Source organism: Microlunatus sp. GCM10028923, assembly GCF_042666975.1.
In the GTDB taxonomy this organism is placed as follows: Bacteria; Actinomycetota; Actinomycetes; order Propionibacteriales; family Propionibacteriaceae; genus Microlunatus.
In genome coordinates this window covers 1-110,948 of sequence record NZ_JBHTFF010000015.1, presented here as the reverse complement: position 1 = coordinate 110,948, position 110,948 = coordinate 1, and the positions used below count along the sequence as shown (strand labels likewise).

Genomic DNA, 110,948 nt, shown 5'->3' with positions numbered 1-110,948 from the left:
CGATTTCCGGTGCGGATCGGCCACACTGGCGCCCATGGGCACGGTACGGATCCGTTACTGGGCAGGCGCGAAGGCGGCCGCCGGGACGGCGCTGGAGGAAGTCCAGGCCGACACTCCGCGGCAGGCGCTGGAGGACGCGCGCCGCCGTCGCGGCGACGCCGGCTTCGACCGGGTGCTGGCCGCGTCCTCGCTGCTGATCGACGGCCGGGCCGCCCATGACGCGGAACTGGACGGTCCCGTGGAGGGCGTCGTCGAGCTCGAGGTGCTGCCGCCGTTCGCGGGCGGCTGAGCGTCCGTGATCCGGACATCGTCCGGTGCTCCCTGGCTGGCGAGAGCGGCATTTCAAATAATGGGCACGAAGGTCAGGATGCGAGACGGCTCGGGGAAGGGCCGGATCGCGCCCGTACAGTGACCAGCATGTCCACGAACCGCCTTGGGGCCCTGCTGACCCGCCGGCTCGCGGTCGATCTCTGCCGCATGCGGTCGTCGTTCTGTCCGGGGTCGTGCCCCGCCGACCGCCGCTGACGCGCTTTCTCACTTCGCCAGTCACGGCCCGGCCCCGGGCCATCCACCCGGGCCGGGGTGTCCCCATGCCATCCATCCGAACTCAGGAGAAGCCACCTATGAGCAACACGCAAACCGCCGTCGACGCTCTCGTCGACGCCGACTGGGTCGCCGCGCACGCCGATGACCCGAAGGTCGTCCTGGTCGAGGTCGACGAGGACACCAGCGCCTACGACGGCGGCCACATCGCCGGCGCGATCAAGCTGGACTGGAAGACCGACCTGCAGGACCCGGTCCGCCGCGACTTCGTCAACAAGGCGCAGTTCGAGAAGCTGCTGTCGGAGCGGGGCATCGGCAACGACAACACGGTGGTGCTGTACGGCGGCAACAACAACTGGTTCGCCGCGTACGCGTACTGGTACTTCAAGCTGTACGGCCACGCCGACGTCCGGCTGCTCGACGGCGGCCGCAAGAAGTGGGAGCTCGACGCCCGTGAGCTGACCACCGAGGCGCCGAACCGCGAGGCCACCAGCTACACCGCGCAGGAGCCGGACCTGAAGATCCGCGCCTTCCGCGACGAGGTCGTCTCCTCGATCGGCCAGCAGAGCCTGATCGACGTCCGCAGCCCCGACGAGTACGCCGGCCGGCTGCTCGCCCCGGCGCACCTGCCGCAGGAGCAGGCGCAGCGCGGCGGTCACGTGCCGACCGCGGCCAACGTGCCGTGGAGCAAGGCGGCCAACGACGACGGCACCTTCAAGAAGCCGGAGGAGCTGACCGAGCTGTACAGCGAGGCCGGCCTCGACCTGGACAAGGACATCATCGCCTACTGCCGGATCGGCGAGCGGAGCGCGCACACCTGGTTCGTGCTGCACGAGCTGCTCGGCAAGCCGAACGTGAAGAACTACGACGGTTCCTGGACCGAGTACGGCTCGCTGGTCGGCGTGCCCGTGGCCGTGGGCGACGAGCCCGGCCAGGCCTGAGCCCGGCGAACGACGAAAGGACATTGATCATGTGCGGTGCGACCACGGGCGGGCTTGAGCTCGCAGGCGTCGACGTCACGAAGGAGGCCGTGATCCAGGGCCGGGTGCTGCGCGGCGGCACCCCGGTCCCGGGCGCGTACGTCCGGCTGCTCGATTCGGGCGGCGAGTTCACGGCCGAGGTGCCCACCTCGGCGACCGGCCACTTCCGGTTCTTCGCCGGCGACGGCAACTGGACCCTGCGTACCCTGGCGCCCGGCGCCAAGGCCGATCGCGCGATCGTCGCCGCCCGCGGCAGCGTCGCCGAGATCGACGTGGACCTGGACGCCGCCTGACCCACCCCCGCACCCCCACAATCCCCGCCGACCGGGCACAAAAGCAGGCGTTCTGCCGGAGTGTCGCTGCGGAGGTGCCGGGTCGATCGGGACGGGGCATAGGGGCGAGCAGGCGGAGGGCATGGAGTTCGGATTGTGATCAGCCCTGCCGGGATTTCCGGCAGGGCTGTTCCATGTCTTGGGCCGAGTAGCGGGTGCCGCAACCGCCTTCGCCCATGACATCCGCGCCGCGCTCTTTGCACCCGCGACCGCCGCAACGCCAAACACGCGGGGCCCGGTCACGGGCTTCGCCGAGTGTGACGAAACGACCAGCTGAAATCGATCTTTTGGGTACGCAACGTCACACTCGATGCGCTCAGCAGGTGATCAGGGCGGTGGGGTGATCTCGGAGTGAGGCAGGCGAACCCGGCGGGGGTGCCCGCTGGCCGGCGTCTGGGACCTTGGGCGCTCGCCTGCCGTCCGTCGCTGCGCACCGTCGCCGCGTGCCCGAAGGCATTGGCCCGCGCACCCTCGCCCTCGCCCGGCCGGCCATCCGCACTGTCGCCACCTGGCCGGCCGCCGCTATCTGCGTGGATGGGGGCCTCTTGAGCCTGCGCAGGTCGGACCCCTCGAACTCGCGTCGATCGGATCTCTCGGTTCGCGTCGATCGCCTCTGGGTCGGCCGCGGCGGCCGCCGACCTGGGCACCCGGGGACGGCGATCTGGCCGGTTCGAGCAGGACTCGACTTCGACGGCGAGCCCGCAAAGACTTCCCGCCGAGCCGGGCGCGGGACGAACTCGCGTCGATCGGATCCCCCGACTCGCGCAGATCGGATCTCTCGGGTTCGGGTCGATCGGAGCTTTCGGGGTCGCGTTGGGGCCGGAGCTTCGGGTTCGCGTCGATCGGATCTCTCGGATACGCGTTGGTTGGGTCCCTCGGGTTCGCGTTGGCCGGTTCTCCCGGGCTCTCGCCGATCGCATCTCCGGGCACCCCGATCAGGATCTCCGGACACCGCGATCAGGCGTCTCCCAGCCCGCACCGACCGGGCACAACTGCAGCGACACGCCGTCGAAACGCCTGCTTTTGTGCCCAGTCGGCGGTCTCTTGGGTTAGAGCGCGGCTAGGGACCGGATGGTGGCTAGGGCGGCTTCGGCGGCTTCGCGGCCCTTGTCCTCCTTCGAGTCCGGGAGGCCGGCGCGGTCCAGGGCCTGCTGTTCGTCGTCGCAGGTGAGGACGCCGAAGCCGACCGGGACTCCGGTTCGGATGCTGACCTCGGTGAGGCCGACGGTGGCGGCCTGGCAGACGTAGTCGAAGTGCGGGGTGCCGCCGCGGATGACCACGCCGAGCGCGACCACGGCGTCGGCGCCGGCCGACGCGGCCCGGGCGGCGGCGACCGGGAGCTCGAACGAACCCGGGACCCGGATCAGTTCGACCGTGGCGCCGGAGGGTTCCAGGGTGCCGAGGGCACCGGCGATCAGGCCGTCCATCACGGTCGTGTGCCAGCTGGCTGCGACGACCACGATCCGGAGCCCGGTGCCGTCGGTGGTCAGGCTGGGTGCGCCTTCGCCGCTCATCGGTGCGATCCGCTCTCGGTCAACGTGGAGCCTTCCTTGATCATGATCTTGTCGTCCTCCAGGGTGCTGCCGAACCGGTGGCCGAGCCGGTCCCGCTTGGTGATCAGATAGTCGCGGTTGTGCGGGTCCAGCCCGACCTGCAGTGGTACGGCCTCGGTCACCGCGACGCCCGACGCCACGAGCGCGGTGATCTTGTCCGGATTGTTGGTCAGCAGCCGTACCTCCGCGACGCCGAGCGTGCGCAGGATCCGGCCCGCGGCACCGAAGTCCCGGGCGTCGGCGGGCAGGCCGAGCTCCAGGTTGGCGTCGACGGTGTCCCGGCCGTCGTCCTGCAGCCGGTAGGCGTTGATCTTGTCCAGCAGGCCGATCCCGCGGCCCTCGTGCCCGCGCAGGTAGACGATCAGGCCGCCCTCCGCCGCGGTGGCCCGGAGCGACGCCCGGAGCTGGGGGCCGCAGTCGCACCGCAGTGAACCGAAGGCGTCGCCGGTCAGGCACTCGGAGTGCACCCGGACCAGCGGGGTGCCGGTCGCCGGGGTGGCCGAGGTCAGCACGAGATGATCATCGCCGGTCGCCGGATCGCGGTACGCCTGCACGGCGAAGTCGCCGAACTCGGTCGGCAGCGTCGCCCGTTCGCTGGTGCCGAGCACGGCCTCCAGGTCCGGGATCTGATGATCATGCTCGCGGCGACAGGCGATCAGGTCGCTGATCGTGATCAAGGGCAGGTCGAACCGCTGGGCCAGCAGCTCACCGTCGGCGAGCCGGCTCATCTCGCCGTCCTCGTTGGCCAGCTCGGCGATCCCGGCGACCGTACCGGTGCCGGCCAGCCGGACCAGGTCGGTCGCCGCCTCGGTGTGCCCGGCCCGGGCCAGCACGCCACCGGGCACCGAACGCAACGGCAGTACGTGCCCCGGGCGGATCAGCGACTGGGGGACGGACTCCGGGTCGGCCAGCACCCGCAGGGTGCGGGTCCGGTCGGCGGCCGAGATCCCGGTGCTGATGCCGGTGGCGGCGTCCACGGTCACGGTGTACGCGGTGCGGCGCGGATCCTCCGAGTGCGGCACCATCAGCGGCAACCGCAGCGCGTCCGCGCGGGCCGAGGGCATCGGCGCGCAGACGAAGCCGGAGGAGTGCCGGATCGTCCAGTTCAGCCAGTGCGGGGTGACCCGGTCGGCCGCGACGATCACGTCGACCTCGTTCTCCCGGTCGGGGTTGTCGGCGACCAGCACCGGCAGGCCGTCGCGCAGCCCGGCCAGCGCCTCCTCGACGGAGTTGATCATGATCCCACCCGCTCGGTCTGCTGCAACAGGCGCTCGACGTACTTCGCGATGACGTCGACCTCGAGATTGACCGTGATCTCGGGCTGCAGCTTGCCCAGCGTCGTCACCTCGAGCGTGGTCGGGATCAACGAGACGCCGAACCAGTCGTCGCCGACCTCGGTCACGGTGAGCGAGACCCCGTCCACCGCGACGGATCCCTTCTCCGCAACGTAACGCGCGAGGTCGCGCGGCACCGTGATCACCACGTCGTCCCAGCGCGGGCCGGGGGTGCGGGACCGGATCGTACCGACGCCGTCGACATGCCCCTGCACGATGTGGCCGTCCAGCCGGCCGCCCGCCACGACCGCGCGTTCGAGGTTGAGTCCCTGCTCCGGCCGGACCCCGCCCAGCGTGCTGCGGCGCAAGGTCTCCGGCATCACGTCGACCGTGAATCCCCGGTTCGCCTCGTCGTCCAGGTGCAGTTCGATGACGGTCAGGCAGACGCCGTTGACGGCGACCGAGTCGCCCAGGTGAAGGCCGCCGAGGACCTGGTCGGCCCTGATCCGCAGCTGGGCCGCCCCGTCCAGTTCGAACAGGGCAACGGCGGCGCCCTGCTCCTCGATGATTCCGGTGAACATCCATCCCCTCCGGTGCTCCACGGCAGTCGGGATCCGGGGGATGGTCGAAACGCCGGCGCATGATCACGCCGACGCAGGACAGAGCCGCCGCAACCCGGAGCATCATCAACTCATGCCGGCGGGTATGCCGCGGCCCGCGTGCTGCCTCCCATCCGGACTTTCACCGTCGGTTCTGGAGTTTCACCAGATCAACCGTTCCAGCGAACTGGAGCGGGTCGCGGACTGTCACCGCCGGCTCGGAATTACACCGACCCCGGAGCACGTCGTGCCTTGCTTGTACGCCAAGTCTGGCACGGTTCTGCGCGATTCCGTACGGCGTCCGGCCTGTGAGCACGTCGATGTGACGAAGCGAACAGGCCTAACGAGCGGTGTCGACGATGATGGTGACCGGCCCGTCGTTCACGGACGAGACCGCCATCGAGGCGCCGAACCGGCCGGTCGCGACCTCCGCCCCGAGCCCGCGCAAGGCGGCCACGAACGAGTCCACCAGCGGCTCGCTGAGCTCGCGCGGCGCGGCGGCGCTCCAGGAGGGCCGCCGCCCCTTTCGTACGTCGGCGTAGAGCGTGAACTGGCTGACCACCAGGATCGGCGCGCCCTCCTGGGCGGCGGACCGCTCGTCGTGCAGGATCCGCAGATTCCAGATCTTGTCGGCCAGCCCGGCCGCCGTCGCCGCGGTGTCGTCGTGGGTCACCCCGACCAAGATCAACAAACCGGGCCGGTCGATGGCGCCGACCACCTCGCCGGCCACCTCGACCGCTGCCGAGGTCACCCGCTGCACCACCGCCCGCATCAGTGCCGGGTCTCTTCGACGATCCAGTCCAGGTAGGCGGGCAGGCCGGCCGAGATCGGCAGGAACACCAGCTCCGGCACGTCGTAGGAGTGGTGCTGTTCGATCCAGGCGATCACCGCGTCCTGCCGGTCCGCGGCGGTCTTGATCCACAGTTGCCATTCGCGCTCGGAGTGCAGTTCGCCCTGCCACCGGTAGACACTGCGCACCGGCCCGGCGACCTGGACGCACGCGGCCAGCCGGGCGGCGACCAGGCCGTCCGCGATCCGGCCGGCCTCCTCCTCGCTGTCCGTCGTCGTGACGGCCACCAGCTGATCGGTCATCGCACCATGATGCCCGACCGGTACTGTGCTGGGCAGCGGAGCGAAGGGAGCCGGACCATGGCACGTTCACTGGTCGTCAAGATCACCTGCGGTGCGGAAGCGGCGGAGCGGGCCAACCAGGGCTGGACGGTCGCGGCGATGGGGCTGGCCGCCGGGGCCGAGGTGACGGTCTGGCTGACCGGCGACGCGACCTGGTTCGCGGTGCCGGACCGGCAGCCGGATCTCGCGCTGCCGCACGCGGCCGACGTCGCCGAGCTGGTCGAGACGGTCCGGTCCGGCGGCACGGTGATCGTCTGCAGCCAGTGCGCGGCCCGCCGGGAACTGACCGAAGATCAACTTCTGCCCGGGGTACGGATCGCGGGCGCGGCCGTGTTCGTCGAGTCGGTGCTCGCCGACGGCGTCCAGGCCCTCGTCTACTGAGGGTTCTCCGCTCCGGCGAGGCCGAGGTCGCGGCCGAGCTGCTCGGCGGTGACGTCGCCGGGGCGGTGCCCGGTTCGGGCGGCGGCCCGGGCCAGCGCGGCGACCCGGGTGTTGATCGGCGCCGGAACCCCGTACTCGTTGGCGATCCGGACGATCTCGCCGTTCAGGTAGTCGGTCTCGACCGAGCCGGAGCCGCGGGCCAGTGACTGCCAGGTCGACCCGCCCAGCTGCTCCGGCTGACCGGGCACCGGCCGTACGGTGAACCCGCGGGCCCGGGTGGCGGCCTCCTCCTCGTCGGAGGTGACGGCGATCCCGGCGGCCGCGAGCACGGTCCGCGCCTCGGCGACGGCCGCCGCGACGAGCGCCCGGTGATCACCGGAGCCACCGTCCAGGGCCTGGAAGATGTTGCCGAGGTTGCTGATCAACTTGCGGTACTTCCACGGCATCACGTCATCCGGCAGCGGCACCACCAGCGCCGCGCTCTGCCAGTCCTGCTTCAGCTCCTCGAGCAGTGCATGATCATCCGGGCCGGCGGCGCGGGCGGGCATCCGGCCGACATGCAGGATCCCCGTGGGCGTCGCGCGCAGGATCACCTCGCCCGGCACCAGGTGGACGGCGGGCAGCCAGACACAGACCCCGTAGACCCGGCGGAAGTAGCGCAGCGCGATCCGCTCGCTGGACACCCCGTTGAGCGCGGTCAGCAGCGGAAGCAGTTCGCCGGCGGTGCCGAGCACCCGGCCGTCCGCCTGCACCGGCCGGTCCACCCACTCCGCCAGCGCGGCCTGCGCCTGGTGCGTCTTCGTGGACAGCACCAGCACGTCGTCCGGTGTCAGCTCCAGCTCGTCCGGCGCGCCGACGGCGGTCACCGGCACGGTGACGTCGGCGTCCGGGTCGCGCAGCCGCAGGCCAGTGGCACGGAGGGCGGCGAGATGATCACCGCGGGCCACCAGCACGGTCGGCAGTCCGGCCTGGATCAGCCGGCCGCCGATCGCCCCGCCGATGGCCCCGGCTCCAATGATGATGTAGCGACGCACGGTCGGAATTCTATTTCACCAGGCCGGACACCGGTTCCCCGGTGTTCCGGGGTACCCCCACTAGACTGCCGCCATGACGATCACCGCCGTCTTCGTGACGTTGTTGATCGGGGGATTCGCTGCCATCGGCCTTGCCGCGCTGGCGTACTTGACGTTGATCTTGATCAACAGTACGCGACCGCCGCAGACCGAGCCGGACCAGGATGTGATGGACACGGAGTTCATCGAATCCCCGACGGTGAAGATCGTCCGGCGGCAACAGACGGTCGAGTCACCGACGGTGAAGATCGTCAGACGACAACGGACCGACGACGGGAAATGATCAATGGCCTTTGAGATTCCGGACGGCTTGCACACCGACCTGTACGGGCTCGCCTGGATGATCGGACGCTGGGAGGGCCGCGGCAAGGGCAGCTATCCCGGCACCGAGGACTTCGACTTCGGACAGCAGATCGACTTCGCGCACAACGGCGGGAACTACCTGCACTATCTGTCCCAGACCTTCGAGGTCGGCGAGGACGGCCGTGCGGTCCGCCCGCTCGGGATGGAGACCGGCTTCTGGCGCCCGAAGCCGGACGGTGCGATCGAGGTCGTGCTCTGCCAGCCGGACGGCTACGCCGAGGTCTGGTACGGCAAGATCACCGGGGCCAAGATCGAACTCGCCACCGACGCGGTCGTGCGTACGGCGACGGCCGACGAGTACACGGCCGGTCAGCGCCTGTACGGCAACGTCGAGGGCGACCTGCTCTGGACGTTCGACAAGGCCGCCGGCGGGCACGACCTGCAGAACCACCTCTGGGCCCGGCTCCGCCGCGCCTAGGATCGCCGGCCGACGATGAGGATTCGACGGGGAGCCGTCGCCACGATCGCGCTGGGCCTCCTCGTCGCGCTGATCGGCTGTACGCCGTCCGGGCCGGCCGCCCAGCCGCCGACGACCGGGGACTCCGCTCCGCCCGAGGCGCCGCCGAAGGTCGAGCGGCCGAAGAACCTCGACATGGCCAAGGCCGACCCGTGCGAACTGGTCGACGGCCTGCCGCGGAAGACGTTCGGCCTGGACGACCGGAAGGGCCTCGCCGACGACGACTCCGCCGTCTTCCCCGGCAACCCGAGCTGCTTCACCCTCGGCTTCCGGACCAACCTCGGCCTGTCCGTCGTCACGGTCAGCACCGAGGGCGTGACGTCGTACATCGAGTCGGTCAACGTCTACCCGACTCCGGTGACCGTGAAGGGCTATCCCGCCTACGTGCTGGCGCCGGAGCGGCAGCCGGAGAACTGTTACGGCGTCGTCGACGTCAACGACGGCCAGCTGCTCTACCTCTCGTACGGCCTGAACATCCCGGACGAGGAGCCGATCACGCCGCAGCAGAAACTCTGCGAGCAGGTGCCGCAACTCGCGGAGGAACTGCTCGCCGGCCTCGGGGCCTAGTTAACAGTCATTGAATGTATGATTCATGTCATGACTGTTAGTCCGGATGGTCACCGGTTCTTCGGCCGACGCGAGGTGCTGAGCGTGCTGCGCCGCCACCTCCAGGATGTCGCGGTGAGCAGATCCGGGCGCCTCGTGGCGCTGCGGGGGCGGCGTCAGGTCGGGAAGTCGACGGTGGTCGAACGGTTCGTTCAGGCCGCGAAGACGCCGTACGTCTTCGTCACTGGAGTCTTCCAGGCTTCCATGATCAAGCAGTTGGATGACGCCACGATCGCGATCAATGAGTCCACCCGCCGACTGCCCGACGCGGAGTTGCTGACCCAGTCCGTCGCCGGATCGTGGCGGGAGTGGTTCGGTCGACTCGCGATAGCTGCGCGAGAAGGGCCTGTCATCGCGGTTCTCGACGAGTTCCCGTGGCTGACCGACGCCGATCCTGCCCTCGAGGGCGAACTTCAGGCGCAGTGGGACCGGACCTTGGCCAAGCTGCCCGTTCTGATGATCATCATCGGGTCCGATGTGGCGATGATGGACCGGTTGGCCAGTCACGGCCGGCCTCTGTTCGGCCGGCTTTCGCCCGTGGTCGTTCCCGCCCTGAATCCCGCTGAGATCGCCGAGGCGGTCCCAAGGCGCTCTGCGCTGGAGGTGTTCGACGCCTATCTGGTGACCGGTGGCTATCCGCGGTTGGTCACCGACCTCAGCCGTCATCCGGGAAGCGTCGCCGACTTCGTTCGGGACTCGCTCTCCGATGCCTACAGCGCCCTGGTCACTACGGCCCGATTGAGTCTCGACTCGGAGTTTCCCGAGCCGCAGTTCGCCTATCGGGTCCTGTCTGCGATCGGCGCCAGCGACAGTGCGAATCCGGGTTTCAAGGACGTGCTCGGGACGATCAGTGATGCCGACGAGCGTAAGCGTGCCGAGACCTCGACAACGCGCGCGTTGCGGACTCTCACCGAAGTGAAGGGCCTGATCGAGCGCGAACTACCGGCCTGGGCCCCCGCCTCGTCGAAGATCCGGCGCTACCGCGTCACCGATCCGTACCTGCGGTTCTGGTTCCGCTACGTCGAGCGCAACGTCGATCGCATCTCCCGAGGCCGGGCCGACCTCGCCGTCGACGCCTTCGCCCGCGACTGGGAAGGGTGGCGCGGGCAGAGCATCGAGCCGGTGGTCCGGGACGCCATGTTGCGGTTGGCCCGCACGGACGACAACCTCGACGGGGTCGATTCGGTGCTGCCTTGGTGGGTGCGGGACAACAGCGTGGAGGTCGATGTTGTTGCGGCCACGGCGAAGCGAACCGCGCTGGTCGGGACCATCAAGTGGCGTGCCCGGGGCGGCGTGACCGCATCCGAACTCGAACAGCTCAGACAACACCGCGATCGGGTGCCGCACAGCGACACGGCCTTGCTGGGCGCGATCAGTCCCAGCGGTCGATCACCGAAGGGCGCCGATGTCGCCTACTCGGCGGCGGATCTGCTCGCGGCCTGGGAATGATCAATAGAAAGCCGGGTAGAGCGGCCAGGGTCCCGCGGCTTCCGGCCACCGCCGGACCATCGCCTCGGCCAGGTCCCCGAACCAGGCGGCCAGGCCGGTCAGGTGACCGGTGGGTTCGGCCAGCCGGAGGAAGACCTCGATCTGCTGCCGGAGCTGGCCGCGGCGCCGACGGCGGTCCTGGGCCGACTGGTCCGGGTCGGCGAGCCTGGCCAACCGCAGGGTCCGGCCGATCAGGACGATCGCGGCGCCGTCGGTGAGGACCGCGTCGTCGAGGAGTACCCCGCGGCTGTAGTCCTGCCACGCCTCCCGGTACGCAGCGTCGGCGGCGGTGATCACCTCCGCAGGCAGGACTCCCCAAGGGTTGCTGTGGTGCGGAAAGGGATAGAGCAGGAAGCAGGCGTCGATCCCGGGCCGGTCGAACCGGGAACACTCGAAGTCGATCAGCCGGACGCCGGCGTCGGTGATCACGACGTTGGTCGGATTGAGGTCTGCGTGGACGAGCACGTCGGCGCGGCTCGGCTCGCGGTTGCGGCGCAGCAGGGCTTCGACGTCCGGCCGGGCCGGTCGGGCCGACGGCAGTTCCAGGTCGGCACAGGTTCGTTCGAGTTCGTACCAGCGGTCGATTCCGTACCGGTACGTCAGTCCCGCCGACTCCGGCCCGTCCGCGGGCTGATCATCGGGACCCAGCCCCAGGGTTCCGCCGTGCAGCCGTCCCAGCGCGGTGCCGAACTCGATCATCGCCGCCCGCGCCGCCGCGGCATCGGAGCCGAGCAGCAGGTCCTGCAGCGTCGGCCAGTCGCCGAGGTCGGACTGGATCGTCAGGTCCGCCGTCGGATCGACGTACAGCAGCCGTGCGGCGACCCCGCTGAAGCCGGCGTAACCCAGCCCGCTCGCCTCGCGGCGGAGGTAGGCCGGGCCGCCATGCCCGGAGCCGTCCACCCGGCGCGTCTTGACCACGACCGAGTCGCCGATGCCCGGCAGCTCGCGGTCCAGGGTCAGCCGGGTCACCGGAGCCCAGTCGTGGCCGAGGTGCTGTTCGGCGACGATCGCGACCGGGCTGCCCTCGGCCAGGCCGCGCAGCGCGGCCAACGCGGCGGCTCGGCGAGCCGGGGTGAGCGGATGGACCGACATCGCGCCAACGCTACCGGGACCGACCGGTGATCAAGATCGCGAACGGGGTACGGATCGGGGGACATAGGCTGAGGACGTGAGTGTGCAGGTGACGGAAGGCATCGACCAGGGCGCGGTCTGGCATTACGGCGACCCGATGCGGGAACAGCGGCGGCTGGAGGAGGGGACCGCGCTGGTCGATCTGTCGCACCGCGACGTGATCACGATCACCGGTCCGGACCGGCTGACCTGGCTGCACTCGCTGACCACCCAGCACCTCGAACAACTGCAGCCGGGGGTCGGCACCACGACGCTGGTGCTGGATCCGCAGGGCCATCTCGAGCACGCCCTGTACGGGGTCGACGACGGGACCACGTTCTGGGCGCACACGGAGCCCGGCGCGGGCGCGGCGGCGGCCGGCTGGCTGGACCGGATGCGCTTCATGATGCGGGTCGAGGTGGCCGACCGGTCGGCCGAGCTCGGCCTGGTCTGGGCGCCCGAGACGCTGGGCCTGCCCGAGGACGAGGTCCTGGCGACCAGGGCGGGCGAGGACTCGCTCGGCGGCCGGGAACTCTTCCTGCCGCGGGACCGGGTGGCCGGCCTGCTGGCGGGCCGTGAGTTGGCCGGGACCTGGGCGTACGAGGCGCGCCGGATCGCCGCCGGGGTGCCGCGGCTGGGCCCGGACACCGACGAGCGGGCGATCCCCAACGAGCTGGGTCTGCTCGGCGTCGCCGTACACCTGGACAAGGGGTGTTATCGCGGTCAGGAGACGGTGGCCCGGATCCACACGCTGGGCCGGCCGCCGCGCCGGCTGGTGCTGCTGCACCTGGACGGCAGCGTCGACGCGCTGCCCGAACCCGGTGCGGCGCTGCAGGCGGGCGGCCGGGCGGTCGGGTTCGCCGGCAGTTCGGCCCGCCACTACGAGCTGGGCCCGATCGCGCTCGGCCTGGTCAAGCGCAACGTGCCGACCGATGCCGAGCTGACCGTCGCGGGCGAGGTCGAGATCGCCGCCGCCCAGGAGCCGCTGGTCGATCCGGAGGTCGGCCTGCACGTCCGCGCCCGGCTCCGCTGATCCTTCGACGGGCTCAGGACACGGCTACTCTCGCCTGGTGAGAGATCCGGTTCTGGTCGAGGTGGTCCGCGGCGGGTTCACCGAGAGCGTGCACCACGGCCGCGTCGCGATCACCGGACCGGACGGTTCGCTGACCGCCTCCCTCGGTGACGCGGGCAGCGTGTTCTTCCCGCGCAGCTCGGTCAAGCCGCTGCAGGCGGTCGGCATGATGCGGCTGGGGCTCGACCTGCCGCCCGAACTGCTGGCCCTGGTCTGTGCGTCGCACACCGGCGAGCCCTTCCACGTCGCGGCGGTACGAGAACTGCTCGCCAGGGCCGGTCAGACCGAGGCGGCGCTGCAGACGCCACCGGACTGGCCGATCGACGACGACGCGCGGCTGACCGTCCAGCAGGCCGGCGGAAAGCCGCAGTCGATCACCATGAACTGCTCCGGCAAGCACGCCGGAATGATCATGACGGCCTCGGTCAACGGCTGGCCGGTGGACAGCTACCTGGACCCGGAACACCCTGTCCAGCAAGGGATCTTGGCCGCGATCGCCGACCTGACCGGTGACCGGCCGGACCCGGTCGCCGTGGACGGCTGCGGTGCTCCGCTGGTCGGCATGACCCTGACCGGCCTGGCCCGGGCGTTCGGCCGGCTCGGTGCCGCGACCGGAACCTCGGCGGAGGCCAGGGTGGCGGCCGCGATCCGTACCCATCCGGAACGGGTGTCCGGCACCCACCGCGACGAACGGGCGCTGCTCCGGGCGGTGCCCGGGCTGGTCGCCAAGAGCGGCGCCGAGGCCGTCTACGCGGCCGGGCTGCCGGACGGCCGCGGGATCGCGCTGAAGATCGACGACGGCTCGACCCGGGCCCGGCCGGTGCTGATGGCCGCGCTGCTGCTCCGGCTCGGCTTCGACCACGAGACCGTACGGCAGCAGGCCCGGCCGCCGGTGCTCGGTCGCGGGGAGCCCGTCGGCGAGCTGCGCGCGGCGCTACCGTCCGACTGGTGAGCCGCAGGGTGAACCACTCGTTACGCTTTACGCCGTGACTGACTCCGAACCAGCCCGGACGGACCCCGCCGGCCACCCTCCGCAGGTCGACTTCACCGGCTATGCGGCGGTTCTGTTCGACCTGGACGGCGTGCTGACGCCGACCGCTGAGGTGCACATGCGCGCCTGGCAGCGGATGTTCAGCGAGTTCCTGGCCGCCCGGGGCGTCGCGGAGCCGTACACGGACAACGACTACTTCGACTACGTCGACGGCAAGCCCCGCTACGAGGGTGTCCGGTCGTTCCTGCGCTCGCGCGGCATCGACCTGCCGGACGGCAGCCCGGACGACCCGGCCGACGCCGAGACGGTGTGCGGGCTGGGCAACCGGAAGAACGACCTGTTCGCCGCGGTGCTGGCCACCGACGGCGTGCAGCCGTACCCCGGTTCGGTGGACCTGCTGGACCAGCTTCGGGACGCCGGGCCGCAGCTGGCGGTGGTCTCGTCCTCGAAGAACGCGCCCGCCGTCCTGGCCGCGGCCGGCCTGGCCGAGCGGTTCGGTCTGGTCGTCGACGGCGTCGTCGCGGCGGACGAGGAACTGGCCGGGAAGCCGGCGCCCGACACGTTTGAATTCGCGGCGCGTCGGCTGGGCGCACCGGTCAATCGCAGTATCGTGATCGAAGACGCCATCTCGGGCGTCCAGGCCGGATGCGCTGGGGGATTCGGACTCGTAATCGGGGTTGACCGCGGTGTCGGTCCGGAGCGTCTCCATGCCGCCGGAGCAGACCTCGTGGTCGCTGACCTGGCGGAGTTAATCAAGGAATGATCAAGCAATTCACGGAGTCCGATCCGATGGACCGGACTCGCTTCGGCCTGGACGAGTGGGAGCTCAGCGAGAACTCCTACAGCGCCCATGATCTCGGCCTGACCGAGACCTTGTTCGCCGTGGGGAACGGCTATCTCGGCATGCGCGGCAACGTCGAGGAGGGCCGCGACGCGCATGCGCACGGGACCTTCATCAACGGCTTCCACGAGACCTGGCCGATCCGGCACGCCGAGGAGGCGTTCGGCTTCGCGCGGGTCGGGCAGACGATCGTCAATGTGCCCGACAACAAGGTGATGAAGCTGTACGTCGACGACGAGCCGCTGCTCTTGTCGGTGGCCGATCTCGAGCACTACCAGCGGACGCTGAGCTTCCGGGACGGCGTGCTGCGGCGCAGCGTGATCTGGCGTACCCCGGCGGGGAAGCGGGTCCGGGTCGAGTCGACCCGGATGGTCTCGTTCACCCAGCGGCACCTGGCGATCATGACCATCGAGGTCACGATGCTGGACGACGCGGCTCCGGTGGTGATCTCCTCGCAGATCCTGAACCGCCAGGACGGCAAGGACGAGTACCACGTCCGAGCCGCCGCGATGGGCGAGGGCGTCGACCCGCGGAAGGCCTCCGGGTTCGAGTCCCGGGTGCTGCTGCCGGAGGCGCACTGGTGCGGCGATCGCCGGATCACCCTCGGCTACCGGTCCGCGAACTCGCAGATGACGCTCGCGGTCGGCACCGACCACGAGATCGAGACGGCCTGCGAGCACACCGAACTGATCCACGCCGACGAGGACACCGGGAAGATGGTGTTCCGGATCGACGCGGAGCCCGGCGTCCCGATCAAGATCACCAAGGTCGTCGCGTACCACACCTCGCGCGGGGTGCCGGTCCGCGAGCTGGTGGACCGCTGCCGGCGCACGCTGGACCGGGTCAAGGAGCACGGCGTCGAGCTGCAGCTGAGTGATCAGCGGGCCTGGCTGGACGAGTTCTGGAAGCGTTCCGACGTGGAGATCCCGGGCTTCCCGGCGGTGCAGCAGGCGGTCCGCTGGAACCTGTTCCAGATCGCCCAGGCGACCGCGCGGTCGGAGCAGTCCGGCGTCCCGGCGAAGGGCGTGACCGGCTCCGGCTACGGCGGTCACTACTTCTGGGACACCGAGATCTACGTGATGCCGTTCCTCACGTACACCACGCCGTGGGCGGCCCGGAGCAATCTCCGGTTCCGCTACAACATGCTGGACGCGGCCCGGCGCCGGTCGGCCGAGCTGGCCCAGCGCGGCGCGCTGTACCCGTGGCGGACGATCAACGGCGAGGAGGCCTCGGCCTACTACGCCGCCGGCACGGCGCAGTACCACATCGACGCCGACATCGCGTTCGCCCTGTGCAAGTACGTGGCGGCGAGCGGCGACGAGGACTACCTGCGCCGGGAGGGCGTGGACATCCTGGTGGAGACCGCTCGGATGTTCGCCGACCTCGGGTTCTGGCGGGAGGATGGCTTCCGGACCTTCCACATCCACGGGGTGACCGGTCCGGACGAGTACACCACGGTGGTCAACGACAACCTGTTCACCAACGTGATGGCCCGGTTCAACCTGCGCAAGGCCGCCGAGGCGGTACGGCAGCTGGCCGCCACCGACGAGCTGGCGTACCAGCGGCTGGTGTTGCGCTGCGGCCTGAAGCCGGAGGAGCCGGACGAGTGGGAGGAAGCCGCCACCGCGATGGCGATCCCCTACGACCCGGTGATCGGGATCCATCCGCAGGACGCGCATTTCCTTGATCGCGAAGTGTGGGACCTGGCGAACACGCCGCAGGACAAGCGGCCGCTGCTGCTGCACTACCACCCGTTGGTGATCTACCGGTTCCAGGTGCTGAAGCAGGCCGACGTCGTGCTGGCGCTGTTCCTGCAGGGTGATCATTTCACTCTTGATCAGAAGCGGGCCGACTTCGACTACTACGACCCGATCACCACCGGCGACTCGACGCTGTCCGGGGTCGTGCAGTCGATCATCGCGGCCGAGGTCGGCTATCACGAACTGGCGCTGAAGTACTTCCAGAGCTCACTGTTCGTCGATCTCGCCGACCTGCACGGCAACACCACCGACGGCGTGCACGTCGCCTCCACCGGTGGTGTCTGGGCCGCCCTGGTGTACGGCTTCGGCGGCATGCGCGACTACAACGGCACGATCACCTTCGACCCGCGGCTGCCGGACGGCTGGCCGTCGCTGACCTTCCGGGTCACCATCCGTGGCACCCGGCTGCGGGTCGACCTGGAGCACACCAGGATGACCTTCACGGTCGAGGACGGCGGCAGTGCCGCGGTCGTGGTCCGTGGTCAGGACGTGCTGGTCGACGAGGCCGGCCCGGTCACCGTCGCCCTGGACGGCCAGGGCCCGCGACTGACCGACGTACCGCGGCTGCGGACCGGCGAGAAGCGCCCGGACGGCACCTTGATCACCGCCACCGTCCCGGCCGCCACCACCGCCTGATCAACGGGAGCGGTGTGGTTTCCGACTAGTCCCGGTAGGGCGCCGATTTGCGCCCTACCGTTGGCTCATGGAGGAGTGGTTCGAAGCCCGGGTGCTGCCATCCACGACGCCGCCCCGTAGGTCGGGCTGGGTCTCGCTCGCCCTGGAGATCCTGGCACCGACCGATGTCTGGGCGCTGGACAACCTGGATCGCTTCATCTGGACCCTGGGGATCGCCCGCCAGTTGGAATCGCTGGCTGTCCTCGGCTGCTGGGTGATCAGCCCGACCCGGTTCGCCGCGGTCTTCCGGAGCGCGGAGCTGGGCACGTTCGGGATCGTTGTTGATCAAGATCCGGAAGGCGACGCGGGCCGGGCGGCGGCGGACCGACTCGTTGCCCTGTCGTCCGCGGAGCTGGCTGCATGGCGCGATCGAGGCTGGGTCAAGGACGGCGTGGTCTGGGACCGTGACCCGGCCGCGCTGGTCACGCCGTGGCAGGAACGGCCGCCCGAACCCGGAGATCCCCTGCGCAGCCCGGACGGTGATCACTCCTGGAGCAGACAGCCGCCCTCGACCGACCCCGACCCGGTCGAAGCGGCCATCAACGATCTGCAGCGGCGGGTGGTCCACGACATGTGGTCGAGCACCGCGCTGACGCTCCTGATCACGTACCCAACCGGTTACCGCCGGTCGGCGCTTCGCCTGTCGGCTGCCTGGTTGTGCGCACCGGACAGCTTCGCCTATGTCGAAACCCATCTCTGGCCGCGCGGACCCGGCCGCTTCCAGGACCCCGTGTTGCTCGAGAGCCTGAGGCTCCCCGGCCAGCGGTTCCTGCGCTTCGGCGAGTACATCTCCCCACGGACGAGCCCGGCGCAGTCAGCCCTGATCTGCGCCCGACATGCCGAAATGGAACTCGACGGGATCGCCTACCCGCGCGGCGTGGATCAGTACCGGACGCTCCGTGACGGAATCCTGTGGGACGAACGGATCCCGCCGGTGACCTACCGGACCGACCGCGACGCCGCGAGTCGCATGGCGGCAGTTCTGCACGCTGCGCTGGACGCGACCTAGTCCGACTGTCGTCAGACCTCTTCAACGCGACCGGTTCAACGTTGGAATGGCCTCCAGCGCGTCAGCTCGAGCGCTTTCGCGACATCGAGCCGACGCGACGGGTCAGTTCTGCGGACCGTCGGTGTCCAGTGCCTCCGGGTCCTTGAGGTAGGTCTTGCGGCCGTAGATCGCGCGGTTGAAGAACCAGGTGATCGCCCAGAGCACGACGCCGATCGCCAGCAGGATGCCGCCGATCACGTACTGGAACGAGGCCCGGCCGGTCCAGGGTCCGACCAGGAAGGCGCAGCACACGGCGCCGATGATCGGCAGTACGGTCGGGGCCACGAAGTGCTTGTGCGGTTGGGGATCCTTGCGCAGCACCAGGCAGGCGATGTTGACGATCGTGAAGACCGCGAGCAGCAGCAGCGCCGTGGTGCCGCCGAGGTCGCTGATCTGGCCGACGAACGTGATCAGGCCGACCGCGATCGCGGTGGTCACCAGGATCGACACCCAGGGGGTCCGGCGGCCGGGCAGCACCCGGCCGAAGATCGGCGGCAGCACCCGCTGGTTGGCCATGCCGTAGAGCAGCCGGCTGGCCATCATCATGTTGATCAAGGCCGAGTTGGCGACGGCGGTCATGCTGATCAACGGGAAGATCGAGTTGAAGAACGGGCCGGCGCCGCCCTGGTCGACCACCAGCAGCAGCGGTGTCGAGGAGGCGGCCAGCTCGCCGACCGGAACGATCGCCACCGCGCAGATCGACACCAGCAGGTAGATCACGCCGGTGATCGTCAGGCCGGTGAGCAGGATCTTCGGGAAGATCCGGGACGGGTCCTTGGTCTCCTCGGCCATGTTGACCGAGTCCTCGAAGCCGACCATCGCGAAGAAGGCGAGCGTGGTGCCGGCCGTGACGGCCAGGAAGACGCCCTTGTCCTTCGGGTCGTCGAACAGGACCACCTGGGAGAAGTCCGCCTTGCCCTGGGTCAGCGCGAAGAGCCCGACGAAGATCACGATCAGCAGGCCGGTCAGCTCGACACAGGTCAGCACGACGTTGGTCCAGACGCCTTCGGCGACGCCGCGCAGGTTGATCAACAGGACCAGCGCGATGAAGCAGATCGCCAGCACGGTGATCAGTCCGTCGCTGACCTCGACCTCCTCAAGACTCATCGCTCCGCGGACCACGTTGATCGTCGCCTCGAAGTTCGCGGCGAACGCGCGGGCGGCCGTCGAGGCCGAGGTGATGCCGGAACACATCACCGTGAACGCGACTAGGAAGGTCACGAAGTGCACCCCGAACGCCTTGTGCGTGTAGAGCGCCGCACCGGCCGCCTGGGGATACTTGGTGACCAGTTCCAGGTACGAGAACGCGGTGATCGTGGCGACCAGGAAGGCGACCAGGAACGGCGCCCAGACCAGGCCGCCGACCTCCTTGGCCACGTTGCCGGTCACCGCATAGATGCCGGTGCCCAGGATGTCGCCGACGATGAACAGCAGGAGGAGCTTCGGCCCGAGCACACGTTTCAGCTCGGGTTGACCCCCCGGGGTCTCGGTTTGCGCGGTCGGTTCAGCCATCTCGCTCGCTCCTCCACAGAAATTCGCCCCTGAACGTGCCCTAACTCTGGCCGATCGGCTGCCCGGGGCACAAGAGACCGCGCCGTAGCAGGCGGGTGCCGGGGCCCCGGGAGTGGGGTGCTCTTCAGGTGGTGGAGCGGCGGTCGGGGCATCGTCGGCGATGCCCGGGAACGGGCCACTGAGGTGATCAGAAGAGTCCGAAAACGCTGACCGCCAGCCCGATGATCACAAGGACCAGGATGACGATCAGGAGAGTGCGTACGGTGGTATCCATGAAGCAGTCAGTACCCGGACCCGGTCGTTCCGAAACGATCACGACGTCTTCCGGCCAAGATCATCGAGACGCTCCGCGGCCGGTTCGGGCGGTCCGTGGCGCCGCGGCCTAGGCCGGCGGTGGACCGGGTCGCGGTGGTCTACAACCCGCGGGCCGGCGCGTTCCTCTCCGACCGGGAGCCGCCGGCGGAGCGGCTGGCGGAGCTGTTCGGCCGGCACGGCGTGACGGCGGCGCTGCGGCCCTTCGATCCGGTGACCGTGGCCACCGACCTGCGGGAACTGCTGGCGGACGACCCGCAGGCGGTGATCGTCGCCGGCGGCGACGGCACGGTACGGACGGTCGCCGCCCGGCTGGAGGGGAGCCCGGTGCCGCTCGGCGTACTGCCCGCCGGGACGGTCAACGTCCTGGCCCAGGACCTGGGCGTGCCGGCCGAGCTCGAGGCCGCGGTCGCGGCACTGATCACCGCACCGGTCGGCCGGATCGATGTCGCCTCGGTGAACGGACTGCCGTTCCTGTGCAGCTCCACGCTGGCGATGACGCCGCACCTCGGCCGGCTCCGCGAGCGGTTGCGCGGCGGTGCCGGTTGGCAGACCGTGCCGCTGCTCGGCCGGATCGCCCGGCTGCTCTGGCGTTACCCGCGGATGCCGCTGACCGTCACCGTCGACGGCACCGAGCACTCCGTCAAGACCCGGCTGATCGTCGTGGCGGACAACCCGCTGTCGACCAGCAAACCCTTCCACCGCAGGGATCGACTGGACACCGGCCGGCTCGCGGTCTACGTCGCGGCGGACCGGGGCACGCTGGGCCGACCGGCCGGTCGGCGGCTGTGGGACCTGCTCGTGATCACCGCCCGGCTGCTGGACGGGAGCTGGCAGCAGGACCAGCGGGTGATCGCGTTGGAGGGGCGCGCGGTCGAGATCTCCTCGCCGACACTGTCGTACATGAGCGTCATGAGCGACGGCGAGATCAGTCAGCTCGAACTGCCGCTGCGGTACGAGATCCGGCCGTCGGCGCTGACCGTCCTGATGCCGGGAAGTCGATCATGACCGGCCCGACCGTGCGGATCGCGCAGCTGTCCGACCTGCACTTCGGCCGGCACCTGCCGGCGGTCGCCGAGGCCCTGCTGGACTCGCTCCGCGAGGTCGCGCCGACCATGATCGCGATCTGCGGCGACCTGACCCAGCGGGCCCGGGCCGGGGAGTTCCGCGCCGCCCGTGACTTCCTGGACCGGCTCCCGGCACCGGCGCTGGTGGTGCCGGGCAATCATGATCTTCCCGGCTGGCGGCTCTGGTCGCGGTTCACCCGGCCGTGGCGCCGGTGGCGCCGACACATCGGGACCGACCCGCACGGCGCCGTCACCTGCACGGCCGACGGGGTCCTGGCGGTCGGCGTCAACACGGCCCGCCAGTGGGGCCTGCACCCGGACTGGTCCCGGGGCCGGATCAACACCCGGCAGCTGGCCGGGATCCTGGCGGAGTTCGACCGGGCCGGGCCCACGGACCTGCGGGTGGTGATCGCCCACCACCCGTTCCTGCTCACCCCGGCCGGTCTCCGCCGGGGCCTGGTCGGCCGGTCCGGACTGGCCCTGCGACGCCTGCACCGCCGGGCCGACCTGCTGCTCGGCGGGCACATCCACCTGGCCTACAGCGACGTGGTCGACGGGATGGTGGTGGCCCAATCCGGCACGGCGATCTCGGACCGGCTGAAGGGCGAGCCGAACAGCTACAACGTGATCGACATCGTCGGCGACGAACTGACCGTGGAGACCCGGCACTTCGACGGTACGGCCTTCACGGCGACGACCCGGCACCGCTACCGGCGCCAGGACCGGCACGACTGGCAGGTTGGCTAACCGGGCTGAGACACGGGCGTGACGGCAGTCACGCTAACCAGAGTTTGCATCTGCTTGCAATTGCAAGCACTATGGGTGCGTGACCAGCAAACGTTCCCCGCTCGACTCGCTCGGCGGGTTCATCGCCGAGCAGAGGCGGTCGGCCGAGTTGTCCCTGCGGCAGCTGGCGGCCAAGGCGGGCGTATCGAACCCGTACCTGAGTCAGATCGAACGCGGCCTCCGCAAGCCGTCCGCCGAGGTGCTGCAACAGCTCGCCAAGGCGCTGCGGGTGTCGGCCGAATCCCTGTACGTGCGCGCCGGGATCCTCGACGAGGAAGACCGGCCGCCGACCGGGGTCGAGGAGGCGGTCCAGGCCGACCCCTTGATCAACGAGCGGCAGAAGCGGGTGCTGCTCGACGTGTACACCTCATTCGTCAACGAGAACGCTGCGGGCCACCGGCCATCCAACGATTCCAAGGAGAAATGATCACCATGGCAACCACCACGAAGCGCAAGCGGGTCAACGAGCAGGTCCGCAAGGCTGCCACCTCTTCCGAGCTGGCGCCGCTGTACGCCGTCGCCGGCCTGACCGAGGTCGTCGCCGAGCGTCTGCTGGCCGCCGCCACCGAGTCCCGGCAGCTGGTCAACGACCGGATCGCCGCCCTGCGGGCCTACTCCGACGAGCGGGTCGCGCGGGCCACCGACCGGGTCAACGAGGCCGGCGAGAAGCTCAACCAGGCCACCGGTGAGCTGAACGGCCGGTCGCTGCCCGAGCTGGTCCGCGGCATGCCCGAGTTCACCAAGCAGCAGCTGACCCGGATCGGCGACTACGCCGACGACCGCCGGGTCAAGGCAGGCAAGACCTACGCCAACCTGGCCGGCCGTGGCAAGCTCGGTGTCGAGGGTGTCCTCGGTGACGCCGCGGGCTCGCTCGACCCGATGCTCGAGCGGCTGCAGGACGGCGTCGCCAAGCTGCGCGAGACCGTTGCCGGCAAGGCCGAGGCGCCGACCGCTTCCCGTACCGCGAAGAAGTCGACGCCCGCCGAGTGAACCTGAAAGCAGCCTGAGACCCAGAACAAGACCTGAGCCTGTCGAAGGGGTCCTTCGACAGGCTCAGGTGTGTGTTCGGGTGGCTGGTCAGCTGCGGTAGACGATCACCGGGTCGCCGACGTCGATCCGCTTGTAGACCCAGGCCAGGGTCTTCTTGTCGCGGATGTTGACGCAGCCGTGGCTGCAGCCGTTGTAGCCGCGGGCCTTGAAGTCGGACGAGTAGTGCACGGCCTGGCCGCCGCTGAAGAAGATCGAGTACGGCATCGGCGAACCGTAGAGGTTCGAGATCACGTGCTTCTTCTTGCGCAGAACGGAGAACCGCCCTTCCCGGGTCCGGCTGTTCGCACAACCGAAGCGGGCGTCCATGGTCTTGATGATCTTGCCGCTCTTCATGTAGTAGACCTTGTCGCGGGTCTTGTCGATGCAGAGCACCTCGCCCTTCTTACAGCGGCGATCGATCTTCTTGCTGGACTTCTTGGCCTTGCTGATCTTGATCTTGCCGGTCTTCGCGACCAGCTTCTTCCAGGTGGCCTTGGTGACCTTGCCGGTGGCCTTGAGGTCGACCTTCTTCTGGAACTTCTTGACGGCCTTCTTGGTGAGTGGCCCGTAGTAACCGGTGACGTACTTCTTGGCCAGCACCTTGGCCTTGACCAGTCGCTGTTGCAGCGCCGTGACGTCCTTGGAACGCTCGCCGTACTTCGGCGAGGAGTACTTCGTGGATACGTACGATGCCGCCGCGGCCGGAGCCACCAGTGACGGTGCCACCAGCGCCGGTGCGGCGGAAACGCCGACCGCCAACGCTGTTGCCGCGATGACCCCCACGATCACGCGCGCAAACTTCTTCAACATGGTCCTCCCCCTGTCCCGCGAGCTTTGCTGCTCGTACCTCGAATACGGCGGGGAAGGACCGTAGGTTGCATGCTTTCGGGTAACGAACTTGCTGAATAAATCCTGAACCATGGCGGGCCGGTCTGGCGAACGGTTCCCGCGGTCAGGGCGTCACGGTTACGTAACGGAGCGGCTCCGGGAGCGGCTGCGGGCCCGCTCCGAGGCATTCAGGACGACCTTGCGGATCCGGACCGCGTCGGGGGTGACCTCGATGCACTCGTCCTCGCGACAGAACTCCAGCGCCTGCTCCAGCCCCATCGGCTTCGCCGGCACCAGCCGCTCCAGCTCCTCGCCGGTGGAGGAGCGGACGTTGGTCAGCTTCTTCTCCCGGGTCGGGTTGACGTCCATGTCGTCGCTGCGCGCGTTCTCGCCGACGATCATGCCCTCGTAGACCTCGACGCCCGGCGCCACGAACATGGTGCCGCGCTCCTGCAGGTTGAACAGGGCGTACGCGGTCACGGCGCCGGTGCGGTCGGCGACCAGGGAGCCGGTCGGCCGGGTCCGCAGTTCGCCCGCCCACGGTTCGTACGTCTCGAACACGTGGTGCATCAGGCCGGTGCCGCGGGTCTCGGTGAGGAACTCGGTCCGGAAGCCGATCAGGCCCCGGGCCGGCACCAGATACTCCATCCGGACCCAGCCGGTGCCGTGGTTGATCATCTGTTCCAGCCGGCCGCGGCGCAGGCCGAGCAGCTGGGTGACCACACCGACGAAGTCCTCCGGCGCATCGATGGTGAGCCGCTCCACCGGCTCGTGCAGCTTGCCGTCGATCTCGCGGGTGACCACTCGCGGCTTGCCGACGGTCAGCTCGTAGCTCTCCCGGCGCATCATCTCGACCAAGATCGCCAACTGCAGCTCGCCGCGGCCCTGCACCTCCCAGGTGTCCGGCCGCTCGGTCGGGAAGACCCGGATCGACACGTTGCCGACGAGTTCCTGATCAAGACGCGCCTTGACCAGCCGGGCGGTCAGGTTCTTGCCGGACCGGCCGGACAGTGGTGCGGTGTTGATGCCGATCGTCATCGAGATGCTCGGCTCGTCCACCGTGATCAACGGCAGCGGCCGCGGATCCTCCGGATCGGCCAGGGTCTCGCCGATCGTGATCTCCTCGATGCCGCCGATCGCGACGATGTCGCCCGGCCCGGCACTGTCGGCGGGGACCCGGTCCAGCGCCTTGGTGATCAACAACTCGGACAGCCGGACGTTGCGGACGGTCCCGTCGGCGCGGCACCAGGCGACGGTCTGGCCGCGCTTCAGTTCGCCGGCCACGATCCGGCAGAGGGCCAGCCGGCCCAGGTACGGCGAGGCGTCCAGGTTGGTCACGTGGGCCTGCAGCGGGGCGCCCTCGATGTAGCTCGGGGCGGGGATCCGCTCGCAGATCGTCGCGAACAGCGGCGCGAGGTTCTCGCTGTCGGGCATGCCGCCGTTCTCCGGTGCCGTCAGCGAGGCGCGGCCGGCCCTTGCGCTGGCGTACACCACCGGGAAGTCCAGCACGTCCGTGTCGGCGTCGTCGAGCAGATCGAGGAAGAGTTCGTACGTCTCCTCGACGACCTCCTCGATCCGCGCGTCCGGCCGGTCCACCTTGTTGATCACGAGGATGATCGGCAGCTTCTTGGCCAGCGCCTTGCGCAGCACGAACCGCGTCTGCGGCAGCGGGCCCTCGGACGCGTCGACCAGCAGCAGCACCCCGTCGACCATTTCCAGGCCGCGCTCCACCTCGCCGCCGAAGTCGGCGTGGCCGGGGGTGTCGATGATGTTGATCACGATGTCCTCGCCGGCCGGCGTCCGGTGCTCGACCGCCGTGTTCTTGGCCAGGATGGTGATGCCCTTCTCCCGCTCCAGGGCCATCGAGTCCATCACCCGGCTCTCCACGTCCTGGTTGGCCCGGAAGACACCCGACTGCCACAGCATGGCGTCCACCAGCGTGGTCTTGCCGTGATCGACATGGGCGACGATCGCGACGTTACGCCGATCTTGACGAAGGGGCATGCGTGATTACTTCCGTTCAATCAGGTGGAGGGCCGTCCGAAGTCGAGAGGACGGGCGCGGCGATTCTAGCCGTTCCACCTGACCGGAACGAAAACGTCGGTCAGCCGGCGATGGCCTGCTGGCTCTCGGTGAGCCATTGCTTCGCGGCCTCGGCGGGGGTGATCCGCTCGAACAGGACGTCGGTGCTGACCCGGCTGGTGATCTCGGCCACCTTGGTCGAGCCGACCGGTCCGATGTACGTCGGAGCGAACTTGATCTTGCCGATGGCGTCGACGTAGTCCACCTCGACCTTGCCGGCCGGAGTCAGCTGACCGGCGATCGCGGTCCGGATCTTCGGGTTGGCCGGGACGCCGCGGTCGGTCAGCAGCACGGTGGCGGCCCGCTCGTCGTTGACCAGGAAGTTGATCAACTTCGCGGCGGCGTCGGCCTGCTCGGTCTTGGCCGAGATCGCGTAGTACTGCGAGGACTGCAGCCAGATGCCCGGGGTCGGCGTCTCGCCGGGCAGCTTGAGCAGCTCGAGTTTGGTGCCGGTGGCGGCGCCGAGCGCGTTGACCGAATTGCTCCAGGTCAGCATCATCCCGGCCTGGCCGCGGCCCATCAGGGTCTGCTCGGTGCTGGCGCCCTCCTCCTCGACGGTGACCGTCGCCGGCGGTGCCGCCTGCTGCTTCATCAGCCGGAGCGAGAAGTCGAAGAACGCGGCGACCGTCTGCTCGGTCAGCCCGAGCTTGCCGTCCTCGGTGTAGAGCGACTCGCCGCGCTGCCGGGCGTACGCGTCCAGGGAGTCGTGGGTCAGCGGCGTCGCGGTGCCGTAGGTCCCCTTCGGGCTCTTCTCGGTCAGCTCGGTGGCCAGAGCGGCGTAGTCGTCCCAGGTCCAGCTGTCGTCGTCGGGCAGCTCCACGCCGGACGCGGCGAACACCTTCGGGTTGGCGACGATCGCCAGCGCGTTGGCGCCGGTCGAGACGCCGTACTGGGTGCCGCGGACCTGGCCGTTCTGCCGGGCCGACGGGTCGAGCGCGTCGAGGTCGAGGCTGCCGGACACCGAGGCCAGGTCGAGCAGGGCGCCGCGGCCGGCGTATTCGGCCGGGTAGGCGCCGCCCAGGGTGAAGACGTCCGGGGCGTCACCGGCCGCGACCCCGGTCGCCAGCTTGTCGAAGTACGCGCCGAACTCGGTGGATTCCCCGACCACGGTGATCCCGGGGTTGGCCGCCTCGAAGGCGCGCAGGGTCTGCTGGGTGGCCTCGGCCCGCTTCTCGTTGCCCCACCAGGCGAACCGGAGGGTGGTCTTGCCGTCCTGGGCGGGCCCGGCGCTGTTCCGGCCGCAGCCGGTCCCGACGAGCGAGAGGACGAGGACGAGCGCGATCGCGCCGAGCGTGCGCAGGGGTGTGGTGCGAGGGGACATGACGCGACTCCGAGTCGAGAGAAAGCGGTTTCTCGCCACAACCTAGCCACCCGGGCTCACCCGGTCAACACCCCCACCACCCCCCACCTCCCGCCGACCCGGCACAAAAGCAGCCGTTTGGCCGGCGCGTCACTGCAGAGGTGCCCACTCGATCGGGTGATCAGGGTCCTGGTCCGGGGTGACTCGGGGATGAGAGAACGGTCTCCTGGCCGGTGGCGGGACGGCCGCACCGTACGCTGGACGCGTCCTAACCCGGTGCCCGCGGAGGTGACCATGATCGATCCACCCGACTGGTTCACGGAGACCTTCCGTCAGGAGTTCGACCGCCAGTCCTCGTCGCTCGGCCGGTTCAACCTGGCGATCTTCGGCAAGACCGGAGTGGGCAAGTCGACCTTGATCAACGCGATCTTCGGCGAGGAGGTGGCGCGGACCGGGATCGGCGAGCCGGTGACCCGGGGCAGCCACCTCTATCTGGACAAGGTGGGCCACCTCGGCATCGTCGACACCCAGGGCCTCGAGGTCGGCCGCGACGACAAGGCGATCATCGCGGACCTGGACAAGGTGATGAAGGAGATGCGCCGGCTGCCGCTGAGCGAGCAGCTGCACGTGGCCTGGTACTGCGTGCGCGGCATGGACCGCCGGTTCGAGGACACCGAGGCCGAGTTCATCCGCCGCCTCGACGAGCTCGGGCTGCCGGTCGTGCTGGTGCTGACCCAGGTGCCGATGCGGGACGGCCGCTACCACCCCGACGCCGTCCAGCTGGCGGAGTTGATCATGGCCAAGGGGCTGCCGATCGCCGGCGGCCGGCCGTTCCTCACCAACGCCCGGTACGACGACTTCACCGGACAGCAGCCGCACGGGCTGAAGGAAGTCCTCGATGCCACCTTTCGCGTTGCGCCCGAAGGAGTCGAAGGAGCCCTCACCGCGGCGCAGACCATTGATCAGGCTCGGAAGGCGCAGCAGGCGCAACGTGCGATAGCGGTCGCGGCCACCAGTGCCGGGGCCGCGGCGGCGACCCCGATCCCGTTCGCCGATGCGACCCTGCTGGTGCCGATCCAGCTTGGCATGATGGCCAAGATTGCGCAGCTCTACCAGATCAAGTTCGAGCGGGCGGCGCTGATGGCGATCGCCTCGACGACCGCGGCCACCCAGGGTGGCCGGGCCGCCTTCACCGGCCTGCTCAAGCTCATTCCCGGTGCGGGTACGGTCGCCGGCGGCGCCATCGGGGCCGCGGTGGCGTCCTCGTTCACGTACGCGATGGGGCAGGCCTGGCTCGGCGTATGCCAGCGGGTCGCCCAGGGCAAGCTGCAGACCGCCGGCAAGATGCTCGACTCGGCCGAGCTGCGCAAGGCGTTCACCGAGGAGTTCAAGAAGCGGCTGCCGGTCAGCTCGAAATGATCATGACCGGCGCAGGCTCTCGAAGATCCTGGCAAAGCCGTGATCACCGAAGCCCGCGTCGATCTGCCGCTTGATCAACAACTGCACGCCGTTGATCAGGACCGGATCGACGCCGGCCGACTCGCTGGCGGCGACGAACTTGGAGAGGTCGGAGAAGTCGAGGCTCTGCTGTCCCGGGACGGCGAAGTCGCCGCCGTCCACCACCTCGGCCGAGTGCCGTACCGACGGCTCCACGACGGCGGTCAGGAACGGGCCGGCGAGTTCGGCCAGTTCGGTGGCCGGGACGCCTGCCGAGGCCACCATGGCAGCGCCGTGCAGGAAGCCGGCGAACGCCGTGTACATCGGGGTCAGGATCGCCAGGTCGTAGAGCGGGGCCAGACCGGCGTCCGCGCCCAGGTAACGGCTGCGGCCCCACAGCGAGAGCACCGCCTCCTGCTGGTCGAAGGCCTCGGTGGAACCGCTGTACAAGATCAACGAGCCGGGGCCGCCGATCATCGCCGGTACCGCCATGATCCCGCCGTCCAGGTACGTGATCCCGTGCTCAGCCGCCCAGGCGGCGAGTTCGCGGGACTCGTCAGGCGTGGTCGTGGTGACGTTGATCACCGTACGGCCGCGCAGTCGGTCCACGATCGGATCGAGGACCTGGTGCACCGACGCGTGGTCGTACAGGCAGGCGATCACGACCGGGCTCGCCGAGACCGCCTCGCCCGGGTCGCCGGCGGTCCGGGCGCCGTCGGCACGGAGGGCCTCGGCGCGGTGGGCGGTGCGGTTCCAGACGGTGGTCGAGTGGCCGGCGGCGAGCAGGGCCCGGGCGAGGGCGGAACCCATCTCGCCGGCGCCGAGGAGGGAGTACGCGGTGTGGTCGTTGGTCATGCAGCCATGCTGCGGCGCCACTGGTGTCTGGACAAGTACCGACTATTATGTTCAATACTCACCTATGGGTAAGTCTTGAACGCTGGTGGAGGATTCGATGACACGCAACGAACGACGAGGGCCGTACATCTGCGGGATCGACGCCGCGATGGACGTGATCACCGGCAAGTGGAAGTCCCTCATCCTGTGGGAGTTGGAGGCGCACGGCGTGCGCCGGTTCGGTGAGCTGCGGCGCGGTCTGCCGGGGGTCAGCGAGAAGATGCTGATCCAGCACCTGCGGGAGATGGAGACCGACGGCCTGGTGCATCGCGAGGTGTACCGGGAGGTGCCGCCGCGGGTCGAGTATTCGCTGACCGACCAGGGGCGTTCGCTGAACGAGGCGCTGGCTCCGCTCGGTGCCTGGGGGCAGGGCCGGATCGCCCGGGTTGGTGCCGAATTGGTGCCGCATCCGGACCGGGTCGGTTGAGCCGGGTTCCGGCGCGGCGGTACGACTTCGCGGCGCGCATACCCTGGAACGACAGGGAGGTCACGATGGACAGGGGACAGCAGCAAGCCCCGCTGATCATGGTCGGCGGGGTTCCGGGAGCCGGCAAGAGCACGGCGATGGCCCGCGTGCTGCCACACCTGCGCGGGGTCGACGCCCTGGACTCCGAGGACGAACGCCGCCGGCTGTCGGCGATCGCGCCCGGCGTGCCGTATCCGTACCTGCGGCCGATGGTGCACGCCCTGCACCAGACCCGCGCGCTCGCCGAGCTGCTCCGCGGCCCGGCCGGCCGGAACGGCCTGATCGTGCACGACCCGGCGACCCGGCCGGCCCGGCTGAAGCTCATCGGCAGCCTCGCCCAGGCCCGCGGCTGGCGACCGGTGTTGATCTTCATCGAGGTGGACCGGGAACAGGCGCTGGCCGGGCAACGCGAGCGCGGCCGGGTTGTCGACCAAGATCGCTTCGAGGGGCACTGGCGCCGCTGGGCCGACCTGGACGGGTCGCCCGACGATCCGCAGGCCGCGGATTGGCGGGACGCGCTGACCGTCTGGCCGGAGCACTACCGGGTCTCCCGCGACGAGGCGGTCGGGCTGCTCGGCCGGCTGGCCGGAGCGGAATGGGTGCCGCACGCACCGGGCGCCCGCGCCGCCTGACCGCCAAGCCGGTGGGTGCGGCAGGATGGGCGGATGTTTGACAGCGAGGTGAGCCGGCGGCTGGGCCGGGCGCTGCGGCTCGAGCAGTCCCGGAGCCGGGCGCCGTCCCTGGTGGCCGGCGTGGTGCGGGACGGGACGGTGGCCTGGGCCGACGCGGTCGGATCGGCCGACGGGCACGGGAACGGCGCCGTCGGGGTGGACCGGCAGTACCGGATCGGTTCGATCACCAAGACCTTCGTCGCCGTCGGCGTGCTGCGGTTGGTCGACGAGGGCAGGATCGACCTCCATGATCAACTGGACCGGCACCTGCCCGGCATGCCGATCGGCCGGACCTTGATCATCGACCTGCTGGCGCAGGGGTCCGGCATCCGCGCCGAGACCGGGGCGCCCTGGTGGGAGCGGTCGGCCGGGATCGACTGGCCGGCGCTGGAACCGCAGCTGGCGCTGCGGCCGGAGGCCCGCGGGGTGTTCCACTACTCCAACGTCGGGTACGGCGTCCTGGGCCGGTTGATCAGCGAGGTCCGCGGCCGGCCCTGGCTTGACGCGCTCACCGACGAGATCCTGGCTCCGCTGGGGATGACGCGGACCACGGCGCGGCCGGAACCGCCGCACGCCGACGGCTACGCGGTGCACCCGCACGCGGAGTTGATCATGGTCGAGCCGGAGCACGACGCCGACGCGATGGCGCCGGCCGGGCAGCTCTGGTCGACCGTCGATGATCTTGCCCGGTGGGCGGGCTTCCTGCATGCCGGGAATCCGGCGGTGCTCTCCGACGAGGCCCGGCTGGCGATGCGGGTGCCGCGCACCATGATCGACGTGCCCGGTCAGCCGTGGACGAGCGCGTACGGCCTCGGGCTGCAGGTCTTCAACACCGACGGCCGGCGCCGGTACGGGCACGGCGGCTCGATGCCCGGCTTCCAGGCCAGCCTGCGGTTCGACGAGGACGGCGACGCCGTGATCATGCTCGCCAACACCACCGCCGGGCTGTCCGGCCGGCTGGTGCCCGAGCTGTACGACCTGGTTGCCGAACATGCGCCGAAGGACCCGCCGGTCTGGACCGCCGATCCCGGTCAGCGGGACCTGGTCGAGCTGACCGGCACCTGGTACTGGGGGCCGGCACCGTTCGAGCTGCGGACCGCGGCCGACGGCTGGCTCGAGCTGAGCCCGTACGGGAACGGCCGCGGGTCGCGGTTCCGCCCGGCCGGGCCGGACGTCTGGATCGGGCTGGACGAGTACTACCTCGGCGAGACCCTGCAGGCGATCCGGGTCGACGGCCGGGTGAGCCATTGGGACCTGGCCTCCTTCCGGCTCACCCGGACGCCCTACGACCCGGCGGCGGACCTGCCCGGCGGTGTCACCGGCCCCTGGACCTGAGCCGCTCCGTTCCCTGAGCCGCAACGTTCCCTGAGCTTGTCGAAGGGCAAGGGCCCATCAGGCTTGGCCCTTCGACAGGCTCAGGGCGCGGGTGGTCGGGTCAGCGCCACTGATCGGCGTTCGCCTCGGCCCACTGGGCGAACGTGGTCGCCGGCCGGTCCAGCAGTTCGGCCAGGCTCGGGTCGACCTGCTGCGGATGCTCGACGAGCTGGCCCGCCCCGTCGACGTACCACTGCGCGAACTCGCCCATCGAGGGCTCCCACAGGGCGATCGCGGCCTCCCGGTCGATCTCCAGGTACGGCACCTCCGCACCCACCACCCGGCCCATGATCGCGACCTTCTCGGCCCGGGTCAGGGTCTCCGGGCCGGTCAGCGGATAGGCCCGGCCGGCATGGCCGTCGTCGAGCAGCGTGACGGCCGCGACCGCGGCGATGTCGGCCAGGTCGATCAGTGCGTTGGCCGACTTCGGGTAGGCGTCCCGGACCTCCCGCGCGGTCTTGATCTGTTCGGCCCACATCAGCGCGTTGTGGGTGAACTCGCCCGGCTTCAGGTGGGTCCAGCCGAGGCCGGACGCCTCGACGACGGGCTCGATCTCGTCCCACCAGGAGCCGGCCGGGCCGGTCAGGTCCACGATCCGCTGCACGCCCGCGGCGACGGCACGGTCGACCACCGCCTGCGCGGTCGGCGGGTGCGGGGCCAGGTAGAGCGTGCTGATGCCCTGCAGGGCGGGCACCACCGTGTCGGGCTTGTGGATCGAGCCGATGGCGACCTCGACGCCGTCGGGCAGGTCGGCCCGGGCCGGGTCGACGGTGAGGGCGCGGACGGCCGGCGCGCCGCGGGCGATGAGTTCGTCGATGACCAGACGGCCGACGTTTCCGGTCGCTCCGGTGACCAAGATCGACATGGGATCCCTTCGGGTTGGGGAGGAAGGTCGATCATCGTACACCCTACGGTGAAATGCCTGCGTACCATGCAGCCATGGCAGATCCACGGACGGCGGCGATGGCGGAGATCCGGAGTGCGCTGGCCGAACTGGGGCTGGACTGGTCGGAGTCGGAGCCGGGACTGTTCCTCGTCACGCTGCCCGGGACGCGCAAGCTCCGCACCGAGTGTGCCCTGGCCGTGGGTCGTTACCAGGTGGGGATCCGGGCCTTCGTCGCCCGCAATCCCGACCAAGATCACGAAGTGGTCTACCGCCGGCTGCTGGAACGCAACCTCAAGCTCTCGGCGGTGGCGTTCAGCGTGGATTCCGACGGCGACATCCACCTGACCGGCGGCCTGCCGCTGGCGGCCGTCACGGCGGCGGAGATCGACCGGGTGCTCGGCATCGTCGCCGACACGGCGGACTCGATGTTCAACATCATTCTCGAGCTGGGCTTCGCCGACAGCATCCGGCGGGAATGGGCCTGGCGCCGGTCCCGCGGCGAGTCGACCGCCAACCTGGCCGCCTTCCGCCACCTCGACCCGGGCGACGAGTCCTAGTCCAGGGCGTCGAGCTTGGCCGCGACGTCGGCCGGGAAGCCGCCGCGGGCGATCGGGCCCCAGCGGGTCGGCGTGATCCGGATCAGCGACTTGTCCTGCAGCCGCATCGCCTCCCGGTACTCGTCCCAGTCGGGATGCTCGCCGGAGATACAGCGGAAGTAGTCGACCAGTCCGTCCAGGGCCTCCGGCATGTGCAGCACCTCGGCGTCGCCGTCGACCTGCACCCACGGATCGCTGAAGTGCTCCGAGAACACGGCGACCGAGACCAGCGGGTTGCGCGCGACGTTGATCGACTTCGCCCGGCCCGGGTAGGTGGAGATCACGATCCGGCCCTCCCCGTCGACGCCGCCGCTGACCGGCGACAACTGCGGCCGGCCGTCGGCGCGGGTCGTCGCCAGCACCATCGAGTGCCGGGTCCGGAGGAAGTCGAGAAGCTCTTCGCGTTCGACGGTACGAGACGTTGCGATGCTGCGGGCCATGTTCGCGACGTTACTCCCTAGGCCCGGAAGATCTTGTGCTGGGCCGCCTGCGCCCGAGGCCGTACGGTCATCCGGTCGATGTTGACGTGGGCCGGCCGGGTCGCCACCCAGCCGATGCAGTCGGCGATGTCCTCGGCGGTCAGCGGGTCCGGGACACCGGCGTAGACCGCGTCGGCTCGTTGTTGATCACCGCCGAACCGGGTCAGCGAGAACTCGTCGGTGTGCACCATGCCGGGCGACACCTCGGCGATCCGGACCGGCCGGTCGTACAGCTCCAGCCGCAACGTCTGCACCAGCGAACGCTCGGCGGCCTTGGCGCCGCAGTAGCCCGCGCCGCCCTCGTACCCGCCGTCCGCGGCGACCGAGGTCACGAAGATCACCTGGCCGGCGTTGTCGATCAAGGTCGGCAGCAGGGCCTTGGTGACGGCAGCGGCGCCGAGCACGTTGGTGGCGTACATCCGTTGCCAGGCGTCGAGATCGGCCTCGGCGACCGGCTCCAGGCCGAGCGCGCCGCCGGCGTTGTTGATCAAGAGCGTGGTCTCGCCGCCGGCCCGCTCGGCCAGTTCGGCGACCTGCGCGGGGTCGGTGACGTCGCAGCGCACCGCGATCCCGCCCAGCTCATCCGCCAGCGCCTCGATCCGGTCCAGCCGTCGCGCCGCACAGACCACCCGGTACCCGTCGGCCGCGAGCCGGCGTGCCGTCGCCGCCCCGATCCCGCTGCTCGCCCCGGTCACGACGGCCACCCCACGTGTCTCTGTCACGGTCGCCGAGTATGTCAAGGAGGTACGGTGACCGCCGCCAACGGCCGGACCGTGGACGCTCGATAGGCTCAGCGCCATGACGTCTACGTTGATCCTGATGCGGCACGGCGAGAGTGAATGGAACGCCAAGAACCTGTTCACCGGCTGGGTCGACGTCGGCCTGAACGACAAGGGAATCGCCGAGGCCGAGCGTGGCGGCCAGCTCCTGGTCGAGGCCGGCCTGCTGCCCGACGTGGTGCACACCTCGCTGCTCCGCCGGGCGATCCGTACCGCCGAGATCGCGCTCGGTGTCGCCGACCGGATGTGGATCGAGACCCGCCGGTCCTGGCGGCTCAATGAGCGCCACTACGGAGCCCTGCAGGGCAAGGACAAGGCGGCGACCCTGGCCGAGTTCGGCGAGGAGCAGTTCATGATCTGGCGCCGTTCCTACGACACCCCGCCGCCCGCGATCCAGCAGGACGACGAGTTCGCGAACTTCAACGACGCCAAGTACGCCAGCCTGCCCAGCGATGCCCGGCCGGCCACCGAGTGCCTGAAGGACGTGCTGGTCCGCGCGCTGCCGTACTGGTACGACCAGATCGTCCCCGATCTGCGGGCCGGCAAGCTGACCCTGATCGCCGCCCACGGCAACTCGCTGCGCGCCCTGGTCAAGCACCTGGACGGGGTCAGCGACGCCGACATCGTCGGCCTGAACATCCCGACCGGCATCCCGCTGATGTACGAGCTCGACGACGACCTCAAGCCGGTCACCCCGGGCGGTCGCTACCTCGATCCGGAAGCGGCGGCGGCCGCGATCGAGGCCGTCAAGAACCAGGGCAAGAAGAAGTAGGAATTTCACCTCGAGGGGTGGACGACCCGGGCGACCGTGGGTCAGGATGGTGTAAATCCATCCGCTTGATTAAGTAAGGACAATGATGGTCCTGCTCCGTCGCCTGGGTGCCACCCTCTTCACCGTCGTCCTGATCGCCGGGCTCACCGCGCCCGGTGCTGCCCGGGCGGAACCGCCGGGCGGGGACGGAGTCCCGCCGGAGACGGCCCTGGCGCGGGCCCGGGTCGCGGCCGACGTGCTGATGAGCTCGTACGACCAGAAGAAGGCCTGGTTCCCCTCCAGCTGGTGGAACTCGGCGGTCGCGCTGCAGACCATCGGCGACTACATGCAGCGCACGGGGGACCGGCGCTACCTGGAGCAGCTGGACCACACGTTCGAGACGAACAAGGGCCCGTTCCCGGCCGGCGAGCTGTCCACCGACGAGATCTACGGCAACTTCACCAGCCGGGCCATCGACGACGCCGGCTGGTGGGCGCTGAACTGGATCCAGGCCTACGACCTGACCGGCCAGCAGAAGTACCTGGACATGGCGGTCACGATCGCCGAGTTCATGAACGACTTCTGGGACCCGAGCAGCTGCGGCGGCGGCATCTGGTGGAACGAGGAGCGGACGTACAAGAACGCGGTGACCAACGGGCAGTGGATCCGGCTCACCGCCGAACTGCACAACCGGATCCCCGGTGACAGCGCGTGGCTGGACCGCGCCGAGGAGGCCTGGGACTGGTATCTGGGCAGCGGCATGATCAACTCCGACGGCCTGGTCAACGACGGGCTGAACGACGACTGCCAGAACAACGGGCAGACCGTGCACACGTACAACCAGGGCCTGGCGATCGGCGCCGGCCTCGAACTGTGGCGGGCGAACGGTGACAAGGCCGTGCTGGCCAAGGCCCGGGAACTGGCCGACGCCGCGCTGGCCGACGGCGGGCTCCTGGTGGACGGCGTGCTCACCGAGGCCTGCGACGCGCTGAACCGCACCTGCGACGACAACGGCAAGCAGTTCAAGGGCATCTTCCTGCGCTACCTGATGGACCTGGCCGACAGCACCGGTGCGGACCGCTACCGGGACGCGGTCCGGACTCAGGCGGCGAGCATCTGGGACCATGATCGCGACGTGGCCAACCGGCTCGGCTGCCGCTGGGCCGGCGGTACGAACGATGATCATCCGAACGCCTTCGACTGGCGCACCCAGGCCAGTGCGCTAAGTGCCCTGATCGCCGACGTGCCGAAGCGCGCCCCCGAGCGTTCGCTGGCGGCGACCCTGAGCCCGGCCCGGACGGCGATCCTGCCCGCCGCCGGGGAGCCGACCGAGGTGCACCTCGAACTCGCCCTGTCGGCGACCGGCCGGCGCGGAACCCCGCTCGACGGCAAGATCATCCTGGACGCGCCGGAGGGCTGGACGGTCGAACCCGAGCGGGCCACGTTCCGGTTGATCACCGGCGGAGCCGCCAAGCCCGCCGAACACACGATCCCGATGACGGTCAAGATCCCGGCCGACACCGCGAGCGGGAAGTACACCGTGACCGCGAAAGCCTCGGCGTCGCCGGGCCTGGAGTTCACCGGGCAGGCGGAGATCGAGCTCGCGAACAAGATCGACTTCGACACCGGTACGGCCGCGGAGCTGCCGTGGCTCTTCGACGCCGACGGCTCGGGCAACAACGGACCGCAGAGCCGGTTCGCCGACGGCAACAGCTACTTCGTCTACCGGTTCCCGTTCCCGGCCGGCACCACGGCCGCCACGGCGACGGTGACGATCGAGAACCAGTACCTGGTCGAGGTCAGCTCCGACGGCGAGACCTGGACCACCGTGCTGCGCGAAGATCAACCGATCCGGGACGGGTCGAACAAGGCGGCGCTGGAGATCGACCTGACGCCCTACCTGGCCGAGGGCGACGCGGCGCAGCCGGTCTACCTCCGGTTCCGGGACTCGTTCCCCGAGGACGGTTGGGGCGGCCGGGTCTACCACGTGACGGCCGAATTCAGCTGATCAACGAGCGAGCCAGCCGCCGTCGACGGCCAGCACGGTGCCGTGCACGTACCGGGCGGCATCGCTGGCCAGGAAGACGGCGGCTCCGGCGACATCCTCGGCCGTGCCCCAGCGGCCGGCCGGGATCCGGTCGAGGATCTGCCGGGACCGTTCCGGGTCGTTGCGCAGGGCCACGTTGTTGTCGGTGGCGATGTAGCCCGGGGCGATCGCGTTGACGTTCACCCCGGATCCGGCCCACTCGTTGGCGAGCGCCTTGGTGAGCCCGACCAGCCCGTGCTTCGCCGCGGCATAGCCGGGCACCGTGATCCCGCCCTGGAAGCTCAGCACCGACGCGGTGAAGATGATCTTGCCGTAGCCGCGCGCCACCTGGCTCCGCCCGATCGGCCTGGTGAGCAGGAACTGGCTGCCGAGGTCCGTGGCCAGGACGTGCTCCCAGTCCGCCCGGGAGTGATCGGCGGCCGGGCCGCGCCGGATGGTCCCGGCGTTGTTGATCAAGATGTCGATCGGCGGGTGGCGCTCGGCCAGCTCGGCGCCGAACGCCTCCGCGGCATCGCCGTCGGACAGGTCGAGCCGCCGGGTCTCGCAGTGCCGGCCGAACGCCGCCACCCGGCGCTCGACCTCGGTCCCGGCCGGCTCGATGCTCGAACTGACCGCGATGATGTCGGCCCCGGCCCGGGCCAGGGCCTCGGCGATGGCCAGGCCCAGGCCACGGTTAGCGCCGGTGACGAGGGCCAGCCGGCCACCGAGGTCGAGCTGGAAGCCGGTCATCGCAGGTCGGCCACCGCGACCGGATCCATGTCCGCGTAGTCCTGGTTCTCGCCGGCCATCGCCCAGATGAACGAGTACGCCCGCGTCCCGGCCCCGCTGTGGATCGACCAGCCCGGACTGATCACCGCCTGATCATCCGCGACGATGATCGGCCGGGTGCTGTCCGGCGGCCCGGCCAGATGCACGACATGATCATCGGCGCCCAGCCCGGTGTACAGGTAGACCTCCGTCCGCCGGCCGTGGGTGTGCGGCGGCATGGTGTTCCAGACGCTCCCCGGGTGCAGGGTGGTCACGCCGAGCACCAGGTTCGCCGAGGCCACGCCCTCGGTGTGGATGTGCCGCCGGATCGTGCGCCGGTTGGCGTGCTCCGGCTCGCCGAGCTCGGTGGCGTGGGCCTGCTGCCGGCCGGCCGGTGTCGTCGGGTAGGCGCGGTGGGCGGGCGCGGACACCAGGTAGACCCGGCCGATTCCCTCCAGGCTGACCTCGGCGGTGCCCAGCCCGACGTACAGGACGTCCAGCGGCTCGAGGGCGTACGGCGTCCCGTCGGCGATCACCGTGACCCGGTCGGTCAGCGGCACGACGGCGAGTTCCCGACGGTCGCAGAGCGCGCCGCCGGTGCCCAGCTGCGGCGGCGCCGTGACCGGCCGGGCCGGACCGGACAGCGTGATGCCGCCGAGCAGCAGCCGGTCGTCCTGGGCGTTGACCCAGCTGACCCGGTCGCCGTCGAAGAGTCCCTCGACGAGGAAGCGGGCCCGCAGCTCGGTGCTGTCCAGCCGGGGGAACTCGTGCGGATGGGTGGCGGGGAGGTTCTTCACGTTGCTCCTCAGTTGGTCCGGTCCGGTACGGGGAGGCCGAATCCCGGCCGGTCGGGCACGGTGATCACGCCGTCCTTGATCGAATAGGGGCTGGTGTCGACGTCCGCGGTATGGCCCGGAACCCCTTCCACGATGGGGATGTTGCCCAGCCCGGCGGCGAACTGGGCCGCGTAGAGCGACTTCAGTGGCAGGCCCCAGGCATGCGGGGAGGCCTGTGTGCCGGTGGCCGCGACCGCCGGCATCAGCCGGCGCCAGGGCGTCAGGCCGTACGAGACGACATCCATCAGGAGGATGTCCAGGCCGCCGTCCGCCGCGATCTTGAGCAGGTCGTCGACCTCGGGGTTGGACTCGCCGTCGGCGATCAAGGTCTCAGGGCTGACCCGGTCCAGGTGGGCCCGGAGCGCCGCGAGGTCGGCAGCGTTGTCCAGGAACGGCTCCTCGACCCAGTAGAGGTTGCAATCGGCGACGGCGTCCAGATAGGTCAGGAAGCCGTCCAGGTCGTAGCCGTCGTTCGCGTCGACCAGGATCCGGCCGTTCGGGTACGCCTCCCGCACCGCCCGGGTCACCTCGATGTCGCGCCGATCACCGGCCGCCCGGTCCTGCCAGCGGTTGCCGCGGCCGATCTTGAGCTTGAAGTCGGTGAACCCGAGACCGGTGTCGGCGGCGCAGTCGGCCAGTACCGCTTCGATGCCGCGCGGTGCGTCGTCCGGATCAAGATCGGCGAAGTAGATGCCGCCGTCGTAGCAGGGCACCGAGCGGGACCCGGCCGCGCCGAGGAGTTCGTACACCGGCAGGTCGAGGATGACGCCGGCGAGATCGTGCAGCGCGAAGTCGAGCCAGCGGTGCTCGTCGGGGACGCCGGTCGCCGGGTCGATCAGCTCGCCCACCGGACGGCCGACGACGGTAGCGGGGTCGGCTGCCCGGCCGCCGGCCAGTCCCCAGCCGACCCGGCCGGTGTCGGTGCGGATGATCACGGCGTTGCTGGTCGGGCCGTCGCCGTGACTGCCCAACCGGGCGTTGCGTCCGATCGTCCGTGGGTATCTGGTCGTGATCTCGAAGGTCTCCACCGAGGTGACGGTGTGATCGAGGAGGGACATGATCACCTTTCTGGTCGATCAGCTGTTGAAGTAGGACTGGCAGACATCGATCTGGTAGAAGGGCTGAGCCGGGTCGACGGGCACCGGCACGTTGCGGAACCGTTCGCTGGCGATGCCGTAGCTGACCGGGGTCAGCACGGTGCCCATCACCCAGAAGTTCTCCTTGGCGATCTTGAGGATCTCCTTGGTCAACTCGACCTGCTTGGCCCGGTCGGTGGTGGCCTTCACCTGGTCGTACAGGTCGAACTGCCGCTTGATCTCGCTCGGCGGCTCCATCGCGTCCTCGGCCTTCGGATCCTCGGACCAGATCGACCAGCCGCGGGCGAAGGTCAGGTAGGCCGGGTCGGGGAAGTACCAGTCCGGCACCTGGGTCGGGTTGAGCCCGCCGTCGCCCTCCCAGGCGTACACGTCGCTGTCGTTGGATTCGTTCTGGGACGCCAGCAGTGATCGTTCCTGAGGCTGCAGCCGGGCATCGATGCCGACCTCCTGCCAGTGCTTGCGGACCAGTTCCAGGGTGTCCGAGGGCTTGGCCACCGAACCGGCCGCGAACGCCATGTTGAAGGCGATCGGCTTGCCGTCCGGCCCGATCCGCCGGCCCTGGCCGTCCTTCCGGTAGCCGGCCTTGTCGAGATGCTCGTTGGCCTTGGCCAGGTCGAATTCGGTGTACTGCTTGGCGAAGGCCTCGTCGTAGAACGGAGACTCCGGGCGAGGCGCGGCCTGCCACGGCTCGCCCTGGCGCTGGTGGGCGACCTGGATGATCTCGTCCCGGTTCAGCGCGTACGACAGCCCGATCCGGAAGTCGAGGTTGTTGAAGATCTCCCGCCGGACCGGGTTCTTGTGGCTGAGGTTGAAGATGATCAAGGCGTTGTTCATGATCTCGGGGCTGGTGTCGAAGAACCGGTACGTGCCCTTCTCCCGGCCGTCGGCCAGCACCGGCTTGTTCTGCGACGTGTTGAAGTGCCGGAAGTGCATGTCGAACTGCCCGCTCTGCGCCTTGAGCAGCATCACCTCCTCGTCCTGGATGATCGAGAACTCGACCGTGTCGATGTAGGGCAGCTGGTTGCCCTCGGTGTCGGTCTTCCAGTAATAGGGATTGCGGACGAACGCGGTGCTGCCGCCCTCGCCGAGCACGGTGGCGGGACCCCAGGCGTGCAGCCGGGGCAGTTCCGGGTTCTGCCACACCGCGTTGTACGGGGTGCCCTCGATGCCGCCGCCCTTGCGGCCGAACAACTCGACCCAGTCCGCGGCGCCCTCCTTCTTCACAAGATCATTGATCTTGGAGTTGTACTTCTTGTGGAACTGCTCCAGGTAGTGCTTGGGCTTGGTGACCAGCCCCGAACCGAGCCCGCTCTCCAGCCACAGCGAGTCCGGCTGGCTCAGGGAGAGCGTGACGGTCAGCTCGTCCACCTTGGTCGCGGTCACCACGGTGTCGCCGACCACCGACAGTTCCTCGTTGTTGTAGACATCGTTCTGCGCGAAGACCACGTCGTCGGCCGTGAACGGCTCGCCGTCCGACCAGCGCATGCCCTCGCGCAGCTTGAAGGTGTACTTGGCGCCGGTGGCGTCGGCCTCGAAGGACTCGGCGACATTCGGCAGCAGTTCGTTCATGTTCGGGTTCCAGCGGACCATCGGCTCGCTGAACAGTTGATCAAGCCAGGCGGCGTCGGCCGGGCCGAGCAGGGCGGTCCGCCACTTGCCGCCGTACCGGCCGATCTGCTCGACCGGCGTGATCACCACGGGCGCCTTCGGCAGCCGTTCCGCCAGCGGCGGCAGCTTGCCCGCCTCGACCTGTTGTGCGAGGTCGGGTGCCTCCTTGCCCTGGATGCCCGAGGCCGGGCCACGGGAGGATGAGTTCGAGGTCGGCGCGGTGGACAGCAGGCTGCAGCCGGGCAGCGCGGTGAGCGCCGCGGCCGTACCGCCGACCTGGAGCAGGCGGCGCCGGGGGAATCCGGAACGGGGGCTGATCTGATTCATGGCTCGGGTACCTCTTCTTCGGGGTGGTGATCCGGAACGGGAGCGCGCTGCGCGATGCTCGATCGCGTGGGTGACGCGGTGACGGGACCGATGCCGGCCAGCTCGAGCTGATCAGCGAAGTGGCAGGCGACGGAGCGGTCGTCGGCGAGCGGGGTGAGGGCCGGGGATTCGCTGGTGCACAAGGGTGTCTGGCTGTGCGGGCACCGGGTGTGGAAGCGGCAGCCGGCCGGCGGATTGCCCGGGTCGGGAAGATCATCATCGAGATGCCGGCGGCGGCCCTGCCCGCGCAGTCTCGGGTCGGGCCGGGGCACCGAGCCGAGCAGCGCCTCGGTGTACGGATGCCGGGGCGACCGGAACAACTCGCGGGTCGGACCCTGCTCGATGATCTTGCCGAGATACATGACGGCGGTGGTGTCGCACAGGTACTCCACCACCGAGAGGTCGTGCGAGATGAACAGGTACGTCAGCGCGAACTCCTCCTGGAGATCGCGCAGCAGGTTGAGGATCTGTGCCCGGACGGAGACGTCGAGCGCGGAGACCGCCTCGTCGGCGATCACCAGACGCGGCTCCAGGATCAGCGCCCGGGCGATGTTCACCCGCTGCCGTTCGCCGCCGGAGAACGCGTGCGGGTAGCGGCGCATGTAGTCGGGACGCAGGCCCACCTTGCGGAGCATCGCCGCGACCCGGTCCTCGAGCTCCGACCCGGAGGCGATCTTGTGGGTCCGCAACGGCTCGCCGACCAGGTCCCGCAGGGTCATCCGCGGATTGAGCGAGGAGAACGGGTCCTGGAAGATCAGCCGTACCTCGCGCTGGTAGTCGCGCAGCGGGTCGCCGGTGAGGTCCGCGACCTCGATCGTGCGGCCGCCGGCGTCGCGGTACTGCAGCCGGCCGGTCGTCGGCCGGTGGCTCCGGACGATGCAGCGGCCGAGGGTCGTCTTGCCGCACCCGGACTCGCCGACCAGACCGACCGTCTGGCCGGCGGCGATCTCCAGGTCGACCCCGTCGACGGCGCGGACGTGGCCGACGGTCCGCTTGAGCATGCCGCGCCGGATCGGGAAGGTCATCGACAGGTCGCTGATCGTGAGCAGCGGCTGGCCGGTCATCGGGCCGCCGCCTTCGGCCCCGCGGCCTCGGTGGCCCTCCGGCCGGTGGAGCCGCCGTCGTTCTCGTACAGGTGGCACTGGACGGTCGCTCGGTCGTCGAGCGGGGTGGTGACCGGCGCGGTCTGCTCGCACAGCCCGGCGATCGCGACATCGCAGCGCGGATGGTACGAACAGCCTCGGGGTCGCCGGCCGGGATGCGGCACCAGGCCGGGGATGGCCTCGAGCCGATGCCCCCGGTCCAGCCCGAACGTCGGGATGGACCGCAGCAACGCCCGGGTGTACGGATGCGCAGGCTGGTGGAAGATCTGGTCGACCGGGCCGAACTCGACCACCTTGCCGAGATACATCACGGCGACGTCGTCGGCCACCTCGGCCACGACGCCGAGATCGTGGGTGATGAAGAGCATCGACATCGCGAGATCCTCCTTGAGCTCGAGCAGCAGATCGAGGATCCGGGCCTGGGTGGTGACGTCCAGGGCGGTGGTCGGTTCGTCGGCGATCAGCAGCGCCGGCTGGCAGGCCAGCGCGATCGCGATCATGGCCCGCTGGCACATGCCGCCGGACAGCTGGAACGAGTAGGCGTCCATCCGGTCCTCCGGCCGGGGGATCCCGACCCGGCGGAGTTGCTCGATCCCGCGCTGGCGGGCTTCCTTCTTGGACACGGGCTGGTGCAGCCGGATCGCCTCGACGATCTGATCACCGATCGTGTGCATCGGCGACAGCGAGGCCATCGGCTCCTGGAACACCATGGCGATCTCGTTGCCGCGGATCCTGCGCATCGCCTCGCCGCGCGGGTCGAGCCCGGCCAGATCGATCACCCGGTCGCCGTTCCCGGATCCGCTTTTCGCGGACGGGGAGGCCCAGCGGATCTCCCCGCCGACGTGACGGCCCGGCGGATCGACCAGCCGGAGCACCGAGCGCGCGGTGACAGACTTCCCGCAGCCGGACTCGCCGACCACGCAGACCGTACGGTTGCGGCCCACCGTCAGATTCACCCCGTCGACGGCCGGGACGGTGCCTTCACTGCTGACGAAGTGGGTCCTGAGGTCGACGACCTCGAGCAGCGGGTCCTGGTTCATGGCCATCCCGATCACTGGTAGGGGTCGGCGGCGTCGCGGAGCCCGTCGCCGAGGAAGTTGAGGGAGAGCACGGCCACCACGACGGCGACCCCGGGCAGCAACAGCCAGGGCGCGTCGGCCAGCGTGCGGATGTTCTGCGCCTCCTGCAGCAGCACACCCCAGGACACGACCGGCGCCTGCAGGCCGAGGCCGAGGAAGCTGAGCGCCGTCTCGGCCAAGATCATTCCCGGGATGGACAGGGTCAGCGAGGCGATCAGATGGCTGCTGAACGACGGCAGCATGTGCCGGAAGATCGTCCGGGCCCGCCGGGAGCCGTCCAGCGTCGCGGCCTCGACGAACTGCTCCTCCCGCAACGACAGGAAGCGCCCGCGGACGACCCGCGCCAGGTCGGTCCAGGCGATCATGGACAGGATGATCGTGATCGCGAAGTAGCGGGTCAGCGGTCCCCAGTCCGCCGGCAGCGCCGCCGCCAGCCCGAGCCACAGCGGCAGCGTCGGGAAGGACATGAAGAACTCGACGATCCGCTGGATGATCGTGTCGGTACGGCCGCCGACGTAGCCGGAGACACCGCCGAGCGTGACGCCGATCAAGAACGCGATGGCGACGCCGAGGAGCCCGATCGACATCGAGATCTGGGTGCCCAAGATCATTCTCGACAGCAGGTCGTGACCGGTCCGGTCCGCGCCGAGCAGGAACATCGGCTGCCCGGGCGTCACCGGTCCGATCAGATGGACGTCGGCCGGCAGGAACCCGAACAGCCGGTACTCCTCGCCCTTGACCAGGAACCCGACCGGGATCTTCTGGCCGGGATCGACGGTATAGGTCAGCTTCAGCGTCTCCCGGTCCTGCACGCTGGTCAGCCCGTTCACGTACAGGCCGAACTCGGTGCTGCCGCCGGACCGGTCGACCAGGTGCAGCTGCTGCGGCGGGGCGTAGGTGTACTCCGGGTCGAGATGGCCGCTGGAGTACGGCGCCAGGAAGCCGGCGAACAGTGCGACCAGGTAGATGATCACCGTGATCACCAGGCCGGCGACGGCCATCCGGTGCCGCCGGAAGCTCCAGACGACCAGCTTCCACTGCGGGGCCAGGGCGACGACGTCGTCGCGCTCGTCGAGCAGTTGTTGATCAGCCATGGCCATGCCTCACTCGGGGATCGATCCAGGCCAGCAGCAGGTCGGACAGGAAGGTGCCGACCACGGTGAGCACGCTGACGATGAACAGCACGCTTCCGGCGAGGTACATGTCCTGACTGAGCAGCGCCTGCAGCATCACCGGCCCGGTGGTCGGCAGCGACAGCACCTGGGCGACGATCACCTCGCCGGAGATCAGGGCCGGCAGCACCCAGCCGACGGTGGAGATGAACGGGTTGAGCGCGACCCGGAGCGGATACTTGATCACCAGCCGACGCTCGTGGGCGCCCCGGGCGCGGGCCGCCACGACGTAGGGCTTGCGCAGCTCGTCGAGCAGGTTGGCGCGCAGGATCCGGATCAGGCCCGCGGTGCCGGCGGTGCCGAGCACGACGACCGGCACCCACAGGTGGGAGAACAGGTCCAACAGCTTGCCCAGGTTCCAGTCCGAGGCCGCGAACTCGGGAGAGAACAGCCCGCCGAGGTCCTGCCCGAACGCCTTGAACGCGACGAACATCAAGATCAACGCCAGCAGGAAGTTCGGGATGGCGAGGCCGAGGAACCCCACGGTCGTGAACGCGTAGTCGCCGATCGAGCGCGGCCGGACCGCGGAGTAGACACCGATCGGGAAGGCGACCGCCCAGGTGAAGAGCAGGGTGAGGACCGAGATGGCCACGGTCAGCGGCAGCCGGTCGGCCAGTAGGTCGGCGACCGGCCGGTTCCACTCGAAGGACTGGCCGAAGTCGCCGTGCAGCAGGATCCCGCCGATCCACTTCAGGTACTGCAGGTAGATCGGGTCGTTCAGCCCGTAGCGCTCCTCGAGCGCCAGCAGCTGCGCGTCGCCGATCGAGTCGCCCTGCGAGGCCAGCTGTGCCTGCAGCGCGGTCAGGTAGTCGCCCGGCGGCAGCTGGATGATCGCGAACGAGGCGATCGAGATCGCCAGCACCGTGATCACCATGTAGCCGATCCGGCGGAGCAGATAGGCGATCACGATGCGCCCGAGGTGGGCCGAGGACTCCCCGCCATCTGCGTACTCCTTCGTCGTTGACGGATGCGTCTACATTCATGGATCGAGTCTGCATATGTAGACTGCAGCCAGCGACTTAGAATGTAGGATCCGTCCAGACCGCTGTCAAGGCCTGGTGTCACGGAAGGTGGATCGATGGACTATCGCCCGGTGAAGTCGGCCGAACGCGCCATCCGGGTCCTCGAGGTGCTGGCCGCATCGCCGGAGTTGCTGACCCTTCCGGAGCTGCAGGACCGGCTCGGGTATCCCCGTTCGAGCCTGTACGCGCTGGTCCGCACGCTGCGCGACCTGGGCTGGATCGAGTCGGATCTGACCGGCTCGGCGTTCGGGATCGGTCCGTACGCGCTCTCCTCCGGGAGTGCCTACCTGGACCGTGATCCCGCGACGACGTACGTGGCCAAGGCCCTGGACGCCCTCGTCCGCGACGTCAAGCATTCGGTCCACTACGCGCGCCGGGACGGTGCGGCGGTGCTCTACCTGGCCACCCACGACTACGACGACGGGGTCTACTGCGCCTACCAGGTGGGCCGTCGGCGCCCGGCCCACATGACCGCCCTCGGCAAGGCGCTGCTCGCCGAGCTGACCACGGCCGAGGTGGACGCGCTGCTGCCGGAGCGGCTCGAGGCGGCGACCGAGCACACGGTGACCGATGCCGGGCGCCTGCACGAGGAACTGGAGCTGGCCCGCCACCGCGGCTGGGCCTTCGAGCGGGAGGAGGGGGTGCTCGGCGTGGCCTGTGTCGCCACGGTCGTCAGCTACCGGATCCCCGCCACCGACGCGATGAGCTGCACCCTCCCGGTCGAGGTCGCCGACCGGCCCGACGAGCTGGCCCAGGTGACCGACGCCCTCGTCGATCACGCCCGACGGCTGGACCGCACCCTCCGCGCCGCCGGGATCCGCTGACCGGACTCCGCCGGCTCAGCGGGATTCGTCCGGGCGACCGTTGATCTTGGTCCGGCCCTCGGGCAGGTCGGGTCGCTGGGCGGTCAGATCGCGCGGCAGCAGCGTGAATCCCTGCCAGTGCAGGTCCATCGGGCTTTGATCTTCGTCCCGGACGACGTGGTGGAAGCCAACGGCGACCCAGGACACGACGTCGTCCAGGGCCTGTTGATCACGCAGGTAGCCCATCACGCTGCGCTCCGGGCAGCTCCGGTTCTTGGTCGCGAAGAGCTCGCACGCGGCGTACTCGGTGAAGGCGATGTCGTAGGCCGGTTCCGGTGCGTCGTCATGATCACGAGCCTCGTCGGTGAACCGGTAGGAGTCGGTGTCACCGATCTCGATCTGGTACGAGATCGGGTGCCGGTCCTCGTTCAGCACGGCGGGGTTGACGATCCGCCACCAGCGCCGGTTCTCGATCTTGCGGGTGGTCTCCTCGGTGATCGGGGTCAGCTCGCCGGTCAGCTCCGGCGACTTCGGTCCTTGATCACCGGTGAGGTCGGCGTCGTACTGCTCGGCCCGCTGGCCGCCGCGGCCGCCGAGTGCCCAGTGCAGCCGCCAGACCGCGTTGTGCGAGTGGCTGGCGGCATGGTGGCTGTCGCCCGGCCCGATCGGCCGACCCTGCGACGGATCGTCGGTGTAGTCCTCCGGGGACAGGTCGCCGGTCGCGCCGAGGGCCGGCCGGATCGAGCCATCGGCGCCGAACTGGTAGCTGTTGACGTACTCGTACCAGCCGACCTTGGAGATCGTGCTCAGGTTCAACGCGGTGCCGCGGGCGACGTCGACCTTGCCGCCGGACTGGGCGCGGTAGGCGATGCCGGTGTCCACCTCCGCCTGGCACAGCACGCCCCGGTCCTCGCCGCCGCCGACCTTGCCGTCGCCGAAGTTCGGCACGTGGGTGGTCAGGATCTCGCCGGCGCACTCGGTGCCGGACAGGGTCTGCAGGTTCCGGCCGCCGAAGCCGTGGTCGGTGATGTCCTCGGTGGTCCGCTCGCCGGTGTCGTACGGCACCTCGAGCTGACCGATCGCGAGCGAGGCCAGGACCATGATCGGCGCCCGGCCGACCGGCGTGAAGTGGATGTTCTCCAGCGTCAGGCCGGAGTACGGATCGATCCGCCAGCACATCGCCCAGGAGGACCCGCTGGACAGGGCGGTGGCGATCGGCTGGTTCTGGGCGCAGTCCAGGGTGGTGGCGATCGGCTTGTCCGCGGGACCGCCGGCGGCCCGGGTCACCGCGATCACCACGCCGGCGACGATCAGGCCGATGATCATCGCCGAGATGATCAGGATCCGGCCGCGGCCCTGCACGTACTTCATGATCAAAGTCCCCGCTTCGTACGAAAGCGTCGGCCCTCCGGGAGATTCCCGGAGGGCCGACGGTCCTTCTTTCACAGATGGCCGGTCAGTGTGGCCCGGCTACCCGTCCGTTCTCAACAACCCTCAGGGGTGAACCGGGTCGACGAGTTGCCGAAGTTCACCCGGCCACCGTCGGCCGAGCGGGCCAGACCGAGGCTCAGCGCGGAGAGGTCGAGACTGTTCGTCACGTCCTCGCCGGCGCTGTTCTTGCAGGTGCCGATCTCCTGGTGGTTGACCTGCAGGGAGACGAACTCGTTCAGCACGTCGAACAGCGGCGACAGCATGTTGACGATCGTCGAGGTGAACCCGAACTTGATGTCGTTGATCGCCAGTTCGAAGATGTGATCACCGGCGTCGCTGATGATCAGGTCGTAGACCGGGCTGACCACCGTGCCGAGCGTGCTGCCCAGCGTGTTGATCGTCGTGGTCAGGGTGCTGCCCGTGGTGCCGCCGATCAGGCCGGAGCTGTTGTCGACGACCTCGCCGACCTCGCCGGAGGCCACGTCGGCCAGGCTGAAGGTCCAGGACACGTCCAGCTTGCCGCCGACCAGACCGTAGTCGTCGGTGAACTGCAGGGTGATCGTGACCGAGTCCAGCGAATCCTCGATCGCGCCGACGATCAGGTTCGTCGCGTCGTGCATGATGTCGTGCACGCTCTCCGCGATCAGCGGGTAGATGTCCGACGAGATCAGTTCGGCGTTCGGCTCCTGCGCGTTCAGCCCGCCCTTGCCGGCCAGCTGATCCAGGTGGATCTGCAGCTCACCGGTGGAGAAGTCGATCGTGACGAGCTTGCTGTGCGAGGTGAGCGGCTGGTTCAGCACCCGCTGGAACAGCGTGTCCTGCATGTTGCTGTCCACGGTCACCTTGGGCTCCGGGATGGCCGGAACGGCCGACAGCAGCCCGGTCAGTGCGGAGACGTCGAGCTTGTCGTTGATCAGGTCCTCGACGGTGGTGTCCACGGTGCCGGCGGCGCCGTAGATGCCGTTCGCCGCATCGCTGACCAGCGGCGAGCGGACCAGCAGGTCGGCCTGAGCGGCGCGGTACTGGCCCGGGCCACCGACACCGTCCGGATCGAGGATCTTCCCGTCCTCGACGACGACCTCGGAACCGAACGCACCGAGCTTCAGCTCGAGCTGGTCGATGGCCAGGTCGGTCAGGCCCTCGACATCGGCCGCGTCGGACAGCGACAGCAGGTTGATCGTCGCGGCACCGAAGGACGCGTCGTCACCGGACAGGGTGACCGAGCCGCCCTCGGCGACCAGGCCGCTGACCGAACGGGTGCCGGTGGCCGAGCTGGCCTCGCTGGAGCTACCCAGGGCGCCGATCGAACCGAAGTCGATCAGGTCGTTCAGCGGGATGGACACGTCGCCCAGCTGGACGACCTGATCACCGGCCAGATCGACGTTCAGCGCATCGTTGTTGGGTCCGGGCGAGGTCTTCAGCCCGGCAGTGGTCGACGCGGCACCGAGGAGCTTGTCCTTCATGAGCGTCGACGCGAGCACGCTCGCGGACGCCTCCGAGGCCTCGTCTGGGTAGTTCGCGACAGCCGCCGAGGGGGAGAGCCCAACGGTGCCGATCAAGAGGGCCGTAGCCGAGGCAATGGCAAGTGGCCTGCCCCACGGCCTCCAAGACGACTTCAAGAAACTCACTCCTTATGGATCCGAGATGGTCGTATGCGTTCCCCGACCCCCGCAATTCCCCGAGCCCCCGAGTTTCTCCCTGCGGATGAACATAGCGACATCGAGATCGGTTGTCACCATTCGTATTCGGCCCGGTCGGGAACTCGTCTGGAGGGTGCCTCGTTGAAGCCCGGTCCGGGGTTACCCCGCGGGATCGGCGAATCGGCTGGAGTGCCTTGCGTACAAGGAAATCAGGGCGTCGGTGGACGCCCGAACGGATGGTAGGACACCCGAGGAAAGAGGGCGTCGCCGAATTACCGGATCCCTAGCAGAACGATTGGTGTCGTTCCACTTGAAAGGGGGTCACTGAGACGCAATGTCCAAAACGGACACGGTTTAGGACACAACCTGGTTGTCGTCGTCCGGATAACTGCCGGTGACGATGTAGATGATCCGTCGTGCCATCGACGATGCGTGGTCCGCGATCCGCTCGTAGTAGCGGCCGAGCAGGGCCACGTCGACCGCCGCCTCGACGCCGTACTCCCAGTCGTCGCTGAGCAGCACCCGGAACTGCGACTTCCGCAGGTCGTCCATCTCCTCGTCCCGGTCGCGCAACTCCTGAGCGAGCTCGAGGTTGCGGTCGCTCAGCGTGTGGCCGGCGCTGATCACCATCTTCTCGGCGACGTCGCCCATCCGGACGAAGTTCGGCCGCAGCCGGTCCGGCACCGCCGGGTCCGGGTAGCGCATCCGGGCGATCTTGGCGACGTGGACCGCGAGGTCGCCCATCCGCTCCAGCTCGTTGACCATCCGCAGGGTCGCGACGAGGGTACGGAGCTCGCCGGCGACCGGGGCCTGCCGGGCCAGCAGCGAGAAGGTCCGGTTCTCGATGTCGTGCTGCCGCTCGTCGAGATCGTCGTCGCGGCTGATCACCTGCTCCGCCTGGTGGATGTCCGACTCCAGCAGGGCCGTCGTCGCCGCCCGCACCGCCTCGGCGACGAGCTGGGACATCTCCACCAGGTCGTTCAGGATGTCTTCCAGCTGTTCCCGGTACGAGTCGCGCATGCCGAATCCACCTCGTCTCGCCGGGCGGCCCACCTGGCCGCCTCGCATCGGCCCAACCCTATGACAGCGCGTTGAAGCGCCGGAAAACGCCATTCGTGAACGCCGGGTGAACATCGTTGGAACGCTCGGCGGCCCGGTCGCCGACTGCTGGGCAAGTGGTGAGGTGACCGCGAGCTTTCCCTTTAGTATCGGCTGTGTGAACCCGATCGGCGCCACGTTCATCGCCCTCGTCGTCGGGATCATCATCGGCGGCTTCGCCGTCTGGATCTGGTCCCGGCGCACGCCTTTCGACGACTCCGAACTCCGCTACACCGCTCCGGTGATGCCCGACGGGGTCTCCGCCGTGCTGGCCGTGCTGCGCTCCTCCGCGATCGTGGTCGGGCCGCACGACGAGGTGCTGCGGGCGAGCACTCCGGCCCACAACCTCGGCCTGGTCCGCGGCTCCCGCGTGGTCAACGAGGAACTGCTCGGGCTGGTCCGGGAGGTGCGGCAGACCGGCGAGCCGGCGGCCGCGGATCTGCAGATCGAGCGCGGCCGCGGGAGCGCGGCCACCTACCTCTCGGCGCGGGTCGCCCCACTGAACGCGGAGCTGATCCTGGTGTTGGCCGAGGACCAGACCACCTCGCGCCGGATCGAGGCGACCCGGCGCGACTTCGTCGCGAATGTCAGCCACGAACTGAAGACCCCTATCGGCGCGGTGTCCCTGCTGGCCGAGGCGATCGAGGACGGTGCCGACGACCCGGTGGCGGTCCGCCGGTTCGCCAGCCGGCTCAGTCTCGAGTCGGCCCGGCTGATCGACCTGACCGCTCAGATCATCGACCTGTCGCGGCTGCAGGCCGACGATCCGCTGTCGCAGCCCGAGGAGGTCGACGTCGATGAGGTGCTGGCCGACTCGGTCGACCGGTGCCGGGTCGACGCGGAGAACCACCAGGTCGAGCTCACCGTCGCCGGCGAGCGGAACTGCCGGGTGCTCGGCAGCGCGCGGCAGCTCAGCGTCGCGATCAGCAACCTGGTCGAGAACGCGGTGATCTACTCCGATCCGGGCGCCCGGGTCGTCGTCGCCGCGCACCGGGTGGCGGCCACCGACGACGACTACATCGAGATCACCGTCTCCGACAACGGCATCGGCATCCCGCCGAACGACCTGGAGCGGATCTTCGAGCGGTTCTACCGGGTCGACTACGCGCGCAGCCGGGCCGACGGCGGCACCGGCCTCGGCCTGGCGATCGTCAAGCACATCGCGGCCAGCCATCGCGGCGACGTCGGCGTGTGGAGCCAGGTCGGTCAGGGCTCGACGTTCACCATCAAGATTCCGGCCCATCTGAAGCCGGGCACTGCGGTTGATCAAGGGTTGCCGGATCTCCCGGCAACCCGGGATCCGGCGATGCTTCCCGATCGTAAGTCGGGATCGTCGGCGTCCACCTCGGCTCCGACCGACCGCCCACCGGTGGCGGCGGAGTCGTCACCCATCATCCGACCGGGCGCTCCACGCCAAGGCCCGGCCTGAGCAGCAGGAGACTGAACGACGATGACCCGCGTATTGGTGGTCGAGGACGAGCAGACGTACCGCGAGACGCTCGCGTACATGCTGCGCCGGGAGGGCTTCGAGGTGGTCGAGGCCGCCGACGGGACCGAAGGCCTCGCCGAGTACGACCGTGTCGGCGCCGACATCGTGTTGTTGGACTTGATGATGCCGGGGTTGCCGGGCACCGAGGTGTGCCGGCAACTGCGGACCCGAGGCCCGGTGCCGGTGATCATGGTCACCGCCCGGGATTCCGAAGTGGACAAGGTGGTCGGGCTCGAACTGGGCGCCGATGACTACGTCACCAAGCCGTTCAGCCACCGGGAGCTGGTGGCCCGGATCAGGGCCGTGCTGCGCCGCGGCCAGGACGTCGAACTGGTGCCGGACGTCGTCGAGGCCGGCGCCGTCCGGATGGACGTCGAGCGGCACGAGGTGTCGGTCAACGGGGAGCGCGTCAAGCTCGCCCTGAAGGAGTTCGAACTGCTGGAGATGCTGCTCCGCAACGCCGGCCGGGTGATGACCCGGGGCCAGCTGATCGACCGGATCTGGGGCGCCGACTACGTGGGTGACACCAAGACGCTGGACGTCCACGTGAAGCGGCTCCGGACCAAGATCGAATCCGATCCGGCGAATCCGAAGTACTTGATCACGGTACGGGGCCTCGGCTACAAGTTCGAGGGCTGACCTTCCGTGCCCTGAGCCATCTTCCGTCGTGCCCTGAGCCAGTCGAAGGGCCCGGTCTGCGACACTCGGACGATGATCGTGATCACGAACGATCGGTGACCCCGATGTCGTCAGCCCGGGCCGACCAGCCGGACGAGGACCGTACCGCGGAGACGATCAAGGCGCTCGACCTGGCGCTCCGGGTCGGCGAGGCCCTGCTCGCCAACGGGGCCGGCGCGGCCGACGTCGCCGCGACGATGGACTCGATCCTGCGGCACCAGGGACTCGCCGGCGCGGACGTCGACGTCACGTTCACCGCGCTGGTGGTCGCGCACCAGGAGTCGCCCGACGAGCCGACCCTGGTCCGCCGGCGCAACGTCGCCCAGCGCGACGTCGACTACGAGGACCTGACCCGGGTGGATCACCTGGTGAAGGCGCTGCTGCTGGACCGGATCGACCGGGACCGGGCGCGCGACGAACTGGCCCAGATCACCTCCTCGGGGCATCAGCGGCCGCGCTGGGCGGTCACCGTGGGCTGGGGGATGCTCGCCCTCGGGATCGCCATGCTGCTCGGCGGCGGCCCGCTGGTGATGCTGATCGCGCTGGTCACCTCGATCGCCGTGGAGCGGCTGCAGCGGCTGCTCACGATCGCGCGGCTGCCGTCGTTCTACCAGCAGATGGCCGGCGGGCTGCTGGCGACGCTGCTCACCGTCGGCATCGCCGCGACCCCGCTGCCGCTCAATCCATCCGTGGTGGTCAGTGCCAACATCACGGTGCTGCTGGCCGGGCTGGGGCTGATCGGCGCCGCCCAGGACGCGCTGACCGGGTTCTACATCACTGCCAACGCGCGGCTGCTCGAGGTGATGCTGTCGACCGCCGGGATCATCGTCGGCGTCAGCGGCGGGATCACCGTGGGCCGGCTGGTCGGGGTCGACCTGACGCTGATCCCGGGGGCGGCGGGGCTGGCCGAGGCGCCGTGGGTGCTCGGCGGTGCGGCGATCTGCGCCATGGCCTTCGCGTACGTGGCGTACACCCCGCTCCGGGCGCTGCTGCCGATCGGGCTGATCGCCGGCGCCGGCGAGGTGGTCTACTCGGTGCTCATCGCGGTCGGGCTGGGCCGGCCCTGGGCGGCCGCCATCGCCGCCGTCGGCATCGGTGTCGTCGCGTACGGGGCCTCCGGGCGGGTCCGGGTCCCGCCGCTGGCGATCGTGGTCTGCGGGATCACGCCGTTCCTGCCGGGCCTGTCGATCTACCGGGCGTTGACCCTGTTCACCGCCGGTGATTCCGGCGGCGTGGTCGACCTGGTCACCGCCGGCGCGGTCGCGATCGCCCTGGCCTCCGGCGTGATCCTCGGCGAGTACATCGCCCAGCCGGTCCGCCGGGAGGCCCGCAAGATGGAGCGCCGGCTGTCCGGCCCCCGGCTGGTCGGGCCGCCGCGGATCCGGACCCTGCGGCGCCAGCAGCGCCGGCGCCGCTGACCCCGGCCGCGATCAGCCGCGGCGGATCGGGTTGCTCAGCTCGCCGACGCCCGGGATGGTGATCGTCACCCGGTCGCCGTCGGCCAGTGTGAACGGCAGCTCGGGCACCAGCGACGTCCCGGTGGAGAGCCAGGCGCCGTCCGGGAAGTCGAGTTCCCGGCCCAGCCAGTCGACCAGCTCGTCGAACCGGCGGTGCAGCTGCGCGGTGCTCGTAGTGCCGCTCCAGACCTCCTCGCCGCCGCGGGTGATCACCAGCGCCAGTTCCAGCGCGTACGGATCGTCGACCTGCCAGACCGGCGTGACGCCCGGGCCGAGCCCGCAGGATCCGTTGTAGATCTTGGCCTGCGGAAGATAGAGCGGGTTCTCGCCCTCGATCGAACGGGAGCTGAGGTCGTTGCAGACGCCGTAGCCGATGATCTCCCCGGCGCTGTTGATCAACAACGCCAGTTCCGGTTCCGGGACGTCGATCTCGGAGTCGGCCCGGACCCGCAGCTCGCCGCCGTCGCCGACCACGCGCCAGGCGACGGACTTGAAAAAGATCTCCGGCCGGTCCGCGTCGTAGACCTGCTCGTAGACGGTCGCCGAGGTCTCGCTCTCCGCCATCCGGGCCGTCTGGGAGATCTTGTACGTGACCCCGGCGGCCCACACCTCGGTCCGCCCGTCGACCGGCGGCAGCACCGTCACCCGGTCCAGCGGCACCTCCGGGCCGGCCGGCTGCTCGACCGCCTCCCGGAACTCGGCCAGTGGCAGCCGGGTCAGCGAGGCAAGATCATCTCCGATCCGCCGGACCGTGTCGCCGGTGCGGACACCGACCGCGATCGTGCCGTCGAGTGCGTACCGGATGATCATGGTCAACCTCCAGGCTCGGTGAGATCTCGATCCTGTCACACCTCCACCGCCGTCGCCGGTCCCGGTCCCGGGATGCGGGGCAGCACTGACAGAGTTGGGGCATGCACGCAGACCAGTTGACCGATCCGATCGTCGACCACGGCGAGGGCCCGGTCTTCTCGTCCCGCTGGGCCGGTCCGCGGTGGGTGGACCTGCTGGCCGGAGACATCCTCGAACTGGGGCCGGACGGCGGGACGGCCCGGCACCACGTCGGTACGGTCGCCGCGGTGATCCGGCCGCGCCGCGGCGGTGGCCACGTGATCGCCGGCGAGCGCGGCCTGCTGCTGGCCGACGACGACGCGCTGGACGCGCCGGTCCGGGCGCTGCCGGAGGTGTGGGCCGGCACGGAGGTCCGGAGCGAGGGGGTCCGGAACGAGGGGGTCCGGATGAACGAGGGCGGCTGCGACCCGGCCGGCAACCTCTATCTGGGTTCGATGCCCTACGACGGCCGGGAGGGCGGCGGCAACCTCTACCGGTTCGGGCCGGACCTGACGCCCGAGATCGCCGTGCCGGAGGTGACGATCTCGAACGGCCTGGAGTGGAGCCCGGACGACGCGCTTGCGTACTACGTGGACACCCGGACCGGCCGGATCGACGTCTTCGACTGGGACGCCGAGGGCGGGCTGCGGAACCGCCGGCCGTTCGTCGAGATCGACGGCGAGGGCGGCCCGGACGGGCTGACCGTCGACGCCGAGGGCGGCGTCTGGGTGGCCCTGTACGGCGGCTGGGCGGTCCGCCGCTACACGCCGCAGGGCCGGCTGGACGCGGTGATCGAGGTGCCGGCCCGGCAGGTGACGGCGGTGACCTTCGCGGGCCCGGACCTGGACCGGTTGATCATCACGACGTCGCGGCACGGGCTGGCCGAGGACGACGTGGGACCGGCCGGAGCGCTGTTCGGTGCGAGCCCCGGGATCCGGGGCAGACCCGTCCGAGAGTTCGCCGGGTAGACCGTGTCCCAACTGCGGGAGGACACGATCGGCCTGGCGCGATCGGCACGCATTCGATCGGTGGCCCGGGGCAATGTGCCGGGCGCGGCGGCCCTGCTGGCCGCCGGGATCGGCGTGCTCTGTTATCACCTCGGCTCGGACCGGCTGGATTTCGCAGCCCACTACGTGGCCGGGCTCGGCGGCACCATGCTGCTGCTGTCGCTGGTGACGATCCTGCCGCCGGCGCTGCCGCGGTCCTGGGCCGCGCTGGCCGTGACGGCACTGTCCTGCGGGATCGGCGCCGGCTGCGAGGCGTTGATCTTCGTCGAAGGCGGCTTCGACCTGGTCGACGTCTCGAACCAGAGCCTCGGCGCGGTGACCGCGGGACTGATCTTCGTCAGCTGGCCGGTGAACGGCGCCGTGGCCGTCGCCGTGTGGATCCTGCTGGCGCTCGCCTTTCTGGGTGGAGGAGCCTGCCTTGTCGGGACCTGGTAAGCCGGTCGTCCTGGCGATGATCATGATCGCGGTGCTGTTCTGGGCGGTCGGGATCATGATCACCTTGTCCCGGACGATCATTCCGTACGGCATCGACGCGGAGACCGTGATCACCATCCGGGTCCGGCAGGAGCACCAGCCCGGCCGCGACGACCTGACCCAGATCATGACCGACCGGCGCACCCTCCGGGTGGACCCGAACGCCGCCGCCTGCGTCAAGGCCGGCGACCGGGTCACCAAGGCGGCCTGGTCCATGATCGTCACCGGCCCGGACGGCACCGCCTGCACCCTGGGCTGGCCGCGTCAGCTGCGCACCGTGATGCTGGTCCCGCTGCTGGTCGCCGCCGGCTGCGGCGGATCCCTGCTGCTGGCCCGCTGGCTGCTCCGCCGGTCGCCGTGACGCCCGGATCCGTCAGCCGGGGGCCAGGCCGCAGTCGATCACGGCGCGGAGGCCGGACCAGTCCGGCCGGTAGTCCGGCTCGAGTTCAGCCCGCCAGCGGGCGTAGAGGTCGACCGTGCGCTCGACGACGTTGGGCCGGGGCGTGATCGCGAGGTCGGCCAGGTCGAGGCCGGCGACCTCGTCGGCCAGGGCATCCCGCTCGGAGCCGTACCGGTGGATCGTGGTTCCTTGATCACGATCGCGGAGCAGCATGGCCTGGACCAGCGCGAGCCGGACCAGCTCGAGCGTCAGGTGCAGGCCGATCAGGCGATCACCGCGACCGAGCTTGCCGGCCGCCTGTACGGCGAGGGCGCGGACATCGTTGTCGGCGGCCGGCTCCGGCAGCGACAGTCGGCCGCCGGTGATCACGAAATCGACCCGGCGGCCGTCGATGATCACCGCCCGGACCACCTGCCGGTCCGCCGCCAGCTCCTCGGTGAAGGCCCAGATCTCCAACCCACGCAGAAGATCGACGGGTTGGGCCGATCGCGGCAACGCAAGCTGGAGATCGAGATCGCTCCAGCCGTCCAGCGTTTCCGGCCGCAGCGCGGACCCCGCCGGGGCGCCCTTCGCTCCGGCGGGCAGCCTCATGATCAACTCACGGGCCAGCTCGGCCTGCCACGGCATCGCGGTGCTCAGAAGAGTCGGGCGATCTGGACCTTGACCTCCAGGGTGCTGCCGGCGCTGCCGGAGTAGAGGCCCTTGAACGGCGTGACGTCGCCGTACTCGCGGCCGTGGCCGACGATCACGTGGCGTTCACCGGCCGGGATCGCGTTGGTCGGGTCGAAGGCGGTCCAGTCGCCGTCCCACCACTCCACCCAGGCGTGGCTCTGACCGGTCACGGTCTCGCCGACCTCGGCATCGGCCCGCGGATGCAGGTAGCCGGAGACGTACCGGGCCGGGATGCCGGCCAGCCGGAGCAGGGTGATCGTCAGGTGCGCGATGTCCTGGCAGACGCCCTTGCGTTCGGACCAGACGTCGCCGATCCGGGAGTGCACGCCGGTCACGCCCGGCACGTAGTCGATCTTGTCGTGGACGAACTCACTGGCCGCCCGGGCCGCCTCGCCCGGCGTCGTGCCGCGGACCACCTCGGCGGCCAGGTCGCGTAGCTCGGCGTCCGGCTCGGTCCGGCCGGTCTGGATCAGCCACTCGGCGTACCCGTCCCTGATCTTGGGATCCTTGAGGCCCTCCCAGCCGGCCGACTCGCCCCGGCGGTCGGTGCCGGACCGGGTGTCCACCAGGCTGGACGCGACCACCCGCAGCTCGCGGTGCGGCGCGCTGGTGTCGAACGCGTGCACGATGGTGCCCCAGTAGTCCCGATAGCGGTACGAGGCCGAGGTCGGCCGCACCTCGATCCGGTTGTCGGCCGCGGTCTGGTGATCATTGCTGACCGGCGTCATCCGCACCTCGTTGTACGACGCGGAGACCTCGGCGTCGTAGCTGAAGATCGTTTCGTGCCTGATCCTCATCCGCCGGGCGAGCACCGGTTCGGTCTGGCTGATCATGCTTCCCCCTGAGCCCAGGCCATCGCGTGCGAGGCCTCGAAGAACGTCCGGCTGACCGCCTCGCTCACCTCCGAGCAGGTCCGCTCGAGATCGATCAGCACGGTGGTCAGATCGCCCAGCAGGTCCTCCGGGCTGCGGAACTCCAGTTGGGTCCGGGCCCGGCCGAGCCGGCGCCGAGCAAGATCAGGAACGCCGGCCCGGGCCCGGCCCGGGGTGAGCTCGTTCAGGCAGGCCTCGGCGGCGGACAGGGCGAAGAACACCGACCGCGGGAACAACCGGTCCAGCAGCAGGAACTCGACCGCAGCCGCCTCGTCCAGGTCGCCGCGGTAGGTGCGCAGGAACGCCTCGTACGCGCCGCAGGACCGGAGCAGGGCCGACCAGGACGGCCGGCCCCGGCCGGGCGCACCCGGGACCGCCCGGGTGAGCAGCAGCCGGGCCGTCATGTCGGCCCGCTCGAGGCTGCGGCCGAGGGTGAGGAACCGCCAGGCGGTGTCCCGGCTGATCGCCAGATCGACCACCCCGGCCAGGGTCGCCGTCTGCTCCCGGATCCAGGTGAAGTAGACGTGCGGCCCGAGCCGCTCGGCCATCCGGCGCGCCTCCGGCAGCCCGAGCCAGGTGCTGTTGAGCGCCGACCAGAACTCCGACGACAGGATCTCCCGGGCGCCGCGGGCGTTCTCCCGGGCGGCCATCAGGGAGCCCCGGATGGCGGTCGGCTCGGCACTGTAGGCGAGCCGGTCCAGCACCACCGTCGTACTCACCGCGACGTCGTCCGGCGGCCGGATGCCCATGATCGACAACAGCGACCGGCAGGCGGTGTCCTCCTCGACCCACGGGTCCTCCAGGACCAGCTGCAGGTGGACGTCGAGGATGCGCGCGGTCGCGTCGGCTCGTTCGAGGTTGCGGCCGATCCAGAAGACCGACTCCGCGATCCGGCGGAGCAGGCCGCTCCGGTTCGGGTCCATGGAGGCTCCCAACGTCGTCGTTGTCATGATCACTGCTGCTGTTGGGAGGCGGCGGACTCCAGGGCCGGGCCGGGATCCTGCGGCCGGCTCGGCTCGGCCGGCGGCGGTTCGTCCGATACGGCGAGCGGCACGTCCCGGCCGCCGGAGTCGGCCGGCTGATCCCGGGCGGCGAGCACCCAGGTGTCCTTGGAACCGCCGCCCCGGCTGGAGTTCACCACCAGCGCACCGTCGCCGAGCGCGACCCGGGTCAGCCCGCCCGGCAGCACCCAGACCTGGTCACCGTCGTTCACCGCGAACGGGCGAAGATCGACATGCCGCGGCCGGAACCCGTCGTCGACGAACGTCGGCACCGTCGACATCGGCACCACCGGCTGCGCGATCCAGGCCCGCGGATCGGCGATGATCTTGGTCCGCAGCTCGGTCAGGGTCGGCTCGTCGGCCTGCGGCCCGATCACCAGCCCCTTGCCGCCGGAGCCGTCGACCGGCTTCAGTACGAGTTGATCAAGGCGGCCCAGCACGTCGTCGAGGACGTCCGGATCGCCCAGCCGGTACGTGTCCACGTTGGGCAGCAGCGGTTCCTCGGCGAGGTAGTAGCGGACCAGGTCCGGCACGTAGGTGTAGATCAACTTGTCGTCCGCGACGCCGTTGCCGAGCGCGTTGGCGATCACCACGTGACCGGCCCGGGCGGCGTTCACCAGGCCCGGGCAGCCGAGCATCGAGTCCGGCCGGAACTGCACCGGGTCGATGAACTCGTCGTCGATCCGGCGGTAGATCACGTGTACCGGTCGGTCGCCGGACGTGGTCGGCACGAAGACCCGGTTGCCGGCGCAGATCAGGTCGCGCCCCTCGACCAGTTCGACGCCCATCAGTCGGGCCAGCAGGGCGTGCTCGAAGTAGGCGGCGTTGTGCACGCCCGGGGTGAGGACGACGATGGTCGGGTCGGCCACGCCGGCCGGCGCCGCGGCGCGCAGGGCGGCCAGCAGCTGGTTGGCGTACCCGGCGACCGGGCGGACCCGCGAGGTGCCGAACGCCTCCGGCAGCACCTGGGTCAGCGCGTGCCGGTTCTCGATCACGTAGCTGACCCCGGACGGCACCCGGACGTTGTCCTCGAGCACCCGGAACCGGCCGTCGACGTCGCGGACCAGGTCGATCCCGGACACCTGGATCCGGACCCCGTTGGGCGGCTCGATGCCGTACGTCTCGCGGTGGTAGTGCCGCGACGTGGCGATCACCTCGCGCGGCACCACGCCGTCCCGGATCGCGTTGCCGGGTCCGTAGACATCGGCCAGGAAGGCCTCCAGGGTCCGGACCCGCTGCTGCACGCCGCGGTCGATCAGGTCCCACTCGGCGGCGTCCAGCACCCGCGGCACGATGTCGACCGGGAACGGCCGCTCCTGGCCGTCGTAGGCGAACGTCACGCCCTGCTTCATGAACGTCCGGGCCAGCGCGTCGACCCGCGGCCGCAATTCCTCGGTGCCGAGCGGCCGCAAGGCATTGAGTACGGGCTCGTACGAGCGCCGGGTCTCGTCGGACGCGCTGAACGCCTCGTCCCAACTCACCCCCGCCGGGTATCCGTCGAAGAGGTCCGCCATGACCGGACTCTAAACCCGATGCGTTACGCGCGGATTGCGATGCCGCAGACCGGCGTTTCGCGCCGGGCGCGGGCAGCGGATACGGTGACCTTGTGACTGGCGATATCACCGTCTTCTCCGGTTCCGCCCACCCCTCGTTCGCCAAGGAGATGTGCCAGATTCTTGGCATCCCACTCTCCCCGTCGCGGACCACCCGGTTCAGCAACGACTGTCTGCAGGTGCAGTTGCGGGCGAACTGCCGGCAGCGCGACGTCTACCTGGTGCAGCCGCTGGTCGAGCCGGTGCAGGAGCACCTGATGGAGCTGCTGCTGATGCTCGACGCGGCCCGCGGTGCGTCGGCGGCCCAGATCACCGCGATCATCCCGCACTACAGCTACGCCCGGTCGGACAAGAAGGACGCGCCCCGGATCTCGATCGGCGGCCGCCTGGTCGCCGACATGCTGGCCACCGCCGGCGCCGGCCGGGTGTTGACGATGGCGCTGCACGCGCCGCAGGTGCACGGCTTCTTCTCCGTACCCGTTGATCATCTGAGCGCGACCGCCGAGCTGGCCGAGCACTTCACCAGCCGCGACCTGAGCGAGTCGATCGTGGTCTCGCCGGACCTCGGCAACGCCAAGGTGGCGACCGACTTCGCCCGGATCCTCGGCCTCGAGGTGGTGGCCGGCTCGAAGAAGCGGATCGCCGACGACAAGGTGATCATCGAGCGGATCGTCGGCGACCTGCACGGCCGCACCCACGCGATCGTGCTGGACGACGAGATCGCCACCGCGGGCTCGATCGTGGAACTGCTGGCGATGCTGCGGTCGGAGGGCATCAAGCGGTTCTCGCTGGCCTGCACCCACGGCCTGTTCACCGGCCCGGCGATCGACCGGCTGCGGGCCGAGGCCGACGTCGAGGAGATCCTGATCACCAACACCGTGCCGCTGCCGGTGGAGAAGCGGCTGCCGCAGATGGAGACCCGGTCGGTCGCGCCGCTGTTCGCCGAGGCGGTCCGCCGGATCCACTGCGGCGAGTCGGTCAGCAGCCTGTTCAGCGACGAGGTCACCTACGGCGCCTGAGTTCTCACGGCGCCAGCCCGTCGTGGAACCGCAACGCCTTGCGGTGGACCATCCGCGGGCTCGACATCGGTACCGAACCACCCGCTCCCGGGCCCGGCCGCGGACCGTCGAGCAGCCGGTCCCGGACGTCCTTCTTCAGCACCTTGCCGAGGGTCGACCGCGGTAGGTCGTCCCACACCTCGATCTGCTTCGGAGTCTTCACCCCGCCGAGCCGTTCCCTGGCGTAGCTCCGGGCCGCCTCGGGATCGATCGTCCGGCCCGGATGGGGCTGCAGTACGGCGGTCACCCGCTCACCCCACTTGTCGTCCGGCAGCCCGACGACCGCGCAGTCCCGAACGCTCGGATGGGTCATCAGTACCTGCTCGACCTCGGCCGAATAGACGTTGAAGCCGCCGGTGATGATCATGTCCTTGGCCCTGTCGACGATGGTCAGGTAGCCGTCGGCATCCAGAAAGCCGATGTCGCCGGTGTGGTGCCAGCCGAACCGGCTCGCCTCGGCGGTCGCCTCCGGGTTCTTGTAGTAGCCGGCCATCACCAGCGAACCACGGACCACGATCTCGCCCCGGGCTCCGGTCGGCAGCAGCGTCCCGTCGTCGTCCATGATCGCGACCTGGGTCAGCGGCGTCGGGCGGCCCGCACTGGAGAACCGCTCCACGGCGGGACTGCCGTCCGCGTGCAGATGGTCGGCCGGCGCCAGTGTGGAGATCATCATCGGTGCCTCGCTCTGGCCGAACAGCTGGCCGAGCACCGGCCCGAGCTTGTCGATCGCCTCGGTCAGCCGGGCGGTCGACATCGGCGCCGCTCCGTACCAGAGGCATTGCAGGGAAGAGAAATCCGTGCCCGGCAGGTCCGGATGATCAAGCACCATGTAGATGATCGTCGGGGTCAGGAAGGCGTGCGTGATCCGGTGCCGCTGGACCAGGGCGAGGAAGCGGCCGAGATCCGGCTGGGGCATGATCACGATCTCGCCGCCGAGGGTCATGATCGGAAAGCAGAGCACCCCGGCGGCATGGGTGAGCGGCGCGAACGCCAGGTACCGCGGCCGGTCCCGGAACGGGTAGCTGATCAAGGTCAGCGCCGTCATCGTCTCCAGGTTCCGGCCGGTCAGCTGGACCCCCTTCGGCCGGCCGGTGGTGCCGCCGGTGCCGACCAGCATGGCGACGTCGTCGACCGGCGTGGCCGGGTACGGCTCGTCGCCGAGCCCGTCCAGCCACTCGGCCAGCCCGACCGCCCCGGTCGGCTCACCGTCCAGGCAGACGACCGTACGCAGGCGAGGCAGGTCCGGCAGGATCGCCGCCACCAGCGGTGCGAACGACTCCTGGAAGATCAGGCAGGTGCAGTCGAAGAGGTCGAGCAGGTCCCGGTTCTCGGCGGCCTCGCTGCGCGGGTTCACCGGGCACCAGACCGCTCCGGCCCGGGCGATGCCGAAGACGCAGCCGAACGAGGTCGGGTCGTTGGCCGACAGCACGGCGACCTTGTCGCCCGGCCGGACGCCGGACCGGTCCAGGGCCCGGGCCACCCGCCAGGAGAGCCGCTGCACGTCGCCGTAACTGAGCGTGGCGTCGCCCAGGGTCAGGCAGGGCGCGTCGCTTCCCAGCGACGCGCCCTTGTCCAGATAGTCCGTCAGTCGCACGATCGTCCCCGTCCGTTGGGACCTAGTGCCGTGTCGCCGAGGAATCGCAACGTTTGCCGGCGCCCAGGCACGCACATCGCTGCGTTCTCCTCAGTCGTGATACGACCCCGGTATCCCTTCCTCGTCGGCCTTGCGCTGCACGCACCTGGACACCGGCCAACGTCACGCTTCCTCGGCGACACGGCACTACGTCGTCGTCAGGACTGGATCCTGGACCAGGCCGAAGGTGCGCAGCGCGCCGAGCAGTTCCCGGTGCCCGAAGGCCTGGCAACCCGACGCGAAGCCGACCCGACCCGGGGATCCCTGCAGCAGCGCGTACGCGGCGTACGCCTGCAGCAGCCCGGTCTGTTTGTAGTTGTTGACCCCGTGGATCACGCAGTGCGCCCGGCCCATCGGGCCGGAGGCGTGCACGGAGTCGAGCGAGGTGTTGATCCGGGTGTTCTCCCGGGGCGGCATCTCGCTGCGGACCGCCGCGGCGGTCTGGTTCAGCACCTGCTGGGTCTCGTCGGCGGACAGGCCGGCGGTCTGCTCCAGCGTGGCCTTGACGATCTGCGGCACGGCCTGCATCAGTTGCCGGTCGAACACGCCGCCGAGCACCTTGACGTTGGCCACCCGCGGATCGCGCTTGAACCAGACCGGGTGCGAGGTGCCGCCCCAGGGCAGCGCCAGCCCGACCTCGTGGTGGCCGGGCACGGCGACCTGATGCAGCTCGCCGTCGGCCGGCCATTCGACGTAGGCGTTCTGCTCCAGGTAGTACGCCTTCGCCAGCGCCGCGTTGGCCAGGATGGTCAGCGTCGAGGCGACCGTGGGGAAACCCTTCCAGAACACGAGGATGTCGAGCGTGTCCAGGCCCGGCTGCTCCAGGCAGAGCTGGGCGGCGATCTCGCCGGTGGTGTACATCTGGGCCAGCCCGGGGGAGAGCAGCAGGCCACGTTCGGCCATCCGCGCCCCGTACTCGGCCTCGCTGGTGATCAGCCAGTCCTGCTCGCCGGTGGTGTCCAGGTAATGGCAGCCGGTGGCCAGGCACGCCTCGACGACCACCCCGCCGAGACCGGCGAACGGGCCGACGGTGTTGCAGACCACCTCGGCGCCCTCGAAGAGCTCGCTCAGCGGCCCTGCCTCGTGGGCGACCTCAACCACCTCGTGCTCGACGGTGTCGATTCCGGGGATCCGGTCCAGGGCGTCCTGGATCCGGGCCTTGTCCCGGCCGGCGGCGAGGAACGGTACGCCGTACTCGCGGAGGTATTCGCAGATCAGCCGGCCGGTGTAGCCGGACGCGCCGTACACGACGACGGGGAATTTCGCGCTCATCGGTGCCTCACATCCCCATGCCGCCGTCGACCGGCAGGCCGGCGCCGGTGATGAAGCGGGCCGAGTCCGAGACCAGGAACACGACGGCATCCGCCATGTCGGTCACGTCGCCGAGCCGGCCCTGCGGAGTCAGCCCGATGACCGCGCCGACGGCCTCCTCGACGCTCGGGAAGAGCCCCAGCCGGGCCACGTCCTGGGCCAGCTGGTTGCCCATCTCGGTCGGCACCAGGCCCGGATAGACGCAGTTCACCCGTACCCCGTAGCCGAGCTTGCCGGACTCCATCGCGGCCACCCGGGTCAGCCGGTCGACGCCGGACTTGGTGGCCGAGTAGACGGAAATGCCGGGGAACGCGATGGTCGCAGCAACGGACGCGATGTTGACCACCGCGCCCCCGGCGCCGGCCGGTCCGCCCGGCCGCATGGCTCGGAAGGCGTGCTTGATGCCCAGCGCCGTTCCGAGAAGATTCACGTCGAGCATCTTGCGGACGCTCTCGGCGTCCAGGTCCACCACCAGGCTGGTGACCTCGACTCCCGCATTGTTGATCACGATGTCGAGGCCGCCCAGTTGTTCGATCGCCTGCCGGACGGCCTCCTCCCAGCTGGCGTCGTCGGTGACGTCGAGCCGGACGAAGCCGGCCTTGCCGCCGTCGCCCGACGCGTTGAGCTCGTCGGCCGTGGCCCGGCCGAGGTCTTCCTGGATGTCGCCGATCACGAGATCGGCACCCGCGGCCCGCAGAGCCTGCGCCATTCCGGCGCCGAGGCCACGGGCCCCGCCCGTCACCAACGCTTTTCTGCCGGTCAGATCGTAGGAACCCATGAACATCTCCTCCTCGAGATGACGGATGGTGTGCCGCTCAGCGTATTGGCTCCTTGACAGTTGTCAAGGAAAACCTGGACAACTGTCAAGACGAACTCGGAGCCGGGCCCCGGGCAGCGCTAAACTCACGTTCAGCCCCCTGGGACGGGGGAGCCTGGCTGATCGGGAGACCACCGTGACTGAGGTGTCGGAACGCCATCGCGACCCAGCCTCACGCCGCCAGGTCGACAAGTTCACCGAGCGGCGGGCGGAGCTCGCCACCGCGACCCTGCAGACGCTGGCCGAACTCGGCTACGCGCGGACCAGCCTGCGCGAGATCGCGCAGAACTCGCCCTTCTCGCACGGTGTGCTGCACTACTACTTCAGCGACAAGGTCGACCTGATCACGCAGGCCGTGCGGCAGTACGAGGAGGTCTGCGTCACCCGCTACGACGAGCTGGTGGCCGCCGCGACCTCCGCCGACGGCCTGGAACGCGACTTCGCGGCGGCCATGGTCGCGACGCTGAGCAGCGACGCCCCGATGCACCGGCTCTGGTACGACCTGCGCAACCAGAGCCTGTTCGAGGACTCGTTCCGGACCGACGTGATCGACATCGACGCGCGCCGGGAGGCGATGATCTGGAGCGTCGTGAGCAGGTACGGGGAACTGGCCGGCACCGATCCGGTGCTGCCGCCGGCGGCCGCGTACGCGGTATTGGACGGACTGTTCCAGCAGGCCCTGCTGCGGCACCTGGCCGGCGACGCCACGGCAACCGGCGCCCTGCGGGACGCGGCGATCGACGCGCTGCGGATGCTGGTCCCGCGCGCCTGACGCTGAACTAGCCGGAGGGCGACGGCGAGGCGGACGGCGACGGCGACGGCGAGATGGTCGCGAACTGCGGATCGTCGGCGCTCACCACCGGCACCCGTACGGTCACCTCGCCGGCGGTCGCGAAGGTGAGCGTCAACTCGGCCTCCAGGCCGGCCTTCAGGTCGTTGCCGGTGACCTCGATCAACTGGGTGCTGGTCAGCTGGGTCAGCACGCCCGCGTTGACGCTGACCGGGGCGGGCAGTGCCGCGGTGAGCGGGGTGCCGGCGGATCCGTCGGACAGGTAGGCCCGCCCGGTGATCCGCTGCAGGACGTCGTTCTTGGTCGCGGTGAGGCTCGCCGAGACGAAGCCCTGGCCCGGCTGCTTGCTGACGATCAGCAGGTTGCGCACGGACACCGGCTCGCTGCGGCTGCCGACGTTGGCGTTGATCCCCTCGCCCGGCGTGTACGGCTGGTTGGTCTGGACGTTGAATCCACAGCCGGCGGCCAGGCTCAGTGTCGCCGTAAGGATCACCACTGCTCCGGCCCGGGCGAGACGGCGGGGACGGGTCGCGGAGGACAGCGACGCGAAGGGCACCGACGAGGGCACGATTCACTCCTGAGCAAGTCAACGGAACGGTCGGCTTAGCCTAGCGGTCCATCACGCGGAGGTCTCGACGGGCGTGCTTCTTCGGCGGTACGATCCTCATCCGCGGTCGGCGGGGCCGCATTGCAGAACCGGCCTGGAGGTGTCGACAAGCGGTGACAGGACGCACAGTTGAAGTCCTTTGTCAAGCTGTGGACAGCGCTCGTTATTGGCCTCTGGCTAGCGAAAACATCTCCCGGGGAGGCCCCGTCTCCGTGGTAAACTTGAGCCTGCGAAAGGGGTACAAAACAACATGACCTTTACAGTCGGCGAAACGGTGGTTTACCCCAATCATGGGGCCGCTGTCATCGAGGACATCGAAACCCGCCAAATCAAGGGCGAAGACAAGCTGTATCTGGTTCTGCGCATCGTCGGTCAAAATGATCTGGTTGTCCGGGTTCCCGCCTGCAACCTCGACCTCGTCGGCGTGCGTGACGTCGTCGATGCCGACGGACTCGAACGGGTGTTCAACGTCCTGCGGGCCCCACACACCGAGGAGCCGACCAACTGGTCCCGGCGCTACAAGGCCAACCTCGAGAAGCTGCACTCCGGCAACGTCATGAAGGTCGCCGAGGTCGTTCGTGATCTCTGGCGTCGCGAGCGTGAGCGCGGCCTCTCCGCAGGCGAGAAGCGGATGCTCGCCAAGGCCCGGCAGATCCTGGTCTCCGAGCTCGCTCTGGCCGAGCGGGTCGAGGAGGACAAGGCGGAAATCCTCCTGGACGAGGTCCTCGCGTCCTGATCTAGCCGTAGTCATCGACAAATCCATCGCCCGTCTCCACCCGAGATGAACGTACGCACCGGTATTGGTGTCGACGTCCACCGTCTCGAGCGGGGGCGGGCGATGGCGCTTGCCGGGCTCATCTTCCCCGATGAGCCCGCTGGCCTGCACGGTCACTCCGACGGCGACGTCGCCGCCCATGCCGCCTGCGACGCGCTGCTCGGCGCCGCCGGCCTGGGCGACCTGGGCTCCAACTTCGGCACCGACCGCCCCGAGTGGAGCGGCGTCAACGGTGTCGCCTTCCTGACCGAGACCGCCCGCCTGGTCCGCGCCGCCGGCTACGAGATCGGCAACGTCGCGATCCAGGTGATCGGCAACCGGCCCAAGCTCGGCCCCCGCCGGGCCGAGGCGGAACAGGTGCTCGGGGCCGCCGTCGGCGCGCCCGTCTCCGTCTCCGGTACGACGGCCGACGGCCTGGGCCTCACCGGCCGCGGCGAGGGCATCGCCGCCGTCGCCACCGCCTTGATCTACCGACCCTGACGACCCGCCTCAAGATCACGAGATCTTGAGGCCGGAGGGAAGCGTCTCGCCCGCATCTCGGCGCGGAACAACCACATCGTCGGACGGCTCGGCCAGTCGTAGATGGTGGATCCGCTCGGCGGCGATGCACGCGCGGCCCAGGCCGGCCCGGATACCAGGTCCCTGGATGCTGCACTTGATGACGTAAAGCTGGACGACGTTGACGAGAGCGATGAGCGCGACGTAGACAGGCGTGTCGTGGGCGAGTCCGATCTGCAGCAGGACCGCAATTGTCCAGAGCATCACGGCGTAGAGCACGTTGCCAGGAATCCAGGCGCGGAACGTGCTGATCCCACTGATCCGGCTGGGGACCGTCGACAGCTTCAGGTCGCCGGCCTTGCGGACCACCGCTTGTCCGAACGACGCGGCCAGCCAGTTGCAGATCGTCACCAGCGTCATGCCGGCTGCCGCGAACCAGGCCCACCACAGTGGCTGGATGAGCAGGATCGGCAGCACCAGGATCAGGCACGCGAACATCGTGATCCGCATGGCGATCTCCGCAGCGACGGCGCGGACGCCGAGCCTGCCGGCGCCACGGCCGAGCGCGAGCGGCGAGGCGCTGGCGAACAGGCTTTGGTAGTACTTCACGCCGATCAGCGTGAAGGTGATCGCCAGCACGCCGAAGGTCACCGGAGGCGTATCGGCCGGGAATCCGTAGCCGGGAACCTTCAGCTGGTCGATGATCGGGAACTCGTCCGGCCCGGCGCCGAACAGCCGCTGCAAGGCGACGATGATGTCGTTGTCCCAGTCCCACCCGACAGCGCGCCGGATCCAGATGCTGATCAGCACCATGGTCAGGGTCGCCAAGACCGCCGCTACCACCGAACACAGGAACAGCCAGCCCTGCCAGGCCTCGGTCGCACGGCCTGCGTTCTGCCGGCGGCGCTCGAGCCACAGTCGGCCGAGCCGCGAGACCGTACCGAAGAACGGGTCGGCCAGCGCCGCGAAATCCGACCACCACCGCCGTCCCGACACACCGGTGCGGGCGGCCGCGAGCTCGTTGGTCAGGTCGGTCCACAGTTGCTCGTACGGCAGGCCGTCCGATCCCTGTCGGGCGCGGAACAGCAGCAGCCGCTGCTCCGGCTTCGCGTCGATCAGGTCTTCGACGAACCGAGCGATCAGCGGAGTCTGCGCGTAGAACGGCTCCGGCACGTGCCCGCCGGTCGCAGGCGAGCCGCAGCCCAGCAGGATGATCAACTGGCCGAGTGAGTACAGGTCGCTCAGGCCGAATCCGTCGTCGGACTCCTCCTCGTCCGAGGGCTGGTCTTCCCGGTCGCGGATCTCGGGCGCGACGTACTCCGCATCGACGCCGCCGTGACCCGGCATCTTGCGGAGGTAGAGATAGTTGACGCCGAGGTCGACCAGCCGCAGCTTCTCCAGGCCGTCCCGTTGCTCGACCATGATGTTCGACGCCGTGAGATCGCCGTGGTGCTTGCCGAGCCGTTTCAGGTCGCCGAGCGCTCGGAACAACTCGCTGCCGAACTTCTCGATCAGGTCGAGCCTGATCTCGGCCGTGGCGGTCAGCTCGTTCGGGCGCTGCGGCGGGAACTCCAGTTCGAGGCGTTCGGCGAGCGTCTGGCCGGGGACGAAGTCCATCAGGATCCAGCTGCCGGAGCTGGCCCAGACACTTACCAGGTGTTCGAGATCTCCGGCCGGCGGGTTGAACTCGTTGGCGTAGTCCCGGGTGGCCCGAGCGATCGTCGGAATCCGCAGGAACGGATAGATGATCAGCTTCAGCGCGAACGACGGCAGCCGGCCGTGGGTGGGGTCCCGGAGTCGGCCCGACAGGATGATCGAGGTCGTGCCGTGCCGGTGGAACCGCAGAGTGTCGAAATCGAAGCCGTCCCATTCACGCAGCACGGCCGGGTCGACGGACTCGGTCATCTGGGGCGCGTACAACTCGCGCAGGGCCGCTTGGACGGCGGGCGTCCTGACCAGCCGATGGCAGGTCTCCGAGCAGTCGGCGTGCTCCACCTTTCGCGGCATCCCGCCGTCGCGGTTGCCCCAGGGAGCACGGCGGAGTTCGGAATGGCGTAGGGCGAGCAGGGTGATCAGCAGGACACCGACATAGCCGTGGACGTGTTCCGGGTGGCGGTCGCCGAACCGCCGGCACCAGCCGTCCAGCGTCGTGATCGCGACGTCCCAGGAGATCTCCAGCTGGGAGGCGAACGTGCTGCTATCGATCGGGAGGTCGAGCAGGACGTCTCGCCAGTCGTACGCCGACCACCGCATCACCACATCGTCGAGGGCGAGGTCGGGCGCATCACGGTGGACCCGGTGAATGGCCTGGAAGAGCGTTCTGGTGTCGTAGATCAAAGCCGGCTATCCCCCTTGGATCGAGTGAACCGGACGGCGGTGCGAAGGACCTCGGGGTCCTCGTCCTCGATCGCAGCCGTCAGCACGTTGTGGGCCCAGCGAGCGGCGGTGATCAACCGCTCCGTGCGCAGCTCGTACGGAGTGACGCTCGGCATGCCCGGCAGCAGCGCGATGTCGATCACGTACGGCGGCTCGTCCGGCGACCGACTCCAATTCACCAACGCCGGCCGGTCCTGGCGGTAGTCGCGCTTGGCGCGGGCGTTGGCCTCGGCCAGCCCCGGCTCGAGCTGGTCCAGCCGCCACCGCCAGAAGGACCGAGTCAGGGGGAGTTCGAAGGTGCTCGCGTCCAGCGGGCGGGAACTGAGCGACAGGACATGGGTGCATCCGTCGGCGAGGGCCATTCGGTACGGGTGCACGGTGAGGACCGACCCGTCGATCGCCCGCTTGCCGCGGAAGGTAGCCGTTCCGCGGACGGCGACCGGCAGCCAGGTGGTCGCCCGCAGCGCATCGACCAGGTCCTGCTTCGACTCGTACGCCGAGACGACGTCCGTGCGCAACTCGTCGACCAGCGTCAGCGCGACGTGCAACGGCACCTTCGAATCGAGGACACTGTCGTAGTCGAGCGGCTCGAGCTCGCTGAGCACGGTGTCGAACGCGTAATCGAGGTCGAGCACGTCGCCGGTGAAGAACCGCCGCGCGTCAACGAACCGCCGCGTGCGCAAGTGGTTCCAGTAGATCTGCAGCGGGCGCCAGATCCCGCCACCGATGAAGCCGGCGCCGTTCATCGCCCCGGAAGACGTGCCGTAGATCGCGTCGAACGCGTGGTGCAGACCGAGATCCTCCAGTGCGGCGAGCATCGCACCGGTGATCACACCGCGCATACCGCCGCCTTGGATCGCCAGGCCGACGCGAAAGGGATCGCCGCGCTCGGCCTCCAGATCGCCACGCCGACGCCGAGCTCGCAGGACTTCCAACACGGGATGTTGTGGAGACCAGTATCCGGCGGCCATCTACGTCCCCCACAGGGTCGTCGCGTGTTGTGCCTCTAGACAACCCAGATTATCGGAGGCAGCGACCACCCTGCTGCGGACGAGCAGGGTTGTTCATGCTCGGTGGGGCTCAGCGGACGAGCTTCTCGTCCGCCGTGTACGTGTTGCAGGTCCCGACGTGGCTGCTGCCGAGGCCCTGGTTCGCCCAGTAGAGGCGGGACTGGGCCAGGCCGTGGTTGCCGACGACGTTCTTCTTCCCGGTCAGGGTGTCGTCACCGATCGCCTTGTAGGTGTCCTCGATCCCCTCGAGATCGGACTGCTGGATGTCGAGCGAGCGGGACACGGAGCGCAGGAACATGGACGACAGGCAGTCGGCCTGGACCTCGATCCGCCGGCTCTGCAGTAATTGCTCCTGCTCCGGCTCGTCCTGGACCAGCGCCTTGGCGGAGATCAGGATGTTGGTCCGGGCCTGCAGGGCGTGACCGAACTCGTGCGCGATGATGATGTACGCGACCCACTCGTTCTCCTTGACCGCGGGCAGGGCCCGGACCAGCTGGTTGGAGAAGTAGACCTGCTGGTCGGCGCCGCAATAGGCCGCGTTGACCGGGATCTCGCCGCACTTGGTCTTGATCTTCTCGCCGTACACGGTGACGGACGGGCGGACGATCTCCCAGCCGGCCGCGGTGACCGGCGGTTCCCAGACCCGGGTCAGGCATTCCATCAGGTTGTTCAGGTGCTCTTCGAGCTCGGCGTCGTCGGCGGTGGTGACGTCGATCGGCCCCTCGTCGCAGCGGACCGGGATCGGCACGTCCTGGTCGTAGTACGGGTTGTTCTCGATCGCGTCCTTGGCCTGCTCGACCGTCTGCGGCTGGGGCAGGTCCGGCGGGTTGAGGTCCGGGTCGGGAACGCGGTAGCCCTCATTCTGGTACGCGGCCTGGGCCGGGTTCGCGATCAAGGTCACGACCAGCCCGATCGACGCGATCACCGCGAGCACGATCATCGCTCCGAGCAGCTTGGCCACCGGGCTGCCCTTGCGGCGCTGGGTGGGGGCCTGCGGCGGCTGCCCGGGCTGCGTGAACCCGCTCGGTGCGCCGAACGCGGGCCGCGCCGAGGGCTGCGGGCCGGGCCAGGACTGCTGTCCGAGCGGACGTTGACCGGGCGACGGGGCACCCCACTGCGGTTGCGTCACGGCGGCCACGATAGTCGGCGCGAGCGTCGGGCGCGACGACCCTCCGCCTGGCCGGGGCCGGAAAACGGGGCGCGCCGCCGGGTCCACGTCGCCAGGAACCTCGTTTGATGGGAGGCTGTACGGCGTGTTGAGATCACCGCGCTCCGTGCGCCTGGTTCGGCTGACCGTGTTTCCGCTGCTGCTGGCGGCCCTGGCCGTGGCGCTGCTCGCCGGCCCGATGGTCCGGCCGGCCCACGCCGAAGGCACCGCGTCATCGATGGACGTCCAGGCCCAGCTCGGTCTCGACGGCGTCCTGAAGGTGCAGCAGAAGATCGTCTTCAGCGGCTCGGTGCCGGCCCAGGTCACCCAGCGGTTCGCGCTGCGGCAGCTGCTGAAGCAGGACAGCGACCGCGAGCGGGTGCTGCAGATCGGCGAGTTCACCGCGAAGGCCGGCGGGGCCGACGTCGCGGTCGCCGAGGACCGGGACAGCAAGGCGGTCACGGTCACGCTGCCGACCAACGGGGCGACCGAGCTCGAGCTGAGCTACCAGGTCACCGGTGCGGTCATCGCGGCCGACTACGGCACCAGCGCGCTCGACGTACGGCTGCTGCAGGGACTGAGCCTCCAGGTCTCCGAGTTCACGGCGACCGTGGCGGTCCCGGCGCAGCTGGCCAACATCGACTGCACCGCCGGTCCGCCCGGGTCCGAGGTCAGCTGTGACTTCGCCGCCGGCGGCACCCACGACAACCCGAACCCGACCTTCCAGGACGGGCCGCGCGGCGAGAACGAAGAGGTCGCGATCCGGGTCGACTTCGGGCCGGGCGCGATCGCGCCGAACGAGCAGATCGAGACCCGGTGGACCCTCGGCCGGGCGTTCACGGCCGGCCCGCTGCAGCTCGGCATCGCGCTGGCGTTGCTGGTGCTCGGCGGCATCGCCCTGTTCGCACTGCACCGGATGGCCGGCGCCGACGCGCGGCCCGGTGGCCAGGTCGCCAAGGTCGGCGAGTTCGCGCCGGTCGGCGAGGGTGAGTCCGAGTTCCGCATCGTCGGCGACATCCGGCCCGGCCAGGTCGGCACGGTCGTCGACGAGCGCGTCGACCCGATCGACGTGACGGCGAGCCTGCTCGACCTCGCGGTACGGGGTCACCTGCTGATCACCGAGCTGCCGCGGGAGTCCGAGTTCGCCCGTACCGACTGGGTGCTGACCCGGCCCGCGAACGCCGACGCCGCGACCCTGCACCCGTTCGAGGTGGAGCTGCTGGACGGCCTGGCCGCGTCCGGTGGTCAGGTGAAGGTGTCCGAACTGGGCGACAAGGTCCGCGCCTCGATCGACAAGGTCCAGGACAAGCTGTACGACCAGGTGGTCAGCAACGGCTGGTACGAGCGGCGGCCGGACTCCACCCGGAACCGGTGGACCCAGCTGGCTCTGGCCGGCCTGATCGTCGCCGTCGTGGCGACCGGCCTGCTGGCCGCGTTCACGACCTTCGGCCTGGTCGGGCTGGCGCTGGTGATCCTCGGGCTCGGCCTGGTCTTCGTGGCCCAGGAGATGCCGGCCCGGACCGGTAAGGGTGCGGCCGTGCAGGCCGGCCTGATGGCGCTGCGGTCGGACCTGCTCAGCCAGCCGACCGACCAGATGCCGCCGGGCCAGGAGCTGCGCGAGCTGTCCGAGGTGCTTCCGTACGCGGTCGTGCTGGGTGGCGCCGAACGGTGGCTGGACGCGATCGTCGCGACCGACGCCGACGAGGATCCCGACTCCACCGACCTGTCCTGGTACCACGGCCCGGACAACTGGCACCTGCGCGACCTGCCCGACTCGCTGCGCAACTTCATCGGCACCGTCGCGGGGAACCTGTTCGCCCGCTGATCTTGATCATGAACAATTCATGATCATGATCAGTGACGGACGTGCTCCGGTCGGACGCCGAGGCCGATCACCCGGCTGAGCAGCCGGCGGATCGGCGGCATCAGCAGGCCGGGGACCGGACTGCTGCTCAGTCCGCCGCGCAGCGCGCGTTCGACGCCGAACCGTTGGACCGCGCGCTGCAGGAGCTGGGTGATCTTGGTCGGCCAGCCGCGCCGGCGCTGGACCGCGGCCAGGACGTGATCATCGACCGGTGACCCGGTGCGCTGGTGATCCAGCAGCGCCGGCGTGAGCAGGTTGGCCGCCGCGACCGCGTCCTGGACGGCCAGGTTGATTCCGACTCCGCCGACCGGCGACATCGCGTGGGCGGCGTCGCCGAGGCAGAGCAGGCCCGGCCGGTGCCAGCGCCGGAGCCGGTCGATCCGGACCTCGAGCACGCTGGTCCGGTCCCAGCCGGTGACCTCGCCGATCCGGTCGGCGAGTTCCGGGACCGCGGTCCGGAAGTCCTGGTGCAGCGCCGCGATATCGCCGCCGAGCAGATCGGCCGCGGTGCCCTTGTCGATGATCCGGGCGACCTGCCAGTACGTGTTCCGCGGGACCACGACGTAGGCCGTACCCTTCGCGACCCGGAGCCCGAGCGCGGACAGCTGGTCCACCTCGGTCCGGGAGACCCGGAACCACAGCACATCGAACGCAGCCCCGAACTCGCGGGACGGCAGCTCCGCGGCACGGCGCAGGGTCGAGTGCCGGCCGTCGGCCGCGACGGTCAGGGCCGCGTGCACCTCGAGCGGCTGGTCCTGGTCCGGTCGCCGTACGGTGACGCCGGTGACCCGGCCGCCGGACGTGATCAGGCCGGTCGCCTCGGCCCGGTGCAGCAGCCGGAAGCCTGGGTAGCGCGCGGCCTCCTCGGCCAGCAGATTCAGCAGATCCCACTGCGGCACCATCGCGATGTAGGGGTACGGGGTGCGCAGCGCGCCGAAGTCGGCCAGCGTCAGCGGCCGGCCGTCGATCATGGTCTCGGCCCGGTCCACCCGCTGGTACGGCAACTCGGCGAACCTATCGGCCAGGCCGAGCTCGTCGAGCACCTGCTGGGTGGAGGGATGGACCGTGTCGCCGCGGAAGTCGCGCAGGAAATCGGCGTGCTTCTCCAGGACGACCACCTCGACGCCCCGCCGGGCCAGCAGCAGGCCGAGCATCAGCCCGGCCGGTCCGCCACCGGCGATGCAGACGGTGGTCCGGAGCATCGTGCTGTCCATGGCGATCCTCACTAGTAGACGGATGCGTTCCTTATTCCGCCAGCGTAGATCCGGACCTCAAGGAACGCAAGCGTCTACTATCGGTCCATGGTGAACGAGGCGGCCGCGGACCGGTCCGGAACCCGCCGTCGCGGCGCCGCGCTGGTCCAGGCGATCCACGACGCGACGCTGGCCGAACTCTCCGGCACCGGATACGCCCGGCTGTCGATGGAGGCGGTCGCCGCGCGGGCCGGGACGGGCAAGGCGGCGCTCTACCGGCGCTGGCCGACCAAGCAGGACCTGGTGATCGACGCCCTGAACGCCACGCTGCCCGACCTGACCCGGCCGATCGAGACCGCCGGAACGCTCCGCGACTCCCTGCTGACCTGCCTGCGCGGGATGCGCGACGTGCTCGCCGGCCGGACCGGCTTCCCGGACGTGACGGTCCTGGTCGAGCTGATGCGCGAACCCGGCGTGGCGCAGGCGTACCGGGAGAAGTTGATCACCGCCCGGATGGCGATCCTGCGCTCGGTGCTGGAACGGGCGGTCGAGCGGGGCGAGCTGCGGGCCGACAAGATCACGCCGCTGGTGGTCCGGACCGGTCCGGCCCTGATCCTGCAGGGCCTGCTGATGACCGGCACGCCGCCGCCCGATGCCGAGTTGCGCCGGATCGTCGACGAGATCCTGCTGCCGCTGCTCGGTGCGGGCTAGCGGTTGGCGGCCGGGGCCACGATGCGGTCGATCTCGACGAGTTCCTCGGCCGCGAAGTCGAGCCGGTCGAGCGACCCGAGGTTGGCCTCCAGCTGAGCCACGCTGCTGGCACCGATCAGGGCCGACGTGATCTTGCCGTGCCGCAGCACCCAGGCGATCGCGAGTTGGGCCAGGGTCTGTCCGCGACGGCCGGCGAGTTCGTTCAGGGCTTGGGTTCTGGCGAGCAGCTCGGGCGTGATCGCCTCGCCCGGCAGGAAGACGCTGGTCGCGGCGCGGGAGTCCTCCGGCACCCCGCGCAGATAGCGGTCGGTGAGCAGGCCCTGGGCCAGTGGCGAGAACGCAATCGACCCCAGGCCGAGCTCGGCCAGGGTGTCCAGCAGTCCCTCCTCCGGCCGGCGCTGATAGAGCGAATAGGCGGGCTGGTGGATCAGCAGCGGCGTTCCGAGCCGATCCAGGATCTCCTTGGCCTGCCGGGTCTCCGCGGGCGGGAAGTTGGAGACTCCGACGTAGAGCGCCTTGCCCTGCTGGACCGCCGTGTGCAGCGCGCCCAGGGTCTCCTCCAGCGGAGTGTCCGGGTCCGGCCGGTGCACATAGAAGATGTCGACGTAGTCCAGGCCGAGCCGGCCGAGACTTTGATCAAGGGAGGCCAGCAGGTGCTTGCGGGAGCCCCACTCGCCGTACGGGCCGGGCCACATCTGATAGCCCGCCTTGGTGGAGATGATCAACTCGTCCCGGTACGCCCGCAGGCCGTCCGCCAGGTGCCGGCCGAAGTTGCGCTCGGCGGCGCCGGGCGGCGGGCCGTAGTTGTTGGCCAGATCGAAGTGGGTGATCCCCAGGTCGAACGCCCGGCGCAGGATGGCGCGCTGGGTGCCGAACGAGCGGTCGTCGCCGAAGTTGTGCCACAGCCCGAGCGAGATCGCCGGCAGCCGTAGTCCGCTGCGACCGACGCGGCGGTACGTCATCGACGCGTAACGATCGTCGGCGGCGGCATGGCCGTCAGTCATTGAAGCCCATCCTTTCCTTGATCAACTGTACGGACCTGGCCAGACTCTGCAACGGCCGCAGGCCATGATCATCGCGCTCGCCGTCGGGCGCCATCCGGCTGGTCGTGCCGAGGCGGAGCCCACGCGCCATCGCGACGTACTGCTTGGCCGAGGTCGGATAGCCGGTCCCGATCATGGCTTCGGCCATGGTCACGATGTCCTGCACCTGTTGCCGTTCCGGCCGGTCGGCGTTGGCCGGATCACAGAGCCAGGCGACGAGTTCGGGATGCAGGTTCGCCGAGATGCCGGAGTGCCCGGCCGTCCCGAGCGCGATGCCCTCGATGATCGAGGAGGTCTGCGCGTTGAAGAGCCGGAGCCGGCTGCCGGCCGCGAGTTCGACCCGGCGCGCCATGATCGACTGATCATGGCTGGTGTCCTTGACGAAGGTGAACCGCTGCGACTGCGCGGCGAAGCCGTACAACCGGTCCGACAACAGCCGCTTCCAGGGCGTCGGGCACTCGTAGAAGCCGAGATCGACCTCGCCGGTGCGGTCGAGCACGACCTCGAGCCGGGTGATCAACTCCGACTCGGACGCCTCCCGCGGGCCCAGATGGCTGGTGATGATCACCACCGCGTCGACTCCGGTCTCGGCCATGGCGAGGATGAAGTCGGCGTCCTCCTCGGCGGAGCGGCCGAGGCTGCCGGTCGCGACGACGGGCACCCGGCCGCGGCTCAGCCGCACCACGGTCCGGGACAGCTCCAGCCGTTCGGCCGGCTCCAGATATTCGAACTCGCTCGACCTCGAGTTGGTGAACAGTCCCGCCGACCCGGCGTCGACGTACCAGTCGACGAGCGACTCCAATGCGGCCGGGTCCAGCCGGCGGTCGGCGTCGAAGGCGGTCAGCATCACCGGGTACGAACCCGTCGGCAGCAGCTCAGACATGGACGCTCCCGGCAGTCGTCGGCCGGAGCTCGATCAGCCCGTCGGCGGCCAGCTGATCGGCGAGGTCGAGCAGCGGATCGGTCTGGTGCGGCGTGAACGCCTTGTGTCCCATCCGGCTCAGCGGCCGGATCGGCACGCCGAACCGTTCGGCGATCAGGAACTTCGCCGAGGTCGGGTAGTTGAAGCCCAGCCCGTGCTCGGCGACGCTGAGCAGCCGCTGCACGGTGGCCACCCGCGGATCGCCGGAGTCCCACTGCTCGCAGAGCCAGCCGACCAGTCCCGGATAGATGTTGGCGGCCAGCCCGGAGAAGCCCTGCCCGCCGGCCCGCTGGGTCGTCACCAGGGATTGGATCTCCGCGTTGTAGAAGGAGATCCGGCTGCCGGCCAGGGCCTGGATCCGCTCCGTCATCGTCGGCACCGCGTGCGAGGTGTCCTTGAAGTAGACGAACCGTCCGGTGCCGGCCGCCCAGCGAAGTTGATCAAGGGAGAGCAGTCGCTTGTACGGCACCGGGCACTCGTACAGGCCGAGATCACCCTCCGGTGCCGCCTCGAGGATCGCCTCCAGCCGGGACTGCAACACCCAGTCGGAGTCGTCCGGATCGGCCAGCAGGGACGTGATCAACACCGCCGCGTCGACGCCCAGCCCGAGGCACTCCGTCACGGCGTTCCGCCAGGACGCCACGTCGCCGGAACCGATCGCGGCGGCGATCACCGGGACCCGGCCATCCACCCGGGCGACCACCCGTTCGGTCAGCTTGCGTCGTTCCTCGGGCAGCAGCTGGAACACCTCGCTGGACATCGAGCAGGTGAAGATGCCGGCCACCCGCTGCTCCAGATAGAAGTCGACCACGGCGTCCATGGCGGACAGGTCGAGCGTGAGGTCGTGGTGGAAGGCGGTCGGCAGGACCGGCCAGGCGCCGGACGGCAGCCCGAATGAGGACATCAGAGTTCCTTCGTGTGTGGACAGGACGGGGGTTGGAGCCGGTCATCCCTTGAGGGCACCGGTGGCAAGATCAAGACGCCAGAAACGTTGCAGGAGCAAGAACAGCGCGATCAGCGGGATCACGGCGAGGAACGCCCCGATGATCACCATGGTGTAGATCGTCTCGTGCTCCAGCCCCATGTTCATCATCGAGTAGAGACCGACGGTGAGCGGGAACCGTTGATCATCGGCGAGCATGATGAACGGCAGCAGGAAGTTGTTCCAGATCCCGACGAACTGGAGTAGGAACACGGTGATCAACCCCGGCACCATCGTTGGAACGGCGATCACCCCGAAGGCGCGCAGTTCGCCGGCGCCGTCCACCCGGGCCGCCTCCAGGATCTCGTCCGGCACCGACGCGGCTGCGTAGACCCGGCACAGGTACATGCCGAGCGGGCTGATGATGCCGGGCAGCAGTACCGACCAGGAGGTCCCGGCCAGGCCGACCGCCGAGAGCAGGAGATATTGCGGCACGGCGAGCATCACGCCCGGCACCAGCGCGCCGAGCAGCAACAGGACGAAGACGAACTGCCGGCCGGCGAACCGGTACTTGGCCAGGGCGTAGCCGGCCATGCCGGAGACCGCGGTGGAGAGCAGGGCACCGCCGCCCGCATAGAGCAGGCTGTTCAGCACCCAGCGGCCGTACACCCCGCCGCGGAACTCGGCCAGGTCGCGCAGGTTGCCGGTGAAGCCGCCGTTGAAGCTCGGCGTGAACGAGAATGTCGTGAACAGCTCACCCGGTGTCTTGGTCGACGCCGTGAAGAGCCAGATCAACGGCAGGAAACAGTAGAGCGCCCCGAGGGCCAGCACGATCGTCGGAACGATCGCCATCGGCCGGCCGGACCTCCGGGCCGGGGTGCGCAACGGCGTGCTCACGGCGCGCGGCAGCGTGGCGGTCACGATTCCTCCCGGAAGGCTCGGCCCTGCAGGGCACGGAGCAGCAGCAGCGAGATGATCACCGTCGCGCCGGTGATCAGGACGGCCGTCGCGGTGGCCGTGTGCACGTCGTTCAGAATGAACGCGTCCCGGTAGACGGTCATCATCGGCACCCAGGTCGTGGAGATCGTGTTGGTGATCTTGGCCAAGGTGGTCGGTTCGCTGAACAGCTGCAGGGTTCCGATCAGGGAGAACAGTCCGGTCAGCACCAGTCCGGGAATGATCATCGGCACCTTGATCCGGAGCGCGATCTGCGTCTCGTTGCAGCCGTCGATCCGGGCGGCGTCGTAGATCTCGGCCGGTACGGACCGCAGCGACGTGTAGAGAATGATCATGTTGAACCCGACGCCGCCCCAGATCGCGATGTTGGCGAGCGAGCCGAAGATGGCGCCGTCGGCGAAGAAGTCCGGTGCCGGCAGGCCGACGGCCTCGAACGCCTGCTGGATCGGGCTCACTCCGGGCAGATAGATGAAGCCCCAGTTCAGCGAGGCGATGATGCCCGGCACCGCGAACGGCAGGAAGATCAGGATCCGCGAGATCTTGCCGCCGCGGATCCCGGGATGGTCGAGCAGCAGCGCGAACAGCAGGGCCAGGCCGAGCGTGATCGGGACCGAGATCAGGCCGAAGATGATCAAGCGCTGCACGCCGGCCCAGAGTTCCGGATTGGTCAGGGCGGCCAGGTAGTTGTCCAGTCCGACGAACACCTCGGTCCGCCGCCCGAGGCCGCCGCCGGACACCCGGCTGCCGCGCAGGCTCAGGAACAGGGCGTACCCCATCGGAATGATCAACAACCCGACCGTCAGCAGGATCGCCGGCGCCAGCAGCAGCCAGGCGGCACGGGTCCGGGCCCGGCCGAAGTCCGGTCGCCGGCGGCGATCGGCCCGGCCGGTCCGGGTGGAGCGGACGGCGGTCATCCGCCGGCTACCTCGTAGCCGCTCTTCTTCAGGTCGGCGACCACCTGCTCCTGGACCCGGTCCAGGGCGGCCTGCAGTTGCTCGGTGTCACCACCCGCGACCAGGGCGGCGCCCAGTTCCTTGCCGAAGATCTCCTGCGCGGTGGCCGCGTTCGGACCCCAGGTCACCGGCTGGCCGTGCCGGTCGATGTCACCGGCGAGTTGGTAGAAGTCGGAGACGTCGGAGATCAGCGGCGGCGGCGTCCGCAGTTCGGGGAACGACCGGGCCGACAACTTGGCCGGATAGATCGACACCTTCTTGATGTAGGCCTGCAGCGATTCGTCGCTGTAGTTGAGCCAGCGGGCGAACTCGGCGGCCTCCTTCGGATGCTTGGAGATGCTCGACACCACCGTCGCGCTGCCGCCGAGCACGCCGCTGACCGGCCGCTCGGGGTTGAGCTGCGGTGCGATCGTGACGCCCCACTGGTTCTTGGTGTCCGGGGCGTAGCCGGCCATGCTGATCGGCGCCCAGACCGAGTCGATCGTGCTCAGGATCTTTCCGTCGGCGACGGCGGCGTTGAGCTCCGGGCTGCCGGACTTGTGGGTGGCGATCACGCCGTCGGCGATCAGATCACCCCAGATCTTGATCATCTCCTTGGCCTCCGGCGAGTTCAGCCCGACCGTCCAGGTACCGTCGGCGAGCGTCCACGGCTGGACGCCGTTCTGCTGCCCCATCGCGGTGAAGAACCCGAACGCACCGCCCAGGTCGATGTTGGCGAGAAAGACGTCCGGATCCTCGGCATGTACGGCGCGGGCCGCGGCGGCGTACTCGGTCCAGGTGGTCGGCGGCTCGATGCCGTACTTCGCGAAGAGATCCTTGCGGTAGAAGAGCAGGTTGGGCGTGGTCGCCTGCGGCACGCCGTAGACGGCGCCGTCGAAGCTCACCATCTGCCAGGCGACCGGCGAGAACTCCTGCTGCAGCGGCCCCATCGTCTCGGTCAGGTCGGCGACGACCCCGTTGCTGACCAGGAGCGGGAGGTTCTGGTAGCTGGTGTTGTTGACGTCCGGCGGGTTGCCGGCCTGGTAGGCGGCCAGCAGCTTGGCGTTGAACTCGGAGAAGCCCGCGGCGGTGCTGACCTCGACCTGGACGTCGGGGTGGTTCTGGTTCCAGATGGCGACGATCGACTCGATCTCCGGTGCCCAGGACCAGTAGACGAGCTTGACCGGGCCGGCGTCGGCCGCGGGCTCGCCGGGTCCGCAGGCGGCGAGGGTGAGGGTCGCCACCAGGGCGGCGGCCAGCAGGCGGATCCGTGCGAGGCGTTTCATTCCGTTTCTCCTGTGAACTCGGCACGCGGTGCATCGGGTCCGCGTGAACGTCGCGTATTCCATCGATGCAACATGGATGTCTGAAGGTTATAAGGGATAGACTTCGTGGTCAATACATCGATGCAAGGACCGGCTTGACCGGGTCCCGCATGATCAGAAGGGTGGACCCGTGGCCAGCACGATCTACGACGTCGCGCGGGTCGCGGGTGTCTCGCCGAAGACCGTCTCCAACGTGCTGAACGGCCATCGGTACGTCCGCGAGGCCACCCGGCACAAGGTCGAGCAGGCGATGGCCGAGCTGGACTACCGGCCCAACTCCTCGGCCCGGAACCTGCGGCTGGGGCGGACCGGCATCGTCACCATGGTGGTGCCGCAGCTGACCCTGCCGGCCCACGCCGCCTTCACCAACCAGATCATTCCGGCGGCCGAGGCTCGCGGCTGGTCGGTCCTGCTGGAGCAGACGTACGGAGATCGGCAGCGCGAGGTCCAGTGTCTGCGCGGCCGGCTGGCCCAGCTGACCGACGGAATGATCATGGCCCCGATCTCGCTCGGCCCGCACGACGTCGGCCCGATCGACTTCCCGTTCGTGATGCTGCATCCGCCCGTGCCCGACAGCCCGGTGGACACGGTCGCGACCGACGACACGGCGGCCTCCAGCATGGCCACCCGCCACCTGATCGAGATCGGCCGGACCAAGATCGCCACCATCGGCTGCTTCCCGGGCGAGACCGACGGCTACCGGGGCGCCCGGCTGACCGGCCACCTCGCGGTGCTGGCCGACGAGAAGTTGACGCAGGACCCGGCCGGCATGTTCGGCGCCCATTCCTGGGACCGCGAGTCGGGAGCCGCCGCAGCCAACGCCCTGGTCGATTCGGGCTTCGAGTTCAATGCCCTGCGGGCCTTCAACGACGCCCTCGCCCTCGGCGCGATGCGGGTCCTGCACGACCGGGGGATCCGGGTGCCGGAGGACGTCGCGGTGATCGGCTTCGACGACGTGGAGGAGGCCGGCCACAGCCTGCCGACCCTGTCGACGATCTCGCCCGGCCGCGACGAGGCCGCCCGGATCAGCATCGACCTGATCGCGGAGCAGTTGGCCGCCAAGACACGTCGCGATCCGGTGACCCGCACGGTCGGGTACACCCTGCGCAGGCGGGAGTCCACGCGGGTCTAGGAGGGTGGTGTCAAACGGTGGCGGCAGCGGGCGACGCCCAGGCACGCACTGGACTGCGTTGTCGTCGGTCGACGTAGAACACCGCTACGCCTCCCTCCTCCGCCTTGTCCAGCACGCACCTGGACGCCGCCCGCCACCACCACCGTTTGACACCACCTTCCTAGTGGTCCCGCTCAGTGCAGGAAGAGCCGGCGGCCGGTCCTGATCAGGGCGATGCCGTGCTCGGTGCAGGCCTGCTCGACCGTGTCCGCGGCGGTGGAGCCGCCCGGCTCGATGATCATGGTGGTGCCGATCCGGGCGGCATGATCGACATTGTCCCGGAACGGGATCGCGCCGTCGTGGACCATGATCACCCGATCCAGCCCGGCCAGCCACGCGGCGCGGTCCGCCGCCGTCGGAAGCCGGTCGCCGAGCTCGTCGAGCAGTTGCCCGGACTCGAGCGGGGTCGGGTCGCCGGTGGCCAGCGCCAGTCGCAGGTTGAGCCGGTCCTGTCGCCGGGTGCCGGGCGGGCCGGCGACGGACCGGGTCGTCGGGTGGCGGCGGAACCACCAGGCGGATGCCTTGCCGACCGCGAGCCTGGTGCAGTCCACCCGGGACTGCTGGCCGGCGGCCACCCCGATCGCGGCGCCGTCCCGGGCCGCGACCACCGTATTGGACGGCGTGTGCCGTGCCGTGATCATGGCCAGCAGTGCGGTGTCGCGATCACCGGGGTCGAGCTGGGCCGGCAGCAGATCGGCGGTGAGCTCGTCGTGGTCGGTCTGCTGGGTGATCATCAGCCCGCCGATCTGCCGGAGCTCCTCGGCCGGGTGTGCCGCGGCGGGGTCGGCCTCCATGATCAGGAACCGGCCGCGCTTCTTCCGGCGGAGCAGCTCCACCGCTCCCGGTTCGTAGCCCGGAGCCACGATGCCGTCGCTGATCACGCCGCCGAGGAAGCGGGCCAGGTCAAGATCAACCGAATCGGAGACCGCGACCAGGTCTCCGTAACTGCTGCGCGGATCGGCGTCCCGGGCCCGCAGATAGGCGGACAGCACCGGCGTGGGTGCGTCCTCGATCGGCCAGCTGTCCATGATCACGTCGTCCACCGGGCCGGCCGCGGCGGCGCCGGCCGGGGCGACGTGCTTGATCGACGCGGTGACCGGCCGGCCCAGCCGGGCGCGGGCCTCGGCGACCAGCTGCCAGCCGTTGCTCGCGTCCAGCAGATTGATCATGGAGGGTTCGCCGTTGATCATCCGGAACGGCGGCCGGCCGATCGGTTCGGCGGTCGCCCGCTGATGGGGATTGAGTCCGTACCTGAGGTGCATCGGGCACTCCTGAGGAGGTGCGCGAGAAGCCCAGGCGGACGACTTCTCGACCGGTGCTCCCCGATGGTTGCCCATCCGACGCCAGTCGCGGTGACGTGAGGAAGCCTAGCAATCGTGGCCTCAGCCGAGGTCGACGGCGTTCTTCACCCGGTCCACCGCCTCGGAGTCCGCCGCCTGGCGCTCCTCGCCGACCAGTGCCTGATTCGCCTCGACGAACGGCCGGAGCCGCTCCTCGTACGTCCGGAACGCCGCGAGGTGGCCGTCCGGCTCCGCCGCGTGCCGGGCGAGTTCCTGGGCGAGGACGTACGCCTGCACGATGGCGAGGCTGGTGCCCTGGCCGGTCAGCGGCGACGGGCAGGACGCGGCGTCGCCGATCAGCGCGACCCGGCCGCGGGACCACCGGTCCAGCCGGACCTGGGCCATTGCGCCGAACTGGAAGTCCTCCGATTCGTCGAGGGTGGACCGCATCGCCTCCGTCCGCCACGGGATCCGGGCGATCCGCTCCGCGATCAGCCGGCGGTGTTCCGGCTCGTCCCGGTGGTCGATCGGCATCGGCTCGGACTCGAAGCCGACGGTGATCCGTACCTCGGCGTTGTCCCGGGTCGGATAGACGACGTAGGTCGCCGCCGGGTCCTGCAGCCAGACCTGCCACTGGTCGAGCTCGAACAGGTTCGGGCCGCCGAACACGGCCAGGTAGGCGCCGAGGTGGTGCAGCCACTGCTCCGGCGGGCCGAAGGCGAGGCGCCGGACCCCGGAGTAGAGGCCGTCGGCGCCGACCACCAGGTCGAACCGGCGCGGCGCGGCCCGGGCGAACTCGACCGCGACGCCGTCGGCGCCGTCGGTCATGGCGGTGATCCAGTCGCCGTGGATCAGCTCGGTGGGTGCGTCGTCCCGCGCCTCGTCGACCCGGGCCAGGTCATCGGCGAGCAGTTCGGTGAGTTCGGCCCGGAGGATCTCGACGTCCTCGCTGTCCAGTCGGCCGCTGCTGAGGACGAACTCCTCGGAGCGCCATTGTTCGGTGCCGTTGCCGTCCAGCCAGGACATGCCGCGGAGCGTGGTCCGGCGCTGCTCCAGTTCGGCACGGCAGCCGAGCCGGTCCATGACCGCGAGGGCCGCGCCGCGCACGTCCACCGCCTGCCCGGTCGTTCTGGGCTTGGCCGCCCGCTCCAGCACCGTGACCGCGAAGCCGTGCCGCCGCAGTGCGCCGGCGAACAGCAGGCCGGCGATGCCGCCGCCCGAGATGAGCACTGACTGCATGAGATTCCCCCTGGGTCGAATACGTTGTATCCATCTGTCTGTACACTGTACGCACAGTTGGATTACTTTGACAACAGGGAACTTGGCGGCATACTGCTGACTCTGTACTAGGACAGATGGAGGAAGTGTGGCCGAGGCTCCGTATCGCGCGATCGCGGCCGACCTGCGGCGTCGGATCGCGGTCGGCGAGCTCCGGCCCGGCGATCGGGTCCCGTCCACCCGGCAGTTGGCGCGGGAGAGCGGGGTGGCGATGGCGACCGCGGCCAAGGCCCTGACCGCGCTGCGGTCGGAGGGCATCGTCGTGACCCGGCCGCGCAGCGGGACCGTGGTCGCGCCGGCGGACGGGTCGAGCGAGCCGGGCGCGGGATCGACGGATCCGGGGGCGGGGACGAGCGAGCCGACCCGGGACCGGCTGCTGCAGGTGGCGGTCGCGCTCGCGGACGTGGAAGGGCTGGGGGCGGTCTCGATCCGCGCCGTGGCCGGCCGGCTCGGCGTGGCACCGATGGCGCTGTACCGGCACATCCGGGACAAGAACGACCTGCTGGCCTCGATGAGCGAAGCCGTCTTCGCCGAGGCGCCGCTGCCGGACGAGCTGCCGGCGGGCTGGCGGGACCGCATCGAACTCGCTGCGCGCGGATTGTGGCGAGTGCACCAGCGGCATCCCTGGCTGGCTCAGGTGACTCCGCTCAGCCGGCCGTTGACCTCGCCCGGGCTGCTGGCGTACTCGGAACTGATGCTCGGTGCGCTGCTCGACCACGGCCTCGACCCGCTCGCCGCGTTCGACCTGAACGTGCTGCTCTACAACTTCGTCACCGGCATCGCGGTCAACCTCGAGGCGGAGGCGCGGGCCGCCGAGGGCAGCGGGGTCTCCGACGAGGAGTGGATCGACACGATCACGCCGGACCTCGGCCGGCTCACCGGGAGCGGCCGGTTCCCCGCGTTCGCCCGCGTGATGGCGTCCCTGCAGGAACGCGACGGCGGGTACGACCTCGACCTGGACCGCCTGTTCGAGCTCGGCCTGCGGCTGCTGCTGGACGGGATCAGGGGAGGTAGCTGACCCGGCCTTCCGTTCCGTCCCCGAGGAAGGCGGCCAGCCGTTCGGCCTCGGCGGTCAGCGCGGTCCGCTCCCGTTGGGGCAGCGGCCGGAACGGTTCGATCTCGACCGTGACGCCGGACTCCGCGTCGCCGGTACTGGTCCAGACGCCGGCGACCCGGCCGTCCAGCAGGACGAACCGGGCGCCGGCCACGCTGTGGTGCTTGTGCTCGTCGTCGATCATCCGGGACCGGTCGGCGTAGCCGAGGACGACGTTGTCGAAGGCGGGCAGGAATCGTGGCGGGGCGGGCCGGTCGGCCGGTGTCAGCTCGGCGTCGGCCAGGTCGAGCAACTCCCGGCCGGCGTCGTCGCGATAGCTGCGCAGCCGTGGTCGAAGCCGCTTGATCACCGCCGGCAGCCCGGCCAGGCCCGACCAGGCGCGGACGTCGGAGCTGGTCGCCGGGCCGTACGCCGCGAGGTAGCGCAGGACCAGCTCGTCCAGGACCTCCTCCGCCGGCGCCGGTTCGACGTCGCCGAGCCAGCCGGCCAGGGTCAGGTTGCGGGCCGCCGCCCGCCGGCCCCAGATCCCGCGCGGCGGCACCTGGACCAGCGGCACCACGACCGAGACCAGGTCGCTGAGCGCGGGGATGGGCACGTCCGGCCACTCGGCGGCGACGGCGCGGGCCACCTCCGAGGTCGTCCGCGGCTCGTCGAACCGGGGCTCGGCGACCTCGGCCAGCCGGTCCGGATCGAGGCCAGAGATCTCCCGGGCCCGGACCGAGGCGGTGCGCTGCACGATCATCGCGTGGTGCACCGGCCGGAACCGCAGCGCGTCGGCCGCCGTGTGCAGGTGCAGGGTGCGCCGCATCATCAGGGTCCGGACCGCCTCGCGTCGTTCGAGCAGGCCGACCAGTTCGGCCGGCGCGAAGGTGGCCAGCCGGGACCACAGGCCCACGTACGGCTCGAGGGGTTCCTGGGCCTGCAGACCGACCAGCCGCTCGATCATGGTCGCGGCGGACTCGTCGGCCCGGTCGAGCAGGGCCTGGCGGGCCAGTGTGGTGCGGTTCAGCGTGGCGCGGGAGACGGTCGTGGTGGCGGGCACATCAGGCATCCTGCCCGGATCCGCCGACAGATCGCTGGGATGATGTCGAAATGTCGTGGCCGGCCCCGTTCCAGGGGTGACGGTGCCGCCGGGCATCGCGCAACCACAGAGGAGAACGTCATGACCAAGTACCTGCTGATCGTGAACTTCGAGGGCGGCGCCGTGCAGGAGCCGATGGAGGAGTGGAAGCTCGAGGAGATCACCGCCCACCTCGACTACTACCGCCGGCTGAACGAGCAGCTGACCGCCAGCGGCGAGCTGGTCGGCGGGGCCCTGCTCTCCGGACCCGACGTGGCGAAGGTGGTCACCTCCGACGGTGCGACGCCGGTCGTCACCGACGGACCGTTCACCGAGTTCAAGGAGTGGGTGGCCGGCTATCAGATCATCGACGTCGAGACCGAACAGCGGGCGATCGAGATCGCGGCCCAGGTCTCGGCCGTGCCGGGGCCCGGCGGCCGGCCGACCCAGCAGCCGATCCAGCTCCGCCGGGTCATGGAACAGGGGCCGGGTTCGGCCGACGCGATGATGGACTATCTGTCCACGGCGGACGGCCAGCCCTGACCGTGGCCGAGCCCCAGCCCGCGATCGAGGACCTGCTGCGCACCCTGGCGCCGCAGGTCCTCGGCGCGGTCACCCGACGGTACGGAGACTTCGACGGCGCCGAGGACGCGCTGCAGGAGGCGATGATCACCGCGCTGGAACGGTGGCCCCGAGACGGCGTACCGGAGCATCCGCGCGGCTGGTTGATCACCGCGACGAGCCATCGGCTGATCGACCGGTGGCGTAGCGAGCTGGCCCGCCGGGAGCGGGAGGAGCAAGATCATCGGCGCGCCGTCGACGAGGCCGAGGTAGCCGACACCGACGACACGCTGACCCTGCTGTTCCTCTGCTGCCACCCGTCGCTCACCCCGGCGTCGGCGATCGCGCTGACCCTGCGGGCGGTCGGCGGCCTGACCACCGACGAGATCGCCCGGGCCTTCCTGGTCCCGTCGGCGACGATGGGACAACGGATCTCCCGGGCCAAGGGCAAGATCAAGAACGCCGGCGGCCGGTTCGCGCCGCCGACGCCGGAGGAACGGCCGGCCCGGCTGGTCGCGGTGCTCCGGGTGCTCTATCTGATCTTCACCGAGGGCCACACGGCAACCGCCGGCGACCGGCTGCACCGGGTCGACCTGAGCGACGAGGCGATCCGGCTGACCCGGCTGCTGCGGGGCTTGCTGCCGGAGGACGGCGAGGTGGCCGGACTGCTCGCCCTGCTGCTGCTGGTCGACGCACGGCGCGCCGCCCGGACCGGCACGGACGGCCTGCCGGTCCCGCTGGCCGACCAGGACCGGGGCCAGTGGGACCGGACGTTGATCACCGAGGGGCGGTTGCTGCTCGACGAGGTGTTCGGCCGGTGCCCGGTCGGCGAGTACCAACTGCAGGCCGCCATCGCCTCGCTCCATGATCACGCGCCGACCGCGGAGGCGACCGACTGGCCGCACATCGTCGCCCTGTACGGAGTCCTGGAGCGGATCACCGGCAGCCCGGTGGTGACCCTGAACCGGGCGGTTGCGGTGGGGCAGGCGGACGGGCCGCGGGCCGGGCTGGCCGTGGCCGCCGAGGTGGCCGAAGCGCTGGCCGGGCACCAACGCCTGTACGCCGTCCGGGCGCATCTGCTGGAGCAGGCCGGTGATCGTGAGGCCGCCCGGGCCGACTACCTGGAGGCCGCCCGGCTGGCTACCGGAGCACCGGAGCGGCGCTTCCTGGTGCTGCGGGCGGCCCGGCTCAACGCGGAGGCATCGGAGGCGTAGCCGCCGCCGGCGCGCCCGGAGCAGCCGGCGCGTTCGGGGCAGTCGGGGCTGTTGGGCCGGTCGCGAGGCGGAGCCGGTCCAGGCAGAGCGCCTGGATGGCGATCGCCGCGAGCCCGAGCACGATGATCAACGGCAGCGGCGTGCTGAGCGCCTGCGGGAGATCCTCGGCGCCCCTGAACTGGCGTTGGCCGCGGGCCGCGGCCAACGCGACCGGACCGGTCCACGTTTCCCGCCCGCTGCCGGTGATGTAGCCGATGATCAGGTCCTGGGCCTGGATGACCCAGAGCAGCACGAACGTGGTCAGCGTCGCGCCGAGCGCGGGAGCGAGAGCGGCCCCGGCGGGTGCGCCGCTGTCCCGGAGCCTGCGCACGCCGGCGAACAGCAGGGTGAACCCGACCACGGCCGGGATGTTGATCATGGCCTGGGGGAGCAGCGCCGGGAAGGTGTTGAGCAGGTCGAGTGTCTGCAGGAACTCGAAATGCTGCAGTGCCAGCACTCCCGGTCCGACCAGCAGCCAGGGCGCGAAGATCAGCAGGGCCCACTCGCTGGCCCGGCCCAGCGGTCGCAGCGCGCCGAGCCCGAAGCCGGCCGCCAGCGCGACGACGAGCTGGATCAGCGCCCCGATCAGCGACGGCAGCCAGGTGTTGATCACCGCCTCGGGCGGGAACCCCGGTGCCACCGGACGCGCGCTGCCGACCAGCCACGGCGCGACCAGCACGATCGTGATCACCAGGAACACCGCGGCGACGCCCAACCCGGCCCAGCCCAGTGCGGAGCCACGGTCGGGCAGGCCAGGCGGATCGATCTCGACCCGGAGCCGGGTGACCAGAATGATCAGCACCGCGAACAGGCCGAACAGACCGGTGAGCAGGCCGGCCACGACCGACGCCACGGCGCCGCTGCCGAAGTCCATCCGCTCGAAACCCTGCGTGAAGACCAGGCCGAGCGGGGTCTGGGTGACGCCCCTGGGTCCACCGCGGGTGAGGACGTGCGGCACCGCGAACAGCTGGATCGCCAGCCCGAGCCCGACGGCCAGGGTCAACGCGGCCGTGGCCAGCCAGGTGGCCGGGCCCGACGGCGACCGCCAGGCTGCGATCGAGACCAGCGCGCCCGCCGATCCGGCCGTGGCGAGCACCGTGACCGTGACGATCCCGGTCACCGCCAGCCCGATGGTGCCGATGTCTCTGAGCAGTTCGGTCTCGAACGTCAGCGCGACTCCGACCGGCGCGTAGCAGACCAGGAGCAGCCCGAGCATGCCGCGGGTGATCATCCGCACCGGCCGGGTGCCGCGCGCGACCAGCGGACCGACCGCCAGCCCAAGGACGAGGGCGATCAGGATCGCCGGCCCCGCGAAGATCAGCACGTGGGGCAGGGATTCGGCGAGCTCGGGCAGCAGCCGCTCGTAGAGCCTGAACCCGACCAGCTCGCCGCTGCCCGGGCGCATCGGGCTGGTCTGCTGCACGCTCATGATCATGGTTCGGATGGTCGGCAGCACCAGCTGGACCAGCCACAAGATCAACGCCGGGATGATCAGGAGCGCCCCGATCAGGCGCTGCACCGGCGTGATCGTGCTGCGAACGGCCGGCATCGTCGGATTCATGACGCCTGACCCTAGCCGAGCCGGGTCCCGCCGGGGTGTCGCTCGCGCGGCCAGCCGCGCGAGCGAACCCCGGAGGTCAGAGCTCGAGGCCGGGGTACAGCGGGTGCTTGTCCAGCAGCTCGGCGGACGCCGCCTTGGTACGGTCGGCGACCCCGTCGGCCAGCACGTACTTCGCCTTGCCCGGGGCGCCGGACTTCGTCGCGGCCGGCTGGGTGTTGGTCAGCACGTCGACCACCAGTTCCGCCACCCGGTCGAACTCCGCGGTGCCGAATCCGCGGCTGGTCAGGGCCGGGGTGCCGAACCGGACGCCCGAGGTGTACCAGGCGCCGTTCGGGTCGCTCGGCACCGAGTTCCGGTTCGTCACGATGCCCGCGTCGAGCAGCGCCGACTCGGCCTGCCGGCCGGTCAGGCCCATGCCGGAGACGTCGAGCAGCACCAGGTGGTTGTCGGTGCCGCCGGTGACCAGCTTCGCGCCGCGGCTGAGGAACCCGTCGGCCAGCGCCTTGGCGTTGTCGGCCACGTTCTGGGCGTAGCTCTGGAACTCGGCGGTCCGGGCCTCGGCCAGCGCCACCGCCTTGGCCGCCATCATGTGCGACAGCGGGCCGCCGAGCACCATCGGGCAGCCGCGGTCGACCGAGTCCGCGTACTCCTTGGTGGCTAGCACCAGACCCCCGCGCGGACCGCGCAGAGACTTGTGGGTGGTCGTCGTGGTGATGTGCGCGTGCGGCACCGGGTCCTCGTCGCCGGTGAACACCTTGCCGGCGACCAGGCCGGCGAAGTGGGCCATGTCGACCATCAGGGTCGCGCCGACCTCGTCCGCGATCTCCCGCATGGTCGCGAAGTTGATCCGCCGCGGGTAGGCCGAGTAGCCGGCGATCAGCACCAGCGGCTTGAACTCCCGCGCCGCAGCCCGGACCGCGTCGTAGTCGAGCAGCTGGGTCTCCGGATCCGTCCCGTACGACCGCTGGTGGAACATCTTGCCCGAGATGTTGGGCCGGAACCCGTGGGTCAGATGGCCGCCGGCGTCGAGCGACATGCCTAGCGCCCGCTGCTCGCCGAAGGCCCGGCGCAGCTTCTCCCAGTCGTCCTCGGACAGGTCGTAGACCGACTTGGCCCCGTGCTCGGCCAGCGCCGGCGTCTCCACCCGGTGAGCCAGGATCGACCAGAAGGCGACCAGGTTCGCGTCGATGCCGGAGTGCGGCTGCGCGTAGGCGTACTCGGCGCCGAACAGTTCCCGCGCGTGCTCGGCGGCCAGCGCCTCGACCGTGTCGACGTTCTGGCAGCCCGCGTAGAAGCGGTGCCCGATCGTGCCCTCGGCGTACTTGTCGGAGAACCAGGTGCCCATCGTCAGCAGCACCGCCGGCGAGGCGTAGTTCTCGGACGCGATCAGCTTGAGCGAGGCCCGCTGGTCGGTGAGCTCGGCTCGGGTCGCCTCGGCGATCCGCGGTTCCACCTGTTCGATCACCGACAGGGCGGCGCGGTAGGCCGTCGACGCCTGCTCGGCGTACTCGCTCGAGTTCGTGGTGGGCGCGAACACATCGGTCATGCGGCAGGTCTCCTCGGCTGGATCGGCAGTGCCTGCTCAGGGTATCGCTGCCCACCACGGTGCCTCACCGGCCCGACTGGGCCGGGACGGCCTCCCCCTGCCGGACGGATCGCGCCGCCCGGTGAAGCTCCCGCTCGGCGACCGCGCCGGGAGGCGCCGACACCCGGACCGCGACGCCGGGCTCGACCAGCCAGAACAGCTCGTCGTCGTCACCGAAGCCGGAGCCGTCCGGGTGCCGGTACGGCAGCGTCGCCCAGCCCGCCGGGTCCCGCTCCAGCCAGTTGATCAAGAACTCCCGGACCGCGGCCGGGTCGGTGAACGTCGGGCTGCGCATGATCGCCACCTGGAGGTCGACCCGGTAGCCGCCGTCATCGGACGGCCCGGACTCCCAGACGCGGGTACGGGAGCGGACCTCCTCCCATTCCGACGCGAAGTCGGTGACCAGGTCGCCCGCGCCGGGCGGCACCCAGCCGATCCGGAACCCGTCCAGCCAGCCGGGCGGCAGCGAACGCGGCGGGCTCGCGGCGGCAGCGGACCCCGCGCCGGTGAACAGCAGGACGAGGGCGGTGAGGGCGCCGGCAACGGCGGCCAGGGGATGACGCATCTCGGGGAACCTTTCATGATCAACACCGCGGCCGGACGACCGCAGCGGGTCCATCGTGGGCGACGATCAGCGGTTTGTCGGCGGCAGAAAAAAGTCTGTGGACAACGAAATTCGTCGGCCCCGAACTGTGGACAACCCGGCCGTCGGTCGTCGGCGAACCCACTGAGAGACTTCTGCAGCATGGGACCCGACACCCGCCGCGACCTGGTGGCGACGTTCGTCTGTTTCGGCCTGCTCGGGTTCGTCTCGGGGACCTGGTTCTCCCGGATCCCGGCCGTTCGTGATCATCTTCAGGCCGACCTGCAGACGGTCGGCCTGGTGCTGGTCTGCCTCGGCATCGGATCCTTCGCGAGCATGCCGTTCGGCGGCCGGCTGTCCCGTCGGTTCGCCAGCCGCCGGGTCTGCCTGGTCGCCGGCCTGGCGGTGGCCGCCACCTACGCCGCGTTGCCGCTGGTCACGTCGCCGATCGGGTTCGGCGCCGTGCTGCTGCTGGCCGGCGCCGCGACCGGGCTGTTCGAGGTGATGCTCAACGTGCACGGGGCCGACGTCGAGCGTGCCGTCGGCCGGTCCGTGATGCCGGCCCTGCACGGGCTGTGGAGCGGCGGCCTGCTGCTCGGCTCGGCGCTCGGCGCCGCGGTGACCGGCCTCGGGCTCCCGTTCGGCCCGCACCTCTGGCTGGTGCTGCCGATCTTCGCCGTCGCCAACACCGTCGGCACTCTGTTCTGGCGTGATCACCGCGCCCCGGTACGAGACGGACGGCGGGCCCGGCCGGACGCCAAGGCGCTCTCGCTGCCGGTGATCATGCTCGCCGTGATGCTGCTCTGCTCCAACATCGGCGAGGGGTCGGCGTCGGACTGGCTGGCCCTCTACGTGCACGACGAACGCGGCTTCAGCGAGGGCGCGGCGGCGGCCGCGTTCACCTGTTACAGCCTGATGATCACCGTCGGCCGGCTGACCGGCGGCTTCGTACTGGACCGGCTCGGCCGGGTGACCACGCTGCGGCTGTGCGGCGTGATCACCGCCGCCGGCGTCGCCACGGTGCTGTTCCTGCCGTCGCCGGCCGGGCCCTTCCTCGGCGCCGGGCTGTGGGGGCTGGGCCTGTCCGTGGTGTTCCCGGCCGCGATCACCGCCGCCGGCGAGCACGGTCGGGACAACTCCGCCGGCGCGATCTCCGCCGTCGCGACGCTCGGCTTCGGCGCGTTCCTGACCGGGCCGCCGTTGATCGGGCTGCTCGCGCAGCGGTTGTCGATCGGGATGGCGCTGGGCCTGGTCGGGCTGCTGGCGCTCGGCGTGACGGCGTTGGCCGGACTGACGGCGGGCTCTCGTACCAGAAGGGAGTGACAGTTCTTCCGGGTTTACGGCCGATGATCAGGTCTGCAGGCCCGCGACGAACGCGCGCAGGTCCGCGAGCAGCAGATCCGGTTCCTCCAGCGCCGCGAAGTGGCCGCCGCGGTCCACGACGTCGGTCCAGCGGACGATGGTGTGCTCCGCCTCGGCGTACCGGCGGATGCCGACGTCGTGCGCGAAGACGATCACCGCGGTGGGCACTCCGGACGGCTGCGGCGGCTCGCCCCAGGCCGAACCGTCCAGCGCGTAACCGACGTAGGCGGCCGAGCCCGCCGTCCGGGTCAGCCAGTAGAGCATCACGTTGGTCAGCAGCCGGTCCCGGTCGATGATCGCGTCCGGCAGCGTGGTCCGCGGATGGGTCCACTGCCGGAACTTGTCGATGATCCAGGCGAGCTGGCCGACCGGCGAGTCGGACAGCGCGGCACCGATCAACTGCGGCCGGGTGCTCTGGATCGCGATGTAGCCGAACTCGTCGCGGAGGAAGGCGGCCACCCGCTCCAGCCGGTCCAGCTCGACCGCCGACAGGTCGGCCCGGTCCTCCTCGCTCACGTTCCAGGGCATCCCGGCGTTGCCGTTCAGGTGTACGCCGATCACCCGGTCGGGCGCCTGCCGGGCCACCTCGGGCGACACCGCAGCGCCGATGTCGCCGCCCTGGGTGACGTACCGCCGGTAGCCGAGCCGGTCCATCAACGTGACCCAGGCCTTCGCGATCCGGGCGGTGTCCCAGCCGGGCCCGGCCAGCGGCGACGAGAAGCCGAACCCGGGCAGCGACGGAACAACGACGTGGAAGGCGGGTGCGCCCGGGGCGCCGTGGCCGTCCGGATCGGTCAGCGGATCGATCACGTCGAGGAACTCGGCGATCGAGCCGGGCCAGCCGTGGGTGAGCAGCAGCGGCACCGCGTCCTCCCGGGCGGACCGTACGTGCAGGAAGTGGATCTGCTGGCCGTCGATCACGGTCCGGAACTGCGGCCGGGCGTTGAGCTTCGCCTCCTCGGCACGCCAGTCGTAGCCGTCCCGCCAGTGATCGACCAGTTCACGCAGGTACGTCAGCGGCACGCCGGTGTCCCAGTCGTCGCCGGGCAGCGGCTCGGGCAGCCGGGCCTGGTCCAGCCGGCGCTGCAGGTCGTCCAGCTCGGCCTGCGGGACCTCGATCGTGAAGGGGTGGATCGCCTGATCGCTCTCGTTGCTCATGACTCCAGGCTGCCGAATGACCCGGACAGGTTCGGTCCGGAATTGCTGCAAGACTTCGGAACATGTGGGAAACCTCGGGACGGCTGCTCCGGCTGCTCGCGCTGCTCCAGTCCCGGCGCAGCTGGCTCGCCGCCGAACTGGCCGACCGGCTCGACGTGACCGACCGGACGGTGCGGCGCGATGTCGACCGGCTGCGCCGGCTCGGCTATCCGGTCATCGCGCTGCCGGGCGTCGGCGGCGGTTACCAGCTCGGTGCCGGCGCGGAACTGCCGCCGCTGCTGCTCGCGGACGACGAGGCGATCGCGGTCAGCGTCGGGCTGCAGCAGGCGACCGTGGCCGGACTGGCCGGACTCGACGAGGCCGCGATCCGGGCCCTGATCAAGCTGAAGCAGGTGCTGCCGTCGCGGCTGCGGCGCCGGGTGGACACGGTCTCGAAGGGGATCGGGGCGCTGCCCGGCGGCGGTCGGACGGCGGATCCCGACCTGCTGCTGGACCTGGCCCGCGCCGTCGAGGAGCACGACCAGTTGCGGCTCACGTACCGGACCCACAGCGGCTCCGAGATCCGGCGCACGGTGGAGCCGTACCGGGTGCTGCACGCCGGCCGCCACTGGTACCTCTATGCCTGGGACCTGGACCGGTCCGACTGGCGCACCTACCGGCTGGACCGGCTCCGGCTCCGTACCCCGAACGGGCCGAGGTTCGTCCCCCGGCCGGTGCCGGACGACCTGGAGCACGACCTCGTCCGCGGCATCACCACCAGCGCCTACCGCTACCAGTGCCGGCTGCTGGTCGAGGCGTCGGCGGACCGGGTCCGGGAGGTGTTCGGCCCGTCCGTCGTCGCCGTCACCCCGCTCCCGGACGGCCGCTGCGAGGTGGCGACCGGCTCGGCCTCGCTGACCGAGGTCGCGGTCTACGTCGGCCTGTTGGAGGCCGAGTTCACGGTCCTCGAGCCGGCCGAACTGACCGACGTGGTGGCCGCCGTCGCCGGCCGGCTCGGCCGCGCGGCCGCTCGTTCGGTCCGGCCTCAGTGATCGACGTCGCCGCCTGGACCGCCGCGACGGCATGCGGACAGTCGGGCTGCCTCGGGTCGTCGACGGCGAGCCGGTTGGTCGACTCGACGCCGCAGGTCAGACACCGGTGCACGACGGCGAGCCGCTTGCCGCGCGGCTGGACGAGCCGGACCGGCCGCATCGGGCCGCCGCAGTCGGCGGCGCGATCGCCCGGGCGGACGTCGACGTGCACCGACCACAGGCACTGCGGGCAGTGGTTGCGATAGCTGCCGCCGGCGAGCGGGCGGACTCCGGCGCCGCAATGGGCGCAGGTAAAGGACTGGTTTTCGCTTGCGCGAGACACTCTGCCGCTCCGCGGTCGAAGGAAAACGACTGCGAAGGCGGAGGGTTCCGTGGGTTCTTCCCCGGAATCGGGGTGCCGGGCTGGACGAGAGAGGGACGCGATTCACCGCCCGCTGCTGGGGCGATTACTTCCGGTTCCTGCTTCACCGCGTGAAACGGATCCGAACCTCTGTCAGGTTTGAGAACTGTCCTGACCACTGTCCATCAGCGCGTGCCAATGGCCACCGGTAGGTGTCATCTCGTCGCACCGGCCTCGGCGCCGTCCCCTCTCAGCAGGTGCAGCGACGGGTCTCCATCGCGACTCCTCCTCGGGCTTTCGGTCTGTGTGGCCGGACCAAGATCATTCAGTACGAGAGCATGCCGACACTCTGCCAACCACTCGGCCGGGCGCGCAACGCGATTACGAGCGGGACAACTCGTACAACGCGATCCCGGCGGCGACTCCGGCGTTCAGCGACTCGACGTCGGCGGCGATCGGGATCGAGGCGATCACGTCGCAGGCCTCCCGCACCAGCCGGGACAGCCCGGCGCCCTCGCCGCCGATGATCAACACCGTCGGACCGCCTGCATGATCACCGGTCAACTCGGCGATCGACGCCTCGCCGCCCGCATCGAGGCCGACCAGGGTGACGCCCGCCTCCGAGTACGCGCGCAGCGCCCGGTTCAGGTTCGTCGCCCGAGCCACCGGGAGCCTGGCCGCCGCGCCCGCGGAGGCCTTCCAGGCGGCGGCCGACATGCCGGCCGCGCGGCGTTCCGGGATCAGCACGCCCTGGGCGCCGAACGCGGCCGCCGAACGCACGATCGCGCCCAGGTTGCGCGGGTCGGACACCCCGTCCAGGGCCACGGCGAGCCCGCGATCACCGGCGTCCAGCACCTGGTCCAGCAGGTCGTCCGGATGGGCGTAGACGTACTCGGGCAGTTGCAGCGCCACGCCCTGGTGCACGGCATCGGCGGTCAACCGGTCCATTTCCGACCTGGACACCTGGAGCAGCGGCAGGTGCTGTTCGGCGGCGAGCCGGAGGATCTCCCGGAGCCGGTCGTCCCGGTCCGCGCCGTCGGCGATGTAGCCGGTCTTCACGGGAACGCCGGCCTGCAGCGCCTCCAGGACCGGGTTGCGGCCGACCACCCAGTCGGCGCCGCCGGACCGCTTCCGGTCCGGCCCGCGGTCGGGCCGGCCGGACTGAACCCGGTTCCGGGCCTGTTTCGCCTTGTGCGCCGGGTGGTAGGGACGGTCCTCGGCCTTCGGCGTGGGGCCCTTGCCCTCGAGGCCGCGGCGGACCCGGCCGCCGGAACCTGCGGTACGCCCCTTGCCCTTGCGGCGCACGGCTCCCTTGCGTTGGCTGTTGCCCGGCATCAGTCCTCCGTCGACGTGGTCGGTGTGGCGGCCCGCAGGGTCCACCGGGTCCCGTCCGGGGTGTCGGTCAACTCGACCCCGAGACCGGTCAGCGACGAGCGGATCGCGTCCGCCGCCGCATAGTCCTTGCGCCCGCGGGCGTCCGCGCGCTGCTTGATCAACTCGGCCACCAGGCCGTCGATCACCTGGCGATAGCGGTCCTGATCACCCGGGTCGGTGCCCCAGATCGGGTCGTCCGCGGCCAGCCCGAGTACGGCGAGCATGCCGCGCACCTGGCCGGACAGCCGAGCCACCTGATCAAGATCACCGGCGGTGATGGCCGAATTGCCGTCCCGGACGGTGTTGAAGATCACCGCGACCGCTCCGGCCGTACCAAGATCATCATCCATCGCGGCGGCGAACTCGTCCGGAAGTTGATCTTCGGCCGGACCGACCAGCTCGGCGGCCCGCTCGACGAAGTGATCGATCCGGGACAGTGCGGCGGCGGCCTCGCCGACCGACGCGTCCGCGTACTCGATCGCGGACCGGTAGTGCGGCTGGACCAGGTAGAACCGCACCGCACGCGGCGAATGGCGCTTGATCACCTCCGACACCAGCGCACCGTTGCCGAGGGACTTGCTCATCTTCTCGCCGGCGGCGGTGACCCAGGCGTTGTGCATCCAGACCCGGGCGAACTTCTGCCCGGCCGCGGTCGACTGGGCCAGCTCGTTCTCGTGGTGCGGGAAACGCAGGTCCAGCCCACCACCGTGGATGTCGAACTCGTCGCCGAGATACTTGCCGGCCATCGCCGAGCACTCGATGTGCCAGCCGGGCCGGCCGCGTCCCCACGGCGTCGGCCAGGACGCGGTGGCCGGCTCCTCGGGCTTGTAGCCCTTCCAGAGCGCGAAGTCGCGCGGGTCCCGCTTGCCCGGGAAGTCATGATCGGGATCGGGCTCCATGTCCTCGATCCGCTGTCCGGACAGGGATCCGTAGTCCGGCCAGGACCGGACGTCGAAGTAGACGTCGCCGGAGCCGTCCGCCGCCGGGTAGGCGTGCCCGCGGTCGATCAGGGAGGTGATCAACTCGATCATCTCCGGGATGTGCCCGGTCGCCCGCGGCTCGTACGTCGGCGGCAGGCAGCCCAGCGCCGCGTACGCGTCGTGCAGTTCCCGCTCGAACCGGTAGGCGTGCGCGAACCAGGGGCGGCCGGCCTCGGCCGACTTGATCAAGATCTTGTCCTCGATGTCGGTGACGTTCGCGATCACCGTCACCTCGAACCCGCGGTACGTCAGCCAGCGCCGCAGGACGTCGAAGTTGACCTCCTTGCGGATGTGGCCGAGGTGCGGCGCACTCTGTACGGTCAGCCCACAGTGGTAGATCGAGACCTTCCCGGGTTCCACCGGGTCGAAGGCCCGGATCTGCCGGGTAGCTGAGTCGTAGAAGCGAAGCACCCGCCAAGCTTAGTGGCCTAGTGGCGGCGCAGTGACATCAGTTTCAGCATCACGGCGAGCCCCTCCCGGAGCTTGGCCCGGTCCGCCTCGGACAGTTCGGCGAGATAGGGCTCGACGTTGGTGCCGAGCTGGTGCCGCATCGCCTGCATCTGGCGGCGGCCCTCCTCGGTCGTCGTGATGACCCAGACCCGGGCGTCGGCGGCGTCGGCGTCGCGGCGGACCAGTCCGTCGGCCTCGAGGCGCTTCACGTGGTTGGTGATGGTCGGCTGGGACGAACGTTCCAGGGCGGCCAGGTTGCTGATCCGGGTCGGCCCGTTGTCGATCAGCCGGGCCAGGATCCGGGCCGAGGCGAGGCTGAGTGAGTAGCCGTCCTTGGGCGTCCACCGCATGATCCGGGCCGAGGTCGTGACCAGGTCCTCGCCCAGCTGATGCAGGTCGTCGTCCATGCCCGAAGCGTAATTGGCCGAGTGCCGGCCCACTACCGTCGGACGGCAGCCACCACGAGCCGGGCCAGTTCCGTGTACGCGGCGGCGTCGGACAACCGGGTCGACGCCTGGATCTCGCCGCTGGTGATCCGCTGCATGGTGGCCGCGATCACCTCGGCGATGAACGCGGTCGGCACGTTCCGGAACGCACCGGCCCGGCGGCCGTCGTCGATCAGCTCGCGGACCCGCTGCGCCGCGGCCTCGGTGTTGCGCTGGTAGATCTCCCGGGCCGGCCGGAACGCGGCGACGTCGTCGTGGAACTCCCGCGACGCCGGAGCCAGTGCCGCGGCGACCGCCTGCAGGTAGGCGACGACCCGGCGGGCCGGCTGGCGGACCCGGCGGATCGCCGTCTCGACCTGTTCCGTCGCCGCGCGGAAGAACTCCCGTACCGCAAGCGTTGCCAGCTGTTCCTTGCTCCGGGCCAGGGTGTAGAGGGTGCGCTTGGAACAGCGCAGCCGGGCCGCGAACTGGTCCATCGTGAAGGTCGAGAACCCCTCGGCGAGGACCAGCCGGACCAGTTGATCGCGAAGCTGCCCCTGCCGCCGGGTCAGTTGGCGGGCATGCGAGCCGGAGAGCAACGGGATCACCTGATCAGGGTACTCGGGTAATTGAGCGGTACTGGCGTACTCTTTCCAGTACCGTTTGACGAGAGGGCGCTGGTCCGCCCGCTGAGCGTGCGGGGGATCGACAGGGGTTTACGTCCCCTCGGCTCGAACCCAAAGGAGCGATGATCATGGCGGTGGAGCGGCTGCTGCCAACACCGGAGGCTGCGGAGCTGGTCGGCCTGGTGTCGGAGATCGCCCGCGAGCAGTTGGCGCCCCGGGCCTCGGCGGCGGAGGAGGCGGGGGAGTTCCCGCGGGATGCGTTCCGGATGCTCGGCGAGACCGGGCTGCTCGGGATGCCGTACCCGGAACGCTTCGGCGGCCTGGATCAGCCGTACGAGGTCTATCTGCAGGCGCTGGAGGAGGTCGCGGCCAGCTGGATGTCGGTCGGGGTCGGGGTCTCGGTGCACGTGATGACGTGTTCCGTCCTGCTGCGGCACGGCACGCCGGAACAGATCGAGCGGTGGCTGCCGGAGCTGATCAAGGGCGACCTGCTCGGCGCGTACGCACTGTCGGAACCCTCGGCCGGGTCCGACATCTCGGCGATGACCACCCGGGCCAAGCGGGACAACGGCGGTTACCAGCTGGACGGCACGAAGGCCTGGATCAGCCACGCCGGGGTGGCCGACTACTACGTGACCTTCGCGCGGACCGGCGAGGACCCGAAGCGCGGGATGAGCTGCCTCCTGGTGCCGGCCGACGCCGAGGGGCTGAGCAGCGGGACGCCGGAACGCAAGATGGGGCTGACCGCCTCGCCGACCGCCCAGGTCTACTTCGACGCGGTCCGGGTGGACGCCGACCGGCGCATCGGCGACGAGGGTGACGGCATGCGGATCGCCTTGGCCGCCTTGGACTCCGGCCGGCTCGGCATCGCCGCCTGCGCGACCGGGCTGGCCCGGGCGGCGCTCGACTGCGCGGTCGACTACGCCAAGGAGCGGGTCCAGTTCGGCCGGCCGATCGCCGAGTTCGAGGGCCTGCAGTTCCTGCTGGCCGAGATGGCCGCGGCGGTCGACACGGCCCGTGCCACCTATCTCTACGCGGCCCGCAAGCGCGACGCCGGCCTCGATTTCACCCGGGACGCGGCCGTGGCCAAGCTGACCGCGACCGACGCGGCGATGCGGGTCACCACCGACGCGGTGCAGGTGCTCGGCGGTTACGGCTACACCCGGGACTTCCCGGCCGAGCGGTACATGCGGGAGGCGAAGGCCCCGCAGATCTTCGAGGGGACGAACCAGATCCAGCGCCTGGTGATCGCCCGCCGCCTGCTCGGCTAACGCTGCTCGGCTAGCGCTGGTCGGCCTGGTGCGGCACCGCGTCGGCGGTCTCCTGATACCAGGCGAGCAGCCGCAGGGACAGGGTTCGCGCGACGTCGGCGTAGCCGGGGTCGTTGATCATGTTGCGGGTCTCGGCCGGGTCGGCGCGAAGATCGTAGAGTTCGTCGGTCTCGTAGAGCCGGTGCACGTACTTGTGATCGGCGGTACGGCACATGGCGGCCTTGCCGTGCTCGGGTCCGTCCCCGGCCTGGAGCGACAGCCGCGGCCAGTAGAGCCCGGTCGGGTCGTCGGACGCTCGGCTCTCCCGTTCCATGGCCTGCCGCTCGCCGCGCAGCCGGCCGCCCTCGCAGAAGACGGCGTCGCGATGATCGTCGACACCGCCGGTGACCACCGGGAGCAGCGAGCGGCCGAAGTGGGTGTGCCCCGGCGTGATCCCGGTCAGCGCCTCGATCGTGGCCGGCACGTCGATCAACTCGGCCAGGGCGTCCCGGACCCCGGCCTCGGTGGGTACGGAAGCGGGCGGCTTGATGATCAACGGCACCCGGGTGAGGCAGTCCGCGAACGTGTTCTGGGTCTTCTCGACCAGGCCGTAGTCCCCGGTGAAGTCGCCATGATCGGAGAAGAAGAACAACGCCGTGTCGTCGTACAGCCCGGCGTCCCGGAGTGCCTGCAGCACCAGCCCGAGCTGGTGATCGACCCGCGCGCACATCCCGTAGTAGGTGGCCCGCAACTCCCGCCAGCGGTCCTCGGCCCACCCGGTCAACCCCTGCCTGGCCCGGATCCCGGCCAGCATCGCGGGCTCCCCGGCCGACGCTGGATCGGGCCCGGTCGGCCGGTCCGGCAGCAGCTCCGGATCGATCATGGAGAACCACGGTTCCTCGACCCCGTACGGCGGGTGCGGATAGGTCAGCGGCAGGTAGAGGCAGAGCGCCTCGGCCTCGTCGTGATCTTGGTCGGCCCAGCGGTGGATCTGCTCGATCGCCGCGTTCACGTGGGCCCAGTCGCTGTCCGGGTAGTGGCCACCGTCCTCGGCCGGCAGCCGCCCGACCTGGAAGGAGTAGTACGTGTCGGCGCCCGGCTCGCCGCGCCACTCGGCCTGCCGGTCCATCGCAAACATCGGCCGCAGCCCGTCCGGGTCGGGCCGGTGCTTGACGTGACAGTACGCGTCGAAGCCCGACTGTGCCGGCACAAGATCATTCTTGCCGCCCCACCAAACGAAGTAGCCGTTCTCCTTCAGCGTCCGCAGCAGCACCGGCTCGTCCGGTCGCATCATGTGGTGCATCGTGCGGTGGCCGCGGACGTGCGGATACCAGCCGCTCATGAACGAGCAGCGGCTCGGCGTACAGACCGGGTTCTGGCAGAACGCGTTCCGGAAGCTGACCGCGTCGGTCGCCACCAGTTGATCAAGGTTCGGGGTGACGGCGGCCGGGTTGCCGACATGGCCGAGCACGTCGCCGCGCCACTGATCGGGATTGAAGATCACGAGATGCGGTTTCGGCATGGCGGGTCTCCTCGGTGGGCTCAGGCGGTGCCGCGGATGATCAGTCGCCAGGGCACGGCGATGGTCCGGGTCGGCGTCTCCGGGTTCTCGATCCGGTCCAGCAGCCGGTTCAGCATCGGCCGGTAGGCATCCGTTTCGGTGCCGATGGTGGTCAGTGCCGGCGTGATCTCGGTGCCTTCGAGGATGTTGCCGATCCCGATGATCTTGAGCTCGTCGGGCACCGCGATGCCGAGCTGCATGGCGGCCCAGACGGCGGAGATCGCGGCCCGGTCCGAGTGCGCCATGATCGCGTCCGGCCGGCGTTTCGGCGGCTGGTCGAGCAGTTCGACGGCCTCCTGCCGGGAGTCGAGGAACCTGCTCAGGCCCTCCGGCCGGCCGACGATGGTGATCGCCGAGTCTGGGTAGCCGTGCTCGCGGAAGGTCTCGACGAAGGCCTTGGTGCGGTGGTGCATCTCGCCGAGCAGGACGCCGAGATAGGCGGGTCGCCGGATCCCGCTCCGGATCAGGTGCTCGGCCGCGACCCGGACCGCCGCGGCCTCGTGCTGGACCATCACGTCGAACCGGCGCGGCCGGTACGACTCGCCGGTGATCAAGGTCGGCACCCGGCTGCCGATCCGCTGTGCCCTCGCCGTCGTGAACTCCTTCGAGCCCAGGATCACCGCGGCATCGGCGATTCCGTCGGTGAGCAGGCTCTCCACCCGGTCGATCGCCTTCTCGGTGTGGCCGTAGGGCAGGATGATCATGCCGAGCCCGCGGTCGGCCGCCGTCTCCTCGACCTCGGTGATCAGATCGGTGGCCCAGGGGTTGAACGGCGAGAACGCGACCATGGCGACCAGGTCGGTCCGGTTCCGGGCCAGCACCCGGCCGGCCCGCCGCGGCCGGTAGTCCAGCTGCCGCATCGCCTCCTGCACCCGGGCCGCGATCTCGGGAGTCGCCGCGTTCTTCCGGCCCGGCCGTCGGCCGTTGGCGACGTAGGACACGGTCGCGACCGAGACACCGGCCAGCCTGGCCACGTCGGCCTGGGTACTCGGACGCCCGTTGCGCTGCTGCGCCATGCCCACTCCTCCCACCACTGTCTGCCGGATCGTAACCGAGCCGGAGTGCCGGACCGGTTGACATCGACTCGTCGATCGGGTTTGGTGATGCGCATAACCAATCTTATCCGGGGTCCCCGCGACGTTGTTCGGGGGAGCGAAGCGGAGGAGAAGAACGTCGTGGGGTGGATACGGCAAAGGAGCCGGGTCATGGCAAGCCCGAAGAGCCGGTTCGGCCCGATGAGACAGTGCAGCCTGTTCCCATTAATGCCTACTAGGATCATGGGAAATTTTGGCGAGGCGCTTCACCATCAGCTTCCATGCAGAGGAGTCAGACGATGACAACCCGATTGAGCCGCCGGACGCTGATCGGCGGACTGTCCGCGGTCGGCGCGGCCACCCTGGTGGGCTGCCAGGTTGACACCGGTCAGGGCCCGGCCCCGGAGGCGCCGGGCGGAGCCGAGATCACGATCCCGGACTTCGACACCCAGCTGCCCACCGAGGACGTCACGTTCCGCTGGTGCGACAGCGGTGATCTCAAGTCCGTGTACGAGAAGGCCGTGCTGGCCGCGTTCACCAAGAAGCACGCCAACATCAAGACCGACTACCAGGGCAGCGGCTGGGAGACCGTGAACCAGGTCGTCCCGCTCGGCATCCGCAACGGCAGTGCCCCGGACGTCTTCGCCGTACCCAACAACGTCCCGGCCGCCACCGCGGTCAACGAGGGGTGGGTGCAGCCGCTGGAGGAGGTGATCCCCGATTTCGAGACCTGGCGGGGCTACTTCCCCGAAACGGCCTTCGTGCCGGGGGTGCACATCTTCAACGACAAGATCTATTCGTTCCCCCTCAGTTCCGATCGTCGGCTCACGTTCATGTCGTTCTACGACAGCGCCAATCTGGCTGAAGCCGGTTACGACGACCCGGTCAACCAGCTCAAGTCCTGGGATGACCTGCACGCTTCGCTGAAGAAGGTGGTCGACGCCGGCAAGGTCGGAATGATCATCGGTTCGGACAGCCTGTCCGGGGTGGTCGAGATGCTGGCGCAGAGTGCCGGCTGGCGTGCCGTCGCGGGCATGGACATGGCCAAGGGGACGTACGTCTACGACGCGCCGCAGGTGATGCAGGCCTTTGAGTTCCTGCAGAAGCTGGTCACCGACAAGCTCGTGGTGCCCGGCTTCCTCAGCCTCAAGATCGCCGACGGCCGGGCCCAGATGCCGGCCGGCAAGGCGGGGATGATCTTCAACGGACCCTGGGACATCCCGTCCTGGAAGCGGTCCGCGCCGGACTGGAAGTACGCGATGGGCCCGGTGCCGAGCCCGGACGGCAACACCGACTGGGTGGTGCCGTTCGCGCAGACCGGTGGCAACAACCCGTGGGTGTACGCCAAGACCAAGCATCCGACCGTCGCCGGGCAGCTCCTCAACTACATGGGCAGCCCGGACGGGCAGAAGATGCTCGTCGTGCTCAGCGAGGGCAACCTGGTCTCACTGGAGCAGAAGTACAACGACGAGGCCGACCAGCCCGGCCTGCTGGACGCGAACGCCAAGTCGGCCTCGGACCTGGCCGCCAAGATCATGAAGGCGGCGCCGCAGGCGGCGATCCGGAACCCCGAAGTGGCCAAGGTGGCGCTGTTGCGCAAGGAGGTCCAGCCGCGCTGGCAGGACCTGATGGCCGGCATCTTCACCGGGCAGATCAAGGGATCGCCGGAGCAGCAGTTCGCCGAGTTCGGCGAGAAGCAGCAGGAGTCGCTGGAGACCGCGATCGAGGCGGCGCGCAAGGAGGGCGCCGACGTCTCGATCGAGGACTGGAAGTTCCCGAACTGGGATCCGGCGAAGGACTACACCAAGGCCGACTACGACGAGCTCGGGTGATCCGGTGACGATCGCTCCCTCTGTACCCGAGTTGCAGGAACGGGTCCAGCGCCGGGTCGGTGGCTGGTACGAGCGGGTCAACGCCCGCTGGTGCTACCTGTTCCTGCTGCCGGCTTTGATCTTGACCGCGATGTTCACCTTCTACCCGATGATCATGTCGTGGGTGTTCTCGACGATGCGCTGGTCCGGGTTCACCGATGAGATGACGTTCATCGGGCTGGACAACTACGCGGAGCTGGTGCAGGACCCCATGTTCTGGTCGGCGTTCGGTCGGTCGGCGATCTTCATGCTGGTCGGTACCCCGATCCGGGTGGTCCTGGCGCTGCTGGTGGCGATTCTGCTGAACCAGAAGGTGATGCGACTGTCCCCGTTGTTCCGGACCATGTTCTTCCTGCCGGTCACGGCCGCGGCCGCGGTGATCGGCGTGGTGATGACCTTCGTGCTCAGTCCGAACAACGGTCCGCTGAACACCATCCTGGTCGGCTCCGGCCTGGTCCAGCAGCCGGTCGAGTTCCTGTCGGACCCGGGAATGTCGCTGTGGACGGTGCTGCTGGTACACGTCTGGAAGAACTTCGGCATCACGATGATCTACTGGCTGGCCGCTCTGCAGACGATTCCGCAGGACTACATCGAGGCAGCCAGGATCGACGGCGCCGGGATGTGGGGCATCCTGCGGCACATCCGGCTGCCGATCCTGCTGCCGTTCGCGGTGATCATCATCATCCTCACGGCGAAGGACAATCTGCACGCGTTCGGCATCGTCTGGACGATGACCGGCGGCGGGCCGTACTTCTCGACCCAATTGATCGAGATCTACATCTACCAGACCGCCTTCCAGCCGGAACTCGGCTCGGTGCCGAGGCTGGGCTACGCGTCGGCGGCCGGCTGCTTCTTCGGCGTCGCGACGCTGATCTTCACCGTGATCCAGCTCTGGGCCGCGCGCAAGGTCGCCGAGGCGCGGGCCACGTTCGGCACCGAGGGGCGTGATCGATCATGACCGCGCCCACGGCGACCGAGCGCCCGGCGGAGACCAAGCCGCGCAAGATCAAGCAGAAGCAGTTCTCCCGGCGGGAGAAGATCTGGGCGGCCGTGATGTCGGTGGTGCTGCTGCTGATCGGCCTGGCCTGGATCTACCCGTTCATCTGGAACCTGTCGTCCTCGTTCAAGAACACCACCGAGATCTTCGGATCGCTCAACCCGTTCAACCCGGTGCTCCGGGTCGGCAACTGGACCCGGGCCTGGACCGAGGCCGACATGGGCCGGTTCTTCTTCAACTCGGTCTTCGTCACGGCCGGCTCGATCGTCATCTCGGTCGCCGTCGCCGCCCTGATGGGGTACGCCCTCGGTCGCTACCGCTTCGTCGGCAAGAAATGGGTGATCGCGATCTTCGCGCTGGCGATCTTCCTGCCGGAGGGGTACACGATCATTCCGGTCTACGACCTGATCGACGCACTCGGCCTGTCCGGGTCGTTGTGGGGCGTGACCCTGGCCGAGGCGGGCGGCGTCGGCGTGGTCCAGGTACTGCTGTTCGCCGGCTACTTCTCCCAGTTGCCCCGCGAACTCGAGGAGGCGGCGCGGGTGGACGGTGCCGGCTTCCTGCGCATCTTCGCCCAGGTCTATCTGCCGCTGGCCAAGCCGGTCACCGCGACCGCCGTGATCCTGCAGTTCATGCAGTCCTGGAACTCGTTCCTGCTGCCCCTGGTGCTCACCCTGACCCGGCCCGAACTGCAGACGCTCGCGGTCGGCGTCTACGCTCTCCGCAACGACTACTTCGCCGACTGGGGCGTGATGACGGCGGCGTCGACGATCGCGATGCTGCCGATCGTGATCATGTTCCTGGTCCTGCAACGGTTCTTCGTCGAGAGTATCGCCGGAGCGATCAAGGGATAACCAGAGGAGAGTTGATTCGTGCCCGTACCAAGATCAATTCCGTATGCCCCGAGCAGCCGGGCGTCCGGCAACCGCAGCCGCAAGCTGGACCGGCCGAACGTGATGCTGATCTGCGTCGACCAGATGCGCGGCGATGCGCTGTCCGCGGCCGGCCACCCGGTGGTGAAGACGCCGCACCTGGACGAGATCGCCGGCCAGGGCACCCGGTTCGCCCGGAATTACTCCGCGACCCCGACCTGTGTGCCGGCCCGGGTCGCGCTGTTCACGGGGCAGTCGCCGGAGCGGCACGGGCGCTACGGCTACCGCGACGGGGTGCCGTTCACCGAGGCGCATCCGGTGACCATGCAGGGGG

107 protein-coding genes and 1 riboswitch are annotated in these 110,948 nt (G+C 69.9%); of the genes, 48 read left to right on the top strand and 59 right to left on the bottom strand.

All coding sequences use genetic code 11. The features are described from left to right. The first annotated feature begins 34 nt into the window (after nt 1-34). The 3 genes from ACFQU4_RS29720 to ACFQU4_RS29710 all read left to right on the top strand — a co-directional run bounded on the left by ACFQU4_RS29720 (nt 35) and on the right by ACFQU4_RS29710 (nt 1,816). On the top strand, nt 35-289 hold the full coding sequence (locus tag ACFQU4_RS29720; RefSeq protein ID WP_377499105.1) for a MoaD/ThiS family protein: 255 nt from the start codon (nt 35-37) through the stop codon (nt 287-289). Nucleotides 290-623: 334 nt separating this feature from the next. Continuing rightward, nucleotides 624-1,484, top strand: coding sequence for a sulfurtransferase (locus ACFQU4_RS29715; protein WP_377499103.1), 861 nt, complete (start codon nt 624-626; stop codon nt 1,482-1,484). A 29-nt stretch (nt 1,485-1,513) separates the two neighbouring features. Continuing rightward, nucleotides 1,514-1,816 carry a DUF1416 domain-containing protein gene (locus ACFQU4_RS29710; protein WP_377499101.1) on the top strand — a complete coding sequence of 101 codons (303 nt, stop codon included), beginning with the start codon at nt 1,514-1,516 and terminating at the stop codon, nt 1,814-1,816. 1,088 nt (nt 1,817-2,904) lie between these two features. Here the strand turns inward: ACFQU4_RS29710 and ribH are convergent. The 5 genes from ribH to cutA form a co-directional block, all read right to left on the bottom strand. Next, complete coding sequence (gene ribH, locus ACFQU4_RS29705) at nt 2,905-3,369, bottom strand: 6,7-dimethyl-8-ribityllumazine synthase (RefSeq protein ID WP_377499099.1); 465 nt, start codon at nt 3,367-3,369, stop codon at nt 2,905-2,907. After that, nucleotides 3,366-4,646 (bottom strand): GTP cyclohydrolase II, encoded by a 1,281-nt coding sequence (gene ribA, locus ACFQU4_RS29700; protein ID WP_377499097.1) that lies wholly within the window; start codon nt 4,644-4,646, stop codon nt 3,366-3,368. Before ribA ends, ribH begins: the two co-directional genes overlap by 4 nt. Continuing rightward, complete coding sequence (locus ACFQU4_RS29695) at nt 4,643-5,263, bottom strand: riboflavin synthase (protein ID WP_377499095.1); 621 nt, start codon at nt 5,261-5,263, stop codon at nt 4,643-4,645. The genes ribA and ACFQU4_RS29695 overlap by 4 nt, the downstream gene beginning before the upstream one ends. 135 nt (nt 5,264-5,398) lie before the next feature. Continuing rightward, nucleotides 5,399-5,528, bottom strand: a riboswitch (FMN riboswitch). Between the two features lie 93 nt (nt 5,529-5,621). Then, complete coding sequence (gene dtd, locus ACFQU4_RS29690) at nt 5,622-6,053, bottom strand: D-aminoacyl-tRNA deacylase (protein WP_377499093.1); 432 nt, start codon at nt 6,051-6,053, stop codon at nt 5,622-5,624. Further along, on the bottom strand, nt 6,053-6,373 hold the full coding sequence (gene cutA / locus ACFQU4_RS29685) for a divalent-cation tolerance protein CutA (protein WP_377499091.1): 321 nt from the start codon (nt 6,371-6,373) through the stop codon (nt 6,053-6,055). Before cutA ends, dtd begins: the two co-directional genes overlap by 1 nt. 57 nt (nt 6,374-6,430) lie before the next feature. Between cutA and ACFQU4_RS29680 the strand changes: the two genes are divergently transcribed. Continuing rightward, entirely contained in the window at nt 6,431-6,793 is a 363-nt protein-coding gene (locus ACFQU4_RS29680; RefSeq protein ID WP_377499089.1) for a DsrE family protein, read from the top strand. On the opposite strand, the gene ACFQU4_RS29675 is transcribed toward ACFQU4_RS29680, so the two are convergent. After that, nucleotides 6,787-7,827, bottom strand: coding sequence for a ketopantoate reductase family protein (locus ACFQU4_RS29675; RefSeq protein ID WP_377499087.1), 1,041 nt, complete (start codon nt 7,825-7,827; stop codon nt 6,787-6,789). The two genes, ACFQU4_RS29680 and ACFQU4_RS29675, sit on opposite strands and share 7 nt — an antisense overlap. A 73-nt stretch (nt 7,828-7,900) precedes the next feature. Between ACFQU4_RS29675 and ACFQU4_RS29670 the strand changes: the two genes are divergently transcribed. Genes ACFQU4_RS29670 through ACFQU4_RS29655 form a run of 4 tightly spaced genes read left to right on the top strand, consistent with a single transcriptional unit; the run spans nt 7,901 to nt 10,741 of the window. Further along, nucleotides 7,901-8,149, top strand: a complete 249-nt coding sequence (locus ACFQU4_RS29670) for a hypothetical protein (RefSeq protein ID WP_377499085.1) — start codon at nt 7,901-7,903, stop codon at nt 8,147-8,149. A 3-nt stretch (nt 8,150-8,152) separates the two neighbouring features. Then, entirely contained in the window at nt 8,153-8,647 is a 495-nt protein-coding gene (locus tag ACFQU4_RS29665) for an FABP family protein (protein ID WP_377499083.1), read from the top strand. Between the two features lie 15 nt (nt 8,648-8,662). After that, nucleotides 8,663-9,253 (top strand): DUF3558 domain-containing protein, encoded by a 591-nt coding sequence (locus ACFQU4_RS29660; protein WP_377499081.1) that lies wholly within the window; start codon nt 8,663-8,665, stop codon nt 9,251-9,253. A 30-nt stretch (nt 9,254-9,283) separates the two neighbouring features. After that, nucleotides 9,284-10,741, top strand: a complete 1,458-nt coding sequence (locus tag ACFQU4_RS29655) for an ATP-binding protein (RefSeq protein ID WP_377499079.1) — start codon at nt 9,284-9,286, stop codon at nt 10,739-10,741. Here ACFQU4_RS29655 and ACFQU4_RS29650 read toward each other — a convergent pair whose 3' ends face one another. Next, the gene (locus tag ACFQU4_RS29650; protein ID WP_377499077.1) at nt 10,742-11,872 is read right to left on the bottom strand and encodes a phosphotransferase; all 1,131 of its coding nucleotides are present in this window, start codon (nt 11,870-11,872) and stop codon (nt 10,742-10,744) included. Nucleotides 11,873-11,948: 76 nt separating this feature from the next. On the opposite strand from ACFQU4_RS29650, the gene ACFQU4_RS29645 reads away from it, so the two are divergent. From ACFQU4_RS29645 to ACFQU4_RS29625, 5 genes are all read left to right on the top strand, one after another. Beyond that, the gene (locus ACFQU4_RS29645) at nt 11,949-12,923 is read left to right on the top strand and encodes a YgfZ/GcvT domain-containing protein (RefSeq protein ID WP_377499075.1); all 975 of its coding nucleotides are present in this window, start codon (nt 11,949-11,951) and stop codon (nt 12,921-12,923) included. 37 nt (nt 12,924-12,960) lie between these two features. Then, on the top strand, nt 12,961-13,914 hold the full coding sequence (locus tag ACFQU4_RS29640) for an asparaginase (RefSeq protein WP_377499073.1): 954 nt from the start codon (nt 12,961-12,963) through the stop codon (nt 13,912-13,914). A 112-nt stretch (nt 13,915-14,026) separates the two neighbouring features. Further along, nucleotides 14,027-14,716 (top strand): HAD family hydrolase, encoded by a 690-nt coding sequence (locus ACFQU4_RS29635; RefSeq protein WP_377499344.1) that lies wholly within the window; start codon nt 14,027-14,029, stop codon nt 14,714-14,716. Next, nucleotides 14,713-17,190, top strand: a complete 2,478-nt coding sequence (locus ACFQU4_RS29630; protein WP_377499071.1) for a glycoside hydrolase family 65 protein — start codon at nt 14,713-14,715, stop codon at nt 17,188-17,190. The genes ACFQU4_RS29635 and ACFQU4_RS29630 overlap by 4 nt, the downstream gene beginning before the upstream one ends. A gap of 67 nt (nt 17,191-17,257) precedes the next feature. Beyond that, nucleotides 17,258-18,238, top strand: coding sequence for a hypothetical protein (locus tag ACFQU4_RS29625; RefSeq protein WP_377499069.1), 981 nt, complete (start codon nt 17,258-17,260; stop codon nt 18,236-18,238). Between the two features lie 102 nt (nt 18,239-18,340). Here ACFQU4_RS29625 and ACFQU4_RS29620 read toward each other — a convergent pair whose 3' ends face one another. Next, on the bottom strand, nt 18,341-19,789 hold the full coding sequence (locus ACFQU4_RS29620) for an APC family permease (protein WP_377499066.1): 1,449 nt from the start codon (nt 19,787-19,789) through the stop codon (nt 18,341-18,343). 369 nt (nt 19,790-20,158) lie between these two features. Here ACFQU4_RS29620 and ACFQU4_RS29615 point away from each other — a divergent pair, with 369 nt between their 5' ends. From ACFQU4_RS29615 to ACFQU4_RS29600, 4 genes are all read left to right on the top strand, one after another. Further along, nucleotides 20,159-21,109, top strand: a complete 951-nt coding sequence (locus tag ACFQU4_RS29615) for a diacylglycerol/lipid kinase family protein (protein ID WP_377499064.1) — start codon at nt 20,159-20,161, stop codon at nt 21,107-21,109. Continuing rightward, complete coding sequence (locus ACFQU4_RS29610; RefSeq protein WP_377499062.1) at nt 21,106-21,915, top strand: metallophosphoesterase family protein; 810 nt, start codon at nt 21,106-21,108, stop codon at nt 21,913-21,915. The genes ACFQU4_RS29615 and ACFQU4_RS29610 overlap by 4 nt, the downstream gene beginning before the upstream one ends. Nucleotides 21,916-21,994: 79 nt before the next feature. Next, complete coding sequence (locus ACFQU4_RS29605) at nt 21,995-22,381, top strand: helix-turn-helix domain-containing protein (protein WP_179754634.1); 387 nt, start codon at nt 21,995-21,997, stop codon at nt 22,379-22,381. A 5-nt stretch (nt 22,382-22,386) separates the two neighbouring features. Continuing rightward, nucleotides 22,387-22,944, top strand: a complete 558-nt coding sequence (locus ACFQU4_RS29600; protein WP_377499059.1) for a hypothetical protein — start codon at nt 22,387-22,389, stop codon at nt 22,942-22,944. Nucleotides 22,945-23,031: 87 nt separating this feature from the next. Here ACFQU4_RS29600 and ACFQU4_RS29595 read toward each other — a convergent pair whose 3' ends face one another. The 3 genes from ACFQU4_RS29595 to ACFQU4_RS29585 form a co-directional block, all read right to left on the bottom strand. Then, nucleotides 23,032-23,793, bottom strand: coding sequence for a peptidoglycan-binding protein (locus ACFQU4_RS29595; RefSeq protein ID WP_377499057.1), 762 nt, complete (start codon nt 23,791-23,793; stop codon nt 23,032-23,034). Between the two features lie 156 nt (nt 23,794-23,949). Next, on the bottom strand, nt 23,950-25,815 hold the full coding sequence (gene typA / locus ACFQU4_RS29590) for a translational GTPase TypA (RefSeq protein ID WP_377499055.1): 1,866 nt from the start codon (nt 25,813-25,815) through the stop codon (nt 23,950-23,952). A gap of 100 nt (nt 25,816-25,915) precedes the next feature. After that, nucleotides 25,916-27,214 carry an ABC transporter substrate-binding protein gene (locus ACFQU4_RS29585; protein WP_377499053.1) on the bottom strand — a complete coding sequence of 433 codons (1,299 nt, stop codon included), beginning with the start codon at nt 27,212-27,214 and terminating at the stop codon, nt 25,916-25,918. Between the two features lie 273 nt (nt 27,215-27,487). On the opposite strand from ACFQU4_RS29585, the gene ACFQU4_RS29580 reads away from it, so the two are divergent. After that, complete coding sequence (locus ACFQU4_RS29580) at nt 27,488-28,612, top strand: GTPase family protein (protein WP_377499051.1); 1,125 nt, start codon at nt 27,488-27,490, stop codon at nt 28,610-28,612. On the opposite strand, the gene ACFQU4_RS29575 is transcribed toward ACFQU4_RS29580, so the two are convergent. Beyond that, on the bottom strand, nt 28,613-29,485 hold the full coding sequence (locus ACFQU4_RS29575) for an NAD(P)-dependent oxidoreductase (RefSeq protein ID WP_377499049.1): 873 nt from the start codon (nt 29,483-29,485) through the stop codon (nt 28,613-28,615). 97 nt (nt 29,486-29,582) lie between these two features. Here ACFQU4_RS29575 and ACFQU4_RS29570 point away from each other — a divergent pair, with 97 nt between their 5' ends. From ACFQU4_RS29570 to ACFQU4_RS29560, 3 genes are all read left to right on the top strand, one after another. Next, nucleotides 29,583-29,951 (top strand): winged helix-turn-helix transcriptional regulator, encoded by a 369-nt coding sequence (locus tag ACFQU4_RS29570; protein ID WP_377499047.1) that lies wholly within the window; start codon nt 29,583-29,585, stop codon nt 29,949-29,951. 65 nt (nt 29,952-30,016) lie between these two features. Next, nucleotides 30,017-30,622, top strand: a complete 606-nt coding sequence (locus ACFQU4_RS29565) for an AAA family ATPase (protein ID WP_377499045.1) — start codon at nt 30,017-30,019, stop codon at nt 30,620-30,622. 33 nt (nt 30,623-30,655) lie between these two features. Continuing rightward, nucleotides 30,656-31,996, top strand: coding sequence for a serine hydrolase domain-containing protein (locus ACFQU4_RS29560; protein WP_377499043.1), 1,341 nt, complete (start codon nt 30,656-30,658; stop codon nt 31,994-31,996). A 100-nt stretch (nt 31,997-32,096) separates the two neighbouring features. Here the strand turns inward: ACFQU4_RS29560 and ACFQU4_RS29555 are convergent, their stop codons facing one another. Continuing rightward, on the bottom strand, nt 32,097-32,900 hold the full coding sequence (locus ACFQU4_RS29555; RefSeq protein ID WP_377499041.1) for an NAD(P)H-binding protein: 804 nt from the start codon (nt 32,898-32,900) through the stop codon (nt 32,097-32,099). A gap of 74 nt (nt 32,901-32,974) precedes the next feature. Here ACFQU4_RS29555 and ACFQU4_RS29550 point away from each other — a divergent pair, with 74 nt between their 5' ends. Then, nucleotides 32,975-33,478: a YbjN domain-containing protein gene (locus ACFQU4_RS29550; protein WP_377499039.1), complete on the top strand. Its 504-nt coding sequence runs from the start codon at nt 32,975-32,977 to the stop codon at nt 33,476-33,478. Here ACFQU4_RS29550 and ACFQU4_RS29545 read toward each other — a convergent pair. Both ACFQU4_RS29545 and ACFQU4_RS29540 read right to left on the bottom strand, forming a co-directional pair. Then, nucleotides 33,475-33,957, bottom strand: a complete 483-nt coding sequence (locus ACFQU4_RS29545) for a PPOX class F420-dependent oxidoreductase (protein ID WP_377499037.1) — start codon at nt 33,955-33,957, stop codon at nt 33,475-33,477. The two genes, ACFQU4_RS29550 and ACFQU4_RS29545, sit on opposite strands and share 4 nt — an antisense overlap. 17 nt (nt 33,958-33,974) lie before the next feature. After that, a complete protein-coding gene (locus ACFQU4_RS29540; protein WP_377499035.1) occupies nt 33,975-34,718 on the bottom strand; it encodes an SDR family NAD(P)-dependent oxidoreductase in 744 nt (247 codons plus the stop codon). Nucleotides 34,719-34,794: 76 nt separating this feature from the next. Here ACFQU4_RS29540 and ACFQU4_RS29535 point away from each other — a divergent pair, with 76 nt between their 5' ends. Further along, the gene (locus ACFQU4_RS29535) at nt 34,795-35,547 is read left to right on the top strand and encodes a phosphoglyceromutase (RefSeq protein ID WP_377499033.1); all 753 of its coding nucleotides are present in this window, start codon (nt 34,795-34,797) and stop codon (nt 35,545-35,547) included. 82 nt (nt 35,548-35,629) lie between these two features. After that, nucleotides 35,630-37,534 (top strand): glycoside hydrolase family 76 protein, encoded by a 1,905-nt coding sequence (locus ACFQU4_RS29530; protein ID WP_377499031.1) that lies wholly within the window; start codon nt 35,630-35,632, stop codon nt 37,532-37,534. Here ACFQU4_RS29530 and ACFQU4_RS29525 read toward each other — a convergent pair whose 3' ends face one another. From ACFQU4_RS29525 to ACFQU4_RS29490, 8 genes are read right to left on the bottom strand one after another with little or no spacing between them, the layout of a single operon-like run. Next, nucleotides 37,535-38,302, bottom strand: coding sequence for an SDR family oxidoreductase (locus ACFQU4_RS29525; protein ID WP_377499029.1), 768 nt, complete (start codon nt 38,300-38,302; stop codon nt 37,535-37,537). Beyond that, nucleotides 38,299-39,117, bottom strand: a complete 819-nt coding sequence (gene kduI / locus ACFQU4_RS29520) for a 5-dehydro-4-deoxy-D-glucuronate isomerase (protein WP_377499027.1) — start codon at nt 39,115-39,117, stop codon at nt 38,299-38,301. The genes ACFQU4_RS29525 and kduI overlap by 4 nt, the downstream gene beginning before the upstream one ends. A gap of 8 nt (nt 39,118-39,125) precedes the next feature. Further along, nucleotides 39,126-40,214 carry an enolase C-terminal domain-like protein gene (locus ACFQU4_RS29515; protein WP_377499023.1) on the bottom strand — a complete coding sequence of 363 codons (1,089 nt, stop codon included), beginning with the start codon at nt 40,212-40,214 and terminating at the stop codon, nt 39,126-39,128. An 18-nt stretch (nt 40,215-40,232) separates the two neighbouring features. After that, nucleotides 40,233-42,188, bottom strand: coding sequence for an ABC transporter substrate-binding protein (locus ACFQU4_RS29510; RefSeq protein ID WP_377499021.1), 1,956 nt, complete (start codon nt 42,186-42,188; stop codon nt 40,233-40,235). Further along, the gene (locus ACFQU4_RS29505; RefSeq protein WP_377499019.1) at nt 42,185-43,291 is read right to left on the bottom strand and encodes an ABC transporter ATP-binding protein; all 1,107 of its coding nucleotides are present in this window, start codon (nt 43,289-43,291) and stop codon (nt 42,185-42,187) included. The genes ACFQU4_RS29510 and ACFQU4_RS29505 overlap by 4 nt, the downstream gene beginning before the upstream one ends. Beyond that, on the bottom strand, nt 43,288-44,376 hold the full coding sequence (locus ACFQU4_RS29500; RefSeq protein ID WP_377499017.1) for an ABC transporter ATP-binding protein: 1,089 nt from the start codon (nt 44,374-44,376) through the stop codon (nt 43,288-43,290). Before ACFQU4_RS29500 ends, ACFQU4_RS29505 begins: the two co-directional genes overlap by 4 nt. Before the next feature lie 5 nt (nt 44,377-44,381). Further along, complete coding sequence (locus ACFQU4_RS29495) at nt 44,382-45,503, bottom strand: ABC transporter permease (protein ID WP_377499015.1); 1,122 nt, start codon at nt 45,501-45,503, stop codon at nt 44,382-44,384. Continuing rightward, nucleotides 45,496-46,488 carry an ABC transporter permease gene (locus ACFQU4_RS29490; protein WP_377499013.1) on the bottom strand — a complete coding sequence of 331 codons (993 nt, stop codon included), beginning with the start codon at nt 46,486-46,488 and terminating at the stop codon, nt 45,496-45,498. The genes ACFQU4_RS29495 and ACFQU4_RS29490 overlap by 8 nt, the downstream gene beginning before the upstream one ends. Before the next feature lie 171 nt (nt 46,489-46,659). Here ACFQU4_RS29490 and ACFQU4_RS29485 point away from each other — a divergent pair, with 171 nt between their 5' ends. After that, the gene (locus ACFQU4_RS29485; protein WP_377499011.1) at nt 46,660-47,427 is read left to right on the top strand and encodes an IclR family transcriptional regulator; all 768 of its coding nucleotides are present in this window, start codon (nt 46,660-46,662) and stop codon (nt 47,425-47,427) included. A 15-nt stretch (nt 47,428-47,442) separates the two neighbouring features. Here the strand turns inward: ACFQU4_RS29485 and ACFQU4_RS29480 are convergent, their stop codons facing one another. From ACFQU4_RS29480 to phoU, 3 genes are all read right to left on the bottom strand, one after another. Beyond that, the gene (locus ACFQU4_RS29480) at nt 47,443-48,777 is read right to left on the bottom strand and encodes a hypothetical protein (protein WP_377499009.1); all 1,335 of its coding nucleotides are present in this window, start codon (nt 48,775-48,777) and stop codon (nt 47,443-47,445) included. 113 nt (nt 48,778-48,890) lie between these two features. Continuing rightward, nucleotides 48,891-50,465 (bottom strand): choice-of-anchor G family protein, encoded by a 1,575-nt coding sequence (locus tag ACFQU4_RS29475; protein WP_377499006.1) that lies wholly within the window; start codon nt 50,463-50,465, stop codon nt 48,891-48,893. 366 nt (nt 50,466-50,831) lie between these two features. Beyond that, the gene (gene phoU, locus ACFQU4_RS29470) at nt 50,832-51,497 is read right to left on the bottom strand and encodes a phosphate signaling complex protein PhoU (protein ID WP_377499004.1); all 666 of its coding nucleotides are present in this window, start codon (nt 51,495-51,497) and stop codon (nt 50,832-50,834) included. Between the two features lie 106 nt (nt 51,498-51,603). On the opposite strand from phoU, the gene ACFQU4_RS29465 reads away from it, so the two are divergent. The 3 genes from ACFQU4_RS29465 to ACFQU4_RS29455 all read left to right on the top strand — a co-directional run bounded on the left by ACFQU4_RS29465 (nt 51,604) and on the right by ACFQU4_RS29455 (nt 55,160). Then, a complete protein-coding gene (locus ACFQU4_RS29465; RefSeq protein WP_377499002.1) occupies nt 51,604-53,004 on the top strand; it encodes a sensor histidine kinase in 1,401 nt (466 codons plus the stop codon). Nucleotides 53,005-53,025: 21 nt separating this feature from the next. Further along, on the top strand, nt 53,026-53,703 hold the full coding sequence (locus ACFQU4_RS29460) for a response regulator transcription factor (RefSeq protein WP_179754671.1): 678 nt from the start codon (nt 53,026-53,028) through the stop codon (nt 53,701-53,703). Between the two features lie 104 nt (nt 53,704-53,807). Next, nucleotides 53,808-55,160 carry a threonine/serine exporter ThrE family protein gene (locus tag ACFQU4_RS29455; protein WP_377499000.1) on the top strand — a complete coding sequence of 451 codons (1,353 nt, stop codon included), beginning with the start codon at nt 53,808-53,810 and terminating at the stop codon, nt 55,158-55,160. Between the two features lie 12 nt (nt 55,161-55,172). Here the strand turns inward: ACFQU4_RS29455 and ACFQU4_RS29450 are convergent, their stop codons facing one another. Then, nucleotides 55,173-56,009 carry a fumarylacetoacetate hydrolase family protein gene (locus ACFQU4_RS29450; RefSeq protein WP_377498998.1) on the bottom strand — a complete coding sequence of 279 codons (837 nt, stop codon included), beginning with the start codon at nt 56,007-56,009 and terminating at the stop codon, nt 55,173-55,175. A gap of 101 nt (nt 56,010-56,110) precedes the next feature. On the opposite strand from ACFQU4_RS29450, the gene ACFQU4_RS29445 reads away from it, so the two are divergent. The 3 genes from ACFQU4_RS29445 to ACFQU4_RS29435 are packed head-to-tail and all read left to right on the top strand — an operon-like array spanning nt 56,111 to nt 57,869. Further along, nucleotides 56,111-56,995 (top strand): SMP-30/gluconolactonase/LRE family protein, encoded by an 885-nt coding sequence (locus ACFQU4_RS29445; RefSeq protein WP_377498996.1) that lies wholly within the window; start codon nt 56,111-56,113, stop codon nt 56,993-56,995. 60 nt (nt 56,996-57,055) lie between these two features. Then, complete coding sequence (locus ACFQU4_RS29440; RefSeq protein WP_377498994.1) at nt 57,056-57,469, top strand: hypothetical protein; 414 nt, start codon at nt 57,056-57,058, stop codon at nt 57,467-57,469. Beyond that, on the top strand, nt 57,453-57,869 hold the full coding sequence (locus ACFQU4_RS29435; protein ID WP_377498992.1) for a hypothetical protein: 417 nt from the start codon (nt 57,453-57,455) through the stop codon (nt 57,867-57,869). The genes ACFQU4_RS29440 and ACFQU4_RS29435 overlap by 17 nt, the downstream gene beginning before the upstream one ends. Before the next feature lie 12 nt (nt 57,870-57,881). Here the strand turns inward: ACFQU4_RS29435 and ACFQU4_RS29430 are convergent, their stop codons facing one another. The 4 genes from ACFQU4_RS29430 to ACFQU4_RS29415 are packed head-to-tail and all read right to left on the bottom strand — an operon-like array spanning nt 57,882 to nt 61,967. Then, a complete protein-coding gene (locus ACFQU4_RS29430) occupies nt 57,882-58,535 on the bottom strand; it encodes a hypothetical protein (RefSeq protein ID WP_377498990.1) in 654 nt (217 codons plus the stop codon). 8 nt (nt 58,536-58,543) lie between these two features. Next, a complete protein-coding gene (locus tag ACFQU4_RS29425) occupies nt 58,544-59,413 on the bottom strand; it encodes a transglutaminase domain-containing protein (RefSeq protein WP_377498987.1) in 870 nt (289 codons plus the stop codon). Further along, nucleotides 59,410-60,375, bottom strand: coding sequence for an alpha-E domain-containing protein (locus tag ACFQU4_RS29420; RefSeq protein WP_377498985.1), 966 nt, complete (start codon nt 60,373-60,375; stop codon nt 59,410-59,412). The genes ACFQU4_RS29425 and ACFQU4_RS29420 overlap by 4 nt, the downstream gene beginning before the upstream one ends. A 29-nt stretch (nt 60,376-60,404) precedes the next feature. Further along, nucleotides 60,405-61,967, bottom strand: a complete 1,563-nt coding sequence (locus ACFQU4_RS29415) for a circularly permuted type 2 ATP-grasp protein (protein ID WP_377498983.1) — start codon at nt 61,965-61,967, stop codon at nt 60,405-60,407. 92 nt (nt 61,968-62,059) lie between these two features. Between ACFQU4_RS29415 and ACFQU4_RS29410 the strand changes: the two genes are divergently transcribed. Then, on the top strand, nt 62,060-63,025 hold the full coding sequence (locus ACFQU4_RS29410) for a ribose-phosphate diphosphokinase (protein ID WP_377498981.1): 966 nt from the start codon (nt 62,060-62,062) through the stop codon (nt 63,023-63,025). Between the two features lie 4 nt (nt 63,026-63,029). On the opposite strand, the gene ACFQU4_RS29405 is transcribed toward ACFQU4_RS29410, so the two are convergent. The 3 genes from ACFQU4_RS29405 to ACFQU4_RS29395 form a co-directional block, all read right to left on the bottom strand. Next, nucleotides 63,030-64,658, bottom strand: a complete 1,629-nt coding sequence (locus ACFQU4_RS29405) for a long-chain fatty acid--CoA ligase (RefSeq protein ID WP_377498979.1) — start codon at nt 64,656-64,658, stop codon at nt 63,030-63,032. Nucleotides 64,659-64,844: 186 nt separating this feature from the next. Then, nucleotides 64,845-65,969, bottom strand: a complete 1,125-nt coding sequence (locus ACFQU4_RS29400; protein ID WP_377498977.1) for a DUF5938 domain-containing protein — start codon at nt 65,967-65,969, stop codon at nt 64,845-64,847. A 7-nt stretch (nt 65,970-65,976) separates the two neighbouring features. Beyond that, nucleotides 65,977-66,786 carry an SDR family NAD(P)-dependent oxidoreductase gene (locus ACFQU4_RS29395; RefSeq protein ID WP_377498975.1) on the bottom strand — a complete coding sequence of 270 codons (810 nt, stop codon included), beginning with the start codon at nt 66,784-66,786 and terminating at the stop codon, nt 65,977-65,979. Between the two features lie 175 nt (nt 66,787-66,961). Between ACFQU4_RS29395 and ACFQU4_RS29390 the strand changes: the two genes are divergently transcribed. After that, a complete protein-coding gene (locus ACFQU4_RS29390) occupies nt 66,962-67,597 on the top strand; it encodes a TetR/AcrR family transcriptional regulator (protein WP_377498973.1) in 636 nt (211 codons plus the stop codon). Between the two features lie 7 nt (nt 67,598-67,604). Here the strand turns inward: ACFQU4_RS29390 and ACFQU4_RS29385 are convergent, their stop codons facing one another. Then, a complete protein-coding gene (locus ACFQU4_RS29385) occupies nt 67,605-68,183 on the bottom strand; it encodes a hypothetical protein (RefSeq protein ID WP_377498971.1) in 579 nt (192 codons plus the stop codon). A gap of 289 nt (nt 68,184-68,472) precedes the next feature. Between ACFQU4_RS29385 and ACFQU4_RS29380 the strand changes: the two genes are divergently transcribed. Further along, nucleotides 68,473-68,958, top strand: coding sequence for a CarD family transcriptional regulator (locus ACFQU4_RS29380; protein ID WP_179754700.1), 486 nt, complete (start codon nt 68,473-68,475; stop codon nt 68,956-68,958). Nucleotides 68,959-69,003: 45 nt separating this feature from the next. Beyond that, nucleotides 69,004-69,477, top strand: a complete 474-nt coding sequence (gene ispF, locus ACFQU4_RS29375; RefSeq protein WP_377498968.1) for a 2-C-methyl-D-erythritol 2,4-cyclodiphosphate synthase — start codon at nt 69,004-69,006, stop codon at nt 69,475-69,477. A gap of 15 nt (nt 69,478-69,492) precedes the next feature. On the opposite strand, the gene ACFQU4_RS29370 is transcribed toward ispF, so the two are convergent. From ACFQU4_RS29370 to ACFQU4_RS29360, 3 genes are all read right to left on the bottom strand, one after another. Continuing rightward, nucleotides 69,493-71,832 carry a hypothetical protein gene (locus tag ACFQU4_RS29370; protein ID WP_377498966.1) on the bottom strand — a complete coding sequence of 780 codons (2,340 nt, stop codon included), beginning with the start codon at nt 71,830-71,832 and terminating at the stop codon, nt 69,493-69,495. Beyond that, a complete protein-coding gene (locus ACFQU4_RS29365; RefSeq protein WP_377498964.1) occupies nt 71,829-72,842 on the bottom strand; it encodes a patatin-like phospholipase family protein in 1,014 nt (337 codons plus the stop codon). The genes ACFQU4_RS29370 and ACFQU4_RS29365 overlap by 4 nt, the downstream gene beginning before the upstream one ends. A gap of 109 nt (nt 72,843-72,951) precedes the next feature. Then, a complete protein-coding gene (locus ACFQU4_RS29360; protein WP_377498962.1) occupies nt 72,952-74,010 on the bottom strand; it encodes a neutral zinc metallopeptidase in 1,059 nt (352 codons plus the stop codon). Between the two features lie 124 nt (nt 74,011-74,134). On the opposite strand from ACFQU4_RS29360, the gene ACFQU4_RS29355 reads away from it, so the two are divergent. After that, nucleotides 74,135-75,853, top strand: a complete 1,719-nt coding sequence (locus ACFQU4_RS29355) for a DUF2207 domain-containing protein (RefSeq protein ID WP_377498960.1) — start codon at nt 74,135-74,137, stop codon at nt 75,851-75,853. Between the two features lie 29 nt (nt 75,854-75,882). Here the strand turns inward: ACFQU4_RS29355 and ACFQU4_RS29350 are convergent, their stop codons facing one another. Beyond that, complete coding sequence (locus tag ACFQU4_RS29350; protein ID WP_377498958.1) at nt 75,883-77,106, bottom strand: FAD-dependent oxidoreductase; 1,224 nt, start codon at nt 77,104-77,106, stop codon at nt 75,883-75,885. An 87-nt stretch (nt 77,107-77,193) separates the two neighbouring features. Between ACFQU4_RS29350 and ACFQU4_RS29345 the strand changes: the two genes are divergently transcribed. Continuing rightward, entirely contained in the window at nt 77,194-77,796 is a 603-nt protein-coding gene (locus ACFQU4_RS29345) for a TetR/AcrR family transcriptional regulator (protein ID WP_377498956.1), read from the top strand. On the opposite strand, the gene ACFQU4_RS29340 is transcribed toward ACFQU4_RS29345, so the two are convergent. From ACFQU4_RS29340 to ACFQU4_RS29315, 6 genes are read right to left on the bottom strand one after another with little or no spacing between them, the layout of a single operon-like run. Beyond that, nucleotides 77,793-78,800 (bottom strand): aldo/keto reductase, encoded by a 1,008-nt coding sequence (locus tag ACFQU4_RS29340; RefSeq protein WP_377498954.1) that lies wholly within the window; start codon nt 78,798-78,800, stop codon nt 77,793-77,795. The two genes, ACFQU4_RS29345 and ACFQU4_RS29340, sit on opposite strands and share 4 nt — an antisense overlap. Then, nucleotides 78,793-79,722 carry a dihydrodipicolinate synthase family protein gene (locus ACFQU4_RS29335; protein ID WP_377498952.1) on the bottom strand — a complete coding sequence of 310 codons (930 nt, stop codon included), beginning with the start codon at nt 79,720-79,722 and terminating at the stop codon, nt 78,793-78,795. The genes ACFQU4_RS29340 and ACFQU4_RS29335 overlap by 8 nt, the downstream gene beginning before the upstream one ends. After that, complete coding sequence (locus ACFQU4_RS29330) at nt 79,715-80,665, bottom strand: dihydrodipicolinate synthase family protein (protein WP_377498950.1); 951 nt, start codon at nt 80,663-80,665, stop codon at nt 79,715-79,717. Before ACFQU4_RS29330 ends, ACFQU4_RS29335 begins: the two co-directional genes overlap by 8 nt. 42 nt (nt 80,666-80,707) lie before the next feature. Continuing rightward, on the bottom strand, nt 80,708-81,604 hold the full coding sequence (locus ACFQU4_RS29325; protein WP_377498948.1) for a carbohydrate ABC transporter permease: 897 nt from the start codon (nt 81,602-81,604) through the stop codon (nt 80,708-80,710). Then, complete coding sequence (locus ACFQU4_RS29320; RefSeq protein WP_377498946.1) at nt 81,601-82,554, bottom strand: carbohydrate ABC transporter permease; 954 nt, start codon at nt 82,552-82,554, stop codon at nt 81,601-81,603. The genes ACFQU4_RS29325 and ACFQU4_RS29320 overlap by 4 nt, the downstream gene beginning before the upstream one ends. After that, entirely contained in the window at nt 82,551-83,858 is a 1,308-nt protein-coding gene (locus tag ACFQU4_RS29315; protein WP_377498944.1) for an ABC transporter substrate-binding protein, read from the bottom strand. Before ACFQU4_RS29315 ends, ACFQU4_RS29320 begins: the two co-directional genes overlap by 4 nt. A 169-nt stretch (nt 83,859-84,027) precedes the next feature. Between ACFQU4_RS29315 and ACFQU4_RS29310 the strand changes: the two genes are divergently transcribed. Beyond that, nucleotides 84,028-85,029 (top strand): LacI family DNA-binding transcriptional regulator, encoded by a 1,002-nt coding sequence (locus ACFQU4_RS29310; protein WP_377498942.1) that lies wholly within the window; start codon nt 84,028-84,030, stop codon nt 85,027-85,029. A 173-nt stretch (nt 85,030-85,202) separates the two neighbouring features. Here ACFQU4_RS29310 and ACFQU4_RS29305 read toward each other — a convergent pair whose 3' ends face one another. Both ACFQU4_RS29305 and ACFQU4_RS29300 read right to left on the bottom strand, forming a co-directional pair. Further along, nucleotides 85,203-86,330 carry a 5-aminoimidazole-4-carboxamide ribonucleotide transformylase gene (locus ACFQU4_RS29305; RefSeq protein WP_377498940.1) on the bottom strand — a complete coding sequence of 376 codons (1,128 nt, stop codon included), beginning with the start codon at nt 86,328-86,330 and terminating at the stop codon, nt 85,203-85,205. Between the two features lie 120 nt (nt 86,331-86,450). Then, nucleotides 86,451-87,587, bottom strand: a complete 1,137-nt coding sequence (locus ACFQU4_RS29300; protein ID WP_377498938.1) for an FAD-dependent monooxygenase — start codon at nt 87,585-87,587, stop codon at nt 86,451-86,453. Nucleotides 87,588-87,714: 127 nt separating this feature from the next. Between ACFQU4_RS29300 and ACFQU4_RS29295 the strand changes: the two genes are divergently transcribed. Then, entirely contained in the window at nt 87,715-88,644 is a 930-nt protein-coding gene (locus ACFQU4_RS29295) for a TetR/AcrR family transcriptional regulator C-terminal domain-containing protein (RefSeq protein ID WP_377498936.1), read from the top strand. Here the strand turns inward: ACFQU4_RS29295 and ACFQU4_RS29290 are convergent. After that, nucleotides 88,628-89,722 carry a winged helix DNA-binding domain-containing protein gene (locus tag ACFQU4_RS29290; RefSeq protein ID WP_377498934.1) on the bottom strand — a complete coding sequence of 365 codons (1,095 nt, stop codon included), beginning with the start codon at nt 89,720-89,722 and terminating at the stop codon, nt 88,628-88,630. The genes ACFQU4_RS29295 and ACFQU4_RS29290 overlap by 17 nt on opposite strands. Nucleotides 89,723-89,842: 120 nt before the next feature. On the opposite strand from ACFQU4_RS29290, the gene ACFQU4_RS29285 reads away from it, so the two are divergent. Both ACFQU4_RS29285 and ACFQU4_RS29280 read left to right on the top strand, forming a co-directional pair. Continuing rightward, complete coding sequence (locus ACFQU4_RS29285) at nt 89,843-90,283, top strand: YciI family protein (RefSeq protein WP_377498932.1); 441 nt, start codon at nt 89,843-89,845, stop codon at nt 90,281-90,283. A 2-nt stretch (nt 90,284-90,285) separates the two neighbouring features. Continuing rightward, entirely contained in the window at nt 90,286-91,515 is a 1,230-nt protein-coding gene (locus ACFQU4_RS29280) for an RNA polymerase sigma factor (protein WP_377498930.1), read from the top strand. Here the strand turns inward: ACFQU4_RS29280 and ACFQU4_RS29275 are convergent. The 3 genes from ACFQU4_RS29275 to ACFQU4_RS29265 all read right to left on the bottom strand — a co-directional run bounded on the left by ACFQU4_RS29275 (nt 91,490) and on the right by ACFQU4_RS29265 (nt 95,265). Beyond that, nucleotides 91,490-93,115: a hypothetical protein gene (locus ACFQU4_RS29275; protein WP_377498928.1), complete on the bottom strand. Its 1,626-nt coding sequence runs from the start codon at nt 93,113-93,115 to the stop codon at nt 91,490-91,492. The genes ACFQU4_RS29280 and ACFQU4_RS29275 overlap by 26 nt on opposite strands. Before the next feature lie 76 nt (nt 93,116-93,191). After that, nucleotides 93,192-94,661, bottom strand: a complete 1,470-nt coding sequence (locus ACFQU4_RS29270; RefSeq protein ID WP_377498926.1) for a glycine hydroxymethyltransferase — start codon at nt 94,659-94,661, stop codon at nt 93,192-93,194. A gap of 64 nt (nt 94,662-94,725) precedes the next feature. After that, a complete protein-coding gene (locus tag ACFQU4_RS29265) occupies nt 94,726-95,265 on the bottom strand; it encodes a hypothetical protein (protein ID WP_377498924.1) in 540 nt (179 codons plus the stop codon). Between the two features lie 180 nt (nt 95,266-95,445). Between ACFQU4_RS29265 and ACFQU4_RS29260 the strand changes: the two genes are divergently transcribed. Further along, nucleotides 95,446-96,606 (top strand): MFS transporter, encoded by a 1,161-nt coding sequence (locus ACFQU4_RS29260; protein ID WP_377498922.1) that lies wholly within the window; start codon nt 95,446-95,448, stop codon nt 96,604-96,606. Between the two features lie 27 nt (nt 96,607-96,633). On the opposite strand, the gene ACFQU4_RS29255 is transcribed toward ACFQU4_RS29260, so the two are convergent. Next, the gene (locus ACFQU4_RS29255; protein ID WP_377498920.1) at nt 96,634-97,803 is read right to left on the bottom strand and encodes an epoxide hydrolase family protein; all 1,170 of its coding nucleotides are present in this window, start codon (nt 97,801-97,803) and stop codon (nt 96,634-96,636) included. A 62-nt stretch (nt 97,804-97,865) separates the two neighbouring features. Between ACFQU4_RS29255 and ACFQU4_RS29250 the strand changes: the two genes are divergently transcribed. Further along, nucleotides 97,866-98,834 (top strand): helix-turn-helix transcriptional regulator, encoded by a 969-nt coding sequence (locus ACFQU4_RS29250; protein ID WP_377498918.1) that lies wholly within the window; start codon nt 97,866-97,868, stop codon nt 98,832-98,834. On the opposite strand, the gene ACFQU4_RS29245 is transcribed toward ACFQU4_RS29250, so the two are convergent. The 5 genes from ACFQU4_RS29245 to ACFQU4_RS29225 form a co-directional block, all read right to left on the bottom strand. Then, complete coding sequence (locus tag ACFQU4_RS29245; RefSeq protein WP_377498916.1) at nt 98,740-99,156, bottom strand: RNHCP domain-containing protein; 417 nt, start codon at nt 99,154-99,156, stop codon at nt 98,740-98,742. The two genes, ACFQU4_RS29250 and ACFQU4_RS29245, sit on opposite strands and share 95 nt — an antisense overlap. A 399-nt stretch (nt 99,157-99,555) precedes the next feature. Then, nucleotides 99,556-100,509, bottom strand: coding sequence for a 23S rRNA (guanosine(2251)-2'-O)-methyltransferase RlmB (gene rlmB / locus ACFQU4_RS29240; RefSeq protein WP_377498914.1), 954 nt, complete (start codon nt 100,507-100,509; stop codon nt 99,556-99,558). After that, nucleotides 100,509-101,939: a cysteine--tRNA ligase gene (gene cysS / locus ACFQU4_RS29235; protein ID WP_377498912.1), complete on the bottom strand. Its 1,431-nt coding sequence runs from the start codon at nt 101,937-101,939 to the stop codon at nt 100,509-100,511. The genes rlmB and cysS overlap by 1 nt, the downstream gene beginning before the upstream one ends. 17 nt (nt 101,940-101,956) lie before the next feature. Then, the gene (locus ACFQU4_RS29230) at nt 101,957-102,385 is read right to left on the bottom strand and encodes a MarR family winged helix-turn-helix transcriptional regulator (protein WP_377498910.1); all 429 of its coding nucleotides are present in this window, start codon (nt 102,383-102,385) and stop codon (nt 101,957-101,959) included. Between the two features lie 32 nt (nt 102,386-102,417). Further along, nucleotides 102,418-103,011, bottom strand: coding sequence for a TetR/AcrR family transcriptional regulator (locus ACFQU4_RS29225; RefSeq protein WP_377498908.1), 594 nt, complete (start codon nt 103,009-103,011; stop codon nt 102,418-102,420). A gap of 146 nt (nt 103,012-103,157) precedes the next feature. On the opposite strand from ACFQU4_RS29225, the gene ACFQU4_RS29220 reads away from it, so the two are divergent. Next, nucleotides 103,158-104,300 carry an acyl-CoA dehydrogenase family protein gene (locus ACFQU4_RS29220; RefSeq protein WP_377499342.1) on the top strand — a complete coding sequence of 381 codons (1,143 nt, stop codon included), beginning with the start codon at nt 103,158-103,160 and terminating at the stop codon, nt 104,298-104,300. A gap of 10 nt (nt 104,301-104,310) precedes the next feature. Here the strand turns inward: ACFQU4_RS29220 and ACFQU4_RS29215 are convergent, their stop codons facing one another. Both ACFQU4_RS29215 and ACFQU4_RS29210 read right to left on the bottom strand, forming a co-directional pair. Then, nucleotides 104,311-105,801, bottom strand: coding sequence for a sulfatase-like hydrolase/transferase (locus tag ACFQU4_RS29215; RefSeq protein WP_377498906.1), 1,491 nt, complete (start codon nt 105,799-105,801; stop codon nt 104,311-104,313). Between the two features lie 20 nt (nt 105,802-105,821). Beyond that, entirely contained in the window at nt 105,822-106,856 is a 1,035-nt protein-coding gene (locus tag ACFQU4_RS29210; protein WP_377498904.1) for a LacI family DNA-binding transcriptional regulator, read from the bottom strand. Nucleotides 106,857-107,173: 317 nt separating this feature from the next. Between ACFQU4_RS29210 and ACFQU4_RS29205 the strand changes: the two genes are divergently transcribed. The 4 genes from ACFQU4_RS29205 to ACFQU4_RS29190 form a co-directional block, all read left to right on the top strand. Beyond that, complete coding sequence (locus ACFQU4_RS29205) at nt 107,174-108,706, top strand: ABC transporter substrate-binding protein (protein ID WP_377498902.1); 1,533 nt, start codon at nt 107,174-107,176, stop codon at nt 108,704-108,706. Nucleotides 108,707-108,710: 4 nt separating this feature from the next. Beyond that, nucleotides 108,711-109,703, top strand: a complete 993-nt coding sequence (locus ACFQU4_RS29200; protein WP_377498900.1) for a carbohydrate ABC transporter permease — start codon at nt 108,711-108,713, stop codon at nt 109,701-109,703. After that, nucleotides 109,700-110,596 carry a carbohydrate ABC transporter permease gene (locus ACFQU4_RS29195; RefSeq protein ID WP_377498898.1) on the top strand — a complete coding sequence of 299 codons (897 nt, stop codon included), beginning with the start codon at nt 109,700-109,702 and terminating at the stop codon, nt 110,594-110,596. The genes ACFQU4_RS29200 and ACFQU4_RS29195 overlap by 4 nt, the downstream gene beginning before the upstream one ends. 18 nt (nt 110,597-110,614) lie before the next feature. Next, nucleotides 110,615-110,948 (top strand): sulfatase-like hydrolase/transferase (locus tag ACFQU4_RS29190; RefSeq protein ID WP_377498896.1); only part of this gene is annotated, 334 nt, incomplete at its 3' end.

Bases quoted from the DNA above. Each gene is read 5' to 3' on its own strand.
- ACFQU4_RS29655 (WP_377499079.1), top strand. From the start codon at position 9,284: ATGACTGTTAGTCCGGATGGTCACCGGTTCTTCGGCCGACGCGAGGTG.
- ribA (WP_377499097.1), bottom strand. From the start codon at position 4,646: ATGATCAACTCCGTCGAGGAGGCGCTGGCCGGGCTGCGCGACGGCCTG.
- ACFQU4_RS29710 (WP_377499101.1), top strand. From the start codon at position 1,514: ATGTGCGGTGCGACCACGGGCGGGCTTGAGCTCGCAGGCGTCGACGTC.
- ACFQU4_RS29365 (WP_377498964.1), bottom strand. From the start codon at position 72,842: ATGGCCGCCGGATACTGGTCTCCACAACATCCCGTGTTGGAAGTCCTG.
- ACFQU4_RS29345 (WP_377498956.1), top strand. From the start codon at position 77,194: ATGGTGAACGAGGCGGCCGCGGACCGGTCCGGAACCCGCCGTCGCGGC.
- ACFQU4_RS29670 (WP_377499085.1), top strand. From the start codon at position 7,901: ATGACGATCACCGCCGTCTTCGTGACGTTGTTGATCGGGGGATTCGCT.
- ACFQU4_RS29505 (WP_377499019.1), bottom strand. From the start codon at position 43,291: ATGACCGGCCAGCCGCTGCTCACGATCAGCGACCTGTCGATGACCTTC.
- ACFQU4_RS29255 (WP_377498920.1), bottom strand. From the start codon at position 97,803: ATGAGCAACGAGAGCGATCAGGCGATCCACCCCTTCACGATCGAGGTC.
- dtd (WP_377499093.1), bottom strand. From the start codon at position 6,053: ATGCGGGCGGTGGTGCAGCGGGTGACCTCGGCAGCGGTCGAGGTGGCC.
- ACFQU4_RS29495 (WP_377499015.1), bottom strand. From the start codon at position 45,503: ATGGCTGATCAACAACTGCTCGACGAGCGCGACGACGTCGTCGCCCTG.
- ACFQU4_RS29515 (WP_377499023.1), bottom strand. From the start codon at position 40,214: ATGTCCCTCCTCGATCACACCGTCACCTCGGTGGAGACCTTCGAGATC.
- ACFQU4_RS29530 (WP_377499031.1), top strand. From the start codon at position 35,630: ATGATGGTCCTGCTCCGTCGCCTGGGTGCCACCCTCTTCACCGTCGTC.
- phoU (WP_377499004.1), bottom strand. From the start codon at position 51,497: ATGCGCGACTCGTACCGGGAACAGCTGGAAGACATCCTGAACGACCTG.
- ACFQU4_RS29715 (WP_377499103.1), top strand. From the start codon at position 624: ATGAGCAACACGCAAACCGCCGTCGACGCTCTCGTCGACGCCGACTGG.
- ACFQU4_RS29215 (WP_377498906.1), bottom strand. From the start codon at position 105,801: ATGCCGAAACCGCATCTCGTGATCTTCAATCCCGATCAGTGGCGCGGC.
- ACFQU4_RS29250 (WP_377498918.1), top strand. From the start codon at position 97,866: ATGTGGGAAACCTCGGGACGGCTGCTCCGGCTGCTCGCGCTGCTCCAG.
- cutA (WP_377499091.1), bottom strand. From the start codon at position 6,373: ATGACCGATCAGCTGGTGGCCGTCACGACGACGGACAGCGAGGAGGAG.
- ACFQU4_RS29380 (WP_179754700.1), top strand. From the start codon at position 68,473: ATGACCTTTACAGTCGGCGAAACGGTGGTTTACCCCAATCATGGGGCC.
- ACFQU4_RS29305 (WP_377498940.1), bottom strand. From the start codon at position 86,330: ATGCACCTCAGGTACGGACTCAATCCCCATCAGCGGGCGACCGCCGAA.
- ACFQU4_RS29210 (WP_377498904.1), bottom strand. From the start codon at position 106,856: ATGGCGCAGCAGCGCAACGGGCGTCCGAGTACCCAGGCCGACGTGGCC.
- ACFQU4_RS29500 (WP_377499017.1), bottom strand. From the start codon at position 44,376: ATGGCCATGAACCAGGACCCGCTGCTCGAGGTCGTCGACCTCAGGACC.
- ACFQU4_RS29350 (WP_377498958.1), bottom strand. From the start codon at position 77,106: ATGGACAGCACGATGCTCCGGACCACCGTCTGCATCGCCGGTGGCGGA.
- ACFQU4_RS29580 (WP_377499051.1), top strand. From the start codon at position 27,488: ATGATCGATCCACCCGACTGGTTCACGGAGACCTTCCGTCAGGAGTTC.
- ACFQU4_RS29720 (WP_377499105.1), top strand. From the start codon at position 35: ATGGGCACGGTACGGATCCGTTACTGGGCAGGCGCGAAGGCGGCCGCC.
- ACFQU4_RS29680 (WP_377499089.1), top strand. From the start codon at position 6,431: ATGGCACGTTCACTGGTCGTCAAGATCACCTGCGGTGCGGAAGCGGCG.
- ACFQU4_RS29560 (WP_377499043.1), top strand. From the start codon at position 30,656: ATGTTTGACAGCGAGGTGAGCCGGCGGCTGGGCCGGGCGCTGCGGCTC.
- ACFQU4_RS29570 (WP_377499047.1), top strand. From the start codon at position 29,583: ATGACACGCAACGAACGACGAGGGCCGTACATCTGCGGGATCGACGCC.
- ACFQU4_RS29600 (WP_377499059.1), top strand. From the start codon at position 22,387: ATGGCAACCACCACGAAGCGCAAGCGGGTCAACGAGCAGGTCCGCAAG.
- ACFQU4_RS29415 (WP_377498983.1), bottom strand. From the start codon at position 61,967: ATGGCGGACCTCTTCGACGGATACCCGGCGGGGGTGAGTTGGGACGAG.
- ispF (WP_377498968.1), top strand. From the start codon at position 69,004: ATGAACGTACGCACCGGTATTGGTGTCGACGTCCACCGTCTCGAGCGG.
- ribH (WP_377499099.1), bottom strand. From the start codon at position 3,369: ATGAGCGGCGAAGGCGCACCCAGCCTGACCACCGACGGCACCGGGCTC.
- ACFQU4_RS29695 (WP_377499095.1), bottom strand. From the start codon at position 5,263: ATGTTCACCGGAATCATCGAGGAGCAGGGCGCCGCCGTTGCCCTGTTC.
- ACFQU4_RS29320 (WP_377498946.1), bottom strand. From the start codon at position 82,554: ATGACCGCCGTCCGCTCCACCCGGACCGGCCGGGCCGATCGCCGCCGG.
- ACFQU4_RS29230 (WP_377498910.1), bottom strand. From the start codon at position 102,385: ATGGACGACGACCTGCATCAGCTGGGCGAGGACCTGGTCACGACCTCG.
- ACFQU4_RS29510 (WP_377499021.1), bottom strand. From the start codon at position 42,188: ATGAATCAGATCAGCCCCCGTTCCGGATTCCCCCGGCGCCGCCTGCTC.
- ACFQU4_RS29460 (WP_179754671.1), top strand. From the start codon at position 53,026: ATGACCCGCGTATTGGTGGTCGAGGACGAGCAGACGTACCGCGAGACG.
- ACFQU4_RS29535 (WP_377499033.1), top strand. From the start codon at position 34,795: ATGACGTCTACGTTGATCCTGATGCGGCACGGCGAGAGTGAATGGAAC.
- ACFQU4_RS29550 (WP_377499039.1), top strand. From the start codon at position 32,975: ATGGCAGATCCACGGACGGCGGCGATGGCGGAGATCCGGAGTGCGCTG.
- ACFQU4_RS29270 (WP_377498926.1), bottom strand. From the start codon at position 94,661: ATGACCGATGTGTTCGCGCCCACCACGAACTCGAGCGAGTACGCCGAG.
- ACFQU4_RS29395 (WP_377498975.1), bottom strand. From the start codon at position 66,786: ATGGGTTCCTACGATCTGACCGGCAGAAAAGCGTTGGTGACGGGCGGG.
- ACFQU4_RS29545 (WP_377499037.1), bottom strand. From the start codon at position 33,957: ATGGCCCGCAGCATCGCAACGTCTCGTACCGTCGAACGCGAAGAGCTT.
- ACFQU4_RS29585 (WP_377499053.1), bottom strand. From the start codon at position 27,214: ATGTCCCCTCGCACCACACCCCTGCGCACGCTCGGCGCGATCGCGCTC.
- ACFQU4_RS29220 (WP_377499342.1), top strand. From the start codon at position 103,158: ATGGCGGTGGAGCGGCTGCTGCCAACACCGGAGGCTGCGGAGCTGGTC.
- ACFQU4_RS29285 (WP_377498932.1), top strand. From the start codon at position 89,843: ATGACCAAGTACCTGCTGATCGTGAACTTCGAGGGCGGCGCCGTGCAG.
- ACFQU4_RS29420 (WP_377498985.1), bottom strand. From the start codon at position 60,375: ATGGACCCGAACCGGAGCGGCCTGCTCCGCCGGATCGCGGAGTCGGTC.
- ACFQU4_RS29620 (WP_377499066.1), bottom strand. From the start codon at position 19,789: ATGGCTGAACCGACCGCGCAAACCGAGACCCCGGGGGGTCAACCCGAG.
- ACFQU4_RS29445 (WP_377498996.1), top strand. From the start codon at position 56,111: ATGCACGCAGACCAGTTGACCGATCCGATCGTCGACCACGGCGAGGGC.
- ACFQU4_RS29650 (WP_377499077.1), bottom strand. From the start codon at position 11,872: ATGTCGGTCCATCCGCTCACCCCGGCTCGCCGAGCCGCCGCGTTGGCC.
- ACFQU4_RS29340 (WP_377498954.1), bottom strand. From the start codon at position 78,800: ATGACTGACGGCCATGCCGCCGCCGACGATCGTTACGCGTCGATGACG.
- ACFQU4_RS29260 (WP_377498922.1), top strand. From the start codon at position 95,446: ATGGGACCCGACACCCGCCGCGACCTGGTGGCGACGTTCGTCTGTTTC.
- ACFQU4_RS29525 (WP_377499029.1), bottom strand. From the start codon at position 38,302: ATGACCGGCTTCCAGCTCGACCTCGGTGGCCGGCTGGCCCTCGTCACC.
- ACFQU4_RS29205 (WP_377498902.1), top strand. From the start codon at position 107,174: ATGACAACCCGATTGAGCCGCCGGACGCTGATCGGCGGACTGTCCGCG.
- ACFQU4_RS29660 (WP_377499081.1), top strand. From the start codon at position 8,663: ATGAGGATTCGACGGGGAGCCGTCGCCACGATCGCGCTGGGCCTCCTC.
- typA (WP_377499055.1), bottom strand. From the start codon at position 25,815: ATGCCCCTTCGTCAAGATCGGCGTAACGTCGCGATCGTCGCCCATGTC.
- ACFQU4_RS29555 (WP_377499041.1), bottom strand. From the start codon at position 32,900: ATGTCGATCTTGGTCACCGGAGCGACCGGAAACGTCGGCCGTCTGGTC.
- ACFQU4_RS29400 (WP_377498977.1), bottom strand. From the start codon at position 65,969: ATGAGCGCGAAATTCCCCGTCGTCGTGTACGGCGCGTCCGGCTACACC.
- ACFQU4_RS29335 (WP_377498952.1), bottom strand. From the start codon at position 79,722: ATGTCTGAGCTGCTGCCGACGGGTTCGTACCCGGTGATGCTGACCGCC.
- ACFQU4_RS29630 (WP_377499071.1), top strand. From the start codon at position 14,713: ATGATCAAGCAATTCACGGAGTCCGATCCGATGGACCGGACTCGCTTC.
- ACFQU4_RS29665 (WP_377499083.1), top strand. From the start codon at position 8,153: ATGGCCTTTGAGATTCCGGACGGCTTGCACACCGACCTGTACGGGCTC.
- ACFQU4_RS29265 (WP_377498924.1), bottom strand. From the start codon at position 95,265: ATGCGTCATCCCCTGGCCGCCGTTGCCGGCGCCCTCACCGCCCTCGTC.
- ACFQU4_RS29315 (WP_377498944.1), bottom strand. From the start codon at position 83,858: ATGAAACGCCTCGCACGGATCCGCCTGCTGGCCGCCGCCCTGGTGGCG.
- ACFQU4_RS29450 (WP_377498998.1), bottom strand. From the start codon at position 56,009: ATGATCATCCGGTACGCACTCGACGGCACGATCGCGGTCGGTGTCCGC.
- ACFQU4_RS29275 (WP_377498928.1), bottom strand. From the start codon at position 93,115: ATGAATCCGACGATGCCGGCCGTTCGCAGCACGATCACGCCGGTGCAG.
- ACFQU4_RS29485 (WP_377499011.1), top strand. From the start codon at position 46,660: ATGGACTATCGCCCGGTGAAGTCGGCCGAACGCGCCATCCGGGTCCTC.
- rlmB (WP_377498914.1), bottom strand. From the start codon at position 100,509: ATGCCGGGCAACAGCCAACGCAAGGGAGCCGTGCGCCGCAAGGGCAAG.
- ACFQU4_RS29625 (WP_377499069.1), top strand. From the start codon at position 17,258: ATGGAGGAGTGGTTCGAAGCCCGGGTGCTGCCATCCACGACGCCGCCC.
- ACFQU4_RS29330 (WP_377498950.1), bottom strand. From the start codon at position 80,665: ATGTCCTCATTCGGGCTGCCGTCCGGCGCCTGGCCGGTCCTGCCGACC.
- ACFQU4_RS29595 (WP_377499057.1), bottom strand. From the start codon at position 23,793: ATGTTGAAGAAGTTTGCGCGCGTGATCGTGGGGGTCATCGCGGCAACA.
- ACFQU4_RS29430 (WP_377498990.1), bottom strand. From the start codon at position 58,535: ATGCCGTGGCAGGCCGAGCTGGCCCGTGAGTTGATCATGAGGCTGCCC.
- ACFQU4_RS29575 (WP_377499049.1), bottom strand. From the start codon at position 29,485: ATGACCAACGACCACACCGCGTACTCCCTCCTCGGCGCCGGCGAGATG.
- ACFQU4_RS29195 (WP_377498898.1), top strand. From the start codon at position 109,700: ATGACCGCGCCCACGGCGACCGAGCGCCCGGCGGAGACCAAGCCGCGC.
- ACFQU4_RS29480 (WP_377499009.1), bottom strand. From the start codon at position 48,777: ATGAAGTACGTGCAGGGCCGCGGCCGGATCCTGATCATCTCGGCGATG.
- ACFQU4_RS29425 (WP_377498987.1), bottom strand. From the start codon at position 59,413: ATGATCAGCCAGACCGAACCGGTGCTCGCCCGGCGGATGAGGATCAGG.
- ACFQU4_RS29610 (WP_377499062.1), top strand. From the start codon at position 21,106: ATGACCGGCCCGACCGTGCGGATCGCGCAGCTGTCCGACCTGCACTTC.
- ACFQU4_RS29565 (WP_377499045.1), top strand. From the start codon at position 30,017: ATGGACAGGGGACAGCAGCAAGCCCCGCTGATCATGGTCGGCGGGGTT.
- ACFQU4_RS29300 (WP_377498938.1), bottom strand. From the start codon at position 87,587: ATGCAGTCAGTGCTCATCTCGGGCGGCGGCATCGCCGGCCTGCTGTTC.
- ACFQU4_RS29455 (WP_377499000.1), top strand. From the start codon at position 53,808: ATGTCGTCAGCCCGGGCCGACCAGCCGGACGAGGACCGTACCGCGGAG.